83 protein-coding genes (1 of these 83 running past the window's edge) are annotated in these 115,343 nt (G+C 51.4%); 39 read left to right on the top strand and 44 right to left on the bottom strand.

All coding sequences use genetic code 11. The features are described from left to right. Positions 1 to 1,159: the 3' portion of an efflux RND transporter periplasmic adaptor subunit gene (locus IE117_RS23010; protein ID WP_189567815.1), read on the top strand. Its footprint begins 23 nt before the window's first position; the window shows 1,159 of its 1,182 coding nt (coding positions 24–1,182); the start codon falls outside the window, past its left edge; the stop codon is at positions 1,157 to 1,159. A 69-nt stretch (positions 1,160 to 1,228) separates the two neighbouring features. Here the strand turns inward: IE117_RS23010 and IE117_RS23005 are convergent, their stop codons facing one another. The 9 genes from IE117_RS23005 to IE117_RS22965 form a co-directional block, all read right to left on the bottom strand. Further along, positions 1,229 to 3,037: a cytochrome-c peroxidase gene (locus IE117_RS23005; RefSeq protein WP_189567813.1), complete on the bottom strand. Its 1,809-nt coding sequence runs from the start codon at positions 3,035 to 3,037 to the stop codon at positions 1,229 to 1,231. Positions 3,038 to 3,127: 90 nt separating this feature from the next. After that, a complete protein-coding gene (locus tag IE117_RS23000) occupies positions 3,128 to 4,597 on the bottom strand; it encodes an alkaline phosphatase PhoX (protein ID WP_189567811.1) in 1,470 nt (489 codons plus the stop codon). Positions 4,598 to 4,735: 138 nt separating this feature from the next. Continuing rightward, positions 4,736 to 5,818, bottom strand: coding sequence for a hypothetical protein (locus IE117_RS22995; RefSeq protein WP_189567810.1), 1,083 nt, complete (start codon positions 5,816 to 5,818; stop codon positions 4,736 to 4,738). Between the two features lie 34 nt (positions 5,819 to 5,852). Beyond that, positions 5,853 to 6,560 carry a hypothetical protein gene (locus tag IE117_RS22990; protein ID WP_189567808.1) on the bottom strand — a complete coding sequence of 236 codons (708 nt, stop codon included), beginning with the start codon at positions 6,558 to 6,560 and terminating at the stop codon, positions 5,853 to 5,855. Beyond that, positions 6,550 to 7,098, bottom strand: a complete 549-nt coding sequence (locus IE117_RS22985) for an RNA polymerase sigma factor (RefSeq protein WP_229581351.1) — start codon at positions 7,096 to 7,098, stop codon at positions 6,550 to 6,552. The genes IE117_RS22990 and IE117_RS22985 overlap by 11 nt, the downstream gene beginning before the upstream one ends. Before the next feature lie 132 nt (positions 7,099 to 7,230). Beyond that, positions 7,231 to 8,040, bottom strand: a complete 810-nt coding sequence (locus tag IE117_RS22980; protein ID WP_189567806.1) for a DUF1206 domain-containing protein — start codon at positions 8,038 to 8,040, stop codon at positions 7,231 to 7,233. A gap of 64 nt (positions 8,041 to 8,104) precedes the next feature. Next, positions 8,105 to 8,929, bottom strand: coding sequence for a DUF1206 domain-containing protein (locus IE117_RS22975; protein ID WP_189567804.1), 825 nt, complete (start codon positions 8,927 to 8,929; stop codon positions 8,105 to 8,107). Positions 8,930 to 8,963: 34 nt separating this feature from the next. Next, a complete protein-coding gene (locus IE117_RS22970) occupies positions 8,964 to 9,392 on the bottom strand; it encodes a GNAT family N-acetyltransferase (protein ID WP_189567801.1) in 429 nt (142 codons plus the stop codon). A gap of 56 nt (positions 9,393 to 9,448) precedes the next feature. After that, complete coding sequence (locus IE117_RS22965; protein ID WP_189568088.1) at positions 9,449 to 10,708, bottom strand: bifunctional 3,4-dihydroxy-2-butanone-4-phosphate synthase/GTP cyclohydrolase II; 1,260 nt, start codon at positions 10,706 to 10,708, stop codon at positions 9,449 to 9,451. 202 nt (positions 10,709 to 10,910) lie between these two features. Between IE117_RS22965 and IE117_RS22960 the strand changes: the two genes are divergently transcribed. The 3 genes from IE117_RS22960 to IE117_RS22950 all read left to right on the top strand — a co-directional run bounded on the left by IE117_RS22960 (position 10,911) and on the right by IE117_RS22950 (position 14,366). Next, positions 10,911 to 12,857 (top strand): T9SS type B sorting domain-containing protein, encoded by a 1,947-nt coding sequence (locus IE117_RS22960; RefSeq protein WP_189567799.1) that lies wholly within the window; start codon positions 10,911 to 10,913, stop codon positions 12,855 to 12,857. A 95-nt stretch (positions 12,858 to 12,952) separates the two neighbouring features. Beyond that, positions 12,953 to 13,297, top strand: coding sequence for a YbaB/EbfC family nucleoid-associated protein (locus tag IE117_RS22955; RefSeq protein WP_189567797.1), 345 nt, complete (start codon positions 12,953 to 12,955; stop codon positions 13,295 to 13,297). 76 nt (positions 13,298 to 13,373) lie between these two features. After that, positions 13,374 to 14,366 carry a glycosyltransferase family 2 protein gene (locus IE117_RS22950; RefSeq protein ID WP_189567795.1) on the top strand — a complete coding sequence of 331 codons (993 nt, stop codon included), beginning with the start codon at positions 13,374 to 13,376 and terminating at the stop codon, positions 14,364 to 14,366. 24 nt (positions 14,367 to 14,390) lie between these two features. On the opposite strand, the gene IE117_RS22945 is transcribed toward IE117_RS22950, so the two are convergent. After that, positions 14,391 to 14,612, bottom strand: a complete 222-nt coding sequence (locus IE117_RS22945; protein ID WP_189567793.1) for a PspC domain-containing protein — start codon at positions 14,610 to 14,612, stop codon at positions 14,391 to 14,393. Positions 14,613 to 14,841: 229 nt separating this feature from the next. On the opposite strand from IE117_RS22945, the gene IE117_RS22940 reads away from it, so the two are divergent. Next, positions 14,842 to 15,036 carry a cold-shock protein gene (locus tag IE117_RS22940; RefSeq protein WP_189567791.1) on the top strand — a complete coding sequence of 65 codons (195 nt, stop codon included), beginning with the start codon at positions 14,842 to 14,844 and terminating at the stop codon, positions 15,034 to 15,036. Between the two features lie 77 nt (positions 15,037 to 15,113). On the opposite strand, the gene lysS is transcribed toward IE117_RS22940, so the two are convergent. Continuing rightward, complete coding sequence (gene lysS / locus IE117_RS22935; protein ID WP_189567789.1) at positions 15,114 to 16,826, bottom strand: lysine--tRNA ligase; 1,713 nt, start codon at positions 16,824 to 16,826, stop codon at positions 15,114 to 15,116. A 190-nt stretch (positions 16,827 to 17,016) separates the two neighbouring features. Between lysS and IE117_RS22930 the strand changes: the two genes are divergently transcribed. The 8 genes from IE117_RS22930 (at position 17,017) to tsaB (ending at position 23,748) form a co-directional block, all read left to right on the top strand. Next, entirely contained in the window at positions 17,017 to 17,355 is a 339-nt protein-coding gene (locus IE117_RS22930) for a PadR family transcriptional regulator (protein ID WP_189567787.1), read from the top strand. Positions 17,356 to 17,442: 87 nt separating this feature from the next. After that, the gene (locus IE117_RS22925) at positions 17,443 to 18,126 is read left to right on the top strand and encodes a hypothetical protein (RefSeq protein WP_189567785.1); all 684 of its coding nucleotides are present in this window, start codon (positions 17,443 to 17,445) and stop codon (positions 18,124 to 18,126) included. Between the two features lie 106 nt (positions 18,127 to 18,232). Next, positions 18,233 to 19,048 (top strand): Fpg/Nei family DNA glycosylase, encoded by an 816-nt coding sequence (locus tag IE117_RS22920; RefSeq protein ID WP_189567783.1) that lies wholly within the window; start codon positions 18,233 to 18,235, stop codon positions 19,046 to 19,048. A 168-nt stretch (positions 19,049 to 19,216) separates the two neighbouring features. Next, positions 19,217 to 20,440, top strand: a complete 1,224-nt coding sequence (locus tag IE117_RS22915) for an NADP-dependent isocitrate dehydrogenase (RefSeq protein WP_189567780.1) — start codon at positions 19,217 to 19,219, stop codon at positions 20,438 to 20,440. Positions 20,441 to 20,577: 137 nt separating this feature from the next. After that, positions 20,578 to 20,736, top strand: a complete 159-nt coding sequence (rpmH, locus tag IE117_RS22910) for a 50S ribosomal protein L34 (RefSeq protein WP_189567778.1) — start codon at positions 20,578 to 20,580, stop codon at positions 20,734 to 20,736. 88 nt (positions 20,737 to 20,824) lie between these two features. Continuing rightward, positions 20,825 to 21,247 carry a ribonuclease P protein component gene (rnpA, locus tag IE117_RS22905; RefSeq protein ID WP_189567770.1) on the top strand — a complete coding sequence of 141 codons (423 nt, stop codon included), beginning with the start codon at positions 20,825 to 20,827 and terminating at the stop codon, positions 21,245 to 21,247. A gap of 58 nt (positions 21,248 to 21,305) precedes the next feature. Continuing rightward, on the top strand, positions 21,306 to 22,961 hold the full coding sequence (locus tag IE117_RS22900) for a S41 family peptidase (protein WP_189567768.1): 1,656 nt from the start codon (positions 21,306 to 21,308) through the stop codon (positions 22,959 to 22,961). 118 nt (positions 22,962 to 23,079) lie between these two features. After that, positions 23,080 to 23,748 carry a tRNA (adenosine(37)-N6)-threonylcarbamoyltransferase complex dimerization subunit type 1 TsaB gene (tsaB, locus tag IE117_RS22895; RefSeq protein ID WP_189567766.1) on the top strand — a complete coding sequence of 223 codons (669 nt, stop codon included), beginning with the start codon at positions 23,080 to 23,082 and terminating at the stop codon, positions 23,746 to 23,748. Here tsaB and IE117_RS22890 read toward each other — a convergent pair whose 3' ends face one another. The 4 genes from IE117_RS22890 to IE117_RS22875 all read right to left on the bottom strand — a co-directional run bounded on the left by IE117_RS22890 (position 23,749) and on the right by IE117_RS22875 (position 32,098). After that, positions 23,749 to 25,617 carry a sulfatase-like hydrolase/transferase gene (locus IE117_RS22890; protein ID WP_229581349.1) on the bottom strand — a complete coding sequence of 623 codons (1,869 nt, stop codon included), beginning with the start codon at positions 25,615 to 25,617 and terminating at the stop codon, positions 23,749 to 23,751. It lies immediately after the preceding gene. 208 nt (positions 25,618 to 25,825) lie between these two features. Continuing rightward, on the bottom strand, positions 25,826 to 27,433 hold the full coding sequence (locus IE117_RS22885; RefSeq protein WP_189567756.1) for an arylsulfatase: 1,608 nt from the start codon (positions 27,431 to 27,433) through the stop codon (positions 25,826 to 25,828). Positions 27,434 to 27,526: 93 nt separating this feature from the next. Next, positions 27,527 to 29,020, bottom strand: coding sequence for a RagB/SusD family nutrient uptake outer membrane protein (locus tag IE117_RS22880; protein ID WP_189567754.1), 1,494 nt, complete (start codon positions 29,018 to 29,020; stop codon positions 27,527 to 27,529). Positions 29,021 to 29,083: 63 nt separating this feature from the next. Further along, positions 29,084 to 32,098, bottom strand: coding sequence for a SusC/RagA family TonB-linked outer membrane protein (locus IE117_RS22875; protein ID WP_189567752.1), 3,015 nt, complete (start codon positions 32,096 to 32,098; stop codon positions 29,084 to 29,086). 305 nt (positions 32,099 to 32,403) lie between these two features. Between IE117_RS22875 and IE117_RS22870 the strand changes: the two genes are divergently transcribed. Further along, a complete protein-coding gene (locus tag IE117_RS22870) occupies positions 32,404 to 33,999 on the top strand; it encodes a hypothetical protein (RefSeq protein WP_189567751.1) in 1,596 nt (531 codons plus the stop codon). A gap of 69 nt (positions 34,000 to 34,068) precedes the next feature. On the opposite strand, the gene IE117_RS22865 is transcribed toward IE117_RS22870, so the two are convergent. The 15 genes from IE117_RS22865 to IE117_RS22795 form a co-directional block, all read right to left on the bottom strand. After that, positions 34,069 to 35,571 carry a sulfatase gene (locus IE117_RS22865; protein WP_229581346.1) on the bottom strand — a complete coding sequence of 501 codons (1,503 nt, stop codon included), beginning with the start codon at positions 35,569 to 35,571 and terminating at the stop codon, positions 34,069 to 34,071. Further along, positions 35,555 to 39,625, bottom strand: a complete 4,071-nt coding sequence (locus IE117_RS22860) for a hybrid sensor histidine kinase/response regulator transcription factor (protein ID WP_189567749.1) — start codon at positions 39,623 to 39,625, stop codon at positions 35,555 to 35,557. Before IE117_RS22860 ends, IE117_RS22865 begins: the two co-directional genes overlap by 17 nt. A 278-nt stretch (positions 39,626 to 39,903) precedes the next feature. Continuing rightward, on the bottom strand, positions 39,904 to 40,734 hold the full coding sequence (locus IE117_RS22855; protein WP_189567747.1) for a hypothetical protein: 831 nt from the start codon (positions 40,732 to 40,734) through the stop codon (positions 39,904 to 39,906). A gap of 92 nt (positions 40,735 to 40,826) precedes the next feature. Continuing rightward, positions 40,827 to 42,371, bottom strand: a complete 1,545-nt coding sequence (locus IE117_RS22850) for a RagB/SusD family nutrient uptake outer membrane protein (protein ID WP_189567745.1) — start codon at positions 42,369 to 42,371, stop codon at positions 40,827 to 40,829. A 12-nt stretch (positions 42,372 to 42,383) separates the two neighbouring features. Continuing rightward, a complete protein-coding gene (locus IE117_RS22845; protein ID WP_189567743.1) occupies positions 42,384 to 45,434 on the bottom strand; it encodes a SusC/RagA family TonB-linked outer membrane protein in 3,051 nt (1,016 codons plus the stop codon). 490 nt (positions 45,435 to 45,924) lie between these two features. Further along, on the bottom strand, positions 45,925 to 46,941 hold the full coding sequence (gene fbp, locus IE117_RS22840) for a class 1 fructose-bisphosphatase (RefSeq protein WP_189567741.1): 1,017 nt from the start codon (positions 46,939 to 46,941) through the stop codon (positions 45,925 to 45,927). Between the two features lie 9 nt (positions 46,942 to 46,950). Further along, entirely contained in the window at positions 46,951 to 47,604 is a 654-nt protein-coding gene (locus IE117_RS22835) for a beta/alpha barrel domain-containing protein (protein ID WP_189567739.1), read from the bottom strand. Positions 47,605 to 47,616: 12 nt separating this feature from the next. Next, entirely contained in the window at positions 47,617 to 48,648 is a 1,032-nt protein-coding gene (locus tag IE117_RS22830; protein WP_189567737.1) for a sugar kinase, read from the bottom strand. A 12-nt stretch (positions 48,649 to 48,660) separates the two neighbouring features. Continuing rightward, positions 48,661 to 49,995, bottom strand: coding sequence for an MFS transporter (locus tag IE117_RS22825; protein ID WP_189567736.1), 1,335 nt, complete (start codon positions 49,993 to 49,995; stop codon positions 48,661 to 48,663). Between the two features lie 9 nt (positions 49,996 to 50,004). After that, positions 50,005 to 50,394: a cupin domain-containing protein gene (locus IE117_RS22820; protein WP_189567734.1), complete on the bottom strand. Its 390-nt coding sequence runs from the start codon at positions 50,392 to 50,394 to the stop codon at positions 50,005 to 50,007. Positions 50,395 to 50,428: 34 nt separating this feature from the next. Then, positions 50,429 to 51,979 (bottom strand): RagB/SusD family nutrient uptake outer membrane protein, encoded by a 1,551-nt coding sequence (locus tag IE117_RS22815; protein WP_189567732.1) that lies wholly within the window; start codon positions 51,977 to 51,979, stop codon positions 50,429 to 50,431. A gap of 19 nt (positions 51,980 to 51,998) precedes the next feature. Continuing rightward, positions 51,999 to 55,193 (bottom strand): SusC/RagA family TonB-linked outer membrane protein, encoded by a 3,195-nt coding sequence (locus IE117_RS22810; RefSeq protein WP_189567730.1) that lies wholly within the window; start codon positions 55,191 to 55,193, stop codon positions 51,999 to 52,001. Positions 55,194 to 55,238: 45 nt separating this feature from the next. Next, positions 55,239 to 57,437, bottom strand: a complete 2,199-nt coding sequence (locus IE117_RS22805) for an alginate lyase family protein (protein ID WP_189567728.1) — start codon at positions 57,435 to 57,437, stop codon at positions 55,239 to 55,241. Between the two features lie 49 nt (positions 57,438 to 57,486). Continuing rightward, on the bottom strand, positions 57,487 to 58,242 hold the full coding sequence (locus IE117_RS22800; RefSeq protein ID WP_189567726.1) for an SDR family NAD(P)-dependent oxidoreductase: 756 nt from the start codon (positions 58,240 to 58,242) through the stop codon (positions 57,487 to 57,489). A 31-nt stretch (positions 58,243 to 58,273) separates the two neighbouring features. Continuing rightward, the gene (locus tag IE117_RS22795) at positions 58,274 to 60,724 is read right to left on the bottom strand and encodes a polysaccharide lyase 6 family protein (protein ID WP_189567724.1); all 2,451 of its coding nucleotides are present in this window, start codon (positions 60,722 to 60,724) and stop codon (positions 58,274 to 58,276) included. 340 nt (positions 60,725 to 61,064) lie between these two features. On the opposite strand from IE117_RS22795, the gene IE117_RS22790 reads away from it, so the two are divergent. Beyond that, the gene (locus IE117_RS22790; RefSeq protein ID WP_189567722.1) at positions 61,065 to 62,114 is read left to right on the top strand and encodes a LacI family DNA-binding transcriptional regulator; all 1,050 of its coding nucleotides are present in this window, start codon (positions 61,065 to 61,067) and stop codon (positions 62,112 to 62,114) included. 78 nt (positions 62,115 to 62,192) lie between these two features. Here the strand turns inward: IE117_RS22790 and IE117_RS22785 are convergent, their stop codons facing one another. From IE117_RS22785 to IE117_RS22775, 3 genes are all read right to left on the bottom strand, one after another. Then, complete coding sequence (locus IE117_RS22785) at positions 62,193 to 63,659, bottom strand: arylsulfatase (RefSeq protein ID WP_189567720.1); 1,467 nt, start codon at positions 63,657 to 63,659, stop codon at positions 62,193 to 62,195. A 167-nt stretch (positions 63,660 to 63,826) separates the two neighbouring features. Next, the gene (locus IE117_RS22780) at positions 63,827 to 64,954 is read right to left on the bottom strand and encodes a BamA/TamA family outer membrane protein (RefSeq protein WP_189567718.1); all 1,128 of its coding nucleotides are present in this window, start codon (positions 64,952 to 64,954) and stop codon (positions 63,827 to 63,829) included. Beyond that, on the bottom strand, positions 64,951 to 65,706 hold the full coding sequence (locus tag IE117_RS22775; protein ID WP_189567710.1) for a DUF6503 family protein: 756 nt from the start codon (positions 65,704 to 65,706) through the stop codon (positions 64,951 to 64,953). Before IE117_RS22775 ends, IE117_RS22780 begins: the two co-directional genes overlap by 4 nt. A gap of 81 nt (positions 65,707 to 65,787) precedes the next feature. Between IE117_RS22775 and IE117_RS22770 the strand changes: the two genes are divergently transcribed. Beyond that, entirely contained in the window at positions 65,788 to 68,223 is a 2,436-nt protein-coding gene (locus IE117_RS22770) for a glycoside hydrolase family 95 protein (RefSeq protein WP_189567708.1), read from the top strand. Positions 68,224 to 68,243: 20 nt separating this feature from the next. Here the strand turns inward: IE117_RS22770 and IE117_RS22765 are convergent, their stop codons facing one another. Both IE117_RS22765 and IE117_RS22760 read right to left on the bottom strand, forming a co-directional pair. Next, on the bottom strand, positions 68,244 to 68,573 hold the full coding sequence (locus IE117_RS22765; RefSeq protein ID WP_189567706.1) for a type II toxin-antitoxin system RelE/ParE family toxin: 330 nt from the start codon (positions 68,571 to 68,573) through the stop codon (positions 68,244 to 68,246). Next, positions 68,563 to 68,790, bottom strand: coding sequence for a hypothetical protein (locus tag IE117_RS22760; RefSeq protein WP_189567704.1), 228 nt, complete (start codon positions 68,788 to 68,790; stop codon positions 68,563 to 68,565). The genes IE117_RS22765 and IE117_RS22760 overlap by 11 nt, the downstream gene beginning before the upstream one ends. Positions 68,791 to 68,885: 95 nt before the next feature. Between IE117_RS22760 and IE117_RS22755 the strand changes: the two genes are divergently transcribed. Genes IE117_RS22755 through IE117_RS22745 form a run of 3 tightly spaced genes read left to right on the top strand, consistent with a single transcriptional unit; the run spans position 68,886 to position 72,437 of the window. Then, on the top strand, positions 68,886 to 69,647 hold the full coding sequence (locus IE117_RS22755) for an HpcH/HpaI aldolase family protein (protein WP_189567702.1): 762 nt from the start codon (positions 68,886 to 68,888) through the stop codon (positions 69,645 to 69,647). Positions 69,648 to 69,690: 43 nt separating this feature from the next. Next, the gene (locus tag IE117_RS22750; RefSeq protein WP_189567700.1) at positions 69,691 to 71,007 is read left to right on the top strand and encodes a M16 family metallopeptidase; all 1,317 of its coding nucleotides are present in this window, start codon (positions 69,691 to 69,693) and stop codon (positions 71,005 to 71,007) included. A gap of 53 nt (positions 71,008 to 71,060) precedes the next feature. Beyond that, positions 71,061 to 72,437 carry a M16 family metallopeptidase gene (locus IE117_RS22745; RefSeq protein WP_189567698.1) on the top strand — a complete coding sequence of 459 codons (1,377 nt, stop codon included), beginning with the start codon at positions 71,061 to 71,063 and terminating at the stop codon, positions 72,435 to 72,437. Between the two features lie 120 nt (positions 72,438 to 72,557). Here the strand turns inward: IE117_RS22745 and IE117_RS22740 are convergent, their stop codons facing one another. From IE117_RS22740 to IE117_RS22710, 7 genes are all read right to left on the bottom strand, one after another. Then, positions 72,558 to 73,055 (bottom strand): heme-binding domain-containing protein, encoded by a 498-nt coding sequence (locus tag IE117_RS22740; protein ID WP_189567696.1) that lies wholly within the window; start codon positions 73,053 to 73,055, stop codon positions 72,558 to 72,560. A 94-nt stretch (positions 73,056 to 73,149) separates the two neighbouring features. Beyond that, positions 73,150 to 74,451, bottom strand: coding sequence for a nucleoside hydrolase-like domain-containing protein (locus tag IE117_RS22735; protein WP_189567694.1), 1,302 nt, complete (start codon positions 74,449 to 74,451; stop codon positions 73,150 to 73,152). A gap of 14 nt (positions 74,452 to 74,465) precedes the next feature. After that, positions 74,466 to 75,896, bottom strand: a complete 1,431-nt coding sequence (locus tag IE117_RS22730; RefSeq protein WP_189567692.1) for a DUF1593 domain-containing protein — start codon at positions 75,894 to 75,896, stop codon at positions 74,466 to 74,468. Between the two features lie 99 nt (positions 75,897 to 75,995). Then, a complete protein-coding gene (locus tag IE117_RS22725; RefSeq protein ID WP_189567690.1) occupies positions 75,996 to 78,812 on the bottom strand; it encodes a carboxypeptidase-like regulatory domain-containing protein in 2,817 nt (938 codons plus the stop codon). A 159-nt stretch (positions 78,813 to 78,971) separates the two neighbouring features. After that, positions 78,972 to 80,627, bottom strand: a complete 1,656-nt coding sequence (locus IE117_RS22720) for a glycoside hydrolase family 28 protein (RefSeq protein ID WP_189567688.1) — start codon at positions 80,625 to 80,627, stop codon at positions 78,972 to 78,974. Between the two features lie 90 nt (positions 80,628 to 80,717). Continuing rightward, the gene (locus IE117_RS22715; RefSeq protein WP_189567686.1) at positions 80,718 to 82,367 is read right to left on the bottom strand and encodes a RagB/SusD family nutrient uptake outer membrane protein; all 1,650 of its coding nucleotides are present in this window, start codon (positions 82,365 to 82,367) and stop codon (positions 80,718 to 80,720) included. Between the two features lie 20 nt (positions 82,368 to 82,387). Further along, positions 82,388 to 85,435: a SusC/RagA family TonB-linked outer membrane protein gene (locus IE117_RS22710; protein WP_189567684.1), complete on the bottom strand. Its 3,048-nt coding sequence runs from the start codon at positions 85,433 to 85,435 to the stop codon at positions 82,388 to 82,390. A gap of 397 nt (positions 85,436 to 85,832) precedes the next feature. Between IE117_RS22710 and IE117_RS22705 the strand changes: the two genes are divergently transcribed. The 6 genes from IE117_RS22705 to IE117_RS22680 all read left to right on the top strand — a co-directional run bounded on the left by IE117_RS22705 (position 85,833) and on the right by IE117_RS22680 (position 97,342). Continuing rightward, positions 85,833 to 87,317 carry an FGGY family carbohydrate kinase gene (locus IE117_RS22705; protein WP_189567682.1) on the top strand — a complete coding sequence of 495 codons (1,485 nt, stop codon included), beginning with the start codon at positions 85,833 to 85,835 and terminating at the stop codon, positions 87,315 to 87,317. Between the two features lie 55 nt (positions 87,318 to 87,372). Continuing rightward, positions 87,373 to 88,968 (top strand): DUF5060 domain-containing protein, encoded by a 1,596-nt coding sequence (locus IE117_RS22700; RefSeq protein ID WP_189567680.1) that lies wholly within the window; start codon positions 87,373 to 87,375, stop codon positions 88,966 to 88,968. A 373-nt stretch (positions 88,969 to 89,341) separates the two neighbouring features. Then, positions 89,342 to 92,488, top strand: coding sequence for a SusC/RagA family TonB-linked outer membrane protein (locus tag IE117_RS22695; RefSeq protein ID WP_189567678.1), 3,147 nt, complete (start codon positions 89,342 to 89,344; stop codon positions 92,486 to 92,488). Positions 92,489 to 92,579: 91 nt separating this feature from the next. Beyond that, positions 92,580 to 93,992 carry a RagB/SusD family nutrient uptake outer membrane protein gene (locus IE117_RS22690; RefSeq protein WP_189567676.1) on the top strand — a complete coding sequence of 471 codons (1,413 nt, stop codon included), beginning with the start codon at positions 92,580 to 92,582 and terminating at the stop codon, positions 93,990 to 93,992. A 181-nt stretch (positions 93,993 to 94,173) separates the two neighbouring features. After that, positions 94,174 to 95,289, top strand: a complete 1,116-nt coding sequence (gene pelA / locus IE117_RS22685) for a pectate lyase (protein ID WP_189567668.1) — start codon at positions 94,174 to 94,176, stop codon at positions 95,287 to 95,289. A 19-nt stretch (positions 95,290 to 95,308) separates the two neighbouring features. After that, the gene (locus tag IE117_RS22680) at positions 95,309 to 97,342 is read left to right on the top strand and encodes an aceric acid hydrolase (RefSeq protein ID WP_189567658.1); all 2,034 of its coding nucleotides are present in this window, start codon (positions 95,309 to 95,311) and stop codon (positions 97,340 to 97,342) included. Positions 97,343 to 97,371: 29 nt separating this feature from the next. Here the strand turns inward: IE117_RS22680 and IE117_RS22675 are convergent, their stop codons facing one another. After that, positions 97,372 to 98,055, bottom strand: a complete 684-nt coding sequence (locus IE117_RS22675; protein ID WP_229581343.1) for a 3-keto-disaccharide hydrolase — start codon at positions 98,053 to 98,055, stop codon at positions 97,372 to 97,374. Positions 98,056 to 98,399: 344 nt separating this feature from the next. On the opposite strand from IE117_RS22675, the gene IE117_RS22670 reads away from it, so the two are divergent. From IE117_RS22670 to IE117_RS22615, 12 genes are all read left to right on the top strand, one after another. Beyond that, positions 98,400 to 99,167, top strand: a complete 768-nt coding sequence (locus tag IE117_RS22670) for a DeoR/GlpR family DNA-binding transcription regulator (RefSeq protein WP_189567653.1) — start codon at positions 98,400 to 98,402, stop codon at positions 99,165 to 99,167. Positions 99,168 to 99,192: 25 nt separating this feature from the next. Beyond that, positions 99,193 to 100,620 (top strand): L-fucose/L-arabinose isomerase family protein, encoded by a 1,428-nt coding sequence (locus tag IE117_RS22665; RefSeq protein WP_229581341.1) that lies wholly within the window; start codon positions 99,193 to 99,195, stop codon positions 100,618 to 100,620. A 45-nt stretch (positions 100,621 to 100,665) separates the two neighbouring features. Next, positions 100,666 to 101,481 (top strand): transketolase, encoded by an 816-nt coding sequence (locus IE117_RS22660; protein ID WP_189567651.1) that lies wholly within the window; start codon positions 100,666 to 100,668, stop codon positions 101,479 to 101,481. Between the two features lie 570 nt (positions 101,482 to 102,051). After that, positions 102,052 to 102,903 (top strand): hypothetical protein, encoded by an 852-nt coding sequence (locus IE117_RS26300; protein WP_229581338.1) that lies wholly within the window; start codon positions 102,052 to 102,054, stop codon positions 102,901 to 102,903. 113 nt (positions 102,904 to 103,016) lie between these two features. Next, complete coding sequence (locus IE117_RS22650; protein WP_189567647.1) at positions 103,017 to 103,970, top strand: transketolase family protein; 954 nt, start codon at positions 103,017 to 103,019, stop codon at positions 103,968 to 103,970. A 58-nt stretch (positions 103,971 to 104,028) separates the two neighbouring features. Beyond that, a complete protein-coding gene (locus IE117_RS22645) occupies positions 104,029 to 105,453 on the top strand; it encodes a DUF1593 domain-containing protein (RefSeq protein WP_189567646.1) in 1,425 nt (474 codons plus the stop codon). Positions 105,454 to 105,512: 59 nt separating this feature from the next. Further along, positions 105,513 to 106,469 (top strand): D-ribose ABC transporter substrate-binding protein, encoded by a 957-nt coding sequence (locus IE117_RS22640; protein ID WP_189567644.1) that lies wholly within the window; start codon positions 105,513 to 105,515, stop codon positions 106,467 to 106,469. Between the two features lie 65 nt (positions 106,470 to 106,534). Further along, complete coding sequence (locus IE117_RS22635; RefSeq protein ID WP_189567642.1) at positions 106,535 to 107,164, top strand: DUF2291 domain-containing protein; 630 nt, start codon at positions 106,535 to 106,537, stop codon at positions 107,162 to 107,164. 13 nt (positions 107,165 to 107,177) lie between these two features. After that, on the top strand, positions 107,178 to 108,695 hold the full coding sequence (locus tag IE117_RS22630; protein ID WP_189567640.1) for a sugar ABC transporter ATP-binding protein: 1,518 nt from the start codon (positions 107,178 to 107,180) through the stop codon (positions 108,693 to 108,695). After that, on the top strand, positions 108,685 to 109,707 hold the full coding sequence (locus IE117_RS22625) for an ABC transporter permease (RefSeq protein WP_229581335.1): 1,023 nt from the start codon (positions 108,685 to 108,687) through the stop codon (positions 109,705 to 109,707). Before IE117_RS22630 ends, IE117_RS22625 begins: the two co-directional genes overlap by 11 nt. Then, entirely contained in the window at positions 109,700 to 111,145 is a 1,446-nt protein-coding gene (locus IE117_RS22620; protein WP_189567638.1) for a DUF1593 domain-containing protein, read from the top strand. Before IE117_RS22625 ends, IE117_RS22620 begins: the two co-directional genes overlap by 8 nt. Before the next feature lie 28 nt (positions 111,146 to 111,173). Further along, positions 111,174 to 112,616, top strand: a complete 1,443-nt coding sequence (locus IE117_RS22615) for a DUF1593 domain-containing protein (protein ID WP_189567636.1) — start codon at positions 111,174 to 111,176, stop codon at positions 112,614 to 112,616. A gap of 144 nt (positions 112,617 to 112,760) precedes the next feature. Here IE117_RS22615 and IE117_RS22610 read toward each other — a convergent pair whose 3' ends face one another. Further along, positions 112,761 to 113,549: a glycerophosphodiester phosphodiesterase gene (locus tag IE117_RS22610; protein WP_189567634.1), complete on the bottom strand. Its 789-nt coding sequence runs from the start codon at positions 113,547 to 113,549 to the stop codon at positions 112,761 to 112,763. Between the two features lie 333 nt (positions 113,550 to 113,882). Here IE117_RS22610 and IE117_RS22605 point away from each other — a divergent pair, with 333 nt between their 5' ends. After that, positions 113,883 to 114,098 carry a glycosyl hydrolase family 95 catalytic domain-containing protein gene (locus tag IE117_RS22605; RefSeq protein ID WP_189567632.1) on the top strand — a complete coding sequence of 72 codons (216 nt, stop codon included), beginning with the start codon at positions 113,883 to 113,885 and terminating at the stop codon, positions 114,096 to 114,098. 315 nt (positions 114,099 to 114,413) lie between these two features. Next, a partial coding sequence (locus IE117_RS22600) for an Nramp family divalent metal transporter (protein ID WP_229581332.1) occupies positions 114,414 to 115,343 on the top strand: 930 nt, incomplete at its 3' end.

Raw genomic sequence — 115,343 nt, 5'->3', positions numbered from 1 at the left:
AAGCGTGCTGATTGGTCTGCTTGCAGCAGCGTGGCTGTTTTCCTGCCAAACAGGATCACAACCATCAGACGAAGAAGTAGCTGCCAAAACAAGCACTCCCGACAGCATCGCTGTCAACGAAATCACGCTGACCGAGTCGCAGTACCGCGCCATCGGCGTGCAGCTGGGCAGCGTTCAAAACGAAACGGTGAGTTCAGAAGTAAAGGCCAACGGTCGCGTGGATTTACCACCTGAAAATCGCGCGACGGTGAGTCTGCCGATCGGCGGAAAGATCAGGTACGTGAACACTCTGCCGGGACAGCGCGTCCGAAAAGGCGAGCTGCTGGCGACCCTGGAAAGCTTCGATTTCATTCAGCTGCAGCAGGATTATCTGCAAAACAGCAGCCAGCTTACCTTCCTGGGGAAAGAACTGGAACGGCAAAAAACACTCAGTGGCGAAAACGTCGGCGCCCGAAAAAACTACGAAAAAGCCCAGGCCGACTACGACGCCACCCAAGCCCTGACCCAGTCGCTGGCGGCTAAGATGAAATTGCTGGGCCTTTCGGTGGGTAGTTTGGAAAAGAACGGCATTGCGCCGACAGCGCGTATCGTATCCCCGGTCAACGGATATATCACTATTGCCAACATTAACCTGGGCAAGCAGGTAGCGCCCGGCGAGGAGTTGCTGGAAATTATCGATAAATCCCACATGCACATTGAACTGAATGTTTTTGAGCAGGAGGCAGCTTTGATAAAAAAAGGCCAGGAGGTCCGCATCATTCCCGCCAGCGGCGCACCCATGCAGGCCTACGTTCATCTGGTAGGCAGGATGCTGGAAGGCGAATCCCGCAGCCTTAACATCCACGCTCACGTCCGCGACGAGAAGCGGGAACAGGAATTAATCCCCGGCGAGTATGTCTCGGCGTACATTCGTACAGGCAGCCGCACCGCCCTGACCGTGCCCCCCGACGCGCTGGTGCGGAAAGGAGCGAATGGCTTTATTTACATTGAAAAAAACAGTCGTGAATTCCATCGCATCCCCGTTGAAATCGGAGATACGGCGGAATCGGGCAGCATTGCTATTAAAACACCTGTTGAGCTTACCGGACAAAAACTGGTCACGAAAGGTGCGTACCTGATCGACGCCGAATTCGCCAAGCGGAGTGAGCCGGAAGAATAGTGGAGACACTTATCGTAATCATGGGTAATTACCCGGGACTTGTGCCGCTCTTTTTTATACCCATGAATATCATTTCTGGGCTATCTTATTCCTCCGTAACTCCAAATCCGTCAGCGCTTCCATGAATGCCACCAAATCTGACTTCTCCCGCGCGTCGAGCCGTAAAGAATCGGCAGGGAGTGTCTGATTAGGGAGATTGAGGCCAAACCCTACCGCGCCTCCATGGTCGTAGAAATCAATGACTTGCTCCAACGTCTGGTATGCGCCATTATGCATGTATGGTGCGGTAAGGGCCACGTTACGGACGGTTGGAATTTTAAAGGCGCGGTTCAGATCCGGCATCGCCGGATAGTCTGCGCCCCGACCCTGATCGGGGTCTAACTTTCCGGACCCGGGGGCGGTCATCACACCCAGCACTTCCGACTCGCTGTGGACAAAGGTGGGCGGTACGGTGCCGTTGAAGATGGGCATAAAGTGGCAGGTACCGCATTTGGCTTTGCCCATGAACAGATTAAACCCACGCTTCTCGGCCCCGTTCAGTACTGTTTTATCACCCCGCATGTAGCGGTCAAAGCGACTGTCGAAGGGAAGCAGGGTTCGTTCGTAGCTGGCCAGGGCATTCATTACGTGGGCGGGCTGAATATCGTCAATGCTGGGAAACGCTTTTTTGAACATTAGCACGTAGTCCGAATCCTTCATCAGCTTGGCACAGGCTTCGGGCAGCGAACCGTGCATTTCGTCGTGATTCTGGATCACATCCTGCGACTGCGCTTCCAGGCTGCTGGCCCGCTGGTCATAGAAATGCCTTTCCTGCAAAGCCGCGTAAAACAGCGTTGGGGCATTTCGGGCTACTGCTGTTCCTTTCAAGCCCACGCTTTGGGGTAGTCCGTCGGTAAAAGCCTTGTCAGGCTGGTGACAGGAAGCGCAGCTCCGAACATTGCCCGCGGAAAGTCGAACTTCATGAAATAGCTTTTCGCCTAAGGCTACCTTGCTCTCGTTGGTAAAGGCATTGGCATCACCTGTATAAAAATCGGGATCGAACAGGTTGCGGTCAAAGAGCGTTCGGGTGTCGCCGCGCAGGGGGGTGAGATCTTTAAGCGGCGCGAAACCCAACGCATTCTGGAAATCTACCAGTTGGCCGGTGAGCGGATTGATGTAGTCAGAGATGAAAGTCAGGCGATCGAAGGTATCAAAGTCAGGGTTTTTCCGGGTAAAAACAATGGCTTTTTCAAATAATAGATCAAGCCCGGCACCTTCCTCCATTGCAAACAGATCGACATAGCGTTGCAGAGATTCCAGGTTAGTGGTAAGTTCGGGAATCGCCTTCTGACAAATAGGGGTATCAAAACCCGAAACCCCCAGCGTAATATCCCGAAACAGCTGCAAACGGATGGCGTCGAGTAAATGGGCTTCAGTCACCTCGGTGACTGTCCAGAGTTCCCGGCAGCGGCGTAGTTCAGGCTGCATTTTCCTGACTTCTTTTACGAGCTCTGCCCGTGTGCCGGGTTCGAACGGAAACAGCATTTCCTCAACTACCTGCAGGCCTCCCGGCGCAAAGGCTTTATTTTCGTCCAGCTCGTATTCCGGCAGTGGCGGGCCGTTCAAAATCCGGCTCGTGACAGGAAAGTAATATTCCGTAAGGTGCTCGATTTTCTTGTAAGCCAACCGGCATTCGTAAAAAGCTGCCCGCAAAGAATCTTCGTCAGAACCATGCTCTGCCAAAGTCAGCAATGGCCCGTTCACAAGGGTTTCCAGCACTTCCAGATCTTGCGTAAAAAGTACCTTGGCGCGTTCAACTGGGGTACTTTCCGGCTGGCAGTTAAGAATCAATCCTGAACAAAACGCCAAAAGTACCCCTGCAAAAATTACCTTTTTCATCCTTTTGCTGATTAAAAACAAAAAAGACCTGCCGACTCCCAGAAGTCGGCAGATCTGTATAATTTAGGTCGTACGACGATTGTTCGAGAGCTATTTGGCCACGCCGCGTACGATTACCACCTGGCCGCCTTCGGTGAAGGATTCGTTAAGGTCGCTTGTTTTGGTGGCTGCGCTTCCGTCCACGCCTGCGTACTTGATGCTACGCCAGGTGTGCGGGTGGATGTTGACCGCAAAAGTGTTTGGGATACCCGTCAAATCCGATACGTCGTACATCGCGCCGTACTCCCACGAGCTAAGCAAATTCACATTCAAAGGGTTATACTTAGCCTGGAAAGCCGCATCACCACGGCGGTGATTCATTTCCAGCATCGGCTTCAGCTCCTTTGTGGCAATGTCGTACTGCCAGATTCGGCCATCATGTTTGGTATCAAGGTAGAATGAGTCGCCATCTTCCTGGATATACACGAAATTCTGAGTCACGCAGATGTTGTCGGGATTCGTGATGGACAAAGAGGGGGTTTCGTCACCGTCCACAATGAGTTCGAGCTTTCCCTTCAGCGGATCATTGGCGTCCATTTGTAGGTGATACACGCGGCCCCACATCGTTTTGCCAGGAACAGGGTCTTTGCGGTTGCTAGCTTGGCCCGTAGCGGTAAAATAGACGTTGCGGGCGTTTTCGGCGCTGCCTTTTCCGTAATCTACATCTTCGACACGAGTAAACTGGATGGCTTTCTTGGCTACAGTCTGGGCGGCGATCTGTGCACCTGTGGAAGTTTTGGCATTGTCGATTTCTACGAACTCCACGTCATGCCATTCACCACGCTTCATATTGGTTTCGACCGTATTCTGATCCTTACGACGCAGCATGTACAGCTTGCCGTTCTGCAGGTCGCCCACCGAGCTGGACACGTAGGCAATCAACTGACCGTTGCCGTCGTCCTCCCCGATGATTATGACCGTTTTGCCGGGATAAGCCGTTTTGGGCAGCGGCACGGCATTCTCCATCGACGCTTTGCCCAGGGCGGGCAACACGCGGTTGGGATTGCCGGGATCGGCGGGAGCCGTAGGGTTAATGGCGTGAACCATTGACTCGGCACCGCTTTCGCCCGCCGTCAGAAAGACGGGACCGAAGCCGTGTTCGGCGGGTGTGGCCATCGTAGCCGAGCAAAGGCGCGTGGTGCCCCCGTCGTAATTGACGATGTACTCGCCTTTTGTAGGTTTGAAGTTTTTATCCAGATATACCCGCGATACCGAACGAAGGTATTCGTGATTGTTGATCATGATGAAGCCATCGCCCGCAGGGTTTGGGATGATCCCGGCACCATCGGGCTGGCCGCCAAAGACAAAGCCGGGGGACTCAGGCAACACATCGTCCGAAGAGATAAGCGTGGTGATTTCCAGGTTGTCGAAGCCAGGCAATGTTTTTATCAGAGAAGGATTGACCGAGAAGTTCTGCAGCGCCACGGCAGGAGCTGGATTGTTGAGGTCGTGGTCATTGATACAGGCCGCCAGAATGGCGGTCGTGAGCAGGGCGCAGCCTGCGGCGGTAGTAAGTTTCATAGACAACAGTCAGTTTGAGTTGAGGCTGCAAAACAACTCACGGATTATTAACTGAATGTTATCCTCGTTTTATGGATCTGTTGTATTGAGAGGGCGTTTTTAACGTACTCTTAAAGTACCTCACTCCCCGGTCGGGGGTCAGAACCCTACCGTAAATCGCAGTCCCGGACTCAGATTTTTGAAAGTACCATTGAAATACACCTCAGGCTCCACTTTGAGATTGGGCGTCAGGTTAAGCCCGCCCGTAATCCGCCAGGTATTGGGCTCGTAGTAGTCGCCCCGGCGGTGCACGAGGTAGCCAAGCGTCAGCGATCCGGTTTGGACGACGGGTTTGCGGCCGATGATGTTGGAATCTGATTTTTTGAAAAAAGCCAGCCCGGCTAACGCGAAACCATTTTGAAACGCCTGAGTTTTGCCCTCCGCATCGCGGCCAAAAAAGTACTGGTGGTGGTAGCCAAAGGTTGGCTTCAGCTTCGATTTTTCAAGGTAAAATGTAAATCCGGCATCGAGCGAAGTCATCCAATTTCCCCGGATATAGCCAATGCTCGCCCCTGGACTAATCATCAGCATGTCTGACCCGAAGTTGGCCAGTTGCACCTGTCGATTGCCCAGGTAGCGACCATATACCTCGGGCGAACGGTCGAGTACCTTGGGGTCGGTACGTTTCTCCATGCTTTCAAACAGGAAAGCCGTTTTCTCCCGCATTTGGTCAAAAAGAGCCGGAACATCGGTCAAATCGTTGGTCAGCAGGAGCATTTCCGCTTCTTGACTACCTTTATTGACCCTTATTTTGAGGGTATCCTGCACGGTTTTCAAACGTACCAGCTCCTTGTCTACTACGGTAAAATCAGTCGTGCTTTGGGGGTACTTTTTCCACCGAAGTTGGGGCTCTTCATTGTCGTTCAGGATGTAGTGAACCGACAGGCCGTCGGTGTCCTCGGGAAGACCTTCAACGGCGGGGCGGTAGTCGTCCCAGAATAGGCGCACCAGCGAATCGGCGCGCTGTACCAACTTCAATTGGGAGTACTTGTCGGCTTTTAGCAGTAGCACATTTCCTTTTGACAACTTCACCTCGAACGAGGCGGCATCCAATAAGCCGGAATACTCTTTTTTGAAGGCATCGGCGTTAAGTTCTGAGTCAAATTTAGGGTCGGGTTGAGCCACAAGGGGGTCGGTGACGCTCCCCAGCAGGAGAGCGATGCATACAAATAATCTGTTCATGGAGTTTTGGTTAAATAGAGGTACTAACTAGAATTCAGTGTTGAATGGGAATATTCAGAAGAGGCTTATTGTCGTTTTGGGTAGTTACCTGAGAAGCGGAGGGCAGGCCAACCCGAACTGCCAATCGTGACCGCGACCTGGCTTCCTGCTGCTTCCGCTCCCTGATTTCGTTGATATGTACCACGCGGTACGCAGGCTTTTCGGAAGCTACGGGATCAACTACCTCGATGGGCGTAGGAAGAATAATTGGGATGGGTCGTTCGGCCGCGGGGAGCTCGACAGCTACCATTGCCGGAGAAGGTGTTTCTGGCGGTATAGTCTGTTTATAGACTCTTTCCCCAGGCATTTCACTTCTTCTCCCTGATCCGTGCCGCCTGGAAGATGTTGCGGGTTCTATTTTGGAGCCTTGGGCCGGAATCTGAGACGTAGCCTCCGCTATACGGGTCTGCGGGCGAGTTGCTTTGTATGGTACAGACCGTGATGTGGTCGTTTTCTGCTCAGCCAGAGTTCTGACTTCTAATTTCGGTGACTGCATCCACCATATTCCGCCAAAAATTCCGGCCAGAAGTACCGAAGCCGCCGCCCACCACCAGGCCGCAGGTTTTTTCCGCCGCTCTTCCTTTTTGGGTAGTTCGGTTTGCAAGTGCTGCCAGAAGGCATCCTTATCAAATCCACGGACAGGTTCATCGGCCAGGTAGTCTGCGTTGCGGCGGAAGAGATCGTCTATTTCTTCATCTTTCATAGCTGTATCCGTTTTTTATCAAGAGGCCCTGTAAGGCCGTTCGGGCTTTACTGAGCTGTGATTTCGAGGTATTTTCGCTGATATTCAACATGGTGCCGATTTCCTGGTGCGTGTAACCTTCAATGGCGTGGAGGCAGAAAACCGTTCGATAGCCATCGGGCAAGTGAAGAATAAGGTCATGGATGCCTTCGGCGTGGAGGTCGCCTTCTGCCGTGGCAGGTTGGGCGGCCCAGGTAGTTTCTTCCAAATTTGTGTCCGCTAAAAGCCACTGTTCTTTCTTGGTTTTGCGCAGGTGCATGAGGGCTTCATTGACCACGATGCGCTTCATCCATACTTCCAGTTCGTCGTTGCTGCGGTACTCAAAGTTGAGGATGGCCTTAAATATTTTCAGAAATCCACTCATCAACACCTCCTCTGTCTCCATCGCGTTCGGCACGTAGCGGCGACACAAGCGGTAGAGCCGATCCGCGTAGCGATCATACAATCGCTTTTGAGCGAAGGGGTTTTCCCGTTGGCATTGTCGGACAATTTCTTGCAAAGCGATGGGCCGATTTCGTTGAAAAACAGTGAAGAAGCAATTTTTCTATCCGTCTTCAATAGTAGTAATGCGAAAAATCCCCGCAGGGTTGCCCGCGGGGATTTTTATTTTTCAATATCGAATGAAAACCAATCAGCGCGTATTGACGGGCTGGTACCGAGCTCTAACAAACATGAAGATGCCATAGCATAAAAGCCCCAGGGCCACGACGGCCAATACCCAGGAACCCCACTGCTGTTCCAGGAAGCTGAAAGCAGAATCGGAGCCACCGGCCTCGCTGGAATCGGACTGGAGGGCAGCCTGCAGAAACAAGTAGCCAATCAGCAACCACACGATGCCCCGCGCGATGTATCCTACCTTGCCCGATGCCAGCAGCGTTTCCTTCACCCTATTGTCCAGCTTGGACTCCTGGATTTTCTTGCGGTGTTTGTCTGAAACTGAGTAGTAAATTTGGTATACCCCGACAGCCATCACACCTACCGCAACGATCCCCACAAGCCATTGCCCGAAAGGTTGTTCCAGTAATTTTTGAGCGACCGTTTCGCGGGTATCGCCGCCGCCGTCACCTGAAGTACTGCCAAACAGCAACTTCGCGGCGTAGTAAGTGGATGCACCGTATACGAGGCCACTGAAAACGTAGCGTGACCGGACGGCCAGTCCCTTTGCGTCATTGCCCTTATCTTCGGTATCGAGAAAGGCCTCCACCAAGCGCCAAACACTATAACAAAGCAATCCAACCGCTACGAAACCCAGTAACACTTGTCCGAAGGGCTGTTCTTCGATCCAGTTGAGTGCTTGCGATTTGCCGCCTTTGTCGTCGCCGCTACCCATTTCGAAAGCTGCCATGAAGGTAAGGATTCCGACCAGCGAATAGACGACTCCTTTGGCGGTCAGGCCCGTACGGGCGGCAGTTTCAATCCACTTGTCTTGATTGAAGGACATGAAGAGATGGTGTTTATTAGATGAGGTGATTATTCGAGAGGGTTACCAAAATCGTACCATGGCCTCATTTCTTGACTATAGGCTGGTACTTAGCCCGGGCAAACTGGAAAATACCGTAGCATACCAGCCCCAATGACACTATGGCTAATGTGAGAGTACCGTACTCATATTCCAGGTAGTTGAGGGCAGTCTGGGAATTGGCTTCCTGGGAATGGGAGCGAATGGCTGAAAACAGTAAAAAATAACCGATGATGAGCCAGACAATGGCGCGAGCGACATAACCTATTTGCCCCGAGCGAATGAGGATCTCCTTAGCGCGGGTGTCAATTTTTTTCTCTTCAATGATAGACCTGTAAGTACCCGAAAGGGCCAAGTAAAGTTGAAAGACACCCACACCCGCCGTGCCCAGCGCAAAAGCGCCTACCATCCACTGTCCGTAGGGGAGTTCGAGCAGGTTCTGGGCCACGGTTTCGCGGGTATCTTTTTCAGAAGGCGGAGAACCACCGCTGTGACTGAGCAACAGACGCGCAGCATAGTACGTTAATGCTCCATATACTACCCCGTAGGAGAGATAAGAAGCCCGCAAAGCCAAGCCATGCAGGCTATTGCCTTTGTTATCGGTATCCAGAATGGCTTCAATGAACCGCCAGACGGTATAGCAAAGTAGCCCAAGTGTAATGACTGCGAGCAAAAACTGCCCGAATGCCTGCTCCTGCACCCATTGAAGAATTTGGGAAACTTTACCCTTATTGCCCTCACCACTAAAATCTATGGAACTGGCAAAAGTCAGGGTTCCCACCAGAAAGTAAACACTTCCAATGGCCACCAGACCAATCTGGCCTGTGCGCTCGATCCATTTGTTGCGGGAAGACAGGGAAGCTTCGGCCATACTTCAGAGAAATAGATGATACCCAAAACCCACCTTACATCTTTACAACGAAGTGCAGGCTCGTCACCTGCATTCGCTTATTGAGGTAAAGCCGGTGGGCGTCGGTTCGTGCTTCGCTTACGCCCGAGTCGAGATGTACCTCGTCGTACCCCTCACGTCGCGCATAGTCAATGATCCAATCGAGTAACAGCCCAGCATAGCCTTTGCCCCTCGCTTCGGGCAGGGTTGAAAGGTCATCGATATAAATGTACTTGCCGCGATGCAGGTTGTAGCCTGTCTCGAACACCGCCACGGCAGCGGCCTCGCTGTTTTCCTCGACAAAAATCATCTGGCGATTATCTGCCAGAGTCCGCCGCACGGCTTCTTCGTAGACTTCATCGACCAGTAGTGGACGCAGCACTTGAACCGCCCGGCGGCATTTCAAAACGTCAGCGTCAGATTTTGCTTCTTGAATCGAATTCATTGACTTACCAAATCACTTCAATACTATATTCTGTCAAATCCAAAACCATTTCCCTTTCAACTGTCGACCTTTTTACCTTCTCTTTCCACCGTCAAATTCAGCAAACTATGCCCCATCTTGTCACGTTTGGTGAGCAGGTACTTCTCATTGTAGGGGTTGGAGGCGATCTCTATGCCGACCGTGTCGACGATTTCCAGACCGTAGCCCATGAGTCCAACCCGCTTTTTAGGATTGTTGGAGATGAGTTTTATTTTAGAAATACCCAAATCCCGTAAAATCTGTGCACCAACGCCGTAGTCACGGGAGTCCATCGGCAGGCCCAGTTCCAGGTTAGCTTCCACGGTGTCGCGGCCCATTTCCTGCAACTTGTAAGCTTTCAATTTGTTTAGCAGGCCAATGCCCCGCCCCTCCTGATTCATGTATACCACCACGCCTTTCCCGGCTTTATCCACCAGGTCCATGGCAGCATGAAGCTGTCCGCCGCAATCGCAACGGCAGGAGCCGAAGATATCGCCCGTTACGCAGGATGAGTGCACTCTCACCAGCACGGGTTCGTCCTCTTCCCAAGTACCTTTTACCAAAGCAAGATGGAGTTCGTCAGTGTTAGTCTGCCGGTAAGCGATCAAGTCAAAATGCCCCCACTCTGTGGGCAGATCGACGCCAATTTCGCGCTTGATAAGTGTTTCTTCCCGCAGGCGGTAGGCAATCAAGTCCTTGATCGTTACCAGTTTCATGTCCAGCCGATCCGCAATTATGCGTAATTCCGGCAGCCGGGCCATTGACCCGTCTTCGTTCAGTACTTCCACCAGCACGCCTGAAGGCGTCAATCCGGCCAGGCGGGCAAAATCAAGTGAAGCCTCGGTGTGGCCGGTGCGGCGCAATACACCACCGTGTTTCGATTTAAGAGGAAATATGTGGCCGGGACGGCCCAGATCTTCAGGCTTAGTGTCAGGGTCAACCAGGGCCCGAATTGTCAGGGCGCGGTCAGAAGCCGAAATCCCCGTTGTGCAGCCGTTACCCAGTAAATCTACCGACACGGTGAAGGCCGTTTCGTGAGCTGCCGTGTTGACCTGCACCATCATGTCCAGACCCAGCTCCTCACAACGCTCCTCGGTAAGCGAAACGCAGATAAGTCCACGTCCTTCACGAGTCATAAGATTGACGAGTTCGGGGGTAATGGTTTCGGAAGCCCCTATCATATCTCCTTCATTTTCACGGTCTTCGTCATCCACTACAATGATCAATTTTCCCGCTTTTATATCCGCGATGGCTTCTTCAATGGAGTCGAGGCGTATTTTGGTATTATTGTTGCTCATTAGTTCTATCAATGAAAAATAGTTTCGCCGCTCGGGGCGTTGTAAGTCGTAAAGGTAAGCCCTTCGTTCGGAAAGCTTTACTTTTGACATTTGACAATGAAGAAACAAAGGTTGACGGACTTCTGTTTCTTTCCCGCCACGTTTCGCACGGTAACGATCTATTTTTCAAAAAATTTTGAAACAGGATTTACTCAGAATAAGGATGTTAAATTGCAATTCCCGCTGGATCTGGCTCGTGTGGATGGTCGTAGGAATAGGGTCGGTGGTTTCGGCGCAGGACCTGTGCTTAAAGGGTGGTGGCGGATTCTCAATCAATGGGGCTACTGGCACCGCCCCCCTTATTGGCTGCGTTCCTTTCAGAGTCGATGTAACCAACACTATAGCCGGAGCTAACAATATTAATTATGTATATGATTATAAAGGTGAAGTTTCGCCTAGCCTGACTACTGCCACCACTTTCACTTACAATAAGCCAGGAAAATACCGCATCCTGCAGGTAGGCAGCAGCGGAGCCACAGGGATTACGGCATGCCGCGAAGTGATCGTACGCGACAGCACGACACCTGAAGTATCAGTCACCACTTGTCCGGGCGGCATTGTCAAGCTCACTTTTGCCAACGATAGTATCACCCGCCAGTATGATCAGATTGAACTCGACTGGAACGATGCCTCAGCCGTAGAATATATAAGCAAAGGTGACGCCCTGCAAAAGGAACACCGATTTTTTGGCAGCGGCACCCGAATAATACGATATCGAGCAGTTTACATGAGTGGCAACTGCTCGGGCAGCCAGTGGAAGACTTTACCGGTAAGGGTCGATGGCACTAAGCTTGACAACATCAAAATAAGCCTGGTAGATGCCCGCGCCGATGGCTCTGTCGGCCTTAGCTTCCAGGGCATTGATGGAGTAGAGTTGGAGGTTATGGTGAAAACGGGAACGGGTAATTACGTGGGTTCCGGTGTCAAATCCTCAAAGGCAGGAGCCGTAGAGCTGACATTACAATCCCTCGACCCCAAGAAAGTCCACTGCCTGAAACTGGCTACCACCGACGCCTGCGGTAACGTAACCGAATCCAATGAAGTATGTACCACAGTACTGAACGGCAAAGCCGAAAGTGAGCGTAACATCCTCACCTGGACCCAATATCCTCAGTCGCAAGAATTTAAAGGCTACGAGCTGCTGCGAAATGGGGACCGCATCAAAAGATTCACCAGAATTGATGAATTGTCATACGTAGACAACGATGTCGAATGCGGTGTTTCATATCGCTACCAGATCGTGACAACGATCGATAAGGCCGAGTCACGGTCGGCTCCGGTTGAGGTAATAGCCAAATCGGACCTGAAACCCAGTGCGATCGCTCAGGCTATTGTGAGTGTGGAACAAGACGGCAGCGTGTCGCTGATAGCCTTTCCACCCAGCCAGGGGACTACTCCTGCTTTCAGGATGATTTTCGAGAGGTCTGATAATCCTACCTCCGGATTTCGGGAAGTAGGGACAACCCAGAACACCAATCGCTACTCGGATCTGACCGCCAAGACCTCGGAACGCTCTTACTGCTACCGAATCATGTACGAAAATGCGTGTGGCAACCGCTCAGAACCCAGTCCGCCGGTCTGCACCATTTTCCTGAAAAACACAGGCAGTTTCATCAAATGGACGGGCGACCCATCTTTTACAGACGAGGTGGGTGGTTATTTTGTGATAAAGCTCAATAACGGCGGTGCTGCCTCAGAAACGGGCGTCGGCGCGAATCTTACCTACGACCCGCAATTCGATGACCCGAACGAGCAGGAGTTTGATTATCAGATTCGCTCCCGCTCCCGGAACGGGTCATTTCTAAGTTTCTCCAACGTAATCCTGTACCGCCGGGAAGCCGCGCTTTTTCTGCCTGACGCGTTCTCGCCTAATGGCGATGGCATAAATGACACTTTCAAGCCAAGCGGTGTTTTCTTCGACAATTTCCAGATGATTGTTTACAATCGCTGGGGACAGTCGGTCTTTCAAACCACCGATTCGACCACGGGTTGGGATGGCTCTATCAACGGCACCCCAGCCCCACAAGGCCCGTACATCTACAAGGTTATTATCCGTGATAACACGGGGAAAGAGTTCGTCAGGAATGGTACCGCGTTGCTTTTACGGTAAAGGTATTATCTTTGGGCAGTCGGTCGCGACGATGACCCAAAGGCATTAGAGTGACTACTCACCACTCATCACTCATAATTCATCATTAAATAAGTATGCTAGGAAACATGGATTTATCGGGCATGATGGGCAAGATGAAAGACTTGCAGGCCCGCATGAAAGAAGCACAGGAACAACTGAGCAGTATTACTGAATCCGCTGAATCGGGTGCTGGCCTTGTGCGCGTGACGATCAACGGCCAGAAAAAAATCGTCGGGCTGGAGATCGATAACGACCTCATTAAGCCCGAGGATAAGGAAATGCTGCAGGACCTGGTGGTGGCAGCTGTGAACAAGGCCATGGAAAACATCGAACCTAAAATCAAGGATCATCTTCAGAAATCCACTCAGGGCATGCTACCAAACATTCCGGGCCTGGATTTGGGTAATTTGATGAAATAATCTCCCCACCCCTCTTCTTTTCTTCCTCTTTGCCACCACTTCCGGTTTCAGCTTAGAACCGGATTTTTTCTTTTTAATGAAACAGGTTGCCATCGTCATCCTCAACTACAACGGACAGAAGTACCTGGAACAATTTCTGCCCTCAGTACGTCAGTTCTCTCCGAACTGTGAGATTTGGGTAGCCGACAATGCCTCTACCGATCAATCGTTGACGTGGCTGCGGGAGATGCCCGATGTACACGTGTTGGTCATCCCTGATAACAAAGGTTATGCGGGAGGCTACAACTACGCACTCTCCAAAATTAAGGCCGATTACTACGTATTGCTCAATTCTGACGTTGAAGTGACACCCGACTGGGTAAGGCCGATGCTGAAATACCTGGAAGCCAACCCCGATGTGGCCGCTTGCCAGCCAAAAATCAAGGATTTTCACCACCGGACCCATTTCGAATATGCCGGGGCAGCGGGTGGTTATATGGATTTTCTGGGGTACCCGTATAGCAGGGGGCGATTGTTCGACACCTGTGAACCCGACAACGGCCAGTATGATGCCACTGTCGATGTTTTCTGGGCAACGGGAGCCTGCCTGTTTGTACGGGCGACTGCTTTTTGGGAAGCAAAAGGGTTTGACGAGCGGTACTTTGCCCACATGGAGGAGATCGACCTGTGCTGGCGGCTACTAAACCGAAGTTGGCGGATCGTCTGTTGCGGCGACAGCGAGGTGTATCACGTAGGCGGAGGTACTTTGCACAAGTCTAACCCCCGAAAGACCTTCCTGAATTACCGCAATAACCTGATGATGATTTACAAGAATATGCCTATCGGACAAAGGATGCGGGTGCTGCTGGCCCGGCTGGTGCTGGACGGTATCTCGAGCGTCCGATTCATGGTGGCCGGCGCCTGGCCCGACGTGTGGGCTATCGTGCGGGCACACTTCGCCTTCTACCGCCTCATACCCCGGCTCAATGAGCGCGGAAACCGCCCGCCCCGACAGGCAAGCCTTTACCGCCACAGCGTGGTATGGGAGTATTTCGTGAAGGGGAAAAGGAGGTTTTCCGAATTACCGTAGAATCTACCTCGGAGTAAATTTTTCCTAAAACTCCCAAATGGTAGGGCTTTGGTGACGGCGCAAATGCTTGCGCATTTCCATCCAGAAGGCTAGCACCAGGTAGATGATAATGGGTGAGCCAAAAGTAAGGAAGGAGGCGTAGATGAAATACAAACGGATGCTGCTCGCCGAAAAGCTAAGTTTTTCGCCCAGTCCGGCACACACTCCAAACACCTGATTTTCTACGTAGTATCGAATCCGATCCATAGTATTTTTCTCTTAAAAGGTACAAAGTAGCAATTTGTCGGTTTGAATCCAAATGGGATGCTCCTGGCAGGATCAGTAAAATGTCGTACCAACGGGCAACAATAACCCGGATGATCTGCAAAAAAGGCTATCATGCACACACTACATTTGTTTGGCGCAATTTGATTTTTTCCAAACAAATTTAGTTTATTTGTGGGCAAAGCTTTTTTTCAATCTTATTTTTATCATTATGCAGACAGGTACGGTAAAATTTTTCAATGAGGCCAAGGGGTACGGCTTTATTGTGGAAGACGACACAAACCGGGACATCTTTGTCCACGTTACAGGACTGGGTGGGCTGACGATCCGCGAGAACGACCGCGTGGAATTCGAGGTCGTGGAAGGCAAAAAAGGACTAAACGCTGTGCAAATAAGTAAGATATAGTTTTTACTTTTCCGGCAGTAAAACGTAAAAAGACCGCAACAAAGCTGCGGTCTTTTTATTTAAAGATTCTCCTGAATTTACGAAATCCAGCCTTCTACGTCTTCTTTCTTCGGCATCGGAGCATCTATTTTTAACTTCTTGCGCATCCCGCCCAAATCGTTAAATACTTTGTTGGGATTGGCTGTTTTCAGGGCAGAAACGGTCATGAAGCCCATTTTTTGCAGGGCCGGAATCCAGACGGCCGGGACACCCGCTGCCTCATAGTCGGCGTTGGTCGATACCTCGGCTTTCTTTTCAGGGCGCATTTGCGGGAAGAAAATCACTTCCTGAATGCTGGCGTTATCAGTGAGCAACATGGCCATGCGGTCAATGCCGATACCGATGCCCGCCGTGGGCGGCATACCGTATTCGAGGGCGCGAATAAAGTCGTCGTCCATTTCCATCGCCTCATCGTCGCCGCGCTCTTTCAGTTTCAATTGGTCCTCAAAGCGCTCCTTCTGATCGATCGGGTCGTTCAACTCCGAGTAAGCGTTGGCTATTTCTTTGCCGTTTACGAATAGCTCGAATCGCTCCACCGCGCCTTTTTTGCTGCGATGCTTTTTGGTCAGCGGCGACATCTCCACCGGGTGGTCAATGATGTAGGTCGGCTGAATGATGTGTTCCTCTACCTTCTCCCCGAAGACCTCGTCGATCAGTTTGGCCTTACCCATTGTGTCGTTGACGTCCATGCCCCAGGCGCGGCACTGCTCCCGGATGGCTGCCTCATCCATCGTTTCCACGTCCAGGCCGGTGTGCTGGCGGATGGCATCGGTGATGCTCAGGCGCGGATAGGGTCCGGCGAAGTCCAACTCGGTACCGCCGAAGGTAGTTTTGGTACTACCGTTAACGGCCAGGGCCACTTTTTCCAGCAATTCCTCCACCATACGCATCATCCATTCGTAGTCTTTGTAAGCTACGTACAGTTCCACGGTCGTGAACTCGGGATTGTGGGTGCGGTCCATGCCCTCATTGCGGAACAGTTTGCCAAATTCGTACACGCCTTCAAAACCACCTACGATCAATCTTTTCAGGTGCAGTTCGGTGGCAATGCGCAGGTACAATTTCATGTCCAGCGCGTTGTGGTGTGTTTCGAAAGGCCGTGCCGCCGCGCCGCCGTGAATGGCCTGCAACACGGGCGTTTCTACTTCCAGCCAGCCTTTTTCATCAAAGTACCCGCGCATGGTCGTAATCATCCTCGCCCGTTTTTTGAATACCTCCCGCACGTGGGGATTCACGATCAGATCTACGTATCGCTGACGATAACGTAGTTCGGGGTCGCTGAATTGATCATAGACATTGCCATCGTCGTCGCGCTTCACTACCGGTAACGGGTGCAGGGATTTATTCAGAATCGTGTACTCCTGCACGTGAACGGAGATTTCGCCCGTTTGTGTCGTAAAGACGAAGCCCTTCACACCGATGATGTCGCCGATGTCGAGCAATTTTTTGAATACGGTATTGTAAAGCGTCTTGTCTTCACCGGGGCAAATGTCGTCGCGGCGGAAATAAACCTGAATCGTCCCCGTACTGTCCTGCAATTCGGCAAACGACGCGCTACCCATGATGCGGAAGTTCATCAACCGTCCCGCCAAAGCCACACTTTTATAGTCCAGTTTGTGGTTTTCGTAGTTTTTGAGAATATCGGCCGCATGGGCATTCACCGGATACTCGGCTGCCGGGTAAGGGTCGATGCCCAGTTTCATTAGTTGTTCGCGCTTGTTGCGGCGCAGTAGTTCCTGTTCGCTTAGCATTGATTCGATTGAAAGTTGAAAGTCGAAGGTTGAAATTAATTTTTCAACGGCCTCTTCCCTCAAAAATTAGTTGGCAAAATTAGGGAAAATTTGCGGGAAAAGGTTTTCAGCCCGCTTGTCAGAGTCTCACCGGTTGATTTTTTCTCTTCGAATACTTGATACATCAGAATCTGAGGTATATTTTTGCCGAATGAACAAATCTCAACTATACAAAGGCAGTCTGACGACTATTATATTAAAACTTCTGGAAGAAAACGGGCGGATGTATGGCTACGAAATGACGCAGAAGGTCAGGGAAATGACTTCCGATGAGCTAACGATCAACGAGGGCGCGCTTTATCCGGCTCTGCACAAACTGGAGGCCGAAGGACTACTGACGGTGGAGGTAGTTCCCGCCGGAAACCGCCTGCGCAAGTACTATTCCATTACGCTTAAGGGTCAGGCAGAAACCGTAAACCGCCTGGCGGAGCTGGAAAGCTTCATTGAACATATGCGGATTTTGCTGGGGCCAAAGGTTATTTTAGGTTAAAGAGCAAATTCTCAACGGTTTGCGGAAGACATTAAACAATTAAATGCCATGGGGCGCCCCGCTCTCAACAAATAAAGAATAATTGTTATGCCCATCACAAAAGCACTCACCGATGAACAGATTGAAGCTCTTTTTAGCTTCGTGAGAAGCAAATATGTCGATCACTACGACGTGCAGGTCGAACTGGTGGATCACCTCGCCAGCGAAATCGAGCAGCAAATGGCGGAATCACCGGATATTACGTTCGGGGAGGGTCTTCAGCGGATATATCAAAGATTCGGAATTTTCGGCTTCAGTGAGTTAGTGGAGCAGAAGCAGAAGGCGGCTGACAGGCGCGCTAGGGTACTTTGGTGGCAATGCGTAAAGTACCTTCTCCGGCTCCCATTCCTGATAGGCTCACTCATCGGCGGAATGCTGATTTATATCTGCTTTGATTTTCTGGAAGGCGATAATTTCCTGCTGATTAACGCATCCCTTGCATTATCGGCCATAGTAGTTAATGCTATATCCGTGTATAGAAACAGGCCTTCCAGGGGTTACAGATTAACTTCTTACCAATACAATGGGATACTGCATTTCTGGAATATGTTTCATTTTCAGGCTGTGTTCGTAATAGCCGACTGGATCATGAAAACTTATCCGTTCGAGGTATACTCGATACTCGTCCCACTATTGTGCTGGATAAGCTGGCTGGGATTTGCGGCGAGTATATTGAGTTTTAAGAGGCTGGCAAAAGAACAACGCAGGCTATTTCCGCTGGCTTTCGCTTAGTTTTCAGCCAAACCAAAGCGCTTCAAGGTAGTTATAGCTTTTGTGATGAGAATCAGCCTCCCAAATCACTACCCATTCTCCACATTCAACTATCCACTAAAATAAATTGCCCGAACTACCCGAAGTCGAAGGCTACCGCCACTACCTGGAAGCCTCCTGCCTGCATCAACCCATCGAAAATATCGACGTGGAGGACCCTAAACTCCTCACTACCGATTACGCCACCTTACTCGAAACGCTGCGGGGCGCGTCCTTTACCGGGACGCGGCGCGTAGGTAAGAACCTGTTCGTATTTACGGACAAGCCTGGCGTGACCGTCAGGATGCACTTCGGGATGTCAGGTAGTTTGGAGTACTACCACAATTCACTGGACCGTCCGCGTCACGCCCGCATCGTGTTTTACTTTCGGGGCGGGTTCAATCTGGGATTCGTTTGCCCGCGCAAGTTTGAGCGCGTGGGGTTGGTGGAAGACGTGGCGGCATTTTTGAAGAAAAAGAAAATTGGCAAAGATGCCCTGGAATTGACCATAGAAGATCTGACAAATGTCCTGGCCAATCGCAAATCCGTCATCAAATCTACCTTGCTGGACCAGAGCGTGGCGGCAGGAGTGGGCAACTGGATCGCCGACGAGTTGCTTTTTCAGGCAAAAATCCATCCCGAAAGACGGGCCAACGAACTCTTACCTGACGAAATCGTGGCGTTGCGTGAAGCTACTCAGCTGGTGCTGTTGACGGCCATTGAAAAGGAAGCCCGCTACGCCCACTTTCCTGAGTCGTTCCTTATACACGCCCGGGCATGGGACGATTCGCCCTATGGCGAGGATACAGAGCAGCATTTGACCTGTCCGCGCGACGGCACCCCTATCGAAATAATCCGGGTCGGTGGGCGCACGACGTACTTTTGTCCGACTTGTCAGAAGTAAAGAGGTGGCCCTCGCTTTACCCTAAACTGCACGTCGAGGCCCTGTTATACTCTTCATTTTTATGCTGAGTGTAGTCGAAGGGCGCTCTCCACTAAATAATTTCGTACTTTTGCGCCGTATTTTCAATTTAGCTGAGTTGGCTTTTACCCCTAAATCAAAACTACTTACATGAACAAAATCAAAGTTGCCAATCCGGTCGTCGAACTCGACGGCGATGAAATGACCCGCATCATTTGGAAATTTATCAAGGACAAACTGATCCTTCCTTACCTCGATCTTGACATAAAATACTACGATCTGGGCATCGAATACCGCGACGAAACGGACGACCAGGTGACCATAGACGCAGCCAACGCCATCAAGAAATACGGCGTGGGTATCAAGTGCGCTACCATCACGCCCGACGAGGACCGCGTGGAAGAGTTTGGTCTGAAGCAGATGTGGCGCTCGCCAAACGGGACGATCCGTAACATCCTGGACGGCACCGTATTCCGCGAGCCGATCGTGATGAGCAACGTACCGCGCCTGGTCACGACCTGGACCGACCCGATCATTGTGGGCCGTCACGCCTTTGGCGATCAGTACCGCGCTACCGATTTCGTGGTACCTGGTAAAGGTAAACTGACTATGAAGTTTGAGGGCGAGGACGGAACGGTACAGGAGTTTACGATTTTCGACTTCCCCGGCGGCGGGGTTGCCATGGGCATGTACAACCTCGACGACTCAATCAAAGGCTTCGCGCGGGCGTGTATGAACATGGGCTTGCAGAAAGGCTGGCCCGTGTACCTTTCGACCAAAAACACCATCATGAAGAAATACGATGGTCGTTTCAAAGATCTTTTCCAGGAAATATTCGATACCGAATTCAAGGACAAATTCCAGGAAGCAGGTATCGTGTACGAACACCGCCTGATCGACGACATGGTGGCCTCGGCTCTCAAATGGAGCGGCAAGTTCGTGTGGGCCTGCAAAAACTACGACGGCGACGTGCAGTCTGATTCCGTCGCGCAGGGCTTTGGCTCACTCGGCCTGATGACCTCGGTACTTGTGACGCCCGACGGCAACACGATGGAGGCCGAAGCGGCTCACGGTACCGTAACGCGCCACTACCGTCAACATCAGCAGGGCAAGCCTACGTCTACCAACCCTATCGCCTCGATCTTCGCCTGGACGCGTGGTCTGGCCTTCCGCGGTAAGCTGGACGACAACCAGGAGCTTATCAAGTTTGCCGATACGCTGGAGCAGGTCTGTATCGACACCGTAGAAAGCGGCAAGATGACCAAAGACCTCGCCCTGATTATCCACGGCGACAAGCTCACGAAGGACGACTACCTGAATACGGAAGATTTCCTCGAAGCTATTAACGAAAATTTGCAGAAGGAGCTGGCCTAAGGGTCGCTCTTTCGAAAGATTAGAAAACCGCTGGCCTTTGTTTTGGCCAGCGGTTTTTTTTCAAAAAATATTTATCTACCTTTGCCAGCCCAAATCAGGAAAGCAGGAGATTATAAAGCTATAAATTTGATACTGAGATGAAACGTACCTATCAGCCATCCAAGCGCAAGCGTCGCAACAAGCACGGATTCATGGAGCGCATGTCCACCGCCAACGGCCGGAATGTCATAAAGCGCCGCCGCGCCAAAGGCCGCCACAAGTTGAGCGTGTCCGACGAGAAGCGTCACAAGCAGTAAGGCGTTACTAGTCAGGCTTGGACGGACTACGCAGCGTCGTTGAATTACTTTCGGAATTCACGTCACGGACAGTTTTCCCGGCACGAGCTTGAAAAAGACCTTTAGAAAAGAAGAAAAATTACGAAGCCGCTCGACTATCGAGCGGCTTTTTCAGCGTGGCAACCCCGCAGTTCAGACGTTCTATCACTTCCCTTTTCGGGTGTTGTTCATTCCGGCTCAGGCGCCGGACGGGGCTTCCGAAACCCCGATTGCATCGCAAAGCGCGCCACCACAGGTACTTTTTTCCGTATCGAAGCGTAATTTCAAGCGGGCTGTGGACCGTAATCTTATTCGCCGTCGCTGTCGGGAGGCTTACCGATTACACAAGCATGTATTCACCTTAGAATCCGAAGCTCCACCGGCTGCTTCTGTGGCTTTTCTGTATCTTGCAAAAGAAATAAGCCCGTACGACGTTATTGAAAAGTCGATGGTGAAGATCCTTCAAAAAATGGCTGCACCGCCTTCTTCCTAAATTTCTTGTAAAAAAATAAAAAGGCCGAAAGCCGAGTGCCGAAAGCCGAGTGCCGTTTATGAAAAAACACTTCCGCTCTTTCTGGCTCGCCGTTCCCGTAGTGGCGGGGCTTTTATTTGTTTCCTTCAAGCAGGACGACCGCTTGTTCGAAATTGCCCGCAATCTGGATATCTACGCCACGCTGTTCAAGGAATTGAACGCGTACTACGTGGATGAGGTAAATCCTAACACCCTCATCAAGACCAGCATCGATCAAATGCTGAAAACCCTCGACCCATACACCAACTTCTACGCCGAAGACGACATCGAGGACTACATGACCATGACGACCGGGAAGTACAACGGCATCGGTGCAATGGTGAGTTCAGCGGACGACAAGCATATCATTATGATGATATACGAGGACACGCCCGCCCAGAAAGCAGGGCTGCAGTTGGGCGACGAGATTTTGAAAATTGATGGTATCGACCTTTCGACCCTCGCTGACTCTGACCCTGGTAAGCTCCTGCGCGGACAAACCAACTCGACCACTAAGCTAACTATCAAGCGCTACGGCGTGCAAAAGCCAATGGAAATTCCGGTAGGTCGCGACATAGTGAAAGTCACGAACGTTCCGTACTACGGTATGATCAACGACGAAGTGGGCTATATCGATCTGAAAGATTTCACAGCCACCGCGTCTCGCGAAGTGCGTAACGCTTTTCAGGAGTTGAAGGGAAAAGGTATGAAAAAGCTGATCCTCGACGTGCGTGAGAATCCTGGCGGACTGCTGAATATGTCCATCGAAATAGCCAATGTGTTTATTCCGAAAGGTGAAGAGATTGTTTCGACCAAGGGAAAAGTGACAGAATGGAACAAAACCTATTCGGCTTATAATCCTGCCCTGGATACCGAAATTCCGCTGGTGGTGCTGGCGAACAATCGCTCGGCTTCGGCGGCAGAAATCGTGTCAGGCGTGATCCAGGATTACGACCGTGGTGTACTGATTGGTCAGCGAACCTACGGTAAGGGATTGGTACAAACTACCCGGGATTTGTCGTACAATACCAAAATGAAGATTACGACCGCCAAGTACTACATTCCAAGCGGGCGCTGCATTCAGGCCATCGACTACAGCCACCGCAATGAGGACGGCAGCGTGGGCAAAGTACCCGATTCGCTCCAAACGGCTTTCAAGACTCGCAACGGCCGGGTAGTTTATGATGGTGGTGGCGTGTTGCCCGATATCCTGACCGAAAAGGAAACGCATTCGCCGCTAGCCACCACCCTGGCCCGCAAGCGATTGCTATTTGATTATGCCGTAAAGTACCATTCGGAGAATCCGACCATCAAGCCGGCTCGTGAGTTTCGCGTGACGGACGCCGACTACCAGAATTTCACGAAATGGCTCGCCGACAAAGAATACACTTACACCACGCAGGTAGACAAAGACCTGACGGAACTGGAAGAGGCCGCCAAAAAGGAAAAGTCGTTCAAAACGATTGAGGATCAGATAAAAGCCTTGAAAAGTAAGCTAACGCACAATAAGGAAAACGACCTGCAAATCCATAAAGAAGAGCTGATGGCACTCCTGCAGGAGGAAATCGTGAAGCATTACTATCTTGAAAAGGGCATGAAAGAGGCATCGTTCAGCAACGATCCCGAAATGAAGGCGGCACTTGATCTATATAAAGATATGGATCGCTACAACGCCTTGTTGAAGCCCACGAAGTAAGTTCTACTGCTGAAATCGGCAGCCGATGCATTCCCTTTGGGAAATGTCGGCTGCCGATTTTATTTTGAACGGACGCTTTTCCCGTCGATAGACCTGTCAATTATCAACCCTCCAATCCTTGAACATTTTAAGTATCGATACCTCCACGCGCGGCTGTTCGGTGGCGGTGCACACCGACGGCCAATTGCTGGCTTCTTATGACCTTCTAACGGAACGCGTATCATCTTCCCTGCTCACCACGCTGATGAAGAATGCCGTCGAACAGGCCGGCCTCACACTGTCCTCGCTCGACGCCGTGGCTGTGGCCAAGGGTCCGGGATCGTACACGGGTTTGCGCGTGAGCGTTTCCACCGCCAAAGGTCTCTGCTATGCCCTCGACAAGCCACTGATCGGCGTAGAGACTTTGACGGCTATGGCCGCGCAGCTCACGCCCTTCTATCCTGAGAATTTTCTTTTCTGCCCTATGATCGACGCGCGACGAATGGAGGTATTCGCCGCCGTGCTGGACACGAAACTGGAAAAGGTACTGCCCACGCAGGCCGTAATCCTGGAAGCTGATTCTTTTGCCGAACTCCTGCAAAATCAACCCATAGTATTCTTTGGCGATGGCGCAGCCAAGAGCCGTTCTTTGCTGGGCGGACATCCGAACGCGTACTTCCCTGATCAACTAATTGAACCCTCAGCCCGCAACGTGGGTACTTTGGCTACCGAAGCTTACGTCCAGGGTAGATTCGAGGATCTGCCGTCGTTCGAGCCTTACTATCTGAAAGATTTTGTGGGAAAGTGATTACTCTTCCTCTTCCCGAACCGGCCTTCCCTCGTACACGTACAGCATCATTTCTGCTGAGCGATTGGCATTGAAGAGTTTTTTCTTGCCCAGTTTTTTCTGTTTTTCGTAAAAATCCTTGATTTCCGGCAGAAAACTGGCGGCATTCGGCTGGTACATGATCTGCTGGATCGCCAGATTACTGAGGTCGTCGTCCTTGGACTGGATAGCATCCACCAGAATTTTCCGGGCCGCCGGAGCGTCCGCCAGCTCTGAAACCAGCGAGGCGGCGACGATGCGGGCGGGTAGGTAAGGATCAGCGAGAGCGTCGGTCAGCGCAAATTTTTCTAAGTCAGTGATGGCTTCAATATTGCTTTTCAGGCCTAGCAAAGCCCAATATCTCACGAACTTATTGGCATCATCCAATCCTTTGACCTGGATTTTTCTGGCTTTCTCCGTCCTGAAACCCGACCATTTAGCCATATTATAAATCGGTTCCAAGTCAAGCTTGTCGCGGTACTGATAGGGTGTGGTAGTTTTGGAGATCTGCGCAATCTCGTATTCCGGCAGGAACAAGATATCTTTCTTTTGCAGGACTTCCTTTTCCTGGGCTTTGCGAAAACGCCCGAGAAGTTTCGCGTAAGCCGGGTCATCGGCCAGGTTATTGATTTCCCACGGATCTTTCTCCATATCGTACAGGTACTCCGCCGGGCGTGGCTCGAGCATCTGCCGCTGGATGGCCGAGAGCTTGCCTGCCTTGTAGTCCTGGCGAATCTGCTCCGTAATTTCGCCCATATCCATATACAGCAAATAGCGCAGTTCCTGAATGTAAGGTACAAAGGCACGGGAATAGGCGTATTTCCCCTGAATCACAGTGCGGGTCAGGTCGTAGCTTTCATCGGAGCGGTCAGAGGAGAGAAAAAGGTTCTCCGGTTCGGGCTTTCGCTGCCGTCCGGTCAGCACGCGACCCTTCATGTAATCGGGAATCGTGATTCCGGCCAGCGAAAGCACGGTAGGCGGCAAGTCCGTAAAATCGATCATTTCGTCGGTCACTGCTCCGGCCCTGCCCCAGGGAGACAGGTGCTGGTACTTTTCGGGAAACCAGATTACGAATGGCACCCGGTGGCCCAGGCCAATGCCGTTGGTTTTGGAACGCGGCATTCCCTCGCCATGATCGGCGTAGAGGAAAATAATCGTGTTTTGCCGCAAGCCCTCCTTTTCCAGGCGGTCGAGTAGTTCTTTTAATTCCAGGTCAGTCTTGCTGATTGAATTATTAACCCGCGCCATTTGCTTCCGCATTTCAGGGCTATCGAGGTAGTAGGGCGGCATGAACACGTCGGCATCGGCATGCTTCATAGAGTCCGGCAATTGATCCAGAATCATCGTCTTGTATTCCGAATACGGAAACGTCATTGTCCGCGACTGGTGGCTGGAATTACTGTTAAAAACAGCGAAGAAGGGCTGCCCTTCGGCCCGATTCCACCAGCCAGCCTTACCAGAGCTTTCGTCCCAGCTCTCCTGAACTACCCTCTGGGCGTCAGAGGTGTTGTAGTCCGTTTTGCTGTTGTTGGTAGTATAGTAACCCGCATCTTTGAGGTACTTTGGGAAGCCATGGATGAAGTCAGGAATCGGGTAGGCAGAGCGGTGGTTACCCGTGCCCAGTGCATAACTTTTAACTCCCGTAATGAGGGCCGAACGACTGGCCGAACACACACTGCCCGTCGCGAAGGCGTAGTTGAAGCGGACGCCTTCGCGGGCAAGTTTGTCCATTGTCGGTGTTTTGGCGGTAAGGTTGCCGTAGATGCCGATGAACTCCGGCGAGGTATCCTCGAACGTCAGCCAGAGGATGTTGGGTTTGGTATCACCACCCGTCTGGCTTTTTTGAGCCATTGTTTGGCAGGCCAGAAAAGTGAATGCTATACATAGAAAAGGAATCCTCGACATGTTTCTGATTTTTAGATTGGGCATCGCTGGAGAAAAGGGTAAGCATAATGTACTGCCAAAGTCCTCTTTCAAAATAATTTACTATCAAGGCCTGAGGCGATCCACACAGAAATCCTCCAACGCATCTTTATCCACTTACCGTTAGCAGACTGTTTTATTTTTTACCGGGTAATCCGGAAATAGCTATCTGCTTACGGGTATCGTACAAGCCATTGGATAATTCACCTTCGCAAGCTTTTAGAAGTTCGCTTTTGAGGATTTTGAGTTTTTCGGGGTACTTCCCGGATAACTCATTCTCTTCCCGGGCATCATCAGGCAGGTAATACAACTCAGACGCGTTATCCTTTAAGTAGGTCCTTATTTTCCAGCCATCTCTGGTAATTAAAGTTGGCCCAATAAAAGAAGCGTAAACGACATATTGATGCTCTTCGCTGCCTTTATCACCCAGCAACTCCCCGTAAAAAGAAACCCCGTCTGTCTTGAATGGCATCCCAAGGCCGGTTACCTCGGCTAAGGTTGGCAGAATATCATAGTTGGCGACAAGGCGTTTACTGACTCTGCCTTTTTCAATTCTTTCAGGCCATTTTACAATTAGCGGTACACGAATTCCTCCTTCCAAATTACTCCTTTTCAAACCCGCTCTGCCACCATTTCCATCAAAAATATCTCCGCCTGATTCACTGTAAAATTTTTTCTTATAGTTATCGAACCGTTCTCCGGTTTTCATATTGGTATAGGGTTTCAGGACTCGCCCCTCCTGGCTGTAGTATATCTCATGGCCATTGTCGGATGTGAACAGGATGATCGTATTGTCTTCAATACCCAGGCTTTTCACTTTCGCCACAATCTGACCCACATTATCGTCCAACAACTTCACCATCGAAGCGTATTCTTTTTCGATTTGCGTGAGTCGGTTGTCATTCAGGAAATCAGGGTGTACGCTCGGAATGGAAACCGGGCCATGGGGTAGTTGAGTGGGGAAATAAAGAAAAAACGGTTCGTCCTTATTAGATTCGATGTATTCAAGAACCCGCTCCATGAAGACTGTTTGGGAGTACTTAGCCTTACCCTTTCTGTCCCAGCGCTCCTCAAAAGTTGCCTGGGTCTCCGGCTCGCCGGATTTGCCAGAATTCACTAATGTGTTCCCTTCGATTTTTTTCAGCTTCCCATCTTCAAATAAGAAAGGAGGGTAAAACCCATGGGCTCTTTCATGATCCAGGTACCCCAGGTAATGATCCCACCCGTGCCGTTTCATTTGCCGATCGGTACTTGAAAAGCCCCATTCCAATTTACCAATTTCAGCCGTTCTGTAGCCTGCTCTCTTCGCTACTTCTCCCAAAAAAACCTGTTCATTCCGTATTGGCGACAATACGGCATCAACGGCTTTGCCAATTTTCTCAAAAGCGGACGGATCAGCATCGGCATATTTGTAAGATCCGCCCGGGGTGATTTGAAATCCATTTTCGTGACAATCGTGCATTCCGGTGAGCAATGAAGCCCTGGCTGGTGCACATAGCATATTGGAATACGCATTTTGAAAGCGAATTCCATCTTTTGCCAACTGGTCGATATGAGGCGTTTTTATAATTCTTTGCCCCTCGTGACCCAATAAACCGATCCCCAAATCGTCCGCATAAATCAGGATGATGTTTGGTCGGGCCGCGATCGGCCTGTCTGACTTCCATTTTTGCCCGGTATGCGAAGAGAAAAGAACAACGGACAAGCACAAGACCGGCAGGCAATAAATAAATCTCTTCTTCATGGTCACAAGCTGTGGGGGGCTCAAAAAAGCAAATTGATGCGATTGCTCTAATCACATCAATTTGCCCGGTATTACAGTTTTTTTCGCTCAGCTCTATCTATACCCGTTATTCGTTGGATCGCTCTCCAATAGGTTTGGATTCAACACAATTTCTTCCGCCGGAATGGGTAGTTTTACCATATGAGGCTGAATATTTTCGTTGCCTTTGTGAATTCCAAAGTCGGTATTCTTGATCGTCTCGACCAGAATTCCCCAACGGATCAGGTCATAGCGGCGCTCGCTCTCCCCGGCCAATTCCCATTTGTATTCGTCTTGCAGAGCTTTGCGAAGTTGCGTTTGCGACAGACCGGAAAGGGGTTGGGCGGGGGAATAAGCCCGCTCGCGAACGCGGTTCACGTACTGATAAGCATCAGCAGTATTGCCCAGTTCATTGGCAGCCTCGGCGGCCATCAAATACACCTGTGCCAACCGCATGGTGATCCACCACTCGCCGTGGTTGCCACGTGGTGACTCTACGAAGTCGAAGTTGGTTCTCTTCTTGAAATAACTGTAGCGCAAGTCATAGCCCAAATACGAATCCATGATATTCCAGGGGTACCGGAGATCGTCTTTAGGATATTTCTCTATCAAATCATTGATAGGAACCGCCAGACCGTATCCATTGAACTCTTCACCGCGCTCACTGAGCGCCTGGGCAAAGGCACTGCGTTGGGACGATACTTTTGGTTCATCTCTCAGGCGCGGGTTAAAGGAGTCTGTGATCACCTGGGCATCCACCCCTTTGAGGAAATCAAACCCAAAAATCGCTTCGTCGTTGAATTGATTGTTTACATCGAACACTGACCCATAAGTAGGCATGAGTTTGTGAGGTGAATTGTCGATAATATCTTTGCTGGCATCAAGTGCAGCCGCCCAGTCTTTCTGCCATAAATGATAGCGGGCCCTTAAAAACTTGGCCGCCCATTTGCTGGCGTGGCCAATATCAGGACCACTGTACGATCCAGGGAGCAGGCCTTCCGCAGTTTTGAGGTCGGCAATCATTTTGGTGCGAATCTCTGTCACATTGCTCCGGCCCAGATTTGAAACCTCGTCCAGGGGAAGCTCCTCAAGATAGAAAGGTACGTCACCCCAAAGGGCAGTAAGATGATAATAGGCCAGAGCACGCAGGAAATAGGATTCGCCCAAAACCCGATTTCTGATACTTTCGGACAGTTTTTGGTTTTCGCGGACATTGGCAATCACCGAATTGGCATCGCCTACCACTGCGTACAAATTCTGCCAGATACCGTAGGCGTTGCCGTAATTGGTTTCGGTAAGGTTATAATCCATAATGGGGGCCAGTCCACCAAATAGTCGATTGGGCATTACTTCATCGGTACCAAAATAGGTATAGGCACTGATCCCCTGCCAGTTGTCGTAGAGGTTGCCCGAACTCATGCCGAGGTACAGGCCATTGGCAGCCTGAATGGCTTCCTGGTCGGAATTATAAAAATTGTTGGGAGAAATGACCCCCCGGACATTTTCGGAAAGGAAATCTTCGCAGCTTGTCAAGCTTAAGGCGAGGAGGAGGAAGAGTATTCGTTTCATAATTTTCAATGATTGAAGGCAAAAAAATGTTTTTATAAGATTAATTATTTAGCCGAAAGTCCTCTAAAAATTCGCTTTCACACCAAAGGTCACAGACTTGGCATTGGGGTACTCTCCCCGGATGATTCCACGAACAGTGGAATTAGTACCGAGTCGGTTGGCTTCGGGGTCGTACCCCCGGAAGCTGGATGCCAGGAAGAGATTACTTCCTACCATGTAAACCGACACACTTCTAACCGCTTTGGTTTTCAACGGTAAGTTGTAGGAAAGCCTGATATTCTTGAGCCTGAGGTGCGAGCCATCCTCCAGCATGGCAGAGTTAGACCTGATGTCGGCAATGCTGATCATGCTGCCTGCCCGGGGAATGTCAGAAGTCGGATTCTGGGGCGTCCAGCGGTTGGCGAGTTCACCGTAGTAGTTGGAAGTACTCCGGCCGAAGAAAGCGCGCTGGACAAACTCATTGTACACATCATTGCCATAAGTACCCTGTAGGAAAATGTCCAGCGAAAGGTTCTTGTAGCTAAATGAGTTATTAATACCGCCGAAGAAGAGCGGCTCAGGATTACCCATCACCACGTGGTCGTCGTTGTTGATTTTACCGTCACCGTTTTCATCTTTGAATCGTGGACCACCCACTACTTGCCGGATGCCCAGATTACCGTCAGCGTCAATTTCTTCCTGCGATTTGTAAGTGCCCAGGTACTGTACTCCCGTAAACACACCCACAGGCTGACCCACGATAAGCTTAGCACCGGGGCCACCCTGCTCCAGGCTGTAAATGTTGATTTCATCCACCCCCGCAATATTCAGCACCTTGGATCGGTTGCCCGAAAGCGTGAGGGTAGATTCCCAGCGGAAGTTTTCCTTGTTGACATTTACGCTGTTTATCATCAACTCCAGCCCCTGATTCTGGATAGAACCGATGTTTTCGAGCTTGGTGTTGAAGCCCGTAGCGCGCGGGATCTGACGGGCGAGCAACAGGTCGCGCGTTTTCTTGTAGTAGTAGTCGATTTCGCCCGTAATCCGGTTGTCCAGAAAACCAAATTCCAGACCTACATCCAGTTGATCAGTAGTTTCCCACTTCAAATCGGGATTGGCCGGGCGGCCACGCCGGATGCCGATAGCCTGGGTATCATTAAAAATGATGATTCCGTTATTGAGCACAGCCAGGGTATTGTACGGATCGATTGATTCTTTACCTGCACTGCCGTAACTTGTCCGCAGTTTCAGGTTAGAGAATAGTCGCTGATTTTTCATGTAGGGCTCGTCGATGATGCGCCAGGCCACCGCGGCCGAAGGAAAGAAGGCATAGGCGTTATTGGAGCCGGAATAGACCGACGCGCCGTCCACCCTTCCCACCAGTGTAAACAGGTACTTGTTCATGAAGGCATAGTTGGCCCGGCCGAGCCACGATACCAGCTGGCGCGAATCATTGAAGTTTGACTGGACACGGTAAGTGAGCGGGTCACCCAGACTAAGATCGTCGTAGGCGAGCGCATCGATACTGATTCCCTGCGTGCGGGCCGAGAATGTTTCGGTATTTCCCTTCTGCCAGGTAAAGCCACCCAGCAGATCGAGCCGATTGTTTTGGTTGAATTCCTTATTCCAGCTGATTGTGTTTTCCTGAAGAATATCGAAGCCGAAGCCGCTGTTGATATTGGCGACACCACCCAGCTGCGCGGTAGCATTCTGGGGAAGTCGGCCTGGATCGAACTCATTGCGCTTATACCAGTTGATTTTGGGACCAATGGTGGATCGCACGGTAATGCTCGGAATGGGATTGAACTCGACGTAGGCGGTAGTCAGCAGATTGGTCCCCTGCGTAAAATCGGTGCGTAGCTCATAGTCCGCCACGGGGTTACGCAATACTCCGCCCGTAACGATGTTCTCGTCCCAGTAAGAACCGTCTTCTTTATAAATTGGAAAGGCCGTAAGTACCTCACGCATGGACCACAGATCACTCTTGCCATTTTCGGTATTTGTAAATGACCCATTGAGCCGGATGCCTGCCCGGATATTCTTGGAAAGGTTGAAATCAAGGTTGGTGCGCAGGTTGTAGCGTTTGATTCCGGTTGATTTAAGGATCCCCTTCTGGTCAAAAATATTAGCTGAAACGTAGTAGTTGAGGCCGTCGGTTTGTCCAGCCACTGAAATATCGCCGTTATAGATTGGCGCAGCCTGGGTAACTTCATCCTGCCAATCTGTATTGCCAAACTCCGCCGGATTCGAAAATGGATCCGCTTCTCCGGCAAATTCTGCCAATTCTTTTCCGTAGGCAATTCTTTCCGGGCCATCGAGATAATCGATTTTGCGGGCAAGTGTCTGTACGCCCGTGTAGAAATTAGCCGAAACTCGGGGCTTACCTTTCGCCACGCCTTTACCGGTTTTAGTCGTAATCAGGATCACACCGTTGGCCCCGCGCGTTCCGTAGATTGAGATGGCCGTGGCATCTTTCAACACATCGATTGACTCGATGTCGTTGGTATTGAGATTATTCAGGTTAAAATCTGTACCTACGATAAAGCCATCTATAACGTACAGCGGTTCGTTGTCGGCATTCACCGAGTTTCCGCCCCGGATACGGATGGAAGAACGCGCTCCTGGTGAGCCGTTGTTGGAAGTCACCATCACGCCTGCCGCCCGGCCCTGAAGGGCCTGGTCTACACGCGAAGTCGGCAGGTCTTCCAGTTGCTTGGCGTCCACCTGCCCTACGGCGCTGGTGAGGTCGCTCTTGCGCGTGACCCCGTAGCCCACCACGACCACCTCATTGAGCAGGGCGGCGTCTTCGGCCAGAGTAATATTGAACTGAGTGCGATTTCCTACGGGCAACGTTTGGGTTTGGTAGCCAATGTAGGAGAACACGAGTTGCTGGTCGGGCTGGGCGTCTATAGTGAAGTTCCCATCTGCACCGGTAATCACGCCCCGAGTGGTACCTTTCACGGTAACGCTTACGCCAATGAGGCCTTCGTTATTCTGGTCGACCACTTTCCCCATTACATTTTGTTGCGCCCATGCGCCAGGGCTAAGGAAAATCAGGGACATCGCCAGTAGAGCAATGAACAGTAGTATTTTCTTCATAATTGGTTGTATTATTGGTTCGAACTGGACTCCTACAAATGTAGCATCGAACCGGGCTTTGAATGGTTCAATAAGGGGGTACAAATCATTCAATTCATGGCCAATGCTCAAATTAGGCCTATTTTCTCAAGAGCTTTGGCTTTATTTAAATCACCCATTCATTTTAGTCGAAAAGGTTAATGGGGATAAAACGTGAGTATTAATTTATAGAAGCCAAGCCGACTGATTTGCACCCGATCCAATGGTCTTTGATTGCCTGAGTAAGTCTTGATGCCACCTGTTTTTCGAAAACTTTCCTTAGATACATGCGTACCAAACTTTATTTCTGTCTGTTGCTTCTTTCCATTGGAAGCTGCAAAACTGTGGGCGTTTCCCCAAACCTCGTCCCCTCAGAACCCGGCAAAGCTGCCAATTACTGGTGCACGTGGTACTGGCAGAATTACCTGATTTTGAAAGGGCAGCCAGTGACCAACCCAAGTGCCTCCGAAGTATTTACCAACCCAGCAGCTCGCGAGGAAATAAACGAAGAGACTGTGTTCGGCCCCGAGGGTATGGCCAGGGTGATGCTACCCGACACCCGCAGTGATTATTTCTTTCTGATCGACCACGGATGGCAGGACAAGAGCTTACCTGGAGAAACTTTTTTTACCATGATCATGGACACCACCGATTTTCCGCGATATGCTTCGTTAGCACCCAAAGATCGAATCCGGCAGATGAATGCAGATATAAAGGCCCTGGGCTGGAGGGGCCTGGCGTTGTGGGTCAGGGGAAATCCCACCGATGCCGATATGCGCAAATTTGTGGAGTGGAGTAAGTACGCGGGAATAGAGTATTGGAAAATCGATGGTGGCGACACAAACCACTTCGCCGCCACCCGGATTAAAGACGAAATTTATCCCGCTCTGACCCTTGAACATGTATCAGGCTCCAAAGGACCACTGAATCCCCAATGGAGTGAACCGGGGAAACCTGTTTATCCGTCCGTTTATGAAACAGATAATGGCTCTCTACGCGATTTGGCTTTGAAAATCATTGAAAGCACCGACGTGTTTCGCACCTACGACGCGGCTCCCCTACTGGTGAGTGCCACTACCATGCAAAGAGTTCACGATGTGCTGAGCCAAACAACCGGAAACGCCCAGTACCGGGCGATGCTCAACATTCAGGACGATTGTAATATTGCCGCAGCGCTGGGTCTGCTGGTGGGTGTCAAGAGACATCCGATGAAAACACCACGACTGTACAAAGGCAAGGATTTTCATTTTCAGATTGCCGGCAACCGACATGTTGACCAGCGTCTCGACGAAATGGACCGGTTGGCACGGTGGCAGCGGATAGCACCACCTATGACCGCTGGGTATGGTACTTACCAGGCTTCACAAAACTTCCTGATCGATAGTACGGCCTTCAGTGAGAGCGATACATGGATGACAGATGCCCACGGGAAGATGGTTCGACAGAGTGCGCCTGCCATCATGGCTCGCAATATCGACCTGCCCGAAGTGCGTTTTGAAGGACTTGCCCCCTATGTGATGGCTTCAAAATTTCCTGGAGGAGCCACTGCCATCGCCACAGAAGGCCGCGTAACTGCCGCCAATAGTTGGATCCACCCGAGGGCAGCTATCACACTAACGCACCTAGAGGCAGGCAAGCCCATCGGCATATTCGGGCATTATAAATCACTTACGCTGGTTTTCGAAGAAGATTTGTCCGCAGGGACAACCGTCTATGCCCAGGATTTACTCGCCGAGCAATCCGCAGATATCACCAAAAAAGTTACCTTAAGTGGCAAGACTATGACCATTCCGGGTGAAGTAATCGACCAGGTTGGAACCGCATCTGCAAGCGAAGGCGATATATCTGCCCCTGGGTTGGTACTCAAGGTAGTGAAGAGATAAAAAAAGCTAAGAGATTCTTTAATGGAGTGAGATAATTTTTGACTAATAATACGGCCAAAGTCAATAACCTCATTTGTTCCTTTTTTTAGGCCTGGGAACGAACTCGGGATCGTAGGCAGGGTTCAATTCCGCTGGAACAGGAGCACTTACTTCGGTTCTCCATTTATTTAAGATCGCCACCAACTCCTCCCGCTTTTCGGGTTGTTCACTCGCCAGGTCGATGCGCTCACCGGGATCATTGTTCATATCGTAAAGTTCATAGGCATCATCCTCCAAATAGTGATGCAGTTTCCAGTTCTTTTTTATCACAACGCTGCCCGGCCGGGTACGAAAAAAGTCGTCGCGGCTGTCGTCGCCGCCCATTCGGTAGGCTTCCAGGTAGAAGGGAAAATGAAAAAACAGTGATCGTTCGTACAGGTTGGGGCGGGGTTTTCCCTGCCAAACATCCAGGAACGAAACTCCGTCAATGGGTTGGCTGGTCGGGAGCGGTACTTTCGCCCAGGCGCAGAGCGTGGGAAACAAATCAAAAAGCAAAGTCGGAACATCGGAAACGCCGGGTTTCACCCCAGCGTTGTTTACCAGCAAAGGTACCCTCAAACCGCCTTCGTAGTAAGAGCCCTTACCCGCCCGCAGCGGCCATTGTCGCGACAGGTTGGCGATGCCGCCATTGTCCGACGAAAATACGATCAGCGGATTTTCCAGCCTCAGACTTTTTACGGCGGCCAGAAGTTTCCCAACGTTTTGATCCAGATTTTCCACCAGCGCGGCGTAAGCGGGACTGGTGCCCTGTCCATCGCGGGGAGGTAGTTTTTTATACTTTTCCACCAGGTTTTCTTTCCCCTGCAAAGGCGTGTGGATCGCAAACTGCGGGATGTAGAGGAAGAAATCATTCGTCCGATTTTCCTGCATGAACCGAATGGATTCCTGCGTGATGCGGTCAGTGAGTTCCTCGCCCTCAGGGCCATCCGCCAGGTACTTCATGCCGTAGGGGCTAAAATAGCTTTTGGGGTGTCCCATCCTGCCGCCGCCTTTGTGTACGTCGAATCCCTGCTGCGTCGGGTCTTCGCCAATATGCCACTTGCCCATCACGGCAGTTTTGAAACCTGCCTCCTGAAATACCCTTCCAAGGGTCTTGAGTTGCGGTGAAAGAAAATCTTCGTTCGGACTTGGCACCAGCTTACGTGACCGGGCGTCGCCCCGGTCTGGCGGCGATACCGTGAATACGCCGTGGCGGGGCGCATAAGCCCCCGACATCAGACACGCCCGGCTGGGGGCGCAGTTGGATGCGTTGGCGTAAGCATGGGTAAAAACCATTGATTGTTTGGCCAGAGAGTCAAGTACGGGCGTATGGTAATAGCGTGAGCCGTTGAAGCCTACGTCCTTCCATCCCAGGTCATCAGCCAGAATCAGGATGATCTGGCGCGGCTTTTTTTGGGCAAAAGCGGCATTATTCAGAACAATACAGGAAAATATGGTCAGCAGTAGTTTTGAAAATTTCATCATCCTGATTGTGGCCTGAAAGCCAATATGAGTGTACAATTTTTCTTCCCCTTTATCAATTTGAATGAGCATCCGCGAGCGTCTTAATGTACTCCGTCGGTGTGGAGCCAAATTCTTTCTGAAAGCATTTGGAGAAGTACTTGGGATTGCTGAATCCGGTCTGGTAGGCTACTTCGGCCACGTAGTAGTTGCCGCTTTGCAACATTTTGGCTGCTTTTTTCAGGCGATACGTTCGAATGAAAACCGAAGGCGGCTGGTCGAGCAGGCTTTCCATTTTCCGGTAAAAAGTAGCACGACTCATAGCACACTGCTCCGCCAGAAACTCTACGCTTAACAGCTTATTTTTCATATTTTCTTCAATCAAACTTACTACCTGCTCGATGAATAATTCATTGGCCGACTTTTCATTCTCGAGCGAAGGCTCGACTGTGATCGTGCGGCCAAACTGAGAGCGTAGCAACCGCCGGCTGTCGATCAGGTTTCTGGCCCGCCAGATAATTAAATTCAGGCTGAAGGGTTTGTCGATGAAGTCGTCCACGCCATTTTGCAGGCATATCAGCTTCTGTGCCTCTGAATTGCGACCCGTCAGGATGATGAAGGGGATGTGCTTTAATTCTTCATTGCGTTTCAAATGTTGCAGGAGTTCCAGGCCATTCATACCCGGCATCGACAAGTCACTAATGATTAAGTCTATGGGCTGGTTCAGCAGAATATTCCAGGCTTCCTCACCATCAGATGCCAGACGGGTCTCGAAATACGGATCCAGGCTTTCGTCGAGGTACTCCAGCAAGTCCGGGTCGTCATCTACGAGGAGTACTTTGGCTTTACTGGTGTTGGACTCTATCGGAGATTCGGGGGGAGCAATAGATTTTTTTTCGAGAATAGGAACCGACTGCCCCGACAGTTTCACCTCATTCAGGTTGAAGTGCTTTTTCTCGACGGGCAGGTAAAGCTCCACTTGCGTACCATCGCCTTCCTGGCTGTTGATGTCGATGAATCCCCGGTGTTTGCTGATAAGCCTCGCCACCATGTCGAGCCCGATCCCCGCCCCAACGCGTCGGCTCTGCTGCTTAGCATTGCTGGCCCGGTAAAAGCGGTCGAACAGGTTCCTGACTTCTGCTGCGGGAATACCGATCCCCGTGTCGTTGACCGTACATTTGAGGTATTGACCCGCATCGGGTGCCTCCGCCGGGAGGTCCGATTTATCGAGCGTAAGTACCTCGCCAGTCACGCGCACGGTGCCGCCTGAGGGCGTATATTTGATCGCATTGTTGAGCAGATTGAGCAGAATGATTTCAATCACTTCCTCATCAAACCAGGTGTTTTTAGGCTCAGCTCCGAAGGTATAGTGCAGCCGGATGTCGCGCACGATGGCTAGCGGTTCGGTTTCCTGGCAGAGTCGTTCCAGAACTTCAAAAACGGATCCTTCACTGACTTCCAGCAGAAACTCCCCGGCTTCATTCTTCCGCAAATTCATAATCTGGTCGGAAATCCTTTTCAACCGGAGGGTTTGTTCATAAAGGTTGTTAAGTACCGCCTGATTGACTTTTTTACCCGACAGGGCTTTCTCCAGCGGCCCCAAAATCATAGACAGACGATTCTTTATTTCGTGTGAGAGATCGGAGAAATAGATCATTTGCTGGTCCTGAAGCGCCACGATTTGCACCTCCTCGGCCAACCGGGCCTTCAGACGGTTCATGCGGTGGAAGAGCCGATAGGTCAGAAACCCCAATGCCATCAGGAGCAGGGCATAGAGTAAATAAGCAGGCAGACTAAGCCAGAAGGGAGGCGAAACGGCGATTTTGAGGGAATGAATAGTTTCTGACCAGCGTCCATGATTATCGGCAGTTCTAACCTCCAATTCATATGAGCCGGGGGGCAAGTCGTGAAAATAGACGCGCGGTTCTCCATCCAGAATGTATTTCCATTCGTCACGATGCCCTTTCAACCGGTAGGCGTAGGCGTTTTTAGAAGGATCGGTAAAGTCGAGGAGCGAAAAGGTCAGCTCAAAGCTATTTTCGTCCGAATTCAGCAATATGCCCGATTGGGCATCGTATTCAAGCAGATAGTTGTTGCGGTCAGCGAGTTGCTGGCGGCTCCTCTCGTTACGTACAACCCGGAAGGACGACCAATGAAAACCGGGACGGGTATCGTCTGGCCGAGCAGAACCAGATTCAGGCATCCCAACCAGCTTTACCTGGTATAAACCGTTGCTGTTGCCAAAATATACGACTCCGTCTTTTGTCTCAGCTACGGACCGGAATGAGAAGTCGGTGAACTCAATCCCGTCGTGCTGATCGTACGCCTGAAATGCCACCGGATTGCTTTCCTGATACACAGCCAGGCCATTATCCGTGCTGACTATGATGTGCTGAGCTTCATCCTCACCAATGGCACAAACCACGTTGGAGGGCAAGCCATGCGCAGTGGTAAATTGACGAAAACTATCCCTCTCGGCATCGTACAGATACAATCCACCTTCCCGGGTAGCCACCCAGATCCGACCTTGCGAGTCTTCTTTTAGATGCAGAATGCGGCGCGAGATACTACCCGCACGCTTCATGCCTGAATATTTTTTTGTTTCACCCGTCCGTAGGCTGATGCGCAGCAGGCCGTCGCCTCGGGAGCCAATCCAGACATTCTGCTCGCTATCGCGCATCATCACATAAATGGTGGACACCCTGTCGAACTGCTGGTTGACTCTGTCGAGCAGATTTCCGTACAGCATTTCACCCGAGTCGCTGTAAGCGAGTAACCCGCCCCGGACACACCCGAACCACCATTCGCCGGGGCTGATTTCCAGTCCACACCAGATATCCTGGCTGCTCGTCATTACTTCCGTCAACCGAGGCTGAGGGAGCGTCGCATCCACTCGAAAGACGCGATTCGCGCCGTAGGCCAGCATGTACCCCTTTTCAGACTTATCGAAACAGCTAACGGTTTCAGGCAATGCCAGCCGGGTGAATTTTTCAACGACCGGATCAAATAAAAACGCTCCATCGTCTTTGGTTTTCAGCCAGAAACGATTTTCATTTTCTTTAAAGAGCGTATTAATTCTTTGATTAACGGGAAGATAGCCCGGGGTTTCAATTCGGATTCGTTCGCTCAGCAGAGCCGCTGGTCGTATTTTCAGGAGTCCTCGCAGTGTGCCTATCCACATGACCCCGGTGCGGTCGATGTAAGTGGCCCTGACATTATTGTCCTTTAAGAGTTCCGCAGCGTTGCCCGGCGTGCGGAAATCGAGTGGTGAACTTCCATCATGGGCCAGGTAGTAAGCCCGGAGGGTGCTCACCAATATTTTTCCATGCGGGCCTTCAGAAAGGGAGGTAATTTGGTCGCTACCCGGTATTTCGTGGCTTCCGAAACGAAACTGCCGAACCACCGAGACCGAATCCTTCTCGATCTTGACTTCAAAAAGTCCGTCGTTCTGCGTCCCGATGAGGAGGCGGCCGCTTTGTAGTACTTTCAGTACCGTTACGGGATGATCGAAGCGGAGTGAGTGAAGCTTCTGCGCTACCGGATCGAAGCGGAAAAGGCCCAGGGAAGCCCCGATCAGTAAGTCACGTTTGCCCCATCCCGAATAATCACGGATTTCCCCCACAGTCTTTGCAAAGTCGGGGTAGTTTTTCACCCCCGACTGCAGGGAAACATTAGACTCGGTAGCAGCAGCATTATATGACAAGCGATAGAGGCGAGAGCGGCCTGCCTTGATCCAGGCATTGCCACGGGCTGTCAATCGCAATTGCTCGAAGTTCTCTATGTTCCTGGAAAGCGTCGAAAAAGTCTCTGTCTTGGAATTAAACAGGCTCAATCCGCTTTCCATCGATACCAGCAGGTTTCCTTGAGCGTCCTGGCCAAGGTCAGTCACCCGGTTCGTAAAGAGCGTATTCGTTTTTTTGGGATGCGTGGCGAAATGCTTCACCTGAAAACCATCGTAACGGTACAGGCCCGACCCCGTCCCGACCCAGAGCAGCCCTTCCGCATCCTGAAAAATAGAGTTGATCGTGCGATTGGGCAGCCATTCTTCTTCCGAAACCAGGTACCGCTCTGGCGTTTGGCCATAAATCGGGTAAGCAGCCCGGAGAAGCGCTGCTGCCAAAACGAATATGTGAATGATTTTTTGCAAAAGGCAGACCTGGTAGTTGACTGGCGAAGCAGCAAAAGCCCATCGACACCTGGGCTCGCATCGCACGAAGCTTGGACAGCCTGTCCTATCTAAAAGACCCGAACGCAGGCAAAACTACTGTCAGCTTCTACCCGGGCGGGCCTTCTTGCTAGTAGTTTTTCTGCCAACTTTGCATTCAACAGGTCAAAAGGCGCACTCTCCTTCCCATTGATTCTTCGGTCATTTCCTGAAATTCCCATAAAGAAAAGTGCGCGCTCATATAAGCTTGCACAGACCGCCTAAGGCTTTTTAATCGTATTATGCGTCTTCAGCCATTCCTCTCCCTTTTTGTCCAAAAAGAAATCCATCCAGATGTAGTACATTTCTTTTCCCTGGTCAACTTTCACCCCATGGCTTGACCCCAAAGGAATATGCAGGAGGGAGTATTCCGGCAGGTTTGCTTTGGCATCATCGGCAGACACCGTGATGTCATTGCCGGCCAGGCCCAGGAACAATTGTTCCAGCATGGCGTGTTCGTGCGGATCGACCTTGTCGGGGCCGCTGGCCTGAACGGTCCCCATTGCAATCCTTGGAATGTATTTATTAGGAAAGATCGTCCGGCTCACTGTATTCGGGCTCTTGATCGGTTCAGTATAGGCTTCGCAGTCCGTGAATTTTTTGAAATATATTTTCTGGGTATTTTCCTTCGGGAACGTCTTCAAGTCGAGCTTGTCCTGTTCGGTCAACTTGCTCGATATTTTCAAAAAATGGAGTGTGTCGCTTTGCCCGGCCTTGATTGCTACGTTTTTTATCGCGTTCTGAACCAGTACAGTTTCCGGCACAATATCAAATTTCTCTTTATTGGCTGTAACAGTACCGTGGCCTTTTACAAAGAGGTAAACGTTCCGATAGCCGTCGTCCTGAATTTCTTTCTTTATGGCATTTCCCGTTATCGAGATCTGGGTGACTTCAACGCCCCCGATTTCGTTTTCTAGTATCGTTTTGCTGTACTGTTTCGTATTGGGTGCCAACTTCGTGGATAGATTTTCTACCTGAATTTCCTGGGCAACACCCAGTACAGACGACAGTAGTGCTACCGAAATGGCTATCAAATTGAGTCTTGCTTTCATTATTTCTTAGTTTTTTGGTTATCCATTATTTGAAGCGTTTTATTGACAAAAAACAGCCAACAAAACGCTTCAAAAATTATTGCAACTCAAGCTTAGTATCCCGGGTTCTGAGGAGCCAGATTTTTATTCCTCACCAACTCATTGGCGGGCAAAGGGAATAAGTAATCCCGGTTCGACTGGAACTTTGGCTTGGCCCCTTCCAGGCCGGAAGCACTGAATACACCGTTGGGCCCATCAGCCAATTTTCTTCTGGCAATGTCATACCACCTTTTAAACTCGAAGGCCAGCTCCCATTTGCGTTCTTCCAGCACCATAGCTGTAAAAACATCTTTGCTCAAACCAGCAGCCACATCGGCCGGGTAGCTTCTTGAAGGCTTACCCGCTGCGCCGGCCCTGGCTCTTGCCCGAACCCGGTTGACATAACCGGCGGCCTCTGCTGATCCCGGGGTAGTTTCGTTTAATGCTTCAGCGGCAATCAACAGCACTTCTGCGTAACGCATCATGATGTAGTTGCTTTTCGTATTCCTACCATTTCCGTTTAAAGCAGCCCCGGCTTTGCGGGTGTATTTGGCAATGTGCGGACGATTGTCCCCGGCAGAGTAAAACTTCGTAAAATTCGTGTAGGGTTCAACCTTACCATTGAAAACCCCGGTAGTATCCAGGCTAACCGCTTTTCTGTAATCCCGACCGTCCCATGTGTTGTAAACACGTAGCGATGGGACTAAAACGGACCATCCGCCACCGTACCCGTACTGGTCGTCGGCTCTGATACCTGTAAAAGCCGCCTGATAATCCCGGCCCTGATCTCCATCCGACTGTCCGATGAAGTCGATCACAAAAATAGGTTCTTTTGAAGCATCTGTTTTGGTGACATCAAACAAGTTCTGAAAATCGGATTCCAGCCCCAGATTGTACGTTTGTTCTCTGCTTATGATTTCTTTGGCTTCGGCGTAGGCTTTTTGATAATCCCCCGTAGTCAGGTACACATCTGCCAGATACGCACTAGCCGCTGATTTGGCAGGTATGGCTCTTGAAACCTGCGTGTTTGGCAACCATTCTTTAGCAAACTGCAGGTCGGCGATGATATTGGCATATACCTCAGCCGCCGGAGTCTTGCTTATAGAGGATGCCGCCTGGATGTCCGTCACGGGCTCGGACAGATAGGGAATCGCCCCAAACTGCCTGACCAGGTGGAAGTACACAAACGCCCTGGCAAAATAGGCCTGAGCAACAATTCTGTTTTTTGCCGCCGCATCTGCATTTACGGCTTCGGCTCCCGCAATTGCCTGGTTGGCAGCCCCAATAATCTGATAAGCCTTTGGCCAGTAGGCCTCGATGTTCGCATTGTCGGCCAAAACGGCCACATCGTTGAACTGCACCCTTTCCGGGTTGGTGACGTTGACATTGAGATCCACCATGTCGCTACGCAACATAAGGGACATGGACATCTCCCTCGACATGAAAAACCGGTGTTCCATATGCCCGTAGGCACCGTTCACGGCAGTTTGTATGTCATCCAGAGAGGTAAAGAAGCTCTCGGGAGCCAACAAACCAACGGGGTTTTCTTCCAAGTCTGAACATCCTGCTATTGACACCCCCGCCAATAAGGCTACGAATAGTATCTTAAATTTTTTCATTTTCGTTTTTTATTAAAATTTCAGATTAAGATTGAAAGTCACGGATCTTACCGTGGGGAAGTTGCCGAAATCAAAGCCCTGAGTCGTGTTCCCCGATGAGCTGTCGCCACCACCGGCCCCGAAATAACTCACCTCAGGATCCAGGCCGGAGTACTTCGTGAAAGTGAACAGGTTCTGCGCGCTGACCGATACCCTGACGTTGTCCATCCGTAGTTTTTGGGCAAATGCGGCGGGCAGGTTGTACCCAATGGCGATGTTCTTCAATCTCAGGTAACTACCATCTTCCACAAAGCGGGAAGAAATCTCCCTTCCCCGGTTTCCTACCACACGGGGTATGTCAGTATCGGTGTTGGTGGGTGTCCAGGCATCAAGTACATCCCTGAGGCCGTTCGAGTCTCCGTTCAGTAGCTGTACTCTGGTAAGGTTGAAGACATCCCCCCCAACAGCACCCTGGAAGAAGATATTCAGATCGAAATTTTTATAGGTGAAGCTGTTGGTGACACCCATGGTGAAATCAGGGTTCGGGTTTCCAATTATTTTCTGATCAGCGGTAGTGATGACACCGCTCCCATCGACATCGGTAAACAGTGGATCCCCCGCCTTGGCTCCCTGAAAAGTTGCGGTCCCTGCCGGCAGGTTATCGCCCTGGTAGACTCCCTGGTATTCGTACCCCCAGAAGACACCAGCCGCTTCACCTTCTCGCAGCACGTGAGTTCGGGCCACACTGAAATATCCGGGAGAAGCATCCAGGAACACATCGATCCCATTAATCAATGACACTACCGTATTTTTGTTGGTCGACCAGTTAAAGTCAGTTGACCAATTGAAATCAGGTTTATTTATATTCCTGGTATTCAGCGTGACTTCAAACCCCTTGTTATTGATCTGCCCGATGTTTCGGATGCTGGCCAGGGTCAGGAAACCGAGATATTCAGGTTGACTCTGATCCGCCAAAAGCAGGTCTTTGGTATCGATGTTGTAATAGTCCAGAGCCAGCGAAAGCCGGTTGTTGAACAATCCCAGATCCAAACCGATGTTGGTTTGATAGGATGATTCCCACTTCAGGTTAGGGTTGGCCGATTGATTGGGTACGACCGCGTTGACAGCCTGCCCGTTGATCCCGGTGAAGAGTGTACCGAATCTGGCCAAAGACTGATACGCGTCGATAGCCTGGTTGCCCGTCACTCCGTAACTTGCTCTTAGTTTTAAGTTAGAGATTTTGGTGTTGTTTTTCAGGAAGTCCTCGTTCGAGATTCTCCATCCCAAAGCGGCGGATGGGAAAATGGCGTACTTGTTATTGGCGGCAAAGTTGGATGCTCCGTCTCTCCGTACGGTAGCCGTCACCAGGTACTTGTCATTGTAATCGAAGTTGACTCTTCCGAACTGAGATTGGATCTCCTGTTCTGTGAAAGAAGAGGTAGGTACTTCCGTGACTGAGCTTCCTCCTAAGTTGTAGAAAGAGAAACTATTGGAAGTAAAGCCGGTTGCGCCTGCCGTAAATCTTTCGGTAGCCGTTTTCTGATAAGAATACCCCGCCAGAAGGGACAGGTTGCCTTTCCCGATGCTTTTGTTGTAGGTCAGGTAGTTTTCGTTCAGTACGTTTGTTCTCCTGAAATTCGATATCCTCGCCCTACCGCCCGTTCCGCCACCAGCGGTGATGATCAGGGTCGATGGTCTGAACAGGCCGAAAGTTTGGTTGGTGGTGCTGAAACCCACGGTAGTTTTGAAGGCAAGGCCTTTGGCTATATCGTAGTTTCCGTACAGGTTAGCCCGGTACTCGTCCGTTTTGGTGTTGTTCACACTTTCGGTGGCCACCGCGTACGGATTGTCGATGTTGTCGCCGATGGAGTTGGTCGTATTCAAGCCGTTGGCATCCTTGATACCCAAATCCGGCATAAATCTGAACATGAGCGAAATTACATCGTCGCCGCCACCGTTGGCCGTTTCGCCGGTCGATTGAGTGGCTACCCCATCCTTCACGCCGCGATTTCCGTAGAGATTGAATCCGAGTTTTAGTTTTTTCGTAACCTGTGCGTCGATGTTGGACAGGAAAGTTAGTTTTTCGTACTCGGAATTGACAATCACCCCGTTCTGCTTGAAGTAGTTGGCGGAAGCGTAAAAGTTGATATTATCTCTGCCACCCGAAAAGGAAAACTGATGGTTCTGGGTGTTCCCCTGCCGATACAGCAGATCCTGCCAGTCCGTATCAGCGGGTCCCTGAACGTAACTGGGATTTATGGTTTTTTGGTAAGCCGCAAATTCGTCGGCGTTCAACAAATCCAGCCGATTGGCCGTACTCTGGACGGAGTAGTTCGAGTTTACCTCAACGGACAATTTACCGTTTTTACCCGTTTTGGTAGTTACCATCACTACGCCATTCGATCCCCTGGACCCGTAGATCGCGGTGGCCGAGGCATCTTTCAAGACCTCGATAGAGGCTATATCGTTAGGTTGTGGCATGGTCGCTCCCACAAAACCATCTACCACGATAAGCGGAGTGCTGCTGGCGCTGATCGAAGTGTTGCCCCGGATTTTAATGCTGATCGGCGCGCCTGGCTCACCGCCGTTGTTCGACTGAACCACTACGCCAGCCGCGCGTCCTTGCAAGGCCTGTTCGGCACTTGCCAAAGGAAATGCGGTCAACTCTTCTGACTTGATCGAAGATACCGCTCCGGTGATGTCACTCTTCTTCTGCGAGCCATAACCAACTACTACCACTTCTTCCAGCGTTTCGGTATCCACTTGTAGCTGAACATCGATCGTCGTTTGGTTATTCACCGGTACCTCCAATGTCTTATAGCCAATGAAGCTAAAAATCAGGACGGAATTTTCATCAGCCACCAGGCTGAAGTTTCCGTTCACATCGGTTGTTGTTCCTTTGGCGGTTCCTTTAACCACAACACTTACCCCTGGGAGTGCTGAGTTGTCGTCTTGTGCAGTGACGGTACCCTTTATGGTAGACTCTGCTGCCCGGACTTGATGCATACCGATCACTAATACCATCAATGGTATTAAGACCAGCATTGTCGCCCGATTTACTTCGGTTAGAAATTTTTTCTTCATAGTTTTTAAATTTAACCTATATTAAAATAATTATATTTTATACAAGCAATGTAGAGAAGCAATTCTCGCTTTGTCCTCTACAAAGATATAGGAAAACAACGGCCCAACAAAGAGAAAAAGCCTAGCTATTCTTTTTAAAGTACAATTAAGATGAGCAAAAAGCGACTGATAACGTTACCGGTATCGTTACCGGTAACGTTATCATAAAATAAAATTAAATTTGAAAAAATTAGAAAAATACCACGAATATGTGGCCGTCACCAAAAAAACAGACTAGTGTGAATTTGCTTTCCAGCTAAAAAGCAATAGAGAACCCGGGGTAACCAATAAAAAACTCAGGCCGTTATAATGCCTGAGTCATGTTTAACATGATGTTAATTCACGTTTTATTCCAATAGCTGAGCCCCTAGCGGGTTCCCGGGTTAGCGTCGCGAAGATTGCGTTTTGACATCCAGAACCTTTGTACCGGGCGAAGTTGCAGGGGATTATGTCAAAGCATGGGCTGCCGAGAATTTGTACTTACCAATTCCTCTACCATTGTCTGGGACCCGATAAACAGAGGCGTGCGCTGATGCAAGCTTACTGGGTCAATATCCAGAATTGAATGCTCTTGAGAAACGGCCAGGCAGCCTGCTCTTTCGGCGATAAATGCCAGGGGATAAGCTTCATAGAGAAGCCTGAGTTTGCCTTCGGGATTTTTCTTCGTGGCGGGATACAGGTATATCCCGCCTTTGATCAGGTTCCTGTGAAAATCAGCGACCAGCGAACCGATATAACGGGCACTGTATCGTCTCTTACGGCATTCACTCAAATAGTGCTGAACCCCGTCCGGAAATTCCGGCAGGTAACCATCGTTATACGAATATATCTGACCATCAGCGGGGCTCCGCATATCCGGATGCGAAAGAATGAATTCACCCAGAGAAGCATCATACGTGAAACCGTTTACGCTATGACCGGTGGTGTACACCATGATTGTTGAGGAACCATACAGGATGTACCCAGCCGCTACCTGTTTGCGGCCGCCCTGCATGAAATCATCCAGGGTAGCCTTACTACCCACCGGAGTAGTGCGCCGGTATATGGAGAAAATGGTACCAATGGAGACGTTTACGTCGATGTTGGAGGAGCCGTCCAACGGATCGATGGCCACAACATATTTTCCATTGTCATTTCCGGTATGGATGATTTCCTCCTCCTCCTCCGAAATGATAGCACAGGCTTCTCCTCCATTTCGTAAGGCCCGGTAGAAACGGATATCGGCGATCATATCCAGCTTTTGCTGGCTTTCTCCCTGCACGTTTTCGACACCCATTTCACCCGTCAGATCAATAAGTCCGGCCCGATTCACTTCGCGGTGAATGATTTTCCCGGCCAAGGCAATATCCCGCAGCAATTGAGAGAGGTCGCCCGAAGCATAAGGGAACGCCATTTGCCGATGCATGATGTAACGGTCCAGCGTAACCCCTACGGATAACGCCAAAGGGTGTGAATTGGTGATTTCCATGAAATGAAGCTAGGCTTGATTCAAATAAAGGTGAGAGGTGTCATTGAGTAATGTGGCAATCCGCTTATTGATTGCTGCTGGATCGGCATCCGCAAAGAGCTGGGAGCCTAGGCCGACGGCGGTCGCCCCCACCCCAAACCAGGCTTCCAGGCTTTGGGTGGTAGGTTCCACCCCGCCCGTCACCATGAGCTTTAACCACGGTAAAGGGCCTTTAATGGCTTTGACAAAGGCAGGCCCTACGACATTGCCGGGAAAAATTTTTACCAGGCTTGCCCCAAGCTGGGTGGCATGAAATATCTCGTTCAGCGTGGTGCCCGCAGGTACCCACAGGATGTCCCGTTCCCGGCAAAGTTCTCCCACCGCAGCCGTAGTCACCGGCTGCACCACGAAGTCAGCTCCCGCATCAAGGAAGCCCAGGGCGTCCTCTGGGGTCAGGATGGTACCGATGCCCAGCGCCATCCCGGGGCAACGGTACCGCACGAACCGGACGAGGTCGGTAAAAACCGACAGGGCATTTGTTCCACGATTAGTGAATTCGAACACCCGAAGTCCGCCCTGGTAGCAGGCTTCGACAATTTTCCGGGCGTATCCGGCATCTTCGTGGTAGAAGACAGGGACAATCGGATGCTCGATAATTAATTCAAGTGCTGCTTCGGGAGTCATTTTTGAATAAAATTATAAGGCGGGCGATGGTGCAGCCATACGATTTTGGATATCATCGACAGTCTGCTGCGTAGCGTCCCCTTTCTCCTGTAATTTGCCAAATGCCGCATTAGCGGCAAAGTCGATTACTTCCTGGGGGGCATGCTGGTGGTAAAGCCCATACATAAGGCCCGCCATGAAACAGTCACCGCTCCCGATTTTGTCAACCACGGAGGGGGTTTGCAACTCCGGCGAGACGTACTGTTTTCCATCCACATCGAGCGTGGCGAAGTACCGGAGTCCGGTAGGCGGAGCATCGAACCGAAACGTGTTGGCGATCACCTTGCATCGCGGGAATCGGCTTTGCAAGGCCTCTGCCGTGGCCTGGGCGTGCTCCACGTAGTGGGAGCGCTTGCCTTTGGCATGGATGTCGGTATCCAGCGGTATCCCCAGCAAAGCGTGAGCCGACCAAATGTTTCCCATCACGACATCGCAATGTTCCACCAGGTCCGGCATCACTTCGGCAGGAGTCGAGCCGTAGTTCCAGAGCTGCGCCCGGTGATTCAGATCCATGGAAATAGTTATCCCCCTCTCCGAAGCGGCCACTACCAATTCCTTGCAGGCCCGGGCCACGCCGGCATTGAGGGCCGGGCTGATCGCGCTCAGGTGCAACCACTTCTTGTCTTGCAGGATCGGCTGCCAATCCACCTGGTTGGCGTCCAGGTCCGAAAAGGATGAATAATTCCGGTCATAGTGAACGCCTCCCTGCTTAAGATCGCCGCCCTGCGTGAGATAGTAGCTGCCGATCCGCTGCCCGGAACGAAGGATGGGTGTCGGGTCTATTCCCCTACTTTCAACGTAGTCGATGATGTCATCGGCCAGTGGATTTCTGGGCAAAGCCGAGCAGTAAGCCACGGGCAGGTCCCAGCGGGCCAGCGCAGTGGCCACATTGAGCTCGGCCCCGCCTACAAAGACCGGCAGGGTACCCTGACGAATCCATTCGCCCTGCGGTGCCGGGGAGAACCGCAGCAGCACCTCCCCGAAAGAGCATATTTCAGCTTTCATGAGGCAAACCGTTTATACAGCATCAGAAGGTTCTATGGTAGGCTTTCCCGATCCGCTTAGCAGGTAAACCGCGCCTACGCCCAGGGGCACCAGCAGGGCCGCCATACCGAAAAAGGATGTATAGCTTTCCTGGGTCATGTAAGGTACGAGCCAGGTTGTGATCAAAACACCGAATACGGCACTGGTGCCACTGATGCCCGCCAGTGTTCCGACCGACTTCCCGGAGAAGAAATCAGAAGGCAGGGTCTGGATATTGCCAATGGCGATCTGAAACCCGAGCAGGGCGACGAATATAGCCATCATGGCTTCTTCGGGGCTGCGCACGAAGGCGCTCACAATCAAAGCGGGTAGCATGAGCAATCCACCCAGCCCGACGCACAGTTTACGGGCCTTGATGACCGGCCAGCCTTTGCGGATCAGCCATCCCACCAGCAAACCGCCGCCGATGCTGCCAATCGCGGCTCCCACGTAGGGGAACCATGCGAACGCACCAATTTGCTTGATATCGAACCCGAACTCATCGTTCAGATAAATGGGCAGCCAGCTAATGAAAAGCCACCAGATGGGGTCCAAAAAGAAACGGGAAAGTATCACTGCCCAGGATTGCTTAAAACCCAGTAGTTTCTTGACCGACAGTCCCGGATCATTTTGGATGACTTCGGGCGGTTGTCCGTCCAGGATGTAAGTCCGCTCAGCCTTCGAAAGCCAGGGGTGTTTGTCGGGTGAGGCCTTGTTGATCAGCCACCAGGGAATAATCCACAGCAGCCCTATGGCACCGATGAGCAGAAAAGTACCCCGCCAGCCCAAGCTCCCGTAGAAGTAGGCAATCAGGGGCGCTGAAATGACCGCGCCCAGCGCAGCACCGGCGTTGAACAGCCCTTGGGCAAAGGCCCGTTCCCGCACCGGAAACCATTCGGCGTTGGACTTGGTGGCACCCGGCCAGTTGCCTGCTTCGCCTAATCCGAGTAACGCCCGGAACAGGGCGAAGGAACCAAGTCCACGGGCCACGGCATGCAGGGCCGCAGCCACCGACCACAGGCCGATGGAAAGTACGAAGCCCAGCCGCGTACCGACCCGGTCGAACAACCGACCCGATACGGTTTGGCTGATGCCGTAGGCAACCATGAAGAACGACACCACCAGCGCGTACTGCTCTTTGTCCAGTTGCAGATCGTCGGCAATGCCCGGCCACATGACCGCCAGCGCGTTGCGGTCGATGTAGTTGATGATAGTGGCCAGGGCGATCAGGCCGATGATCCACCAGCGCAGGCCTTGCACCTTGCCTTCGGGCTCTACTTCGGGAGATGTAGAAACGGGAGCAGACTCGGAAGTTGGTAGGTTTTTCATAGGGTCGGTTTAGTTGGTCGCAGAAGATTCGACTTCTTCCTCGGGGTTGGTGATTTTGGTAGTCATGAAATCCTCACGGATCGGGCTGAACACGTCGAGCAACACGCCCGCTTCCAGGCAGAGGGCTCCGTGGGGAGTGTGTGGCGGAATATAAAAAGCATCGTTGGTTTTAAGTACTTTCTTTTTGGACCCGATCGTCACTTCAAAAGCCCCGCTCTCCACGTAGGTAACCTGGCTATGGTGATGGTCGTGAATCGGCCCGATGCTCCCTTCCTGGAATTCAGCTTTCACTAACATGATAAGGTCGTCGTAGGCCATGATCTTGCGGCGGACACCGTTCCCTACCACTTCCCAATCGAGGTCTTGATCGGCTATAAACACTTCACTTACGTAGTTCATTTATTCAGTTGTTTTAGTTGAAAAAAAATCTTGGTCAGTACCCGGTATTCTGCGCGATAGTCAGCGATGGGTTCGTGTCGATTTCACGCTGTGGTATGGGCAATAGCAATTTATCGGCTGTAACATTGGCCTGCAACTGGGGCAATGTCAGAATTGGGGCAGGGTATTGGGCGTAGTGCGAGGCGTATTCTGCCGCAAAATGATCTTTCAATACGTCCACCGCTTTAATGGTGGTCAGGGTAGTATTGTATCGTAACAAATCAAAGAATCGGTGATTTTCAAAAGCCAGTTCGAGGCGTCTTTCTTCTGCCAAAGCCTGCTCAAAAGTTGCCACACTATTGACCGTGGAAGGCAGCGCCGTAAGCCCGGCTCTTGCTCTGACCAAATTGATCAAGGCAATGCTCTCTGGCGTAAACCCTTGTGCTTCGGCCAACAGCAACAGTACATCGGCAAACCGAATGACCGGCCAGTCACTTTCACCATCGTTTGACAAAACCACCGGACTCAGGTACTTGGGAACATACAACCTCGCCGCAGTACCCGTACCGAAAGTGGCGATGTTGGTGGCTTTTCTCGCATCTTTCGGATTGGCGTTGAACAGCGCGTTCAAATCGGTAGTGGGCGTATTGAGGCCCTGGCCGGAACCATTGATGATGGTCGAGCCGCTGTTCAGCGCCGCGAAGCTGTTGCCAAAACTCGAACCAAGTCCCAAACCGCCCGCCTTGTGTCGCACCGTGAAGAGGATTTCCGAGTTCATTTCGTTGCTGATAGAAAACACACTGGCGTAAGAAGCCTGCAGCCCGTAGCCGCTATTGCTCACTACATCCTGCAACAGCGTGGCTGCTTCCGCCTTTCTGTTCAAGGTCAGATACACTTTTCCCAATAGTGCCTTAGCGGCCCACTGGTTGGCCCGGCCGATGTTTGCTCCCGTAATTTGGGCAAATTTGGCAGGGCTCAGGTAGGTGGTGGCGGTCTTCAAATCCGCTTCGATCAGTTTGTACATATCAACAGGACTCGAACGATTGATCGATTTGGCTTCCTGCGCCGAGATGGGCGTATGCACTAAAAACACCCCGCCGAACAGCCGCACCAAATTGAAGTAATGGTGACTTCTGATAAAAAGGGCTTCTCCCGCCAACTGTTTACGGTCGGTGTCAGAGATAGCGATATCGATGTTTTGCAACGAAAGCGTTCCGGCCGAAGGGTCATAGACCACGCCGAGCCTTTGCAATACGATATTGGCGTTCCGAATGTTATTGTACGTAGTGAGCCAGTACGTGTAGATTCCAGTGTGGATCGTGGCGGGCAGGAACATATCCAGATCGCTCAAATCACGGTTGGTCGAACTTGAACTGGCGGGTACACCCTGTTTGGAATTATCAGAGCGGAGTTCAGTCAATTGCCATTCGGTTGCCAACGGGGCTTGCATACCGTTGTAGGCGCCCGTGAGACCAGCCCTGACTTCATCCACCGTGGAATAGTAGGTACCGGTGTTGAGGTTAGACTGCGGGTACAAATCGATTACTTTCTCACAGCCACCAAGACCCAGGCAAACAAGCAGGAATAAAGATTGTATGTATTTCATGATTATTGTCTTTTGACGGTTAGAAACTTACATCAACACCTAAGCGGAATGACTTATTGATCGGGTAGCTTCCCCGTTGGTACCCGTCAACGAGAGGCGTGTTGTAAACGCCCGACGAGGAGGCAGCCTCGGGATTCAAACCCCGGTACCCTTTGGCCGTCAGGAAGAGGAGGTTCTGGGCGTTGGCATAGAAGCGCACCGATCCCATTCGCATTCTTTTGAGCAGCTGTTTAGGTAGCGTGTACCCCACAATCACTTCCCTCAACGACTGATAGGAAGCGTCTTCCACCACGTAGTCGGTCAGCATCCAGTTAAAACCAGAAGTGTAATAAGGCGTTTTGCCATTGCCCGGGTTGAGGGGGCTCAACCATTTGTCGGTAGTGTTGAAGTTGGCGTTGGTACGCTTGATCTCATTGTAGTTCGGGTCGCCGTTTATCACCTGCCCGCCCTGTGAGCCCTGCAGCATGAAACTCAGGTCAAAGCCTTTTACTTTGAAATTGTTGGTGAGTCCCCAAATAAAATCCGGGTAAGGATTGCCAATGACGGTACGGTCGTTGATGTCCAGCTTGCCGTCGTTATTGATGTCCACCAATTTCAAACCGCCCGGTACAAAGACGTTCGACAGCGCACTAGTGAGTTTCGACTCGGCAATTTGGTTCTGTGAAAGCCATACCCCATCGGTTTTGTACCCCATAAATTGCACCAACGGACCACCTACCTGGTTAAGGTACAGCTCGGTACGCTCGCCCTGATTCAATAACTGAGACTCTGAACCAAGCGCCAATATTTTGTTGGTGTTGCGCGAAATGTTAGCAGAAGTTCTCCATTCGAAATTACTCCTTCTGACATTATTGGTAGTCAACTCAAACTCGATTCCCCTGTTTTGCAGGCTACCGATGTTGTTCCAGGTTTGGGGAACGCCCGTAAAAGCCTGCGTGGCTTGTCGTAGCAGCAATTGGTCGGTTTGGGATTGGTAAACATCCAGAGCAAACGAAACGGCATTTCTGAACAGAGCAACGTCCAGACCTCCGTTGTACTGGAAGGTGCGCTCCCAGGTGATGTTGGCGTTGGAAAGAATTTCCTTTGAAGGTACTTGACCCGAGGCCACCGTTCCTGTTCCGGCACCCAGCGGATAATTGGCATTGTAAAGCAAATCGACAAACGCAAAATCAACGATCCGGTTGTTGCCCGTCACCCCGTAGCTTCCGCGCAGTTTGAGGGTCGTAAGCCAGTTTACACTTTTCATGAAACTCTCCTCAGACACAATCCAGCCCACCGAAGCCGAAGGGAAGTACCCCCACTTATTGCCCGGAGCGAAGTAAGAACTACCATCAACCCGAAAGCTGGCTGCCAGTAAATATTTGCCGCTGTAAGAATAATTGACTCTGCCCAAATAGGACAGCAAGCCTATTTTATTTTTGGTCGTGTAGGTGTTCTCTCTGTCGATGGACAACGCCGTGTTGAGGGTCGTGATGTTATCACTTGGATAATCCAAACCGGTAGTTCGGGCCTGGGAAATCGTGGTGACCTGCGCTGTATAACCTGCCAATACGCCAAATGAGTGCTTGTTAAAATCCCTGGTATAATTCAAGGTATTTTCGCTCAATAGATCGACAAAGAGGTTATTGTTATAAACACCTCTGTTGACATCACCAGCTCTTGCGGAGTTTCTTTTGGTATAATCCAGGCCGTTGGTTACGTTGACGTATGCGCTGGCGAGGGTTTTGAAGTCAAGCCCTGGCAGCAGGTTGATGGTCAAATCACCCGAACTAAGCACGCGGTAGTCGTTGGTGGCGTAGTTCCTCGATTCCAGGACCGACTTGGGTTGCTGGTTGCTGGTCGCAAACGGATCCACCACGGACGTGCCGCTCGACCAGGTACTTCCGTCGGGCATCAAGCCTGAGTAAGTACGGTTGGCAAAATAACGGGCCTGCGCGTAGTCGCCCGCTTGCACGTCGGCGTAGAGGGGGTTTTGTCTCACAAACGCCGCCGAGGTTTCGTTCAAATACACGGGGTGAAAACTCCGCCAGCGGGCGAAATCGTTAAATTCGATACCTGGTCTTTCCCTTTTGATAAAAGAAGGGCTGAGATTGATGTTGAGCTTTACCCTCTTCCCCAGATTCATATTCAGTTTGGTCTGAACGTTGAACTTCTCGTATTCGCTGTGGTACATGATTCCCTGGTCGTTTTGGTAACCGCCCGAGATATAGTACCTCGTGTCTCGGGTTCCGCCCGAAACATTGAGTTGTACGTTTCTTACATTGGCCGTCCTGAGAGCCTGACTTTGCCAGTCCGTTTCGCCGCCAATGATTTCTTTTTCGAGAATGTAGGCGGCTCTGTCGGCAGAAATAACGGTGTTGTTGGCCGCCGTGATGGCCGGGTCGGTGGCCCGGATGGCAGCTTCGTCAAACAGTCTTTCCACGTAGGCACTGGTACTCAGAATATCGTACCGGCTGTAAGCAGATTTTACGCCTTGTGAGTATTTGACGTTGTACTTCGTTTTTTCGGACTTCCCGCTTTTGGTGGTGATCAAAATAACACCGCTGGCCCCCCGTGAACCGTAAATAGCCGCGGAGGCCGCATCTTTCAGTACTTCCACCGATTCAACATCGGCAGTATTGACAAACGCCAGCCCATCCGCTACCGGGTGTCCATCGACGACCACCAGCGGGTTGGCACCAGCGTTCACCGAGCCTACGCCACGAATCCTGATTTTGGGGTCAGAACCTGCTTCAGAAGACGTATTTTGAATCTGGACACCGGCTATTTTACCTTGCAGAGCCTGATCGATTCGGGCCACGGGTGCTTCGTCCAGACTTTCGTTTTTGTACTTGACAACCGCCCCCGTAATGTCGCCTTTCTTCTGCGTACCGTACCCTACCACCACCACCTCGTTCAGGTTTTGGTTTTCTTCATCCATCACAACATCCAAAGCAGACTTGCTGCCTACCGATATTTCCACCGGCTTATAACCAATGAAACTGAAAACGAGAGTCGCATCATCCGACAGACCGGATAATTCAAACATACCTTCCGCATTTGTTGAAGTACCCCTGGTGGTACCTTTACTGGCTACGTTGACGCCGGGCATGGCGTCGCCTTTCTGGTCAGTAACCTTGCCGGAAACTTTCCGGTCCTGCGCATAGGAAGTCACTGTGAGCAGTACGCCCAGCAGTAGCCCCAAGAGGCCACGACTTCTCGTTGTTGTTTTCATTTGCTTGGTAGATTTAGTAAATAGTGAATAAAAATTGGTGTAAGCTTATTTGTTAATATTTTTGATTTGATAGTACCCCTTCCACGCAAAATCCCCGTCGCTTAGCCGCACCTGGTGGGATTGTTGTCCGTCGGGGTCCTGATTGGCCACGGCCAGTCGGAATTTCCGTCCGTTTCGGTACGCCACTTCCACGATAGTGGCCTCGGGGGAATCGTGCAACAAGCGCAGTCCGGCGATGGCACTCTGGGCACCCGATGCCGTTTCGGCGGTGGGGTCAAACTGCCCGTGGGGCTCGATGACGGATAGAAAGCTGCCGCCCCGCGCCCATTTCTGCCGGACGATCATCGCTGGTTCCGGGCGGAGGTTGAAGCTGGGGTCGTTGGCCCCGATTCTGGTCAGGAACAATCGGGCGGTCGAGTCGGTAGCCGTCGTCACCGAATAAAACCGACTGTTATTCAGCCAGGTAAGCGTGGCCGGGGACGTCTTGGGAGTAGCCTCGGCTTCGACCCACAGGTGTTGATAGCCGTTGTTCTTGCCCAGAGTTTGGCGACTTGTCAGGAAGGGCTGGTAGGGAAATGATGTTTCAATCAGATGTCCGGCGTAGTAAAAGGGCAGGTCATACTGGTGCGCCTTTTCAGCGTTCACCCGGAAAATATCCACCACGATCGGCTTATCCTGCGCACTTTCCCGGTATAACAACAGGGTACGCTGTAGCTTGACATCCGAATAGGCCGTGTTGGCCCGGGCACTGACAATCTGCGCGCTGGGCTGGTTGATGTCAGCAAAATAAAGTTCACCTGATTCCTCTTCTGCGGCTTTTTCCTTGCCACCGAAGTGCGGTTTCTCATCTACTGTCACCGTGTTGTGGGCGATCGTCTGCATGGCGAACGAGTCGTTTTCGGGCAAGTACCTTCCCCCGAATTTGGGTTCGACGTTCAGGAAACGCGCCGCGCCGTAGTCGGTAAGAATCTCGCGTCCTTCGTCGTAGAATGCCAGCATTAGTTTATCGAAATGGCCGTGCGAAAGTCCATGCGCCGTATACTTGAAAACCACACTCGATTGCTCGTCCCCGGCACCCGACCGCAGAATAGCCAAACCGCCCGATTTCCCCTCCGGCCCGTCGGAATACAATACCGACTTACGAACAAAATCAGTGACTTCTTTTGTGGTAGTCTTTACTAATTTGGCCACTTCGACCCCACCCGCATTGAGCAGCACCCGGCCTTGCTGTACTGCCAGTTGCCGCAAAGAAGGGTCGATGCCATAGCGCTGAAAGGTAATCGCAAGGGCCGAAACGAGTTCCTGGGTGTCCCAGCCTTTTTCCTTCAGCGCGTCATTGAGCGGGTAAAACTTCCCGTCGCTGTTCGTCAGCTGGAGCGTTGCGTAAAACGCTTTTTTCAGGATCTGATTCCGGTACTCGAATATGCGCTGGCTGGGTTCGTTGTTCTCGATTGCCTGCGCAAACCAGAAAAACGGCAGCAGCGCGTAACGAACGTAGTATGGCCCTTCGGTGTAATAGCCATCCGGCGAAAACAGCGTGCTCATTTGCGCCAGGAATCCGCCCTTACCATCTTTTTCGGTGCCAAGCAGCGCTTTTTGCACCAAATCCTGATCCTTCAAAACGTAGCCCGTCATGCCCACCGCCGCCACCGCCCAAACCCCGTGGTTGTGCACCAGATTGAACCAGGGTTTCAGATCTTCGGTAAGAAATCGGCACATGGGTCGAAAGGCACCATTCTCTATTTTTTTTCTTTCCTCGGTAGTCAACGTTTCATACACCGCGTCGTACCCCTGAATACTGTATGCCAGCCAGTTGCAATCATTTAGTGCCTGGTGGAAGAGTCTGCCCGGAGAAGAACCCCTGGCCTGAGGGTGATTTTTCAGGCCGGGGATCATCCGGCTGTATTGTAGCAGCATATCGCGCACAAACATGGCGTACTTCTTATCCTTGCTGATGGAATAGCATAGTCCGGCGGCCTGCATTGCGTAATAGTTGCGCTTGTGTTGCTCATGGGTGTACCCGCCCGCCGGATCGACGGGAACGGGTACATCCATGGGCGTGGCTAATCCCTGGTCCGCAATCTCCTGCATAGCTGCGTAGCTCTTGCCCAGCAGAGGGTACTGGGCCAGTCCCTTTCGGACAGCTACCATGTCGGCAGGCCGTGACAACAGGGACGGGTGCCGGTCAGGCTCCTGAGCCAGGGCGGGCAAACACAGCAAGAGCAGAAGCAGAAGACGCATCATTTTCAAAAGGGAATAGGAGTAGGTGAAAAGCAAGGGGCACTATTCCTATTTAAATGAAATAGGTACCGCCGTTGATTTCCATAGAGGAACCTGTAATGAATGAAGCGGAATCCGATGCCAGATACACGACCAGATCAGCTACCTCACCAGCGAGTCCTTCCCGTCGCAGGGGAGTCATCCCTGCCACTTTTTCGCGAACTTCCGGCTTTGTGAATGTATCATGGAAAGTAGTGGAAATCATGCCGGGCGAAATCGCGTTGACCCGGATCCCCTTGGGCCCCAGCTCCTTGGCCATTCCTCTTGTCATCGTTAGCACACCACCCTTGGCCGTAGCGTAGGCAATGGCTCCCGGTCCGCCGCCATCGCGGGCCGCCTGGGAAGAGAAGTTGATAATTGATCCGCCCGAAGCCATGTGGGGAATGGCATACTTGCTGACCAGAAAGGCCGATTTTAAGTTGACATCCATAACAAAGCCCCAGAAATCTTCGTCCATTTCGTCCATTGTTTTACGTCCCACCAGGCCACCGACCACATTAACGACAATGTCTATACGTTGACCAAATGCTTCCGTACAGGACTTGATCAGCTGTTGCACATCGGCGGCTTTGGTCATGTCGCCCTGAATCCCGATTACTTCGCCTTCACGTTCCTGAATCAGCTCCTTCGTTTCCGACGCCTGTTCCTCAGAATCGAAATAATTGAAACAAACTTTGACGCCTGCTTCGGCCAGGGCCACGGAAATTTGACGACCGATGTCACGAGCTCCGCCGGTGACTAATGCTACTTTACCTGATAGGTTCTTCATCAAAAAAATTTAGTAAAATGAAAAGTGGACTTTAATTGTGATTGGAAACTGCGACGGGCGAATTGGACAGAAAGCCAACATCGCGTCCGTCGGTCGCCCCACCGATGAGCGGCGAGGGAGCCCTCAGCCGGTAGTCGAAAATGTCGGGATCGACAAAGCTCGTGGGCAACTTGGTGACGCTCTTTTGGGGTATGGGATAGAAAGATTCAACCCGGCCTGCTTTGTAAAAATTGCAGTTCGATAACCGATTGTAAGCCCAGCCGTAATCCTCGTATCGGATGGCCCGACCGGCCCGGCCGCTGTTGTGAAAGAGGCTGTTGCGTATGTCTGTCCACTGCACGCCCATGACTTTGAGCACGTGGCCCAACTCCACATTGCCGACCATATCGAAGGTGCAGTGGTTTATGGTCAGGAAAGGACCCAGGGTACTTTCATCATTGCCGCCCCGGTAGAGATCCAAGGCACCCGTCAGGATGTTGGTAAACAGGCAGTTTTCCAGGATGACATATTCTGCGTTGTAGATGCCCTTGTCTTCCTTTTCGGCCGCCAGGCTCAGCACATCGCCCGAAATATTGGTAAAAATACAATTGGTGAATTGAATAGTGTCCGCGTAGGTACTTTTGGTGGCCCGGAAAGCACTTTTCCGGCTATCGGCCAAGTCGGCGAAAACGCAGTCATTGACAAACAGGCTGTAGTGCTCGATCATGGGCTGCTGGCTGGTGCGTATGATGCAGTCGGCCACGTCGTTTTTCGAAGTGCCGTTCAGTGACAATCCGTTCAGGCGTAAAATGCCCCCGTTCTCGATAGTGAAAAGAGAAAAGTCGCTGGCCTCCCCTGCATAAACCACCTGCGGCCGGGCTGACAGACCCGCTTTGGCGCGGATGGTAAGGGGCTGATTTATAGAAATAGTTTTAGAAATCGGATAACTACCTTCTCCAATTAGTTCGATAATATCACCTGCCTTGGCTTGCTGAACGACCCGGTACAGGGCCTCCGATTCTCCCGCTTCGACGGACCAAACCTTACCGATTTTGGTAGAAGGCTCATGGTTGGGCCGGAACCAACCGGGTCCGGCTTCGGCGGGCTTCAAAGGAAGGTGCATCGTGCCCACCGAACCCGGTAGAACGGCACCCGCCACCCCGGCACTCTGGCGGGGCATTCCGGTGATGTCCTTCGGCACTTCGGCCAGCGGCTTGCCACTTTCTTTTTTGCCAGGCAGAGGAACAACCAGGCCATCGGAAGTCTTCATTATCTTTAAGGTCGCGGCCGACATTCCGTGGAGGTAAGGCTTGCTACCAAGCTGCGCCAGGTTGCCGTGGAAGGAAATTCCGCTGATGTTATCATACACATGGAAGAGCGAATCAGCAGCCGGATTATAAAATACATTATTGATGAATCGCACGTTTTCGGGCCTTGCGGTGCGTTCCAGGTCTTTCCCGGCGGCCAGCTCGATATGATCACAGTTAACAAATGTATTATTGGCAATCAGGACATCGCGCACCTGATGGTAGCGGTTGATGGGCGAGTTGGGGACGGCATTCATGATCGTGAGGGCCGAGCGGAACTGGTCACCTTTGAGGTCGGCGAAGTAGTTGTTCACAATGGTGTGCCCGGCGTTAATCACCCGGACGCCGCCGGTATGGGGCTTGCCATTTCCTAAAAAAAAGTTGCCCTCGATTAGATTGCGGTTGCCGTGCCGAAGTACCAGGCCACCTTCACATTCAACAAAGAGGTTACGCCGGACTACGTTGTCGCACGACTTAATAGAGATGATTTCCACCTCACCATTGCATTGATAGAAATAGTTTTCCTCGATAATCGTCCGGGAAGAGGTCAATGAGTACGTCGAAACACCGACCCGGATGGTTTCTCCGCCATTGGAACCCAGCCGGGGGCGGGGACCAAAGTAGTTGTGATCGATGCGGTGGAAATTTTCGCGGCTCTTTTCATCGTTCAGATGCACCGCCAGGGTCACCCCGCCGTTTTTCTTGCCAGCCAGGTAGTTATGGTCGAAACGGTTGTGCTGCCCGTATAACTGAACCCAAATGTCTTCTTTGAAGCGTTCAGGGTTGTTATATGATTCAATGACACAATCGGTCACCCGGCTGTGAAAAGCCATATTATCGGCATTTTCCCGAAATTCGATCACCCCGCCGCCGGGAGTTTGGCCATTTCGGAAGTATAGCCCTGACACCAGCAGGTATTGCCCGGCCAGCCGCAGTCGCGATTTACCTTCTAAAAATACCTTTCCCGTTTCTGCGGCTATGAGTACCACCGGTTTGTCGCTGGTACCGTTGGCCTTGAACACCAACTGCGCGTCCTTCCACGTACCCGCCGCCATCAGTATAGTGTCGCCGGGCTGAACCCGCTTCGTTGCCTTTGCGAACTCATCGGCATTCGACACCCGGATTGTGCTGCTCCGGCTTACGCCCGGGGCCAGCACAAAAGTAAACAGTAAGAGTAGATGGATCGAAAATCTCATATCTTGGAATAGTTCAATATTTATGCAATTATTATAGTGCTCTTCTTATCCTGACTTCTATATAAAGGTAGACCAAAATGTGACTTATTGCAATAATTTCTTGCCCTATTCTCTGTAAAATAAACGTTTTTCTACCGGCAACGCTGCCGGTAACGTTGCCGGTAACGTTGTCAGCCAAAAACTATTTTTCGAGAAAAATCTTATATTAGTACAATACTACCCAACAAGCCGAAAGAAGGCCTGGAATCCGAATTTGCCGGGTGGGGAGATAAGGGAGAGATAAATTTTAGGTTGAACTCAAAATTGTGCTATTTGCTACACAAAACAAAGCTGACCGCCCATGGCCCTTGCAGGAAATCGCCCCCACCGACCGGCTACGATAAAAGACATTGCCCGAGAGTTGAACGTCTCTATCTCGACGGTTTCAAGGGTACTACGCGACATGCCCGATGTGAATGCCGAGACTCGGCAAGCTGTGTTGCAAATGGCGGAAAAACTGGACTACCAGCCCAATCAGGTAGCCCTGAGTCTGGTGACGAAGCGTACCCACACACTGGGTGTTATCGTTCCGAACCTGGATCACTTTTTCTCCGTCGCGGTACGTGGCATCGATGATTTAGCTCTGGAAGCGGGCTACACGGCTATGATATGCCAGTCGAATGAATCTTATGCCCGCGAGATGGTCAATACCCAACGTCTGATGAAGAGTCGCGTTGATGGTCTTATTGTCTCTATATCTAGTGATACTTTCAATGTAGATCATTTCAAGCGGCTGCTACAGAAAAACTACCCCATCGTCTTTTTTGATCGGGTAGGGAGTGATCTCGCAGCCACCAAGGTACTTCTTGATAATGTTGCCGGGGCCGCTATGGCTGTGACACACCTTATCGAACAGGGCTGTCGCCGGATTGCCTACCTGGCCGGGCCGGCCAACTTATCCATCAGCCAGCAAAGGTTGATCGGCTACACTGACACACTAAGGAAATACGGCATACCTATTGAAGAAGAACTGATCGTATACAGCGAGTTCGACCGGGACTACGCTTACAGTTGTACACTCGACCTGCTGAGCCGGCCCAACCGTCCCGATGCCATATTTGCCGTTAGTGATCGTCTGGCTGTTGGTGCATTGTTGGCTCTGAAGGAAAAAAACGTTCAGGTCCCCGAAGAGGTGGCCCTGGTTGGTTTCAACGATGAGCCGCTCATGCGGCTGCTCACTCCTGCCGTATCGAGCGTTGCCCAGTCTGCCTTTGACATGGGGCGGACCGCTGCCCAGCTACTCATTGAACAGATGAGCAGCGAAACTACCCTGCCCCATCGGACAGTCATGCTCAAGCCAACTCTGATCAAACGGGATTCGTCGCTCAGAAAGAAAACTGAAACAACCTGATTTTATTTGCCGGTAACACGTCAGGTGGCACTCTTATTATTGGCTAAAAGCCGGAAGAACCGCCTGCAGCACGAAAAATCACTTGGTGTCTGACGAGCTTTTCAACGGCCAGATCGGATGATCGGTACGGGCAGTGGCAAATAGCGTTGCCATTTTCCGCACGACCTCGGGCTGCTGCCCGGCCACGTTGTTTTGCTCTCTTATATCCTTAGAAAGGTCATATAGTTCAATTTCTCCTTTTGGATCGTGGCGCACGGCTTTCCAGTTACCCTGCCGAATGGCTTGGTCGGTAGTTTTGTTTTCATGAAATTCCCAGTAGAGGTAGTCGTGGGCTGGCTGCTCTTTCCCCAGCAGGGCTGGCAGCAGGGAAATACCATCGGTGGCGGGCGCCTCGGTCCCGGCTATGTCCGCAAAGGTGGGCATCATGTCCCAAAAAGCCGAGGGATGGTTGGAGGTAGCGCCGGGCTTCACGCGTGCGGGCCACTTGACGATGAACGGCACCCGAATGCCCCCTTCGTATAAATCGCGTTTCTGGCCACGCAGCGGGCCACTGCTTGTGAAGTAGGCCGGGTTGGCCCCGCCCTCGCTATGGGGCCCATTGTCGCTCGTGAACATCACGATGGTGTTTTCAGTCAGACCGAGGGCTTCCAATTTATCCATCATCACGCCTACGCAACTATCCAGATGCGAGACCTGCGCGGCGTAAGCGGCGGCGGGAAATTCCTGTGAGCGATAGGCACCCGTGTTGTTGTCGGTCGTATCGGGCGGACCTTTTTTTAGATAAGGCTTTTCGGGTACTTTGCCCTTGTAGCTTTCAAACGCGGCACTGGGCGGAAGCAGCATTTCGGCGTGGGGTGTGGTGTAAGCGAGATACAGGAAGAAAGGGTTCTCCTTATTTTGATCCAGGAAGTTTACGGCTTCTTCCGTAAACAAATCGTTGGAAAAATACCGATTGGCCAGATTCCGGTTTTCGGGAATCTCGATCCGCTCCCCATTGCGGAACAGGTAGCTGGGAAACTGGAAGTGGGCGTGGCCCTGGTTGAGAAAGCCGTAGCTGTAATCGAAGCCCTGTTTGTTCGGCACGCCCGTGGTACCTTCCACACCCATACCCCACTTTCCAATGACGGCGCTCCGGTAGCCTTTTTCGCGCAGTACTTCGGCCAGCGTAATGTCTTTGTCACGTAGTTCCAGGCAGGCCCCGAAGCCATAGGGACCCGTTTCGTAATTGCCCCGCACGTAGTTATGGCCCGGATGAAAACCCGTCATGAATGCCGCCCGCGATGGCGCACACACCGAACTACCCGCGTAATGGTCGGTGAAAAGCATTCCTGCCTGAGCCATTTTATCAAGATTGGGGGTCGCGATAACTTTTTGTCCGTAACAGCCCAAATCCCCGTAGCCGAGGTCATCGGCGAGGATGTAGACAATATTGGGCTTGGCCGAGTTCGCCGATTCATTATTCGTTGAACCATCGCCAGAACCGGTACCGCAGGAAGAAATACCAATAAGGCAGATAAGAAAGAGCAGGGAGGGGTTACGTAGCATCGAGGTTGTATTTTTAGTGCTTTTGGCTTAGCCAAAGGTACAATTCCAGCTACGGTTTCATGAGGGACGGCAGCGTATTGAATGATTACTACCTCCTGATTGATCCATTTGTGAGCCTTTATCGCCAAAATGAAGTCAGGCTATCGGCTTGCCCGCCCCATTCTGCATCAAAACGCATCAAAAATCCGGAAATAGAAGCCCGTCGTTCGATCGGAAGTAACGGCGAAGTCCAGGCGGGTGTAGAGGTTCATCTGGCGGTTGATCAGAATCCGTAGCCCTGCCCCGCCGCTGTACCGGGTCGTCGAGAAGGTGAAGTCTTTGATTTCGGGAGCCACACCGCCAGCGCTGACAAATGCCGCCGCCACCAGAAACCTTCCCAGATTGCGACGGTACTCCGCCTGCGCCGACCACAGCTGACGATCGCGAAAACGGCCATGGGTGTACCCCCGCATGATGGTATAGCCGCCCAGGCGGGGCAGATCGTGGAAAGGTACGTGGCCCTGCGTGAAATGACCGACGCCCTGCAAACCAAGAAGGCTCTTGGCATTCAGAGGGAAGTACTTTCTTACATCCAGAAACTGGTCGTTGTATTCAAATGTACTACCCAGTCCGGCGAAGTGCTGGCGGTAATGGGCATTGGCGTACCAGCCCCGCGTGGGGCTGAAGGCATCGTTGCGGTAGTCCCAAAGTACGCTGGGCCCGATGCCCACGATGCGGTTGGCCTCGCTGCCCAGAAAAGGGTCGATTTCGTTCAGGCGCTCCTCATTATCGAATTTAACGCTGCGTACATCGCTGAAATAGGATGTGAGCCCCAGGAACAGTTTCCCTTTGGTTTTTCTATAAAAATCACCCTGAAAGTACGTGCGGTTGTAGCTGGCGCTGAGGTAATCGTCTTCGGCGAGCGTTTGGTTGCCCACGCCCCAGAAGTTTTCAGAGAATATGACGTACCCACCCTTCCCGCGCAAAAAGTACTTTTCGTTTTTGGTAAAAACCTGCCAGGCAGGCTCCACGACCAACTGGCGCCGGGTACTGTACAACGCCTGAATCCAGGCGTAGGAGTTACGGGTAGTTGGCAGCGTATCGGCGTTGAAAAAATAATCAACCGAAATGCCCGCCTGAAAGCCCGTTTCGGGACTGGTACGAAAAACCGGCAGGGGCAAAACGTGCAGGGGCCGACTCACCAGAGAATCGGGATTGAATTTTTGCCAAAACTTGGACTTGGTTTCCTGTGCGTAGGCATCCGCGCCTGCCAGCAACATTCCCACACCCAGGATATGACAAAAGCGCTTTCTCAATTTTTACCCGTTTTAAAGTTTTTGTTCTCAATCCGGGAAAGTTCTTTCAACTGTCCCTCTTCATACAACCTGTCAAGCGACAGCAAGTTTTCGTCCGTCACGGCCAGCGTGGAATCGGTGGGAGCAAAATTGATGTAATCCTGCACCAGAAGACCGCCCACCCGCTGCGGATTATACGCCTCACGGAACCGCATCCCGGTTTCGTCGGTGTAGTAGAGGTACGACAGGTAGTCCATCGAGCCATTTTCTTTGTCGAAGTAATACACAAACACATCGTCGTGGTCCTTGCCACCGCCTTCTTCGTTAAAAAATACTTTGACTTTGTCGTAGGTTTTTCCTTTGATCGTCACTTCGCCAACGTACTCCTTTTGCACCGCCGGATCGCGCAACGGCGCGGGAAGGAGCAGGAAGTACGCCACCGAATTGACCGAGTACTTGTACTTATCCATCGTGGTATCAGGTACGGTCTGCCGCTGTCCGTCGATGGTGCGGTAGGCTTCGGCGTTAGTCAGGATGTCGCGGATTTCGGCCCCGGTCGAGTCGGTCTGGATGCGTTCGTAACGGAAATCGCCACCGTTCTTTTGCACGATGTAGTGCTTGTCTCTGAAATCGAATTCGAGATCGACCTGGTCATAAGCCGATCCGCCGTGGTAGGCGATTGCCTTCTCCACAATCGTTTGGGCTTTGTCTTCTTTTTGGCACGAAAAGATCGCCAGCGAAGTAAAAAAGAGCAACAGGAGAGAAATCCGCATGTGGAAGGGTTAATTTTAGGGTAGTTTTCACTTTCGGTAGCTAAACTGATAAGCTCTACAGCAAAGTTCACCATCTTCAAAATGAAATCACGCATCCTGATTTTCCTGTTCATGGGTTTTGTAGGTTCGCTGCAAGCCCAGCCCCTCCAACTCTGGTACGACCGCCCCGCCGCTACCTGGGAAGAGGCGCTACCCGTAGGCAACGGACGACTAGGCGCGATGATTTGGGGAACGGTGGACGAAGAGCTTATTCAGCTCAACGAATCCACGCTTTGGGCGGGTGGGCCCGTCGATCCCAACCCTAATCCCAAGGCGGCTACCTACCTGCCCGCCATTCGAAAAGCCCTCTTTGCCGAAGATTACACCAAAGCTGACCAGCTGACGAAAAAAATGCAGGGGCTTTTTACCGAATCCTACGCCCCGCTGGGCGACATTGTCATCAAGAGCCGAAACGCGGGGGAAGTCACCAACTACCGCCGCGAGCTGGACCTTGCTACCGCTGTAGCCACCACCACCTATACCAAAAATGACACGCAGTACCGCCGCGAGATTTTTTCTTCGGCTCCCGACGAGGTCATCATCATCCACCTGACCGCCAGCCAGGCCGCCGCGCTGAGTTTCGACCTCGAAACCAAGAGTTTGTTGCAATTTGTCAACGTGGCCGAGTCGCCCACCGAAATTGCCATGCGTGGCAAAGCACCCGCACACGCCGCCCCCAGCTACCAAACTGCCGATCCGAATCCGATTGTCTACGAAGATCCAACGGGCTGTAAGGGTATGCGTTACGATCTGCGGGTAAAAGTCATTTACCAGGGCGGGAGAGTGACCGCCGACAAAATGGGCCTGCATGTAGAGTCGGCCGATGAGGTGACGCTCTTCGTCTCGGCGGCGACGAGTTTCAATGGCTTCGACAAATGTCCCGACAGCGAGGGGAAAGACGAGATCGCGTTGGCCAGCGACTATCTCAATAGAGCGATCGAAAAACCCTACGAAATCCTTAAAAGTACCCATCAGGAAGATTATCAGCGATTTTTTAACCGTGTTTCGCTCCAACTGGGCGATGCCGAAAGGGACGAAATCCCCACCGACCAGCGGTTGAAAGCCTACACCGAAGGAGCCGCCGATCCGGCTTTTGAAGCCTTATACTTTCAGTATGGCCGCTACCTGCTTATTTCCAGTTCGCGTCCAGGGACTCAGGCCGCCAATTTGCAGGGCATCTGGAACCCGCTGATGCGCCCGCCGTGGAGCAGCAACTACACGACTAATATCAACGCCGAAATGAACTACTGGCCCGCCGAGGTCACCAACTTGTCGGAAATGCACGAGCCATTCATCGACCTGATCGGGAACATTGCAACGGCGGGCCGCGCTACGGCGAAGAATTTTTACGGTGCCAAAGGCTGGACACTCAACCACAACAGCGACATTTGGGCCACGACTAATCCCGTAGGCCAATTGGGAGAAGGCGACCCCAGCTGGGCCAACTGGCCCATGGGCGGGGCGTGGCTCTGTCAGCATCTGTACGACCATTACCGCTTCACGCGCGACGTAGGTTATCTGCAAAAAACGGCCTATCCCCTAATGAAGGACGCTGCTGCTTTTTGTCTGGATTGGCTGGTCGAAAACAAAAGCGGGCAACTCGTCACGGTACCCTCTACTTCCCCCGAAAACCGATTCATCGGCCCCGATGGCAAGGTACACGAGGTGTCGGTGGCCACCACGATGGACATGAGTTTGATCTGGGACCTTTTCACTAACCTCATCGAAGCCTCGGAAGTACTGAACGTGGATGAGGACTACCGACAGGTGCTCACCCAAAAACGCGCGAAACTCTTCCCGCTGCAAGTCGGCAAGCGGGGCAATCTGCAGGAATGGTACAAGGATTTTGCCGACCGGGAGCCGCTGCACCGCCACGTATCGCATCTCTATGGACTATATCCGGGACGACAAATTTCGCCCATCACCACGCCTGCCTTCGCCAAAGCAGCCGAGAAGACGCTGGAAATCCGGGGCGACGGCGGCACGGGATGGAGCAAAGCCTGGAAGATCAATTTCTGGGCACGACTGCTCGATGGCGACCATGCCTACAAACTCCTGCGCGAATTGCTCACCTACGTTGGTACCAGCGAAACCATCATGAAGGGCGGCGGTACCTACGCCAACCTCTTCTGCGCCCATCCGCCCTTCCAGATCGACGGTAATTTCGGCGGCATCGCGGGCATGGCCGAAATGCTGATTCAAAGCCATTTGCAAGATATTCAACTCCTGCCCGCGTTGCCCGCGGCCTGGGCACAAGGTACCGTAAAAGGACTCCGCGCGCGCGGCGACTTCGAGATTGATATGGCTTGGGAAGAGGGAAAACTGAGCACCGCCACCGTCCGTTCCGAAGCGGGCGGTACTTGTCGGATTCGTACATTAAATCCGGTCAGGGTGACGGGGACGCTTTTTAAAAGAGAGGGAAATACGCTGGTTTTTGAGACGGAGGCGGGGAAAGCGTATCGGGTAGTTGGGGAGTAGTTCATAAAACCAACTCCAACTTATTCGGGAATTTCGTTCAATAAATTTTCCAAAGTACTGTCAGAAATATCCGACTGCTCCGACTTGTCGTAAATGGAAACCAGATAAACCGTTTCGGCAACTATTTTTACGCATGTAATAACCCTGGCTCCACCCCTCTTGCCTTTACCTTTCGAGCGAATCCCCAGCCGAATTTTGTAAAAATCATTTTTCAGGGCCGTACCTAAAAAAGGGTTTTCCTGCAACTGCTCTCCCAACTCTTCGATCTTTGCGCGAAGCGAGGGGAATTTTTTGATCAAACGCTTGGCTTCACGCTTGAAGGACGCAATAGTTTCAATTTTATAATTCATCCAATTCCTTTAAAAACTCTTTAAAGGGGGTAGATTTCATCTTGCCTTGTTCCACTAGTCGCATTTCCTTAACGCCTGCCCGGATGTTTTCGATCACCTGCTCGTCGGTGTCCTCGCATGGATCAGAATCCCGGATAGTCACAAACGAAAAGTGCCGGATTAGGTCTTTGAAGAATTTGAGTTTTTTATCCTGTACTTCTAAAATCAGCGTAGCCATAATCCATTAATTTTAAGTAGATAACAAAAATAGCTATCATTGCCAGCCCATCCAAACTGGATACCGCAAATGCGGCGCACTTTTAGATTTGCCCAATGACTTCCAACTCCCTCAAAAAACGCTGGCGCGACGGTGAAATTACCATCAACGGCTGGCTTTGTATTCCCACTTCCTGGACCGCCGAAGTCATGGCGCATGCGGGCTTCGACACCCTGACCATCGACGCGCAGCACGGCCTGGCCACGGACTTGACGGCGATTTTGCCGATGCTGCAGGCCATTGCCACTACCGATACCGTGCCGCTGGTGCGCGTAGCCTGGAACGATCCGGCCCAGCACATGCGGATGCTGGACGCCGGAGCGCAGGGCATCATCTGCCCCATGCTCAATACCCGCGCCGAAACCGAAGCCTTCGTTCAGGCCTGCCGCTACCCGCCGCAGGGCTATCGCAGCATCGGGCCACTGCGGGCGTCGCTGGGTGACGAAGCCGGGTACCTCCGCAAGGCCAACGACGAAGTACTTACCATGGCGATGATCGAAACGGCGGACGGCTATAGAAACCTGGAAGATATTGCCCAAACGCCCACCCTGGATGCACTGTACGTAGGTACCTGGGACCTTTGCATGACGATGGGTCTGGAAAAAATGGCGGATTTCGACGACCCCGTACTGCTGGGCATGCTGGATACTATTCTGAATGTTGCGGCTAAGAATAACATCATGGCGGCGGTGCACTGCGGTACGCCGGAAAATGCCATCAAGATGCGGGAAATGGGCTTTCAGATGGTGACGCCGCTGACGGATACTTTTTCGTTGCAGCAGGCCATTGCAGAAGGGTTGCGGAAACTTCGGGATTGAGTTGTAGTTTCATTATTTTTGTAGAAACAAAATTTCATCGACAATGCGGAAAACAATACTAGGCCTGGCGCTTTGGCTGGTCGGCTTCGCGACCCTTGCCCAAAACTCGCCCGACGACGTCAAGACCTTCACTCTACCTAATGGCATGAAGTTTCTGGTGCTGGAAGACCATTCCATTCCTACCGCCAATATGTACTTTTTCTGGAAAGTGGGGGCGCGGAACGAGGTGCATGGTATCACGGGCCTGTCGCATTTCTTTGAACATATGATGTTCAACGGAGCCAAAAAATACGGTCCCAAGCAGTTCGACCGCGTGATGGAGGCCAATGGCGGCTCCAACAACGCTTACACTACTGAAAACGTGACGGTCTATACCGACTGGTTTCAGAAGGATGCGCTCGAAACCATGTTCCAATTGGAAGCCGACCGCATCGCCGACCTCAGCATCGATTCCACGATGGTGCAGAGTGAGCGCGGCGTGGTACTTTCGGAACGCAGCACAGGACTGGAAAACAGCAACTACCGTACGATCAGCGAATTGGTAAAAGGTGTCGCCTTTCAGGAGCATCCGTACATGTTTCCGGTGATTGGCTTCGAGTCGGACATTAAAAGCTGGACGCAGGAGGATCTGGAAAACTACTTCAAGACGTATTACTCGCCCAACAATGCCACGGTGGTCGTGGTCGGCGACATCACGCTGGCGCAGGTCAAAAAACTGGCCGACCAATATATGGCACCCATTCCGGCGCGGGGACTGCCGCCCAAGGTACGTACCGTGGAGCCGGAGCAAAACGGCGAGCGGCGCGTGACGACTTACAAGGACATCACGACGCCCAATATTTTGCTAGCCTACCACACGCCCGAAACCAGCCACGAAGACTACTACGCGCTGGATTTGCTGAATAATTTGCTTACCTCCGGTAATTCGTCGCGACTGACGAAGGCGCTGGTGATGGACACCACGCTGGCGAGTCAGGTGTTCAGCTTCATGGGCGACGGCTTCGATCCGAATCTGTTTTACATCTATGGTGTGGCGGGCAACGGCGTGTCGGCGCAGGAGTTGGAAAAAGCCATCGAGGCGCAAATCGACGACCTCATCCAGAATGAAGTCAGCGACCGCGAGTTGCAGAAGGTAAAAAATCAGAAATTGATGGAGTTTTACCGCACCATCGAAACCATCAACGGCAAGGCCAACAGCCTGGGTACCTACGAGGTGTTTTTCGGTGATTACAGAAAACTCTACGATGCGCCCAAACTCTACGAAAAAGTGACCCCGGCGGACGTCAAGCGCGTGGCTGCCAAGTACTTTACCGAAAGAAACCGGACGGTGGGATATCTTTTGCCCGACAAAACCAATTAAGTTCACAACTTCCCGAAAGCTTTGAGCTTTCGGGAAGTTAGACGACCAGACAAATGAAAAAAATAGCAAGCCTGTTACTGATCTTCAGTGTCTTCGCCGCTGAGGCCCAAAACAACTTCAAAGTACCCGCCTACGAGAAATTTAAGCTCAAAAACGGGATGACGGTCTATCTGATGGAGCAGCACGAAGTACCGCTGATTTATGTGTCGGCGGTATTCGACGCGGGATCAATTCAGGATGGCGACCGCTACGGCCTGGCGAGCATGACCGCCGATGCCCTGCTTTTTGGCACGAAAAAATACACCAAAGAACAAATAGAAGAAGCGACCGACTACGTGGGGGCAAACCTGAACAGCGGCGCAGGCAAGGAAAGCGCACGGGTCAGTATGTCATTTGCGACGAAGGATGCCGACAAGATGTTCGACGTTCTGCAAGACGTGTTGGTGAACCCCACTTTCGATGCCACGGAATTTGACAAGTACAAGCAGCGTTCGCTGCTGCAGCTCACCCAGCAAAAGGAAAGTCCGCGTGCGGTGATTGGCAACTACTTCAATAAAATGGTGTTTGACCAGCATCCTTATGCCAGCCCGACGGATGGTACTACGTCCACGATCGATAAAATCACGGCCGAGGATGTACGAAGTTTTTATAAAACCTACTATACCACCGACCATGCCGCCATTGCGATCGTGGGTGATTTCAAGACCGCCGACATGAAAAAACGGATCACGGCGCTGCTGAACGGCTGGAAAACCGCGGAAGGCAGAATGATCAAGCGGGTGGTACCTGATCTGGCTTTTGACAAAAGCCGCGTGCTGCTCGTCAACAAAGGCGACGCCCGCGAAACTACTTTTCTCATTGGCGGCAAAGGGGTGGACTATATCAACCCTGATTATGTGCCGATTATGGTGGTCAACACGATTTTGGGTGGACGATTCACGTCCTGGCTCAACGACGCCCTGCGCGTCAACTCGGGCCTGACCTACGGCGCGGGTAGCCGGTTCAGCCGCTACAAGATGGGCGGTACTTTCTACATCAGTACTTTTACCAAAAACTCCACGACCGTTCCCGCCATCGACATGGCTTTGCAGGTCCTCGACAGTCTGCACCGCACGGGACTGAACGACGAAATACTGGCTTCGGCCAAGGCTTACGTGAAGGGCGATTTTCCGCCCAACTACGAGTCGGCGGGCGCGTTGGCGGGCTTGCTGACGGATATGTTCACTTACGGCTTTGACGAGAACTACATCAATACTTTCCAAACCAAAGTAGACGGCCTGACCGTGGCCAAAGCCAAAGACATCATCGCGAAGTACTTTCCGAAAGACAAGCTACAGTTCGTGTTGGTCGGCAAAGCCGATGAGATCCGCGACTCGGTAAAAAAGTACGGGACGATTACGGAGAAGGAGATCAAGGACGAGGGTTTCTGAGCAGCGTAGAAACACAACTACATGCTTGTTTTGGTTTTCAGGCTGTATCAATGTAGCCTATTTCACCGACGTGGTCTACCTTTCCGAGGCTAACCGTGCTCCTGTCACTGCAAGCGGTTTTCAGGACTTCCGCCTTTTCAGGACAAGGCTATCCGCCGGATAGGTCGCCTTCAGGAAATCCATTTGATTTCTGGCCCAATCGATAATAAGCTGCCGCTGATCGTCGGTAATGTCAGCCTCGGAATGAAGGCCCAGATAAGTGTATTCTTTCATGGGCATTTCTTTCTCTTCCACCATTTCCACGATCTCCTCAAACTTATGGTTTTGCACGGCAACAGGCAGCCGCGTAAATTCAGAAAAGTTCAGGTGTCGCTTCCCGTCGTTTACATGTTCGCTGAGCCACCAGGCGGCGGGCTGCACATTGGCGTACCAGGGATAAACGGTTTTGTTGGAATGGCAGTCATTGCAAGCTACCTGAAGCACGTGGTCTACGTCCTTCGGAATCTCGTATTTCGTCGAAATGTCATTGGTGCGGTCGTCCGATTCGTTTCTTTCGGGACGAATGAACTGCACCAGTAAGAACACGACGATCAGGCCGAGGAAAATCTTTAATGCCATACTATGAGATATTTTGGGTGATGGTATAAAGACGCTGCCACTTGCGAAATCTACTGATTTTACCTCAATGGCCTGAAAAACTACCCCTTATTCCCTATTTCAACCACTCCCAGCGTTTGGCCCAGTCCATCAGAAACTCCTCCCGATGCTTCGATACAGTTTTCGCGCCCTGTTGCGTACCAAGGAATAACTCCGGCTCTGTCCGGTCGCCGTACCAGTTGCGGCCAAGGACGTAGTCGTTGGGGCCCCGTTTTCCCGGCCAGGGTGCCACACTTACGTACTTTCCTTTTTGTCCATCCAATTCCGAAATTGAACTATGGGTCGTATACGAGCCGACTTCCACCTGCTTGGGAGAATACCGAACTCCGTATCGACCCTCTCCCAAATAGTAGCCCGGCCACAATTGCCCGCTTATGTCTAAAGTAAAACAGGCTGAATCCGTAGGAATAGCAAGTTTTGGACCTTTGAACCGCCATTCCACCACACTGTACGTGGCTACCGTGTCGGCGGTCGTGGTGTTTCGCTCAAAAATCGCTCTGGAACTCCGGTCAATGGGGGTGAAACTACCGCCCCAGCTTTCACCAGTGGGGGTATCCGGATTTCCCTTCATCAGGTAGGCAAGGGAGGGCGTATCGCCCATTTTTATATCGCCTTTATAGTAGTTTATAAAGTCTTTTCCCATGGCTCCCCGACCCTGGATATAGTTTCCGTAGAAAGCCTTGCTCGTGATATTTTTTGGTGATTCCGGATCCATGAACCATCCCCGGTACGTGGCATTGGCTTCAATCATCCACAGGTCAGGATGGTGTTCGGCGATGTAAGAATAGGCATTTACGCCCCACTTCTTATTCGGTCCGCCAATCATATATACCCTGATTCTGTCTTTGATTTCGGGGGCATCATGTAAGGCCTGAGCCAGATCCTCAAACCCACCCCACACCAACACCCACAGGGGCTGATCGCTCTTTTTTCTGGCACAACGAATAATCCAGTCGGAGCCTTCGGTGGCGGCACTAAATCCCTTATAAGCAGCTTCTTTAATGGCACCTTGTTTGCAAACGGCCCTGAGGGCATCAGGGGCGGGAAATCCGGATGAATGTTTTTTAAGCTTGCTGAGGTCTTTCTCGTACAGGTCAATCATATTCAGGATGTCTTTCGTCCTCCCATCGCCATAAGGAGAAGAGACCAAACCTTCGATCTGAAACCGGTCGGCGTACATCAGCAAATGGATCATGGACTGGAAATCGTCGGGGTCGGTCCCACCAATATCGGTGCTGATGATGATGCGCGGTTTGGTTTGGGCCAGAGCGGAAATGTTGGTTTGAACCAATGCCAGAATAACTACCGCACCTATAAACCAATACTTTACTGAACTTTTTAAGATTATTGACTGCATTTTTTCTATTGATTTTATTTTGGCAACACTTTCACAATGACTCTTTTGTATCTCGACAAGGCAGGTGTTCCCTTATCCGTAAGCTTCAGGATAAAGTGTAGTGTTTCCTGTTTGTCAACCTGAGGAGCGGTCACGTAAACCCCGTGCACGTTCTCTGCGCCCATATTTATCGGTTTCTTGTAGGTACTTGCCTCAGGGTAGTAAAACCAGAGAAAACTAAGGTTGTCCCCATCGGGATCCGTAGAACTGTCGGCATCCAGCGCAAAGCCCTGTCCTGATTTCACGGTGAATTCTTCGGCATGATCCAGAACCGGAACCGGCGGGTGATTGGCTTCGGCGTAGGGCTTGACGCACCAATCCATGCGGGCGGCGAAGTCATTCTGGAAGTCATCGCGCCAGCGCCACAAACTTGCCTTGTTACTGGTGAAAGTGGCCGTGTCTTTCTTGACTGCCCGTCCGTACTCGCTGGGCAGGTAAGGGGTGTAGCTATCTGTGGCACTCGCCCAGATGGGCCGGGTTTCGGTTTCAAAGGGTACCCCGGAGTTTCCTTTTTTCTCCTTCGAGAAATCCGGTTTGTACAGTTCGTAACGGCCACCCCAGCCGCCCCACTCAGGATGTTCGGGAGCATTCAGGCCATTGGGTATCAAACCTAAGTACGAAGGGGTGTCGCCTTCCATTCCCCAGGCGACATCGGGGTACACGGCACCGAGGGCACCGTGCCCTTGCTGAATGTTCTGGGCGATCCAGCTATTGCTGATTTTTTCATTATTAATGCCTTTCACAAACGTATTGATGGCGCTCCACGTCGCCGTCCCGTAATTATCACCCGGATTGACGATGTAAAAAAGGTCAGGAAAGTTATTCCTGATCCAGATGCCACTATCATCCTGATCCGAAATGGTATAGACCCGGAGTTTTGCAATCAACTTTTTTGCTTCTGCCTCGGTCCTGGTCTTTTTGATTTTGTCCAGTGCCTGCGCCAGCGTATTCACCCCTCCCCAGACGGATACCCACAAGGGACGCTCGTCTTTTTCTTCCAGTACTTTGATAATCCATTCAGAGCCTTCGGAGTCTTGACCATCGCCCACACCCAGCATTCCGTATTTTGGTAGTCCCTGCTTTACCAGACCGAGCAACGTCTCGACTTTTGGAAATCCAGGTTCGTGCTTTATCAGGTTAGGCTGTACTTTGCCATAAGCCCGCACTATTTTTTTGATTGATTCGGGCGCCACGCTCGTTTTTTTCCATACAGAAGTAGTCGCTACCAAACCTTTCAGATCGATCACGTTAGAATACAGGAGAAGGCGGACGAAAGACTCTAAATCGTCGGGCTCGGCTTCAATATCGCTTAGAATGACTACTCTGCTTTTCTGATTGGGCTGGGCGGACACAGTGTGGCCGAAGAGCGTCGTTACGAGAAGAATCAGACAAATATTAACTTTCATGTTTTTTGAATTCATGTTATACGTTAGCAATCTAAACCAAAAGCGTTGTTACACTACTGAGATACTTTCCTGAGCACGAGACCTCTGATAGACAAAAAGTCACTTCTTGCGCCCTTCCTGCCGCTCAAAATCCTGTTCACTGGAAGCTCCTCCACTGAAATGCCGCAGGTTGTAGGTGAAGGTAAGCATGAAGTACCGCTGCAGAACGTTGGACTGCACATCCTCCACCAGAATATCCGTCACATTGCGGCGGATGCTGATGTTCTGTTTCAACAGGTCGAACACACTCAGGCTGATCTCGCCCCGCTGGTTGGAAAACAGCTTCTTGCCGATGCTCATGTTCCAGATCATGTAATTGGTGTTGAAACCCGCCGACAAACCCGTGTTGATGCGGTGGTTGAGGTCAGTCCGGTACACCAGCCCCTTCCAGATCACCCAGGTGAGTTGAGCCCGGCTGCTCTGGTTGAAATAGTTCTCAGACGTCTTGCGCAAAGACCGGTGCACCGTGTTGTAGCCTGAGCGCGTGGAGACGTAGAAGTCCACGTTTTCGCTGATGTTACTACTCAGCGACACACCCAGCCGAAAACCGGTGTTGGCGGTGAAGTTAGTCAGCGAGTCGATCATGCTCGGCGTGCGGGTGTGGGTGATGTAGGCGTAGGTGCTGAACTTGGATTTGAGGAAATCAACGGGGCGCCCGAAGTTGATGAACGACTGGATGGTCCGGTAGCCGTCGAGGTTGACGGGCCGCGAGAGCTGGGAACCCGTCTGCAGCGTGTCGGTGGCCGTCAGGGCAATGGGGCTGCGGGCGGTCAGCGTGCTGCTGGCTATGTAGTTGGGGATGAGAGCCCCCTCCAAACTGGCGTAAAAAGTATGATCGTTGTCGGGATTGTGCGTCCGGTAACGGCCCCGGAAGCGGTTCTGCACCGACTGCACCAGCCCCGGATTACCCGTGCGTACATAGAGCGGGTTGGAAATGTCGTAGACGTTCTGCAGTTGGCTGATCGAAGGCGCATCGGTCCGGGTGCGGTAGTCCAGTTCGATGTTGGTGGACTTGGTAAACTTGTACTCGAACCGAACCGCTGGCAGCACATTGGAAAAAGTGCGGTTCAACTCAAACTCCCGCGGAAAAACCTGGTCATTGTGCAGCATAGCATTTTGGTACTCCCCTTCCACCTGAAAGCGCACTTTGTCGGTCCGATACTGGTAACTCAATTGCGTTTTATCCGTGAGGTAGTCACTTTTAAAGCTATTGCTCAGCCCGACATTCAGGTCGGAGTAGTCGCCCGTAAACTCGCTGTAATCGTAAAGCCGCCGGTCGGAGTCATCGTAGCGGTGGCCGCGCTCGTGTTCCAGTTCCACGCTTCCGTTTTTACCAATGGGCTCGGTGTAGGATATCTCACCTTCCCACGAAAAACCCTTCCCGCCAAAATCGGTGAACTGGTTGAGTATCCGGTCGCGGCCGGGCTCGCGGAAGTACTGGTTGTCGGCCAGGCGGTACCTTTGGTTGTCGCTGTTGCTGAAACCCGTGCTGAGCCGGAAGGTCACACTTCGGCCCTTTTTGTCAAATTGGTGGCTGTAATATAGCGTGTTGCGAAAATTCACGCCGGTACTGATGGCATTGGAGGTGTTCTCGGTTTGGTTGAGCGGGCTGTTCTCGTTCTCGGTGCGGCCCAGGAAGTAGTTGAAATCCTCCCCACGCCGCACGGTCATGCGGGGGCGAATCAGAAGCCGGTTTTGCTTGTTGATTTTGTAGTCGATGCGCATGTCAGCCTGGTGCGTGCCTTCCTTATCGGTACTTCGGCTGTTTTCGGTGTAGGTCCGGCCCGAATCCGCCTCGCTGATAAACTGCTGGAATTTTGACTCGATGCCGAAATTCTGTTGGTTGGTGTAGGTGTAGCTGCCGCTGGCCTCGATCTTGGGCGACCACATGTCGGAGTAGTTCACGCCGATCGAACTGGTCTTGATGATGCCGCTGCGCGGCCGACCGCCCCGCGAGTTGCTTTCGTCGGTGCTGAAGCTGGTGGTGTTGATATTGTTGCTGAGGCCAGTGACCGTAAAGCGGCGGTCGTTATCAAAGATGTTGATGCTTGTCCCCGCCAGGTAGCGGTCGTCGGTGCCGTAGCCGACCGAAGTCTTGCCGAACTGCCCCTTGCGTCGGTCGGCGCGGGTCACGATGTTAATGGTCTTCAACTCGTCGCCGTCGGAGAAACCGGTCATTTCCGCCTGGTCGCTCTTTTTATTGAATATTTGAATGTTGGCAATCACCTCCGCGGGCAGGCTCTGCAGTGCCTTGGCCACATCGGTGCCGAAGAAGGGCTTGCCATCGATCAGAATTTGCTGCACGTCCTCGCCCTGAGCCTGGACTTTGCCGTCCTCTACCGTCAATCCGGGGAGTTTCTGAATAAGGTCCTGGGCGCTGGCGTCGGCGGCAGTCTTGAAGGCGGCGGCATTGAACTCGGTCGTGTCGCCTTTCTGGATGGCAGTAGCCACCTGCCCGATTACCTTCACCTCCTGCAGGTTATTCGCTTCTTCCACCAAAGCCAGTGTTCCCAAATCGACTGAAGAGTTTTCGATGTCTACAGTTTTGGAAATAGGTTTGAACCCCAAATAATTGACTTTGATCAAATAAGAGCCCGCAGCTATTTCGTTAAAGGCGAACTCACCATTGGCATCGGCAGAAACACCATCTTTGGGTTGCTTGTCAGTGGGCAGCTGAATCGTAACGATAGCCCCCGGCATGACCGACCGATCCGCCGCATTCTGCACACTACCTCTGATCGAAAAGTGCTGGGCGAAGGATTGGTGGACTACTGAACAAAGGACAATCTGCAGCAGTAAGCAAAGCCTGATATTTTTCTTAAAAAACGGGCTTAAATACTTTGGATGCGCATTCTTGTATTCAAGGTGAGAAGTCAAATTTTATGAGTTTGAGCGGTAACGATAGGTGAATTCCTTGGATAGGAATGACACTCTGAGGGGTTGATTCCACCGAAGCAGAAACCAGATGGTATGGAACAATGAATGGGCGATGCTTTGCGTGTAGTTCACACACGGCATCACCCATCCAGTAGTCAACTAGTTGGCAGTAAATAATTTCAAATCTTTTTCCGGCGCACCCTGACCGTATTCCGCTTTCAACCGTGCTTTTTTCAGGTCGGTGTTGATCACTTTGATATCCTGACTGCGGGTACCGTTTATCTCAAACAGCAAATCGGTGTTTGCGTTGTACTGCAGGCGGTCGAAAAGCAATTGACTGCTGTTATCCACAAGGACAACAGGACGGGTTTCTTTGGTTTTGAAATCGGCATTGATGATCTTAATACCGCTGGCTTCAATCAGCTCAATGCCCTTGTCGGTCTGCAAAACCATGTTTTCCATGGTGATGTTGGAAATGGGCATTTCGGGAAGCCCCCGGACAAACACCCCTATTTTTGCTCCATTGCAGACGATGTTCTCAAATTTCATGTTGCGGAAAATGGGCGTTCCTTCGTTCACTACCTGGCGCATATCGCGCTCACCATCGGTGGCAAACTTCACGAAGTAGTACATATCGAAGAAAATGGCTTCATCGACGATGTCTTTCATGAAAATGTTCCGGGCATAAATGTGCTCTACTACCCCACCACGGCCACGAACCGATTTGAAACGCAGCCCTTTGTCAGTACCCATGAAGGTACAGTTCTCGACGAAGAGGTTGCGGGCTCCTCCGCTCATTTCGCTGCCAATCACGAAACCTCCATGGCCGGCATAGACCGTGTTGTTACGAATGATGCCGTTCTCCGTGGGTATTCCCCGCCGACGGCCTTCTTCGTCCTTACCGGATTTGATACAGATGGCATCGTCACCCACATCCAGGGTACAGCCTTCGATCAGGAAATTCTTGCAGGATTCGATGTCCATCCCGTCGCCATTGTGGGCGTAGTCGGGATTTTTGGTCGTGATGTTCCGGAAGGTCAGATCTTCGCACATTAGCGGATGGAGACACCAGGCGCCAGAGTTCTGGAAAATGATACCTTCCAGCAGTACTTTTTTGCAGCCGTTGAGTACGACCAGGTTGGGGCGCAGGAAATCTTTCATTCCGGCAAAATCCCCCGGTTTCTGGCCTTCTCCAATCAGCATGCTCTTGTTCTCTTCGCTGGCTGATTTGAACTGCTCACTGGGGTACCAGGTTTTGCCATCGGCTTTTAGTACGCCTCCCGAGGCTACCTTTTTCTTCCACTCGTCTTCGGTCAGTTGCCTTTTGTGCACAGCCCGCCATACGTCGCCGTTACCATCCACGATGCCTTGTCCGGTGATGGCTATGTTGACCAGGTTCTTTCCCGAAATCGGGGATTGATTGCGGGCGGCGCGCTTGCCCTCATAGAATCCTTCTACGAGCGCGTACTGGCTCTTGTCGGGGGTGAACAGTAGCGTAGCGCCCCGCTGCAGGTGCAGGTTGACATTGCTTTGCAACTCGATGGGGCCGGTGAGCCACAGGCCAGACGGAACAAGTACCACGCCCCCTCCCTTCTTATTACATGCAACAAGGGCTGCATTAATTGCCTTTGTATTCAGGGTGGCTCCGTCGGGTTTGGCACCATGCGCCAGTATGTTTATGGTGTCCTTCCGAAAGGTAGGTTCGGTCACCTTCGGGAGGTTGGCCCAGCTATAGGGCGAAGTAGTCTGCGCCTGGACGAAAACGAACGACAGGCATACTACTAGAAGGCTACAAGCAAGAGATCGATTTATCATAGAAAGATTTTAACCTTCCCCCAAAAACTCATCGGGGGAAGGTTGTTGAATTTTTTGATTGAAAAATAAGCAGAAAAGACAACCTGACACCTATTGGTAACCAGGATTTTGCTTGAATTCTGCCTTGTTGGTCACCGCATCCAGCTGCGTTTGCGGAATGGGACGCACTACGTGATATTCCTGCAAATTGACGGCATTGTCAGGAGCATAGGCGCGGATACGCTCGAGCAGTTTGCCCGTACGTTTCAGGTCGAACCAGCGCATTTGCTCGCCGGCAAACTCACGGGCCCGCTCGTCCAGAATGAAGTCGAGGGTTACCTGTGCGGGTGTGATCTGCATAGAAGCCGCCTTACCGGATTTAGCAGCCCGGGTGCGTACTACGTTGATATATTCAGCGGCCGCCGGAAGGTTGCCCAGCTTCATTTGAGCTTCGGCAGCGATCATGTACACCTCGGCCAGGCGGATCACAAACACGTCGCGGGCGCTTTGCGCCTCGTTGAAGTTGGCGCGGGTTGGGTCCATGAACTTCGAAAGCGTAGGGTAGCGCAGATTGTCCTTCACCGTGCCGTTGGCATTATAAATTTTGCTGCGGTCAACCGTCAGGTATTTGCGGGTGGCTTCAAAAGCATCGGGAATCTCCTTGCGGGTAGAGTATACCGCCGTGTCACCCAGGCTCATCCCCACCGGACGGGTAGCTGCGTTGGCGTACCAGGCCTGCTGAAACGACCCTTCGTAACGGGCGTCCTCGTCGCTGTACAAATCCAGCAAAAAGCGGGTAGGCATGTACCGGTTGAAGGGCCGACCGTTCACCAGGTCGCGGGCCATGCCGGGCCGGTCATCATACTTCATCAGAAAGAGCAGGTGACCGCTGTTGCTGCCCCGCGAGTGGCCGTAGGGATTGAAGGTAGAGTTTGCCAGGTCGTTGAGGGCGAGGTTTGTAGAATAATCGACTACGTAGATTGCTTCTTTAGTTTTCAGATTACTCATCTTCCAAAGATCGGCGTAGTTGGCTTCCAGCTTGTAGCCATAGTTGCCTTTCAACACTGCCTCGGCCATTTCGAGTGCCTCTTTGTTCATGCCCCGGGTCAGGTACATACGGGCCAGAAAGGCCTGGGCGGCCCCCTTGGTTACTTTGCCGTACTGCGGCTGGGTAGCGGGCAAATTGGCCGTGGCGAATTTCAGGTCCTCGAAAATCTGAGCATAAATCGTTTCGACAGGTGTTTTGTTGGCCGTAGAGACTATACCATTGGTTTCCTGGGTCGTAAAGTGTACGCCACCCCAGGTTTCTGCGATGTGCCAGTAGTAGAAGGCGCGCAGGAAGCGGAGTTCACCCTCGCGGACAGGCCGCAAGGCCGCCGAAAGCCCCGCCTCGCCAATGCGGTTGATGCCTCCGTTGCATAAGTTGACGGCTGCATACAGCTCCCGCCATTCATTGGTCAGGGCGGCATTGTTGCCCTGCAGATTGAGATACTGGGTCAGATCCCGCCAGACATCCCCGGCGGCACTCGTCCAGATGTCGGTGCCGGTTTCAGAAATGTTATAGCCTTCCTCTTTACCGTACCACCAGCGTTGGTAGGAATAGGCTGCATTGACCAGCGTCTCGAATCCTTCGGGAGAAGAATAGACAGATTCGGCCGTCAGACCGCTGGGGTTGTATTCTTCCAGAACATCATTACATGATCCCAGGGAGAGCAGCAGTACGGCTACCAACCCCGTTTTTTGGATGAAATTTAGTTTCATGTCGTATTAGAAGTTAGAAATTAAAGACTCAGGTTGATACCGAATACATACAGCTTGGTCATAGGGAAGTTCTCCGATCCACCCCGCTCCGGGTCATAGTTCAGCTTGGTGAAGGTGAACAGGTTTTTGCCCGTGGCGTAGATCCGAAGCCCACGGATCACCTTGGTGCCCAGCAGCTTGGATGGTACGTTATACGCCAGCGAAATATTCCTGATACGGGCGAAAGTACCGTTTTGATACCCCAGCGTAGAGAGGTACTTCAGGCCTCCGTTTTTGTTGGGGCGCGGGTAGGCATTGGTCGGGTTCTCGGGCGTCCAGTAGTCCAGTCCGGCTGTGCTGTTGCCAATTCCCTGCTGGTCAAATCTGGCATAGCGGTCAGCGTCGATCATCTGGCCAACGCGGGCGTAGAGGAACACATTGATGTCGAAGCCTCTGATTTTGAAATTGTTGTCAAACCCTCCGCTCCACTTGGGGCGAGGGTTGCCCAGGATAATCCGGTCATTGACGGCATCGATTTTTCCGTCTCCGTTTTGATCCCGAACCTTGATTTCGCCAGGCTTCTGGCTCGGCAGAATGGCGGCAGCTGCGTCAACTTCGCCGGTTTGCCACACCCCCAGTTTTTCGTAATCGTAGAACACACTGATCGGTTGCCCGATGAACCAGCCATTTCCGATGTCGTCGCCACCCGTTACCAGTTCCGTAATTTCCTCCTTGTTTTTAGTGAAGGTCAGGCTGCTGGTCCAGTTAAAGTTGTTGGTCCGTACGTTGGTGGTACCCAGGGTTACTTCCACCCCACGGTTCCGGGTTTTGCCTATGTTCTGCTTAACAGTTGTTACACCGGTAGTTGGAGGCAGTCCCCGGTCGAGCAACAAATTGGAGGTACGGGTATCGTAATAATCGACTGTACCGTTAAAACGGCCCTTAAAAAGTCCAAAATCAAGGCCGAAGTTTTGAGTCTTTGAAAGCTCCCAGCCCAGTGCGGCATTACCCACATTACGTGAGAACGTGTAAGCCGGAGCTGCGACGTCGTCATAGCCAAAAGCAATGCGGGTAAGGGTAGTCTGCGTGGCATAAGGACCGGATGGATCGTTACCAGCCACCCCGTAACTGGCTCTCACTTTCAGGTCGGTGAGCACATTCGTTTCGGGCATAAAGTCCTCCTCAATGATCCGCCAGGCAAAGGCAGCCGATGGGAAGAAGGTCCATTGGTTACCCTCAGCCAATTTAGAAGAACCATCTTCTCTGGCCGTCAGGGTCAGCAGGTAGCGGTCGCGGAAGGAGTAGTTCAACCGGCCTGCGAAGGACAACAGGTTACTTTTCGAATACCCTGAGTTGATTTTGATCTCTTCGGAGTTGCTACCCAGCGAGTAGAAAAGCTGGGAAGGCAGAAGCTGATTCACCCCGGTAGCGGAGACGTTGTCGGAAGAGTTGCTCAGGTAACTTACGATCCCGGTCAGCGATAGACTATGCTGACCAAATTTCCCCTGATAGGTCAAGACGTTTTCCCAGTTGATGCTCCGACCATTGTTGGCCCCGTACGATGACAGTGATTTGCCGGTCAGGGTACGGTCAATGGATTTGGGAGATGCGTATATTCCGTTACGGGAGGAGGCAAGGTTCACACCTACGGTACTCCGCGCCGTAAATCCTTTGAAGGGAGTCAATTCCACGTACCCGTTGGTCAGAATCCGGGTCGTCAGCACCGAATTCTTGTAAGCATTGGGTTGCTCGTCCGACAGCGGGTTCGCTGAAGTACCATCAATCATGATATAGTTAAAATTACCGTTGACGTCGTAGAGGGTACCCAAAGGTGTAATTTTATTGGCCTGGTTCAGCGGATCGCGACGCACACTCTGGTCGTAGTAGGTGAGCTGGGTGTTGAGCCCGATATTCATCCAGTCATTGAGGGAGTAGTCAACATTGATGCGGCCGGTGTAGCGTTTTAGCTCATCCTGCTTCAGGATTCCCTTCTCATTGAAGTAGTCAACCGAGACGTAGGATTTCAGGCGGTCGTTTCCGGCCCGCAGCCCCAACTGGTAGTCCTGCTGCACCCCGTCGTGAATGAGTTCGTCCTGATAGTCGATCCACTGGCCGTTTTGTAAAGCCTGGTACTCGGCTACGTTGGCAAAGATTTTGGGGTCGTCTGCCGGACTGTTCCAGATGCCGGCTGCCCGCCAGGCCTCCCGCTTAAAATCACGAAAACCATTGATGTCCATTGCCTTAGGGTACATCGTCACCTTTGAAATCCCCGTATAGGCATTGAAGGAGATGTCCGGCTTACCCGAACGGCCCTTTTTGGTCGTAATCAGAATAACCCCGTTTGCTCCACGCGAACCGTAGATGGCGGTTGAGGAGGCATCTTTCAGGATATCCATGGTTTCGATATCATTGGAGTTGATGTCCTCAAGATTGCTGTATTGAATACCGTCCACGATAATGAGCGGGGAGTTGTTTCCACCGATGGAGCGGTTGCCGCGAATCGAGATGTTCACTCTGGCACCAGCCTGCCCACTGCTGCGGGTGATGTCGGCCCCGGCAATTTTGCCCTGAGCCGCTTCAAGCACGTTGGCGCTGGGGACTTCCTTCAGCTCTTCTCCTTTCAGCTGAACTACGGAGCCGGTCAGGTCTTTCTTGCGGACTGCACCATAGCCGATAACGACCACCTCATCCAGTGAACTGGCATCAGGTCGCATATTGACGTTAATGGTTTTCCGGTTGCCCACCACAATCTCCTGCTTTTCGTATCCGACAAAAGAGAACACCAGGGTAGATTTCTCATTGGGTACCGTGATTTGATAATTTCCCGAAGCATCCGTAGAAGTACCCTGCTGGCTTCCCTGTATCAGGATGCTGACGCCCGGAAGGTCCTCCCCCTTTTCGTCTTTCACGGTTCCGCTCACCTTTTGTGCTTTTGGAGCCACGGTACTACGCGATTTCCCGGGCTGAGTATCGCTAACGCTTGAAGGTTTCTCCAGGCTGGCAAATTGCTGGGCGTAAAGCCGGTTGGAGGAGTTCACGCCGAGCCCCCACAGAACAAGTGCACCAGCGATCAGTAGTTTTTTTTGCATTGTTTGCTTGTTTAAGAATTGAGATTTTTACCCATCTGTGGCTCCTCTTATCTCATGTATGTGCGCTCAGACGGCATTTACCTTAGTACATATCATTGCTACTTTGCTGGACCCGAATCATCGACGAAATGAGTCAACATAAGTTTCCCAGTAGTTCAGACTGGGGTAAATTGCTCACTGACTTGCCCGGTTTCCTCCCAGGTAGTCAAAAAAGGGCGAGGGCTTCAGTTTTCTTCTATTTTAATCCATACGTGCAGAATTTATAATGATTAAGGAAATAGTGCCAAAGGTAGAACTATTTTATTTCATTTTATTTCTTTTTTTTATTATTTTTTTCTTTCCTTTGCTATTACAGTACCATTACTTACTAAACAGAAGGCCATACGAAGTCCTCAGAATGAAAAAATCATTAGTTCTTGCGGTAGATCAGGGTACCAGCAGCACAAAGACGGTCGTGTTTAATGAAAAAGGAGAAGTGGTGGCGAGAGGCACTGAGCCCTTGTCTACCCATTATCTTGAAAATGGGTTTGTGGAACAGAATCCGAATGACATCTACGAAAATGTTCTGAAGTCCGTAGAGAAGTGTCTTGATGAGTTTCGGTCCCAGGGAGGGGACCTGAACGACATCAAGTCGTGTGGCATATCCAACCAGCGAGAAACCTTCGTGCTCTGGGACAAAGCGGGTGAGCCTTTGCATAATGCCGTAGTGTGGCAATGTAAACGTTCTACAGAAGTTTGCGATCGCCTGCGGGAAAAGGGTCTGGATCAGAAAATCAAAGAACGGACCGGCCTGCTGATCGACCCTTACTTTTCGGGCTCCAAGACAATCTGGCTTTTCGAAAATGATCCGACCGTAAAAAAGGCGATCATGGCTGGCGAAGCATTTTTCGGCACCGTCGATACCTGGCTTTTATATAAGTTGACCAAAGGCAGGCAGTACCTTACCGACCATACCAATGCGTCGCGTACTTTATTCTTCAATCTGCATACGTTGTCCTGGGACCAGGAATTGCTTTCCGACTATGGCTTAACCGGGCTTCAGTTGCCTGAAATACAGGCATCTTCGTCAGAATTTGGCACAACTGATTTTGGCGAACTTTTTGAAAATCAGCTGCCTATCACCGCCATGATCGGCGATTCGCACGCCGCGGCTTTCGGAGAAGGTTGCTTCTCACCCGGAATTGCCAAAGCGACCATGGGGACGGGCTCCTCCATATTGATGAATATAGGTACCGCACCCCGCTTTTCCGAGCGGGGCATGGTAACGACCATTGGATGGAGCAGGGACAACCACGTGGAATATGCTCTGGAAGGAGTCATCGTCACCTGTGGGGCCACCATCGAGTGGTTAAAGAACAACCTGAGCCTGTTTGCCGAAAGCCGCGAAACCGAAGCGATGGCCAACGCAGTGGAGGATAGCGGCGGGGTCTATTTCATTCCGGCGTTCAGCGGGCTCGGCGCGCCGCATTGGGACATGAACCGCAAGGCATCTATTACCGGCATGACCTTCAGTACCAATAAAAACCACATCGTGCGGGCGGCGCTGGAGTCCATTCCCTATCAAATCACGGATGTAATCATGGCGATGGAAGCGGATACGGGAATTAGCCTGGAAGGATTAAATGTGGACGGAGGCCTGACTTCCAACGAGTTTGTGATGCAACTGCTGGCCAATCTGCTGGATAAGCAAGTCGTCAATCTGGGGCTGGCGGAAGTGTCGGCCCTGGGAGCCGCTTATTTGTCCGGACTGCAGTCGGGCGTGCATCCAAGCATCGATTACCTAACTACCCTTCATAAAGGCACGACTCAGGTAACGGTACCAAACGAGAGCGGGGCGAGGGCAAAAACGCAACATCAGGGCTGGCTCGAAGCCATTGGGTAGGCCATGATGGAGTACTTTTCATTATCAAAACTTCACTCAATTCACCGGAAAGGACATGTGGTTAAAAACCCTTTATTTCGCACTACTATTTCTTTCACTTGGTCAAATAGCTCAACGCGCTTATGCCCAGCCCCAGGTCGAGAAATGGGGGCGATTTGAATTAACGCTGAAAGGACCAGAGAGCGGCAATCCGTTCAACGATGTGCTTCTGGCAGCGGAGTTCTCCAAAGGCGCTGAAAAGGTGAAAGTAGCCGGGTTTTATGATGGACAGGGCGTTTATAAAGTTCGTTTTATGCCCGGGTCGTTGGGCGAGTGGCAGTATAGAACGGTCAGCAATACCAAAAGCTTGAACGGAAAAACCGGGAAATTTGAATGCATTGTACCTTCAGCCGACAACCACGGGCCCGTTCAGGTGGCGGATACCTACCACTTTAAGTACGCCGACGGGACGAGGTACTATCCGTTTGGTACTACGGCATACGCCTGGACTCACCAGCCCGAAGGACTGGAAGAACTTACGCTGACTACGTTGAAAAGTGCCCCTTTCAATAAAATCAGGATGTGCGTGTTTCCGAAGTACTACGCAAACGTCGAGAACGAGCCACGTTACTACCCATTTGAAAAGAAGGATTCGACGGCCACGCCCACGGGCAGGGTAAAGTTCACGTGGGATTTTTCCAGATTTAACCCGGCTTTTTTTGAACATCTCGAAAAGAGAATTGACGATTTGAACAAGTTGGGTATTGAGGCCGATGTGATCATTTTTCATCCATATGACAAGGGTCGCTGGGGTTTTGATAGCCTGGGAAAAGAAAACGATTTGAACTATATCCACTACCTCACTGCCCGGCTTTCTTCTTTTCGGAATGTTTGGTGGTCGATGGCCAATGAATTTGACTACATCAAAACCAAGCCCCGCGAAGTTTGGGACGTATATAGTAAAGCGGTAGTAGCGGCCGATCCCTATCATCACCTGAATTCGATTCATAATGGAAGCGTATACTACGACAATTGGAAGCCTGAATTCAGTCATGTGAGTATTCAGAACGGCTCTGCTGTGGATGGATTTGGCAAGGCCGTACTGCTTAAAGATGTGTTCTTTAAGCCCATGCTATACGACGAGGTCTGCTACGAAGGGGATTTGCCACAACGATGGGGGCATTTGAGCGGCGAAGAAATGACCGAAGCTTTTTGGCAGGGTACTATTGCCGGAACCTATGTAACCCACGGCGAAACTTACAAAAACCCCGGAGATACTATATTTTGGGCAAAGGGGGGAAGGCTCGTGGGTAAAAGCCCGGCTCGTATCGGGTTTCTGAGAAAAATAATGGAGAATGCTCCCGGTCCCCTCGAACTCGCCGACCCATGGAAAGACAATTGTACGGCTACGGCCAATTCCAGCTACTACCTTATTTATCTGGGCAAGGATATGAAGCCCGAGTGGGAATTGAGTTTACCCAATAAGGCAGGCCCGGCCCCGGGAAAGAAATTCAGGATTGAACTCATCGATACCTGGGATATGACCATCACGGTGCTCCCAGAAGTGTTCGAAACTCAAAGAGCGGACGGGTACCGCATTTTCGATAAAAACCGAAAGTCAATTCGTTTGCCTATGAAGCCGTACCTAGCCATCCGGCTGACAGAAATATGAACCCGCGGAATCGTTTATGACGTATTGGAGACCAGAAGCCGATTTCTGTTCAACTCCATTTGTATCCATCTGTGATTCAAGGCTGTCGCTTCTGTTTGAAACGGCAGCTTTTTTTGTTGCGCGGGAGAGCTGACTCTTCTCTGTAAACCAAAGCCAAGTATGATTACACTTCCTGGCTGGGCTGTTTTTGATATATAAAAAATTTCGAATAACTTCTATTTATGCCCCTGAGGGCTATAAATGAAGATAAAATATTCTTTTTTCATAAAAAAATTTTGTTATAAATAGTTATTGTTATACTTTTCGCAAAAAAAGGAATAAAAAAGAAACAATTAGAAATAAAGTCTACGGCTCTAAAATCAATCTCAAGCGAATGAAAAAAGTTTTAAGCAGTCTCTTCCTTGTCTTTCTCGTTGCGCAAGGAATACGAGCTCAGTCCGTTTCTGTAAGCGGAACCGTAACCAGCAGTGGTTCAGAAGGATCATTACCCGGTGTGAGTGTCATTATCAAAGGCACGCAACGGGGCACGACGACGAATGCCGACGGGGCATTTCAGATTGAAGTACCTGATCAGCAGGCAACGCTTGTTTTTAGTTTTGTGGGGTACAAAACAGTCGAGCGGGTAGTCGGGAGTCAGTCCCAATTATCCGTTCAGCTTTCACCCGATAACCAGGTTCTGGACGAAGTGGTGGTGGTGGGATATGGCACCCAGAGCAAGCGGGCGGTTACGGGCTCGGTAATATCGGTGAACTACGACAAATTCAAAGATCGCTCTTTCAGCAACGTGACCCAGTCACTGGCCGGAACAATGCCGGGGGTCAACATCAGTCAATCGCAGGGCGCTCCGGGCGCATCGCCGGTTATCAAAATCCGGGGTGTCAGCTCTATCACCGCCGGTACCAATCCGCTGATCGTAGTGGATGGAGTACCTCTGGAAAACTTCAACCTCAACCTGATCAACCCTCAGGACATCGAGTCTATTGAAGTACTGAAAGATGCTTCCTCGGCCGCTATTTACGGTTCCCGCGGCTCGAGCGGGGTTATACTGGTTACGACAAAAATGGGAAAACCCGGTAAGGCCAACGTAAGTGCTAACATAGAATACGGCACGCAGGAAGTAGTTCGCCGGGTAAAAATGATGGATGCCCAGCAGTTTATCGAAACCTATGTGGATGCCAAAAACAACGCATGGATGGCGCAGGGGGGCAAAGCCAGCGACCCTAACAACCTGCGGCCGGCAACCCTACGCATCCCGGAAGACTTTACTACCAATCCCGGACAGTTTGGCAAAGGCACCGACTGGCAGGAGGTCATGTTTCGCAAAGCACCTTCCTTCAATGCTCAGGTGAGTGTTTCGGGTGGTACCGAAAAAACACAATACATGTTTTCGGGTGCATACCTGGATCAGACCGCCGTGCTGGACAACAACTACTACAAGCGGCTCACGATGCGCTCCAATGTCCGGACAGAAGTCAACAAACACCTGACCGTGGGTTTGAATCTGGGAATAACTTCCATTTTTGACCGTACCGAAGGAACAAGCGGAAAAAGCGATGTAATCAGTCTGGGCTTGCAAAGCAGCCCGATTTTCCCGGTCTATAATGAAAACGGCAACCTGGGTTTCCGTGACCCGAATTCTACCTGGTTCAAGTACACGGCCTATCCCGACATGAATTTGTGGCATCCGTACTCGTTGACACGTGAGGCGGAAAAAAGCAGAAAGTCGTTCAATACCATCGCCACCGGATTTCTGGAATACAAGATCGTCGACGACCTGCGGTTCAGAACCAGCCTGAGCGGGAACCTGTACAATGCCCGGGCGGATTTTTACTGGAAGGATAAACAGAAATACGGGTACTCTGCCGTACTTCCTGCCCAGGGCAATGCCGGGAACAATTACATGCTGAACTGGCTGAGCGAAAACACCCTGACCTACGACAAGCATTTGGGCGATCATTCCGTAACCGGGCTTTTGGGCTACACGGTCCAGAAGCAACGCGACGAAACCATGTACGTGGCGGCCAACAACTTCCCGAACGACCTGGTGCAGACGCTCAACGCGGGCACGGTTTCGGCCGGCAACACCACAGCAAGCGAATGGGCGCTTATTTCATATCTGGCTCGGGTACAGTACAATTACAACAACAGGTATTTCCTCTCAGGGGCCATTCGCCGGGACGGTATGTCGCGTTTTGGCGCCGATAACAAATGGGGATACTTCCCATCAGTTTCGGCGGGCTGGTTGATTTCGGAAGAAGCCTTCATGGGAAATATCAAAGCGGTCAATAATTTGAAGCTGCGGGTGAGCTACGGAGTAACGGGAAACAACCAGATTCCTAACTACGGGGCAGTCAGCCTTCTGGGATCAGCGCCTTATGTGAATGGAGGTACTTTGGCCAATGGACTGGTCGTGAGCGGGCTGGCCAACTCGGGGCTGAAATGGGAAAAAACCGATCAGTCCAATATCGGGGTAGATATAGGTTTGTTCAAAAACAGGATCACTGCGTCAGTTGAACTTTATAACTCACTGACCCGCGATATGCTATTGTTTGTACCCATCCCCGATATCACCGGATTTTCGACCCAGCTTTCTAACATTGGAAAAATGCGAAACCGGGGAGTTGAGTTTGCCATCTCTACCAAAAATATCAATCGCGCCCTCACCTGGACTACCGATTTCAATATCGCGCACAATAAAAACAAGGTACTTCAGCTTGGACCGAACAATGCGCCCATCCAATACGTCGATAACGTGACAACTGTCAGAACCGAGGTAGGTCAGCCAGTATCGAACTTCTTCGGTTATATTTTTGACGGGGTGTTCAAGAATCAGGCTGAAATTGATGCCTACCCGCACCACGCAAGCACCACACCGGGCGACCCCAAGGTGCGGGACGTAAACGGCGATGGTAAAATCTCGGATGCCGATCGGACCATTCTGGGCAATTACCAGCCTGATTTCATTGGCGGCATTACCAATACGTTCGGCTATAAGGGGTTTGAACTCTCATTTTTGTTTCAGGGATCTTTTGGGGGCGAAATTGTGAACAACAACATCCGGTTTCTGGGTACCTGGGACAATGGCCGGAATTTCTTTGAAGACATGTACGGTTACTGGCGGTCGGAAAGCGAGCCGGGTGATGGCAGGCATTTCAAGCCCTCGGTCAACTACTTAGGCCTGCAAAAACAATTCTCCTCGTATTGGGTAGAAGATGCTTCTTTCGTCCGGCTGAAAAACATCCGGGTATCCTATAGCCTGCCCAATCAGTTGATCAGCAGGTTGAATATCAAGGATGTGCGGGTGTATATGAACGCCGAAAACGTCTACCTTTTCAGTAAGTACATTGGGTACGATCCTGAAAATACGACCTATGGAACTACCTCATATAGCTCGAGCATGGAAACGGCAAGCAACTATACCAGCGGCAATGCTCCGGTACCGGGCGCTTTTCAGGGAGTCGATTATGGTTCCTACCCACTTCCCCGTGTGATCACGTTTGGCATCAAGGCCAGTTTCTAACTTATGAATCAAACCCTTGACATTCATCCCGTACACTTTTTATAAGTACCGGGGATAAATCGTCTCTGGCAAAACATACCTGATAAAAACAATGAAAAAGATCATTCAATACCTCGTAGTAGTAAGCTCCCTGTTTCTGACGTGGGGCTGCAAGGAGTCGTTCCTGGATCTGGCGCCAATTTCAAATCCGAACGCCGGAAATTTTTACAAAACCAAGGCTGATTTCGATTTAGCCGCGACCGCTGCCTATACTACCTTGTATACGGTATACGATGCGCAGGGGCCTATTTCGTACGTTGGTGAACTCATGGGCGATAACGTCACGATCAACGCCATTCCTGGCAATCAGGCCGACAAATGGCAGTTTCGTGATTACACCATCACGCCAGCCAATACCATGGTGTACCAGTTTTGGCAAAACTTCTACAAGTCGTTGTACAATGTCAACCTCGTGCTCGACAAACTCGAAGGAGCCGACTTGGATGCTGCCTACAAAACCAAACTGAGAGGAGAAATGCTCTTTTTGCGGTCTTTGTACTACTACAACATGGTGCAGATTTGGGGCGAAGTACCCCTGGTGACCCGTACCCTGACCGCCGCCGAAGCACAGGCGCTACCCCGCACGCCGGTAGCCGAAATAAATGCGCAAATCATGAAGGATCTGACAGAAGCAAAAAGTGCGCTTCCCGTCACGGCCACCGTGGTCGGCAGAGCCACAAAGGGAGCCGTCCAGACCTTACTGGGAAAGCAGTACCTCGTGATGGGCGACAAAACCAACGCGGGTAAAGAATTCCTTGAAGTGTACAATAGTAAGCAGTACAGCTTGCTACCCAGTTTTGCATCGCTCTGGGACCCAAAAACCAAAAACACAAAGGAGTCCATTTTTGAAATTCAGTACCTGGGAGGTTCTCCTACCTCTCCTTTCAGCACCTATTACCGTGAATTTTTCCCAAGTACCAATGTCCTGGGCTTTTACGGTTCAGGCATGAATCAGGTCGTCGATAATGTATGGAACGAGTTCGAAGCAAAGGATAGCCGTAAACAGGCTTCTATCGACACGGGTTTCGTCGATGCGAAAGGTACTTTCAACGCCGCCCGATTTCCTAAAAAATGGGCGGACAAAACAGCCCCCGTGGTGGGTCAGAACATTGCCGCCAACAACAATTTTATTGTTTTCCGCTATGCTGACCTGTTGTTGTTGCTCACCGAAGCTACGGGCGATGCAAAATATATGAATGAGGTGCGGGCCAGGGTCGGCTTGCCCGCTTACGGAGAGAGCGGCTATCCGCAAAAGTACAACACGGTAGCTCTGGCGCTGGAACACGAGCGACGCATGGAGTTGGCTTTCGAGTTTCACCGCTGGTTTGACCTGAAACGCACCAATCGCGCCATACCCGTTTTGAAGGAAAAAGGTAAAAGTGTGACGGAGGAGAAACTGTTGTTGCCTATCCCCACTTTTGTCCGGGATCAAAATGCCATAATTACCCAGAATAAGGGGTATTGATTAAAAGCTAACAACCCAATACCTCGCTACCGGCTGTCGGTTTATTGTTGTCATTTCAATAGCTTGACCTGATAACCAGATATTGACAGCCGGTAGCCTGTTTTAAGTCGGTTCGGGTACTTTATTCCCTTCGAATCTCTTTGTTTATTAGTACATTACTCAGCTTCAAGTGTTGACTTCTATGAGAATCATTTGTTCTGGTTTCTTACTTCTTGCCCTGGCATTTTCGTTTGTCTCAGCTCAGGACACGAAGCAGGAAAAATCCGCTGACTACCTGAGCAAGAGCTGGAATCAGGTAGCCACCGGTATGCCTGCCGCCTGGTATGGCTCCGATGAAGCGAAACGGGTGGCAGAAAATGTGCTAGTAAGCCAAAAGAGTATCGGGGGTTGGGAAAAGAACAAGCCGTACCATCATCCGATGTCGGAGACAGAGAAGGCGGGGTACATGAAGGGAAAGTCCGAAATCGGGGCGACTTTCGACAATGGAGCTACCATCACGGAATTGAAGTTCCTGGCCAATATGTATTCCCGGACCAAGGACACCAGGTACAGGGAAGCTTTTGAAAAAGGGCTGAATTACATCTTCCTGTCGCAGTATGAAAACGGAGGGTGGCCACAGTTCTATCCGGTTCGCAGTGGAAGCGTAGCGTATTCGGGCCACATCACCTACAACGACAACGCGATGGTTAATACCATGGAATTCCTGCGTGACGTGTTTCCTGATCGTAAAGAATTCTCTTCCCTGCAACTACCTGATGATGTGAAATCAAAGGCCCAACAGGCTTTTGACAAGGGGATTGCCTGCATCCTGAATACCCAAATTATGGTCGATGGGCAACCGACGGTATGGTGCGCCCAGCACGATGAACAAACGCTGGCTCCGGCCAAAGCCCGGGCATACGAACTCGAATCGTTCAGCGGTGCCGAATCGGTGGGCATCACCAGGCTGTTGATGAGCCTAGAGAATCCTTCAAAAGAAATCATAGCCTCAATAAATGGGGCTGTAAAATGGTTTGAAGCGAATAAGGTGGAGGGAATCAAGTTAGAAAGAGAACTCGATCAGGATGGAAAAAATAATGTCGTAGTCGTGGCTGACAAAAATGCACCACCGCTTTGGGGGCGCTTCTACGATCTGGAAACCAGCAAGCCCTACTTCTGCGACCGCGACGGGATCAAGCGGAACGCCCTGGCCGACATCGGCTCCGAACGCCGCAACGGATACAGCTGGTACACCAACGCCCCGGCTGCCCTGTTGAAAAACTACCCGGAGTGGAAGAACCGGGTGAACGTGAAATAAATTCAAATACCACAAAAATATGAACCGCAATACAAGCCGAACGATAGTACTTGTCTTAATGCTGTCTTCAGCATTTTTGGGAACGAAAGCGCAGGACCGAGCCCTCGTGAACACCTCCCAAAGCGGCTACGCCAAACTGCACGGCACCGACATGGATGCGGTCAAATGGACGCAGGGCTTTTGGGCGGACCGTTTTCAGGTATGCCGCGACAATATGGTACCTACGCTCTGGAAAGTATACACCGACCCGGAAATCAGCCATTCGTTCCGGAATTTTGAGATTGCCGCCGGGGTCGAAACCGGAAAATTCAAGGGACCATCCTTCCATGATGGCGATTTCTACAAAACCTTTGAAGCTGTGGCCAGCATGTACGCCGCTACCAAGGATCCTCATCTTGATGAACTGATGGACCACGCTATCGGCGTGATTGCCAAAGCGCAGCGCGCCGATGGGTATATTTATACCAAAGAGATTATCCTCCAGAAACAGAACGGCGAAGCCCGGCTGTTTGACAATCGGCTGAGTTTTGAAGCGTATAATTTTGGGCACCTCATGACCGCGGCCTGCGTGCATTACCGGGCTACCGGAAAAACGTCGCTGCTTAACGTGGCGAAAAAAGCCGCCGATTTCCTGATCGGATTCTACGCCTCCGCTACGCCTGAGCAATCCAGAAATGCCATTTGTCCCTCGCACTACATGGGGTTGTCGGAGTTGTACCGCTCTACAAATGATGCCAGGTACCTCAATTTGGTCAAGCACCTGGTAGCTATCAAAGGGGCCACCGAAGGTACCGACGACAATCAGGACCGCATTCCGTTTCTGGACCAAACCAAGGTAATGGGCCATGCCGTACGGGCCAACTACCTGTACGCCGGCGTAGCTGACGTCTACGCCGAAACGGGCGACGCAGCTTTACTGGCTAAGCTTAATACCATGTGGGACGACCTCACCCAGCACAAAATGTACGTGACGGGCGGCTGCGGCTCGCTGTACGACGGGGTATCGCCGGATGGTACTTCGTACAAGACCGACGAGGTACAGAAAACACATCAGGCCTACGGCCGTGATTACCAACTACCCAACTTCACGGCCCACAATGAAACATGCGCGAATATCGGCAATGTGCTGTGGAACTGGCGGATGCTTCAGATCACGGGCGATGCCAAATTCGCCGATGTGGTGGAGCTGGCTCTTTACAACAGCGTGTTGTCCGGGATCAATTTGCAGGGGAATAAATTTTTGTATACCAACCCATTAGCTTACTCCGACGCGCTACCGTTTCAGCAGCGCTGGTCAAAGGATCGCCAGAGCTACATTTCAAAATCCAACTGCTGCCCGCCCAATGCCGTGCGTACCATTGCCGAGGTAAGCCAGTATGCGTATAGCTTGTCTGATGAAGGGGTGTATGTCAATTTGTACGGAGGCAATGCGCTGGACACAAAATTCAAAAAAGACAATCTTAAAATACTCCAGACCACCGACTACCCCTGGGATGGAAAAATAAGAATCCAGCTAACCGAAGTCCCGGCCGATCCCTTTGGGCTTTTCCTGAGGATTCCTTCCTGGTGTACGGGTGCCCGGCTTTCTCTCAATGGAAAAGTACAGTCTATGGAATTAGCGCCAGGTACTTACGCTCAGCTGATGAGGACCTTCAAGGCGGGTGATGTGGTTGAGTTGGATCTTCCTATGCCTGTGCAGCTTATTGAGTCAAATCCCCTGGTGGAAGAAACCCGTAACCAGATAGCCGTAAAACGCGGCCCGGTCGTCTATTGCCTGGAATCCATCGATTTACCCAAGGACAGAACCATTTTCGACGTAGCCATCGCTATTGAGAATAATTTAAAACCCTCCCGGTTCAGCATTGAAAATAGTCCCATAACAGTACTGCGGGGCGATGGGGTTTTGGTTAATAATGGCAACTGGACCAGCAAACTGTATCGCCCTATTACGGGAAAATCGGATAAAAGGGTACCTATTCAGTTGGTACCTTACTATGCCTGGGGAAACCGTGGACATACCGATATGTCGGTTTGGCTTGCCTTAGTTCGATAATTAGCAGCATTATTTTGAAGTAGGGCAGTTTAAAGTTCTCTTATCCAAATGTTTCGGAAACTTACCCGGCTGCTATGTTCCTGTAAGCGAAGTGGTAGTTTGGTGGCGTGAAATTCGTACCGGGGGTACCCTTGGTACACCATCGGGCCTTTCAGTTCTACATGGTTCAAAATCAGGACGTTGTTCTGGAAGACTGTCATGTAAGCCGGCGTTTTCAATGTTTTATCAGGATTAAAAACCGGAGCTTCAAACACGATATCAAAGGTTTGCCAGGTCTGGGGTTTTCGGGCGGCATTGACCAGGGGCGCATGTTGTTTGTAGATACTGCCCGCCATCCCGTTGTAATAAAGCCTGGTTTGGTATTGATACGATTCATAAATCTGCAATTCATAAAGCGCCATCAGAAATACACCGCTATTGCCCCGGTTAGTACCTGTATCCTCGGCTGGATCGGGGGTCTTCCATTCAAGATGAAGCTGGACATTCCCGAACCTGAGTTTGGTTTGGATGTCTCCGGTTTTTGGGACAATCGTCATGACATTATCCTTAATTGACCAGCTGATGGGGGTACCATCGAGCTTTTCCCAGTTTTCGAAACCAGTCTCGCTGCCTAGCAGTATGATGGCATCAGACGGTGCTCCTGTACCGTTTTCGGCTGGAATCACTACCGGAGGCTGATTTGACCAGTCTTCAGTAGCTGAGGCCGGGGGCAAATTTCCCGGTTTTAGGTTTTGCGCGATAGAATTTGAACTGAAACTGAGTAAGAGTACTGTCAGGAAAATTAATGATAGCAGAATACTAGCTGGTTTCGAGCGCATGTGTGCCTGGATTGAAGATGAGAGTGAATTGATAGAGGAGGTTGTGCTCTTAAGAAATAGTAAATTATTTTATGATTTCTTTGTTTTATTTTCTTTTATCTTCGTATATTTGTCATTGTGGAGGCGAGAGTATTACGTAACTACTGATTTTTGGTTTATTCATGCAAATGGATATGGTTAATTCTTTTAATCTTTTACTTTTAAAGATTATTCCAGGGAAGAATTAACCATATAATCAAATGCTGGCCAATCAACGAAGAGAAAAGATTTTAGAATTATTAAAGGAAGACGGTTCTGCCAAGGTAGTCGATCTGGCCCGTTTGTTCAAAGTAACCGAAGTAACCATTCGGCAGGACCTGGATAAACTGGATAAGGAAGGTTTGGTAGTAAAAGAACACGGCGGGGCGTTTCTGAAAAATGTCGAGGATCAGGTTCGCAATTTTGCCCTGGCCAACCAAGAGAACCTCGACAAAAAGGAACTGATCGCCGCCAAATGCCTGGAATTTATCGATGATGGCGATACCATTATTCTGGATTCCGGCTCTACCACCACTGAAATCGCCAAGCAACTCGCCGGGAACAACCGGGTCTTGACTGTCATCACCAACGCGCTGAATATCGCGCTCATGTTAGGCGTAGAAACGGGAATCGAGGTGATCATGACCGGGGGAGAATTCAAGCCCCCGACCCTGTCGCTGACCGGACAAAAGGCGGCGGATTTTTTCAAGGGACTCAATGCCCAAAAACTGTTTCTGGCCACGGCCGGGCTCTCGCTGAAGGCCGGGCTGACGTACCCAAGCATCAGCGATCTGGTCGTGAAGAAAGCAATGATCGAATCAGCGGAAACTACCTACCTGGTAGCCGACTCGACCAAAATTGGCAAGAGCGCATTTGCCAGCCTGGGCGCCCTGTCGCTGATTGATTACATCATCACCGATGGCGGGATTCAGGAAAAGCACAAGCAGCTTTTCCACGATAACGAAATAGAGGTAATCATAGCAGATTAAATAAAAAGATAGACTACACGATTTAATGGTTCAGAATAAAGGTATGGCACAGGCTGGGAGTATAGGGGTGATCATTGGGAATCGGGATTTCTTCCCCGATCGGTTGGTTTCAGAAGCACGGGTCGAAATCATCGAGCTATTCAAGGAAATGGGTATTAATCCGGTGATGCTCGACACCGAAGCTACCAAACTGGGCGGCGTGGAGACCTTTCAGGACGCCCAAAAATGCGCCCGGCTTTTTGCGGACCACCGTGACGAAATCATCGGGGTACTGGTGGTGTTGCCCAACTTCGGCGATGAGCGCGGCGTAGCCGAAACGCTCAAATTGGCCGACCTGAACGTGCCCGTTCTGGTTCAGGGCTATCCTGACGATCTGGACAAGCTGGACGTAGCCCGTCGGCGCGACTCCTGGTGCGGCAAAATTTCGGCCTGCAATAACCTGTACCAATTCGGCATTAAATATACCCTTACGACCAAGCACGTCGTACGGCCGCAGGACCCTTCATTTAAGGCTGATCTGCTTGACTTCATGGGCGTTTGCCGGATCACGAAAGGATTGCGGAAAGTACGGATCGGCGCCATCGGCGCCCGGCCCGGAGGCTTCAACACGGTACGGTACAGCGAGAAAATCCTGCAGCGCAACGGTATTTCGGTCGTTACGGTCGATCTGTCCGAAATTTTGGGTCATGCCAATAAGCTCACCCAGCACGATAGTTCCGTAGCGGAGCGCCTGCAACGGATCAAGGATTATGCTCCTACGGGCCGTACGCCCGACGAAGCCCTGATTCAGATGGCCAAACTGGATGTAGCCCTGTCTGATTTTGTCAATGCCAACGCCCTCGATGCCACGGCCATCCAGTGCTGGACTTCCGTGCAGACCAACTACGGCTGCAACGTGTGTACCAGCATGAGCATTATGAGCGAAAACATGATGCCCAGTGGTTGTGAAGTGGACGTGACGGGTACTTTGAGCATGTATGCCCTGCAATTGGCCTCCGGTTCTCCCAGCGCCCTCGTCGACTGGAACAACAACTACGCCGAGGATGACAATAAGTGTGTGCTGTTCCACTGCGGCAACTGGGCAAAATCATTTTTACCCGATATAGAAATAAGTACCGCCCCCATCCTGGGTACCACGGTAGGGGAAGAAAATACCTACGGAGCGCTGTCGGGTCGTACGCCGGCCATGCCGCTCACCTACGGTCGCATCAGTACCGACGACCCCAAGGGAATCATCAAAGCCTACGTAGGGGAAGGCGAACTTACCAACGATACCCTGAAAACATTCGGCAACCGAGCCGTGGCCCAAATCCCGAACCTGCAGGACCTCATGCAATATATTTGCCGAAACGGCTTTGAGCATCACGTGGTGATGAATGCCTCAAAAACGGCCGGAAGACTGAAAGAAGCACTGGGTAACTACATGTGCTGGGAAGTAGCATCCTTTCATTGATTGCAGGCTTAAAACACGTCAACCTTAGGCTATTATTTTGAAATCATGTCTGAACAAGAACTTGCCCGATTGTCGGTAGAATACCGAAAAAAAATCCTGAAATACATTTATAAGGCTAAGGCCGGGCATACCGGAGGTAGTTTGTCCTGTGTCGATATTCTGAATGTATTGTACAACGACACGATGAACGTAGGTCCGGAAAATTTCAGTTCGGACGACCGGGATCGCTACATCCAAAGCAAAGGACATACCGTGGAAGCACTTTTTGTGGTGCTGGCCGACAAAGGCTTTTTCCCGGAGTCGGATCTGGAAACGCTGTGCCAGTACAAGTCCCACTACATTGGGCACCCTACCCGTAAAGTACACGGCGTAGAGCAAAACACGGGCGCATTGGGGCACGGCCTGTCACTCTCGGTAGGTACCGCCATTTCCGCCAAACTCGACGATAAGGATTTCCGGGTATTTACGCTGCTGGGCGACGGTGAACTACCCGAGGGCTCCAACTGGGAAGCGGCCCTAACTGCCTCGCACTACAAGCTGGACAACCTGTGCGCTGTCATCGATTGCAATGGGCTGCAAATCTCCGGCCCTACCGCCGAGGTGTGCAACACCGAGCCGCTGGATGCCAAATTTGAAGCCTTCGGCTGGTCGGTGCGGCACGTGGACGGTCATAATCTGAAAGAATTGCAGGATACGTTTGCAGCTCTTCCGTTTGAGCCGGGAAAACCAAGTATGGTCATTGCCCATACCGTCAAGGGGAAAGGTGTCAGCTATATGGAAAATGAGTTGAAATGGCACCACGGGGTACCTTCTGCCGAACAGTATGAACTGGCCATGGAAGAGCTGGGCGGTGTGCTATAAAGCGTACAGCAATAAATAAAAACTAATAAAATCCTTAAAATGAGAAAGCTAACCCTGACAGTACTCATTTCGGTATTGACCCTCTTGAATTCCTGGTCCCAGCAACTGGCCTTCCCTACGGCCGAAGGATACGGAAAATATTCAAAAGGGGGTCGTGGAGGGGTTGTATACGAGGTAACGAACCTGAATGATAGCGGCGAAGGTAGCCTGAGAGCGGGTGTCGAAGCTTCTGGACCGAGGACTGTTGTTTTCAGGGTGTCAGGGACAATCACGCTTGAAAGTCCACTGAGCATAAAGCATCCATACATTACCATCGCAGGACAAACAGCTCCCGGTGATGGGATTTGCATCAGAAAACATCCTCTTACCATCGGAGCAGATCATGTAATAATACGATACTTACGGGTAAGGTTAGGGGATGAATCAGGTGAAGATTATGATGCTGTGTCAAGTAGATATACGAAGCATATCATTCTTGACCACATATCGGCAAGCTGGAGCGTTGACGAATGCGTCTCAGTATACCATTGTGACAGCATAACGGTACAGTGGTGTATTATTTCCGAAAGTATGAGCAAATCCAATCACGTAAAAGGTACCCATGGGTTTGGTGGGATTTGGGGCAGTAATTACGGAACGTATCATCATAACCTGCTGGCTCACCATTCAAGCCGCAATCCCAGAATGGCTTCGGGCGCAGGCAATACCGATTACCGGAATAATGTGCTCTACAACTGGGGTTATCAAAGTCTCTACGGCGGAGAAAAGGCCCAACAGGGAAATGACAAATTCAATTTCTCCAACTTCAATATTGTAGCCAATTATTACAAACCCGGTCCGGCCACGCAACAAGGCGAAGTATCATACAGAATAGCCAATCCCTCTTTCAGAGATAAGGCGAACGATCTGGGAAAATGGTTTGTGGCCGATAATGTCATAGAAGGTAACACAAGTGTTTCCGCCAACAATTGGAATGGGGGTGTACAAACCGAAATTGCCGCTGAAAAAATTAAGCTTGACAAAGCCTGGCCGTCCATGCCGATTAATCAGCAAACGGCAGAAGGAGCCTACACCTCTGTGCTTGACAATGCAGGGGCCACGCTACCCAAAAGAGACGCAGTCGACCAACGAATCATCAATGAAGCCCGTGGCGGTTTCGCTACTTATGAGGGGGAAAGTTATAAAGTGGAGAATAAGGTCGCTGACTCCTCCAAGAAAAGTGGAATAATCGATACGCAAAATGATGTGGGAGGCTGGCCGGTACTTAATAGTTTACCCGCTCCACTTGATACAGACCACGACGGAATGCCTGATTCCTGGGAGCAAAAAAATAAATTAGACAAAGTCAATCCTGACGACAGAAATACCGTGGCCCCGGATGGCTATACGATGCTGGAGAAATATCTAAACAGTATCAAATAAAGGTACGTCGGCACAAAACATGGAACAAAGCATTCGATTGTGCCTGTGCAAAATCCTGATCATGACAAACGAGTTGACCCAACCAGAACATTATAAATAGTAACAGCGTGGAAATGCTAGTAGAAAAATCCGTAGCCGCAGGGCAAGCCAATCTGGAAGTATTCTCGGAAACGCTTCAGTCATTGGCCCTATATGACCGGGACATATTGGTCGTAACCAGTGATTCGCGTGGATCGGGAAAACTAGGTCCTTTTGGCACCAAATTTCCCAAACAGATCGTGGAAATAGGCATCGCTGAACAAAATCTGGTCGGTGTGGCGGCCGGGCTTGCCTCCACCGGCAAAAAGGTCTTCGCTGTCTCCCCAGCCTGTTTTCTCACGGCACGGGCGCTGGAACAAATTAAAAACGACGTGGCCTACTCCGACAATCCCGTGAAACTGGTCGGTATCAGTGCGGGGGTGAGCTACGGTGCACTGGGTACCACGCACCATAGTTTGCATGACTTCGCCGTGTTGAGAACCATCAACAACATCACCATTGTGGCCCCGGCCGATAATTTCGAAACGGAACAGGCCATTCGGCTGGCCACCGAAGCCGATTATCCGGTGTATTTGCGTTTTGGAAAAAAGGCAATGCCGCTTCTCAATGCCGAAGAAACAACCTTTGAATTTGGCAAAGGCCGGGTGATCAAAAATGGCGGCGATTTAACGCTCATCGCTACGGGAGAAACCGTACTGCCAGCCCTGAAAGCCGCGCAGAAGCTGGAAATGGAATCGGGTATTCAGGCGGCGGTTATCAGCATGCACACCATCAAACCCCTGGACTACAAATTACTGCATGAATTTGCGGCCAACGGCAAACCCATCATCACCGTGGAGGAACATAGCGTGTATGGCGGTCTGGGTGAAGCGTGCGCATCCTATTTAATGCAAAGCGGCCTTCACAATCGGTTCCGGATTGTGGCTATTCCCGATGAATACACAGTGACCGGTTCGCAATCGGAAATATTCAACCACTACGGCATATCCGAAACCGGAATCGCGGAAGTAGCAAAAGAAATTTTATAAACCAACAGCATTCTTACAGCCCGGATCTGATAGGGCATTAGCTAAACAATCGACATCAATGAAGCACGTTATAATCCTTATCTTCTCATTGATTTTTTGCACAACGGGTGGAAAGAGTCTCTGTTACGGACAGGCTGCAAACGAGCGAAAACGAGTACTTATCCTGACCGATATCGAGAACGAACCCGATGACACGCAGTCGATGGTTCGTTTCCTGACCTACTCAAACCAGTGGGATATCGAAGGATTGATTGCAACTACCTCTGTGCACCAGAAAAACCGGGTAGCTCCCGAAAAAATCCGGCATCTGATTGAAGCCTACGGAAAGGTAAGGAATAACTTGCTGCTGCACGAAAAGGGGTACCCTGAGGTGAGCCACCTATTGAGCGTCACCAAACAGAGCATACCCGAATTTGGCATGGGCGCCATTGGTCCGGGGAAGGATTCGGAAGGCTCGGAATGGATTATTAAGGTCCTTGACAAGGATGACAGCCGCCCGGTCTGGATTCCGGTGTGGGGTGGAGCCAACTGCCTGGCGCAGGCCCTGTGGAAAGTACAGATGACCCGCTCGCCGGAAGATGTCAAAAAGTTTGTGTCAAAAATCAGAATGTACACCATTTCGGATCAGGACGATACCGGTCCCTGGATTCGCAAGACGTTCCCTAACCTATTTTATGTAGGCAGCCCCGGCTACCACGCGGCGGGGGCCTACCACTATGCTACGTGGTCGGGCATCAGCGGCGATAAATTTCACGGACGCTTTGTGGGTGCCAATTTTGAAATAGTCGACAATCCTTGGCTGGATGAACACGTACGTAGCCACGGCCCGTTGGGCGCAGAGTACCCTTTCACCAAATTTCTGATGGAAGGCGATACCCCTTCGTTTCTGGGATTGATTGACAACGGGTTGAACGATGCCGAACATCCCGAATACGGCGGCTGGGGTGGAAGGTACGAGTTGTATACGCCCCACACGCTCAGGTACTTTTATGAACCCGAAACGCGTCCGATCTATACCGACGCCATGGACGAAGTGAAGGGTGCGGATGGCAATTTTCACACGAGCAACAAAGCCACTTTGTGGCGGTGGCGCGAAGCTTTCCAGCACGATTTTGCCGCCCGCATGGATTGGACCGTCAAACCCTACAAGGAAGCCAATCATCCTCCGCTGGCCAAATTGACCCACAGTAACCGGCTTTCTGCCAAGAGCGGCGAGACTGTGACCCTCGATGGCAAAAACTCCACGGACCCGGACAAAAATGCGCTTTCATACCAGTGGATCTACTATCCCGAAGCGGGTACCAACCCGAGTAAAGAACCGCTGGTATTCAAAAATCCCGAGAGCAGTACCACCACGTTGGTGGCTCCGAAGGTAGCCAAGCCCGAAACGATGCATATCATTCTGGCCGTAACGGACAATGGTTCACCCAGCCTGACTCGCTATCAGCGCGTAATCCTGACGGTTTATCCCAAAGACGCCTAATCATTTGTACGCTGTGGTACTTCAATGACTGAACTGCCTGGCTTAATTCCTTCCTGACTATGTTCAAACAAAACACTATTTCATCCCTCTTGCTTTGCGCCATTTTTGCACTTGCATTATTTGGTTGTAAAACAAAAGAAAAGAAGGATGAGGCGAATAAGGTGGCCATCATCGTCTCGACTTTGAACAATCCATGGTTTGTCTTTCTGGCTGAACAGGCCAAAGAAAAAGCCAACGAACTGGGGTACGAAGCCAAGATATTCGATTCCCAAAACAATACCGCCCAGGAAACCGACCATTTTGAAAATGCCCTGGCCTCCGGTTATGACGCGATCCTGTTCAACCCGACCGATGCCGATGGCTCCATTGTGAACGTCAAGAATGCTAAAATCGCAGGGGTACCCGTTTTTTGCATGGACCGGGAGGTCAATGACCCCGACGCCGCTACTTCCCAGATATTGTCCGACAGCTATTCCGGCAGTGTATCCATCGCCAAGAAATTTGTGGAATCCCTCAACAAAAAAGGGAACTACGTGGAAATTCTGGGCATGGTGGGCGATAACAATACCTGGAACCGCTCCCGAGGCTTCCATAGCGTGGTCGATCACTATCCTGACCTGAAAATGGTAGCGCAGCAAAGCGCGGATTTCGATCGCAATAAGGCTATGGAGGTATTGGAGTCCGTCCTGCAAGCCAACCCGGACATCGACGCCGTGTTCTGTGGCAACGACGCCATGGCTATGGGTGCGTATCAGGCGCTGGTCGCAGCCGGAAAGGCTGATAAGGTAAAAGTGTTTGGCTTCGACGGAGCGGAGGATGTGGTCAATTCCATTCAGGACGAAAAAATCGTCGCCACGGGCATGCAGTTCCCGGCCGTAATGGCCCAAACCGCCGCCACGTTCGCCGACGAATATTTCAAAGGCAAGCGGGATTTTCCCAAAAAAATGCCGGTAGCTGTGGAATTGGTGACCTCGAAAAACGTCGGCAATTATGTGGCTTACGGGGCAAAAAAGTAGCGACGGCAGCGCTACAATCACGGTAAATTTGAAATAGTAAGCCCTGAACAAAACGAATACAGATCATGAATAAACTTTGGCAGAAAGGGGTACTGGGCGTGTTGATCCTGCTGGTAGCCTATAATTCGGTGTACTTTAAAAAACTGGATGAGGTGAAGGCGACAACCGCTGGCTTTGATGGCGCGGCCTATGCCACTACGTTTTGGTCCGAAAAGCTGACGCCTGCCATGGAGAAAGGAGTGGACTTATCCGCGTTGTTGCAGCAATTGCAAACGAACCCGGACCAGGCATTTGCCACCCATTCCCACGCGCTGGGTATTGGCAATATCAAGTACTTCCCGGTGAAGGGAGTGGCTACCGTAAAAAACGTCAGGGAAAACGAAGTGCAGGTGGCCCTCGACGCCCAACCCGCCGGCACGGAGCTAACCATAGCCACTGAATATATTTTCGGCAATGCGGTGCGCGATGCCTCCGGGCAAATCGATATCAACGCCTTTACCAACACCATGGACTTCAATACCGTATCGGCGGAATTGAATAACATCATCCGGACCCAGGTCATCCCGCCTTTTAAAGGCCAGGTAAAAACCGGAGATCGCGTCGAGTTTACGGGTGCTATCGAGCTAAATCAGAAATACCTGAATTTCAGCTCAATCGAAATTATTCCGGTCAGCCTGTCCGTGGAAAAGCAGTAATGGATTTTATAAAATGCTGACAGTAAACAATATCACCAAGCGATTTCCTGGGGTACTTGCCTTAGACGATGTCTCGCTATGCATCGAGGCCGGGAAAGTCACGGCGCTGATCGGCGAGAACGGCGCCGGAAAATCGACGCTGATGAAAATCCTGTCGGGCGTGTATCCCGAGTACGAAGGTACTTTGGTCTGGAAAGGGCAGCCCGTTCGTTTTACCAATACCAAAGACGCGCAGCAGCACGGCATCGCCATTATCCATCAGGAACTCAACCTGATTCCTCACCTTTCCGTTGCCGAAAACATATTCCTGGGTCGGGAGCCTTTGACCCGTTTGGGTACCGTGGACAAAAAAGCCATGTTCCGCGAAACCACCGCTCTCCTGCAAAAATTAAAGCTGAACGTGTCCGCCAACGCCCGGATCGCCGACCTGAAAGTAGGACAGCAGCAGGTCGTCGAGATTGCCAAGGCTTTACTAACCAACGCCGAACTGATTATCATGGACGAACCGACTTCGGCCATTACGGGTAGCGAGGTGGATGTGCTGTTCGGCATTATTGAAGAGTTGATTCGGGAAAATAAGGCCATCGTGTACGTTTCGCACAAACTCGACGAGCTGTTTCGTATCGCGGACCATTACGTGGTACTTCGCGACGGCAAGTCCATCGAATCGGGTAGCATGCAGGGCGTTACGCAGGATGTACTAATCCAGAAAATGGTAGGGCGGAAGATTGAACTCCTGCGCAAACAAACCGAGGATACCCCTGACGAAGTACCTACGCTGCGAGTCGAAAACCTGACCCTCCGGAACCCTCGCAAACCAGCCGATTCTTTGTTGAAAAGCATTTCTTTTCAGGTAGGCAAAGGCGAAATCGTCGGCATTTTCGGATTAATGGGCGCGGGAAGGACCGAGTTGCTGGAATGCCTGTTTGGGCTGCATCACAAAAATCTGACCGGGACAATCCATATAAATAGTCAGGAAATCACTGTCAAATGCCCGGCGGATGCGATCCGGGCGGGGATGGCGCTGGTACCTGAGGATCGAAAAAAAGACGGCCTGGTACTTGGGATGGATGTCAGAACCAATATCAGCCTCACGCTGCTCAAAGAACTGGAAAACTGGGGGACTATCCCCATTGGACGAGTTACCAAACTGGCTAAAAAATACATTCAGGAGCTTAGCATAAAAACCCCCGGTGACGGACAGAAAGCCAAAAACCTAAGCGGAGGAAATCAGCAAAAGATCGTACTGGCCAAATGGCTGGCGACCAACCCGCTCCTGCTGCTGCTGGACGAGCCCACCCGGGGCATCGACATCCACGCCAAAAGTGAAATCTACAAACTCATTATAGAACTGGCCGCGCAAGGGCTGGGTATTGTGGTGGTGTCCTCCGAACTGCCCGAAATTCTCGCCGTTTCCGACCGGGTACTGGTCATGTCGGAAGGCAAAATGACGGCTAACATCAAGGGATGTGATGCCACGGAAGACGCTATTCTGAAAGCTGCTATTCCAAAATCCATTTATGAAAACTGAAACGCAAAAACTCGCGACTCCTGCTCGCCCTCTGGAAATGAATGTACGGTTCGATAAAGCCCAACTCCTCCGGTTTCAATCGCTCATCGCGTTATTTCTGCTTTGTCTGGCGCTTACGATGCTGTCTGACAAATTCCTGACGGTATCCAACCTGTGGAATGTACTGAGGCAGATTTCGGTGAATATCTGCATCTCCATCGGGATGACGCTCGTGGTACTTACAGCCGGAATCGACCTTTCCGTAGGGTCAATTCTGGCACTGAGCGGAGCCATCACAGCCGGATTGTTGAAAAACGGCATCGAACTCCCTACCCAAAACCTCTTCATCGGGTTTACCATCCTGGGAGCCATCCTGGTGGGAATACTGTGTGGTACTTTTCTGGGTGCGCTGAATGGCATTTCCATCACGCGGTTCAAAGTACCTCCCTTTGTGGCCACGCTGGCTATGCTGACCGTAGCCCGGGGCCTTACCATGCTCTGGACGGGCGGCTTTCCCATCAGCAGCCTGGGCGACACCTTTCTGTATCTGGGCGCGGGCTGGTTTCTGGGAATACCCGTGCCGGTCTGGATTACGACGGTACTCGTCCTGATCGCGATTTTCATTACCAAAAAGACCCGGTTGGGTACCTACATTTATGCGATCGGTGGTAATGAAAGCGCCTCCCGGCTGTCAGGAATCAACGTAAAACGGGTGAAAATTATCGTGTATTCCATCGCCGGTGCGCTGGCGGCCATTGGCGGCTTACTCGTGACTGCACGTCTCGACTCGGCCCAACCCAATGCCGGCATCAGCTACGAACTCGATTCCATTGCGGCCGTGGTGATTGGGGGTACCTCTCTTTCCGGCGGTCGGGGTAGCATCATCGGCACGGTGCAGGGGGCCATTATTATTGGTGTCCTGAACAACGGACTGGTGTTGCTCGATGTATCGCCTTTCTGGCAGCAGGTAGTGAAGGGGCTGGTGATTTTGCTGGCCGTTATTATCGACAAAGCCAATTCGAGCGATGAGTAAGTCACATCAAGTACTTTTAGTGATTTTACTAAGTCTGTACTTCTGTATTGATCAGGCGTTTGCCCAAAAACAGGGTACCCCGGAGAAAACCCGGGTGATCGTGACCAGCGACGGGGAGATCGATGACGAGTGTTCTCTGGTTCGGTTCCTGCTTTATGCCAATGAATGGGACATTGAAGGGATCATCACATCCAGCTCGCAGTACCACTGGCACGGGCACAAATGGGCCGGGGACGACTGGATTGACCCCAGCCTGGATGCCTACGCCAAGGTGTACCCCAATCTGGTAAAGCACGACAAAGGGTACCCTACCCCGGAGTACCTGCGGGCGCACACCTTCCTGGGCAATGTGGAAACCGAGGGCGAAATGGACTCGATTACGGCCGGTTCGCAGCATATGGTGAAGGTACTTCTGGACGAGTCGGACCACCGGCCCATCTGGATTCAGGCCTGGGGCGGAACCAACACCATCGCCCGCGCCCTGAAAACCATCGAAGAAAAGCATCCCGACAAAATGGCCAACGTGGCCAGTAAGATACGCCTGTACCTGATCTGGGAGCAGGACGCTACCTACCAGACCTACATCCGGCCGCATTGGGGCAAGTACAACATCCCGACCATCATCTCCGATCAGTTTATTGCTCTGTTTTATCACTGGAAAAAGTACCTGCCTCAGGAGCAACAGAAGTTTCTGGCGGCACCGTGGATGAAGGAAAATATTTTGGAAAATCACGGGCCCTTGTGTGCATCCTACAAGGCTCATCAGCAGGGGGACAAGGGGTTTGAGGAAGGTGACTTCCGTTCCGAAGGCGACTCTCCGGCTTTCCTGCATACCATCCCCACGGGATTGCGCAGCATGGAATCCCCCGATTGGGGCGGTTGGGGCGGTCGTTTCGTGAAAGTCCGCGACAACACCTGGCTGGACCCCGTTGCCGAGCCGGGCTACCAGTATCCCGAAGGCAGGTGGTGGGGCAATTCGGCCTGGGGACGGGAGCGCCTCAAAAAAGAAATTCCGAACGATCAGGAGCTGACCGCTTATCTGAAACCGCAATGGCGATGGACGGAAGCCTTGCAAAATGATTTTGCCTCAAGAGCCGATTGGTGCGTGAAGCCTTATGCCGAAGCCAATCATCCACCCGTAGTAGTTCTGACAAATCCCCTGGACCTGAAAGCCCGGCCCGGAGCAAAGGTTAACCTGAGCGCCAAAGGTACCACCGATCCGGACGGGGATCAGCTCAACTACCGTTGGTGGCAGTATCAGGAAGCGGATTCGTACGAAGGTGCCGTTAAAATTGCGAACTCTGAGAAACAGGCGGCTTCGTTCAAGGTACCCGGTGATGCGACAAAAGGAAAAACGATCCATATCATCTGCGAGGTGACCGATCAGGGTACCCCCCAGCTTACCCGGTACCAGCGGGTGGTAGTTGAGATTCAATAAAAATCAAACCCATAGATTAGATATTACAATGAATCACTATTTGAAATTACTATGGCTGTGTAGTCTGATTGGACTTAACAGCCAGGCGTTTGCCCAAAAACCAGGTACATCGGAGAAAACCCGGGTGATCGTGACCAGCGACGGGGAGATCGATGACGAGTGTTCCCTGGTCAGGTTCCTGCTTTACGCCAACGAATGGGACATCGAAGGGATCATCACATCCAGCTCGCAGTACCACTGGCACGGACATCACTGGGCCGGGGACGACTGGATCGACCCGAGCCTGGATGCGTACGCCAAAGTGTATCCCAATTTGATAAAACACGACAAAGGATACCCTACCCCGGAGTACCTGCGGGCGCACACCTTCCTGGGCAACGTAGAAACCGAAGGAGAAATGGACTCCATCACAGCCGGTTCGCAGCACATCGTGAAGGTACTTTTGGACGAGTCGGACAACCGGCCCGTCTGGCTTCAGGCCTGGGGCGGTACCAACACCATCGCCCGCGCTTTGAAAACGATAGAAGAGCAACACCCCGACAAAATGGCGTACGTGGCCAATAAAATGCGTTTCTTCTTTATTTGGGAGCAGGACACTACCTACCAGGCCTACATCCGGCCGCACTGGGGTAAGTACAATATTCTGACTATTATTTCCGACCAGTTTGAGGCGATTGCCTACCGCTGGAAACAAGCGCAACCTACGGAAATGCACAAGTACTTCGCCGGGCCGTGGATGAAGGAAAATATTCTGGAAAATCACGGGCCTCTCTGTGCTTCCTACAAGGCGCACGAAAAAGGCGAGAAAGGATTTGAGGAAGGTGATTTTCGCTCCGAAGGAGATTCTCCTGCCTACATGCATACCATCGTGACGGGCCTGCGCAATCTGGATTCACCGGATTGGGGCGGTTGGGGCGGTCGCTACGTGAAAGTCCGCGAAAACACCTGGCTGGACCCCGTGCCGGAGGCAGGCTATGAGTACCCAAAAGGACGCTGGTACGGCAGCAACGGCTGGGGCCGCAGCAGCCTGCGGGAGGGTTCGAAAGTCACGGAAGCCCAGCGCCGGGAGTACTTCAAACCCATGTGGCAGTGGACTCCAGCGCTGCAGAACGATTTCGCCGCCCGGGCCGACTGGTGCGTGAAGCCTTATGCCGAAGCCAACCACCCACCCGTGGTGGTGGTAGCGAATCCGCTGGATAACAAAGTCCGGCCCGGTGCGAAAATCAAGCTGAGTGCCAAAGGAACGACCGATCCGGACGGAGACTCGCTGAACTACCGCTGGTGGCAATACGAAGAGGCTGATTCGTACGACGGAACAGTCAAAATTGGGGATTCTGAAAAACAGAACGCCTCGTTTACGGTGCCTGGTAACGCAGAAAAAGGAAAAACCATCCACGTCATCTGCGAAGTGACGGATAACGGCACACCGGCACTGACCAGGTATCAACGCATTGTTTTTGAGATACAATAATTCCTGCCGGATTATTCAGGGCTCTGAGTAGTCCGGCGGCTTATAAAACCAGTCGATTCCATGTGGTGTGCCCCGCCGCCCCGGGATTTATCCGTCGGTAGACGGAATAGCCTTCAACGCCTCGCGATCGGTTGCCTGTCCCGGTCAGAATTTCGGCTGCCAGGCCGGAATGCCGAGTTTCGCGGCTTCAACGCCAAACTCGGCCAGATTATTGACCAGAATAAAATCGACACCTTCGGCGAATAGCCCCGCTAATTCATCGGCCGACTTTGCGTAATAGTAGTTTATGGTTACGTTGTTTTGCCTCAACTTCTCCATGACTTCTTTTCGATCCTCACCCGGCGTAGCGCGCAAAAGCTGAATGAACCGGGCGTTCATCCTGATTGTCTCATCGGCATATAGGGGAGTGTTCGTCCGGTAGCGGTTTTCGCCATTGCAAATCAAAATATTCGGCACCTCGGCCCGGGCTCCTCTGGCCGCTTTTTCTCCGCAGGTCAGAAAGGCCTGGTGCATTCGCCCCGACCTGGCTACCATCGCCGCCGCCGCCCGACCCACGGCCTCGTCGCCTTTAAGGTGGCAGTTGAGCCACACATTGCGGGGCATCATGGCCAATGTCTCCTCAAAGGTTGGAATTGCCGTCCCGACGAAGTCGCGGGCTTTCTTTCCACCCGCGTCCAGCTTTCTGATTTCGGCAAAAGTAAGATCGCCGACCCGCCCGTGGCCGTTGGTGGTACGATCGACGGTTTCATCGTGCATGAGTACCAGTATGCTGTCGCGGGTCAGCTGGATATCGAACTCGATCATCTGCGCTCCCAGCCGGATCGCCTCCCGAAAGGCCGGCAGGGTATTCTCGGGGTGCGTGTCCATGCAGCCCCGGTGAGCGCATAGCCCACGCTGTGGCATCACCACACCGGCTTCCTGGGCTACAGTCATTCCCGGATTCAGGCCAATCCAACAGAGTAAGAGGGTGACTCTGACTGCGGTTTTTAGTTTTCTACTGATCATAGTAGCCATGCATGACTCCTTTCTTTGTCGCAAGTTTAGAAAATTTGGCGTGATGGGTAGTATTCTGCCCATCACGCTCACTCAGTCTTTGTCGATAGTAAGGGACAACGTGGCTTCCTCCTGTACAACGGGCAAAGCAGGCCGCTCCCTCATATTGTCGGTTTTTCTACCTCCCATGATATCGAGATCTTTATATCCTAAAAGGGGAAGAGCGGTCAAACCTAATAACTCAACCCTGGTAATATTCCTTACGACCCGGTTTTGAAATTTTCTGTTTCACTCCATCGCTGTATATCCATCAAGATTCTTCCACCCTGGAATGGCGCCTACACGATTAACATCAATACCGAGATGAACTGCTGGCCGGCCAAACTACCCAATCTCTCTGAATGCCAGGAATTGTTCCTGAAAATAACCAAAGAACTTACCGTCAATGGGACCGAAACCGCCCGCTCGATGCATGACAACGAAGGGTGAATCCGACGAAAGCAATTCAAAAGTATTCCTCTAATGAGCCAACCCAGGTACTTCTGAACATTCGGTGGCGGAATTAGGCTATTGACAAAATAACCGCCATTGCCAGAATACAGGCTGACGCAAACGTAAGGCAACAGAAACCATTATGACTGATGGATAAAAGAGTAGAGAATCCTTTTTCTTGTCTCCTCAATAGGTGAAAGTACGGCAGCCGGTTTCGCCCGAATATTACTGTATGGATAACCCGCGCAGGCATTGCAATCGAATTGACTTTAAAGTCGGAGGGTACATCGCGAGCCTATAAACATAGATGAATTGACAAACACGAATGCGATTGTAAGGTGGCTGCAGACGCTGGGGCCGGGCCTGATCACGGCCGCTCTGGTGTTTGGCCCCAGCAAACTCACCATTACCTCCAAACTCGGGGCCGAATACGGTTTCGGACTGTTGTGGATTGTTCCCATCGCCGTGCTGTTCATGATCGTGTTCACCACCATGGCAGCCCGAATCGGACTGGCCACCGAGCAATCGCTGTTGAGCTCCGTCAGAGACCGGTTTGGCCGGGCGGCGGCCATGGCGGTGGGAATCGGCGTTTTTCTGGTGTGCATTTCCTTCCAGGCGGGCAACGCCGTCGGTGTGGGGATCGCCATTGGCGAAATGACGCACAGCCCGGCCAATCCCTGGATTGTTCTCTTCACGCTGGCCGGCATCGGCCTGCTGTTTTTCAGGAGCTTTTACAAAGTACTGGAAAAGGCGATGATTGCGCTGATCGTCATCATGCTGCTTTCTTTCGTCACGACCCTCCTTTTGGTAAAGCCCGGGCTCGGCGGCATCGCGGCCGGGCTGAAACCATCGCTCCCACCGGGCTCCACGGGGCTCGTCATTGCTTTTATGGCTTCCAGCGTGTCCATCGTCGGCGCCTTCTACCAGTCGTACCTGGTGCAGGAACGCCGGAAAATCACAAACCTGTCCGTCCAGCGAGGCAACGACAGCATCACCGGCACCGTGATTTTGGGCACCATGAGCGCCATTCTGCTGATTTGCGCCGCCACGGTGCTGCATCCGCAGGGTATCAAGCTTACCAGCGCTACGGATATGTCCCGGGTTCTGGAGCCGCTTTTCGGGCCCTATGCATCTTTTCTATTTCTGACTGGATTATTCGGAGCCGGTTTTTCTTCCCTCATCGGCAACGCCACCGTGGGCGGTACCCTGCTGGGCGATGCCTTGGGATTCGGCAGTCAGCTC

The sequence above is a fragment of the Persicitalea jodogahamensis genome, from assembly GCF_014651615.1.
In the GTDB taxonomy this organism is placed as follows: domain Bacteria; phylum Bacteroidota; class Bacteroidia; order Cytophagales; family Spirosomataceae; genus Persicitalea; species Persicitalea jodogahamensis.
The sequence above is the reverse complement of the archived record's forward strand: the minus strand, read 5'-3'. Positions and strand labels throughout refer to the sequence as shown.

Coding starts and splice junctions, on each gene's coding strand:
- IE117_RS23005 (WP_189567813.1), bottom strand. CDS start 3,037: ATGAAAAAGGTAATTTTTGCAGGGGTACTTTTGGCGTTTTGTTCAGGA.
- IE117_RS23000 (WP_189567811.1), bottom strand. CDS start 4,597: ATGAAACTTACTACCGCCGCAGGCTGCGCCCTGCTCACGACCGCCATT.
- IE117_RS22995 (WP_189567810.1), bottom strand. CDS start 5,818: ATGAACAGATTATTTGTATGCATCGCTCTCCTGCTGGGGAGCGTCACC.
- IE117_RS22990 (WP_189567808.1), bottom strand. CDS start 6,560: ATGAAAGATGAAGAAATAGACGATCTCTTCCGCCGCAACGCAGACTAC.
- IE117_RS22980 (WP_189567806.1), bottom strand. CDS start 8,040: ATGTCCTTCAATCAAGACAAGTGGATTGAAACTGCCGCCCGTACGGGC.
- IE117_RS22975 (WP_189567804.1), bottom strand. CDS start 8,929: ATGGCCGAAGCTTCCCTGTCTTCCCGCAACAAATGGATCGAGCGCACA.
- IE117_RS22970 (WP_189567801.1), bottom strand. CDS start 9,392: ATGAATTCGATTCAAGAAGCAAAATCTGACGCTGACGTTTTGAAATGC.
- IE117_RS22965 (WP_189568088.1), bottom strand. CDS start 10,708: ATGAGCAACAATAATACCAAAATACGCCTCGACTCCATTGAAGAAGCC.
- IE117_RS22960 (WP_189567799.1), top strand. CDS start 10,911: ATGTTAAATTGCAATTCCCGCTGGATCTGGCTCGTGTGGATGGTCGTA.
- IE117_RS22955 (WP_189567797.1), top strand. CDS start 12,953: ATGCTAGGAAACATGGATTTATCGGGCATGATGGGCAAGATGAAAGAC.
- IE117_RS22950 (WP_189567795.1), top strand. CDS start 13,374: ATGAAACAGGTTGCCATCGTCATCCTCAACTACAACGGACAGAAGTAC.
- IE117_RS22945 (WP_189567793.1), bottom strand. CDS start 14,612: ATGGATCGGATTCGATACTACGTAGAAAATCAGGTGTTTGGAGTGTGT.
- IE117_RS22940 (WP_189567791.1), top strand. CDS start 14,842: ATGCAGACAGGTACGGTAAAATTTTTCAATGAGGCCAAGGGGTACGGC.
- lysS (WP_189567789.1), bottom strand. CDS start 16,826: ATGCTAAGCGAACAGGAACTACTGCGCCGCAACAAGCGCGAACAACTA.
- IE117_RS22930 (WP_189567787.1), top strand. CDS start 17,017: ATGAACAAATCTCAACTATACAAAGGCAGTCTGACGACTATTATATTA.
- IE117_RS22925 (WP_189567785.1), top strand. CDS start 17,443: ATGCCCATCACAAAAGCACTCACCGATGAACAGATTGAAGCTCTTTTT.
- IE117_RS22915 (WP_189567780.1), top strand. CDS start 19,217: ATGAACAAAATCAAAGTTGCCAATCCGGTCGTCGAACTCGACGGCGAT.
- rpmH (WP_189567778.1), top strand. CDS start 20,578: ATGAAACGTACCTATCAGCCATCCAAGCGCAAGCGTCGCAACAAGCAC.
- IE117_RS22900 (WP_189567768.1), top strand. CDS start 21,306: ATGAAAAAACACTTCCGCTCTTTCTGGCTCGCCGTTCCCGTAGTGGCG.
- IE117_RS22890 (WP_229581349.1), bottom strand. CDS start 25,617: ATGGCTCAAAAAAGCCAGACGGGTGGTGATACCAAACCCAACATCCTC.
- IE117_RS22885 (WP_189567756.1), bottom strand. CDS start 27,433: ATGAAGAAGAGATTTATTTATTGCCTGCCGGTCTTGTGCTTGTCCGTT.
- IE117_RS22880 (WP_189567754.1), bottom strand. CDS start 29,020: ATGAAACGAATACTCTTCCTCCTCCTCGCCTTAAGCTTGACAAGCTGC.
- IE117_RS22875 (WP_189567752.1), bottom strand. CDS start 32,098: ATGAAGAAAATACTACTGTTCATTGCTCTACTGGCGATGTCCCTGATT.
- IE117_RS22870 (WP_189567751.1), top strand. CDS start 32,404: ATGCGTACCAAACTTTATTTCTGTCTGTTGCTTCTTTCCATTGGAAGC.
- IE117_RS22865 (WP_229581346.1), bottom strand. CDS start 35,571: ATGCTCATTCAAATTGATAAAGGGGAAGAAAAATTGTACACTCATATT.
- IE117_RS22855 (WP_189567747.1), bottom strand. CDS start 40,734: ATGAAAGCAAGACTCAATTTGATAGCCATTTCGGTAGCACTACTGTCG.
- IE117_RS22850 (WP_189567745.1), bottom strand. CDS start 42,371: ATGAAAAAATTTAAGATACTATTCGTAGCCTTATTGGCGGGGGTGTCA.
- IE117_RS22845 (WP_189567743.1), bottom strand. CDS start 45,434: ATGAAGAAAAAATTTCTAACCGAAGTAAATCGGGCGACAATGCTGGTC.
- fbp (WP_189567741.1), bottom strand. CDS start 46,941: ATGGAAATCACCAATTCACACCCTTTGGCGTTATCCGTAGGGGTTACG.
- IE117_RS22835 (WP_189567739.1), bottom strand. CDS start 47,604: ATGACTCCCGAAGCAGCACTTGAATTAATTATCGAGCATCCGATTGTC.
- IE117_RS22830 (WP_189567737.1), bottom strand. CDS start 48,648: ATGAAAGCTGAAATATGCTCTTTCGGGGAGGTGCTGCTGCGGTTCTCC.
- IE117_RS22825 (WP_189567736.1), bottom strand. CDS start 49,995: ATGAAAAACCTACCAACTTCCGAGTCTGCTCCCGTTTCTACATCTCCC.
- IE117_RS22820 (WP_189567734.1), bottom strand. CDS start 50,394: ATGAACTACGTAAGTGAAGTGTTTATAGCCGATCAAGACCTCGATTGG.
- IE117_RS22815 (WP_189567732.1), bottom strand. CDS start 51,979: ATGAAATACATACAATCTTTATTCCTGCTTGTTTGCCTGGGTCTTGGT.
- IE117_RS22810 (WP_189567730.1), bottom strand. CDS start 55,193: ATGAAAACAACAACGAGAAGTCGTGGCCTCTTGGGGCTACTGCTGGGC.
- IE117_RS22805 (WP_189567728.1), bottom strand. CDS start 57,437: ATGATGCGTCTTCTGCTTCTGCTCTTGCTGTGTTTGCCCGCCCTGGCT.
- IE117_RS22800 (WP_189567726.1), bottom strand. CDS start 58,242: ATGAAGAACCTATCAGGTAAAGTAGCATTAGTCACCGGCGGAGCTCGT.
- IE117_RS22795 (WP_189567724.1), bottom strand. CDS start 60,724: ATGAGATTTTCGATCCATCTACTCTTACTGTTTACTTTTGTGCTGGCC.
- IE117_RS22790 (WP_189567722.1), top strand. CDS start 61,065: ATGGCCCTTGCAGGAAATCGCCCCCACCGACCGGCTACGATAAAAGAC.
- IE117_RS22785 (WP_189567720.1), bottom strand. CDS start 63,659: ATGCTACGTAACCCCTCCCTGCTCTTTCTTATCTGCCTTATTGGTATT.
- IE117_RS22775 (WP_189567710.1), bottom strand. CDS start 65,706: ATGCGGATTTCTCTCCTGTTGCTCTTTTTTACTTCGCTGGCGATCTTT.
- IE117_RS22770 (WP_189567708.1), top strand. CDS start 65,788: ATGAAATCACGCATCCTGATTTTCCTGTTCATGGGTTTTGTAGGTTCG.
- IE117_RS22765 (WP_189567706.1), bottom strand. CDS start 68,573: ATGAATTATAAAATTGAAACTATTGCGTCCTTCAAGCGTGAAGCCAAG.
- IE117_RS22760 (WP_189567704.1), bottom strand. CDS start 68,790: ATGGCTACGCTGATTTTAGAAGTACAGGATAAAAAACTCAAATTCTTC.
- IE117_RS22755 (WP_189567702.1), top strand. CDS start 68,886: ATGACTTCCAACTCCCTCAAAAAACGCTGGCGCGACGGTGAAATTACC.
- IE117_RS22750 (WP_189567700.1), top strand. CDS start 69,691: ATGCGGAAAACAATACTAGGCCTGGCGCTTTGGCTGGTCGGCTTCGCG.
- IE117_RS22745 (WP_189567698.1), top strand. CDS start 71,061: ATGAAAAAAATAGCAAGCCTGTTACTGATCTTCAGTGTCTTCGCCGCT.
- IE117_RS22740 (WP_189567696.1), bottom strand. CDS start 73,055: ATGGCATTAAAGATTTTCCTCGGCCTGATCGTCGTGTTCTTACTGGTG.
- IE117_RS22735 (WP_189567694.1), bottom strand. CDS start 74,451: ATGCAGTCAATAATCTTAAAAAGTTCAGTAAAGTATTGGTTTATAGGT.
- IE117_RS22730 (WP_189567692.1), bottom strand. CDS start 75,896: ATGAAAGTTAATATTTGTCTGATTCTTCTCGTAACGACGCTCTTCGGC.
- IE117_RS22720 (WP_189567688.1), bottom strand. CDS start 80,627: ATGATAAATCGATCTCTTGCTTGTAGCCTTCTAGTAGTATGCCTGTCG.
- IE117_RS22715 (WP_189567686.1), bottom strand. CDS start 82,367: ATGAAACTAAATTTCATCCAAAAAACGGGGTTGGTAGCCGTACTGCTG.
- IE117_RS22710 (WP_189567684.1), bottom strand. CDS start 85,435: ATGCAAAAAAAACTACTGATCGCTGGTGCACTTGTTCTGTGGGGGCTC.
- IE117_RS22705 (WP_189567682.1), top strand. CDS start 85,833: ATGAAAAAATCATTAGTTCTTGCGGTAGATCAGGGTACCAGCAGCACA.
- IE117_RS22700 (WP_189567680.1), top strand. CDS start 87,373: ATGTGGTTAAAAACCCTTTATTTCGCACTACTATTTCTTTCACTTGGT.
- IE117_RS22695 (WP_189567678.1), top strand. CDS start 89,342: ATGAAAAAAGTTTTAAGCAGTCTCTTCCTTGTCTTTCTCGTTGCGCAA.
- IE117_RS22690 (WP_189567676.1), top strand. CDS start 92,580: ATGAAAAAGATCATTCAATACCTCGTAGTAGTAAGCTCCCTGTTTCTG.
- pelA (WP_189567668.1), top strand. CDS start 94,174: ATGAGAATCATTTGTTCTGGTTTCTTACTTCTTGCCCTGGCATTTTCG.
- IE117_RS22680 (WP_189567658.1), top strand. CDS start 95,309: ATGAACCGCAATACAAGCCGAACGATAGTACTTGTCTTAATGCTGTCT.
- IE117_RS22670 (WP_189567653.1), top strand. CDS start 98,400: ATGCTGGCCAATCAACGAAGAGAAAAGATTTTAGAATTATTAAAGGAA.
- IE117_RS22665 (WP_229581341.1), top strand. CDS start 99,193: ATGGTTCAGAATAAAGGTATGGCACAGGCTGGGAGTATAGGGGTGATC.
- IE117_RS22660 (WP_189567651.1), top strand. CDS start 100,666: ATGTCTGAACAAGAACTTGCCCGATTGTCGGTAGAATACCGAAAAAAA.
- IE117_RS26300 (WP_229581338.1), top strand. CDS start 102,052: ATGAGCAAATCCAATCACGTAAAAGGTACCCATGGGTTTGGTGGGATT.
- IE117_RS22650 (WP_189567647.1), top strand. CDS start 103,017: ATGCTAGTAGAAAAATCCGTAGCCGCAGGGCAAGCCAATCTGGAAGTA.
- IE117_RS22645 (WP_189567646.1), top strand. CDS start 104,029: ATGAAGCACGTTATAATCCTTATCTTCTCATTGATTTTTTGCACAACG.
- IE117_RS22640 (WP_189567644.1), top strand. CDS start 105,513: ATGTTCAAACAAAACACTATTTCATCCCTCTTGCTTTGCGCCATTTTT.
- IE117_RS22635 (WP_189567642.1), top strand. CDS start 106,535: ATGAATAAACTTTGGCAGAAAGGGGTACTGGGCGTGTTGATCCTGCTG.
- IE117_RS22630 (WP_189567640.1), top strand. CDS start 107,178: ATGCTGACAGTAAACAATATCACCAAGCGATTTCCTGGGGTACTTGCC.
- IE117_RS22625 (WP_229581335.1), top strand. CDS start 108,685: ATGAAAACTGAAACGCAAAAACTCGCGACTCCTGCTCGCCCTCTGGAA.
- IE117_RS22620 (WP_189567638.1), top strand. CDS start 109,700: ATGAGTAAGTCACATCAAGTACTTTTAGTGATTTTACTAAGTCTGTAC.
- IE117_RS22615 (WP_189567636.1), top strand. CDS start 111,174: ATGAATCACTATTTGAAATTACTATGGCTGTGTAGTCTGATTGGACTT.
- IE117_RS22610 (WP_189567634.1), bottom strand. CDS start 113,549: ATGACTGTAGCCCAGGAAGCCGGTGTGGTGATGCCACAGCGTGGGCTA.